Here is an 83,840-nt window from a genome sequence, read left to right on the forward strand (position 1 = left end):
AATCGAAAAACAAAAAAAAGGACATCGACATTGTAGTTTGTCGACGTCCTGAGAATTACTAATTAGTAATTCTATCTTTTATTTCTATTTTTTTATATTCAGTTAAAGTAACCATCTCTCTCGCATTTGCGATTGTGCTTTCAGTTAATTTAACTCCACCTAACATTTTTGCTATTTCTATTATTTTTTTCTCTGTATCAACCTTAGTCACTCTAGAGAATGTCTTATCATCTTTTATATCTTTAGATACAAAATAGTGATTATCTGACATACTCGCAATTTGTGGTAAATGACTTATACAAAAAACTTGATGTTTTAATGATATCTCATACATTTTTTCTGCAACACTTTGTGCAATTTGACCACTAATCCCTGTATCAATTTCATCAAAAACAACCGTAGGTATATTATCTTTATCGATAAATACAGTCTTCATAGCTAACATTATTCTTGATAGCTCTCCACCAGAAACTATTTTTTCCATAGGTTTTATTGGTTGACCTGGGTTAGTTGATATCAAGAACTGTACCTTATCTTTCCCAAGTTCATTAAATTCAGAAGTTAATGTTACACTAACCTCAAATATACATTTTCCAAGACCTATATATGCAAACTCTGCTTTAACACTATCTCTTAATAATATTGCTGCCTGACTTCGTATCTTATGAACTTCCATAGCTACTTTATCTAATTTAATAATTTGAAGTTTTCTTTTTTCTTTTAGTTCTTCAATTATTTTTTCACAATCAAGCATTTCTGATAATTGAACTTCTAACTCTCTTGCATAGTTTAAAACAGCTTCCTCCGATTCACCATATTTTCTTTCAATAGCTGCAATCTGATATAATCTACTATTAATTTCATCAAGTTCTGCATCATTGTAATTAATATTTGAATTTTCATCTGATATTTCTCTAGCAAGCTCCTCAAGTTCATAGTAAAGACTATTTATTCTTGAGTTTATCTCTTCAATTTTTTTTGAATGAATTTCTACACTTGCAAGTTCTTTATTTATATCAGACATACACTCTATTATAGATTGTCCATTTAAAGCATCACCATCTAATTTTCCATATGAACTTGAAAGTACTCTTCCTATCTTTTCCGAGTTTGATAAAATATTAAATCTTTCTCTTAACTCTTCTTCTTCTCCAACCTTTAGCTCTGCACTTTTAATCTCTTTAAGTTGAAACTCTAGATAATCTATAAGTTTTTCATTCTTACCTTCTTTACTTAACTCAGAAATTTTTTTATTAATAGCTTTAAGATTTTCATATTCTAGTTGATATTTCTTTAGTTTTTTATTAAAGCTTTCATCACAAAATGAATCTAAGTAATATATATGCATTTCTTTATTAAGTAAGTTTTGATTATTATGTTGACCATGTATATCTACAAGTCTACTAGTTACTCTTCTAATATCGCTTAATATTAAAGATTTACCATTTACCTTACTTATATTTTTCCCATTGTTAGAACTTTCCCTAGATATAATTAGAACATCATCAAATTTTATTTCTAATTGCTCTAGTACCTCTTTTAGCTTTAAGTTATTATCTATCGAAAAAACACCTTCAACAAATGTTTTATCTGCTCCTATTCTTATAAGGTCCTTATTGAATTTACTTCCTAGGACATAATTTATAGAATCTATTAATATAGACTTTCCTGCTCCTGTTTCACCTGATAATATATTAAATCCTTCTTTAAAATCTAGGCTAATTTTCTCTATAAGAGCAAAATTCTCTATTGATATTTGCAGAAGCATGTTACACCCCCAAAATATTTTAATCTATCATTTTTTTTATATTTTTAACAAGTTCTTCTGACTTATCATTATCTCTTAATAAGATAAATATTGTATTATCCCCTGCTATTGTACCTGCAACTTCTCCTAGTGATAAACTATCAATAGCTTCAGCTGCAGCGCTAGCAGACCCTGCTAATGTTTTAACTACAACTATATTATTTATAGACTCTACACTATCAACGGTATTCTTTAAAATATTTGTAAGTTTATCTACAATATCATTAGTTTCATTCTTTATTATAGAATATTTATATTTCCCCCTTGAATCTTGGGTTTTTATAAGTTTCAATGACTTTATATCTCTTGATACCGTTGCTTGTGTAACATCAAATCCTGAATCTTTCAGTTCATCTGCAAGGTCTTCTTGAGTTTCTATTACTTTTTGATTTATTATTTCAATTATTTTAGAATGCCTTTTTGATTTCATACTATAACCCCTTTACTTTTTGTTCTCTACAAAATATTTTTTTTCTTAAAATTTCAAAATATTTTTTTTCTTTAAAAGATATAACTTTAAACGTAGTATGGGCTTTTTGAATCTTTATTTCATCATTACTTTTAAGTTTTATAGACTTTTGTCCATCAATTGTCAAATATATTTCCTCTTCAATTGCTGGTAGTATAATTATTTCACTATTTCCACTTACAATAAGAGGTCTTGTATTAAGATTATGTGAGCATATAGGCACTATTGATATCAAATCTAAATCTGGACTTATCAGTGGTCCTCCAGCTGATAATGAATACGCTGTAGATCCAACTGGTGTTGAAACTATTATTCCATCTCCATTAAATGAGGTATACCTCTCTTTATTAACAAACACATCATATTCTGTCATTCTTGAAAGAGTTCCTCTTGCAATCACAACATCATTTAAAGCTCTATTAGCGTCAAACTCTTTTCCATTTATTAATGTTTTTATCATAATTCTTTCTTCTATACTATAATTATAATCACTTATATTTTGCAAAGCTATATCTATTTCTGCAAGTTCAATACTTGATATAAAACCAAGCGTCCCTATATTTATTCCTAAAATAGGACATTTTATAATGTGAGCATAATTTCTAGCCGTACCAAGTAATGTACCATCGCCACCTAAAACCATCAATATATCCATATCTCTCAATGAATCTTCTTCTACACCTTCAAGATGTCCCATAACAATAATCTCATTTGGTTTCAAGTATTTGTTGGTTTTTTCAATAATTAATTTTTCAATTTCACCTGTTTGGTCTTTTGTTTTATTGATTAAAATTCCAACTTTTTTCATAATACTCTCTCCCTTTACTTATAAATCTATATGTGATGCATTTACAATGTTATCAATTATAGTAAAATCAAAATCTTCTTGTTTTTCATTTACTTTTTTAAGATAAATAAGATATTCTCTATTTCCCTCTGGTCCTTTAATAGGAGAAAAATCTATATTTAATATTTTTAAATTATGGTCAAGTGCATAATTTACTATCTTCTCTATAACTTCTTTATGAGTTGCAGGGTCTCTTACAACACCCTTTTTACCAACTTTCTCTCTACCTGCTTCAAATTGTGGCTTAATAAGTGCCATAATTTCTCCATCTTCTTTTAAAAGACTTACAACAGCTGGCATTATTGTTTTAAGTGATATAAATGATACATCTATTGATGCAAAATCACAAGCATCTGGAACTTGTTCTTTAGTTGCATATCTTACATTTGTTCTCTCTAAACAAACAACTCTCTCATCAACTCTAAGCTTCCATGCAAACTGTCCATATCCAACATCTATAGCATAAACTCTTTGTGCTCCATTTTGCAGCATACAATCTGTAAAACCACCTGTTGACGCTCCTATATCCATACACATTGTATCTTTAAGGTTTATTCCAAATTCTTTTATTGCTTTTTCTAGTTTATATCCACCTCTACTTACATAAGGCATCTTTGACCCCTTATATACTATATTAGCTTCTATATCTACTTTATCTCCTGCTTTATCAAATCTTCTATCATCAATAAAGATTTCTCCTGCCATTATGCTTCTTTTTGCCTGCTCTCTTGATTCAAATAATCCCTTTTCTACTAAAAGAACATCTAATCTTTCTTTTTTCTTCGCCATATCATTTTCTCCTTTAACTTTTGATTAAAAGATCTGTTAAAATATCTATAATTAATCCATTCCCTTTTATTAATATCTATTTTAGTAGTTCTAAAATTTTATCTTTTATACTAGCTGGGTCTAAATTATTTTCTTTATATAACATATCTACTTTTCCATGTACTATAAATTTATCATCATAGCCTATGCATTCAATTCTTCTTGTGTAATTTTTATTATTAAGATAAGATATTATACCCTCTCCCATTCCACCTCTTAATACACCATCTTCAATTACTAAGATGTCCATTCCTCTTTCATTTAAAGAATCTATTAGTTTTGTATCTATAGGTTTAATGAATGTAGAATTTATAATTTCTATACTTTCATTATTGTCAATATGGTTCACAGCTATACTAGCATGTTGCAACATTTTCCCACTAGCTATTATTGCAAGTTTTTCACCTTCTTTTATTGTTTCCCATTTTCCTAAATTAATTTCACTTAAAGGCTTAAAATCTAAATCTTCATAATCGGTCCCTCTAGGGTATCTTATAGCAACAGGTTTATTAAAATCAACTGCCCATTTTAAAATACCTTCGACTTCTTCAATCATTTTTGGTGCAAGTATAGTCATATTAGGAATAATTCCTAAAAATGATACATCAAACATCCCTTGATGAGTTTCTCCATCTTCTCCAACTATCCCTGCTCTATCAATAGCAAAAACTACTGGCAGTTTCTGAATACATACATCATGTATAACTTGATCATATGCTCTTTGAAGAAATGTTGAGTATACTGCAAAGACAGGTTTTAATCCTGAAAGTGCCATCCCTGCTGCCATTGTTGTTGCATGCTGTTCTGCAATTCCAACATCAAAGAATCTATCTTTGTACTCTTTAGAAAAGCTTTTAAGCCCGGTTCCATCTGGCATAGCTGCTGTTATAGCCACTACATCTTTATCTTCTTTTGCAATCTTAATCATTGCATCTCCAAATGCATTTGAATAATTTTGCTTAGTCTTTGATACTTTTAGCATTTCTCCACTTGAATAATCAAAAGGACCTACTCCATGAAACTTATTCGGATTTTCTTCTGCAAAATTATATCCTTTTCCTTTTTGTGTTATTGCATGAATAACTACTGGTCCATCTATCTCTTTTGCAGTTTCTATTACCTCATTTAATTCTTTTAAGTCATGTCCATCTATTGGTCCAAAATATTTAAGTCCCATATCTTCAAATATCATACTAGGAATAACTAATTGTTTTATACTCCCCTTAATTTTCCCAAGTGAGTGTGCAATATTTTTTCCTACATGACTAGAACTTAATGTAGCATTAATTTCTGCCTTTAATTTATTATAACCTCTATCTGCTCTAATTTTATTAAGATGGGCAGATAGGCCACCAACATTCTGCGAAATAGACATTTGGTTATCATTTAAAATAACAATCATCTTTGTTTTATTATACCCTATATCATTTAATGCTTCTAAAGCCATTCCCCCTGTTAAAGCTCCATCACCAATTACTGCTATTACATTAGAATCTTCTTTTCTAATATCTCTTGCTCTTGCCATCCCAATAGCTGCTGATATAGATGTACTGCTATGACCTGTATCAAAAAAATCATATTTGCTCTCTATTCTTTTTGGAAATCCACTTAGCCCATTATATTGTCTTAGTGTAGAAAAATCATCTTTTCTATCTGTTATTAGCTTATGAACATAACTTTGATGTCCCACATCCCATATAACTTTATCATTATCAAAATTAAAGTTTTTGAAAAGTGCTAATGTTACTTCTACAACACCTAAATTTGAAGCTAAATGTCCTCCTGTCTTTGATATATTATTAATTAAAAATTCTCTTATTTCTTGTGCTAGAATTTCTAATTCTTTTTCCTTTAAATCTTTTATTTTGTATTTCCCCTTAGAATTGTTTAATATCTCTATCATTTAAATATCAAATCCTTTTCAACTAATTTTTTCTCTTAAGTAATATCAAAGTTAATTCCTTTAGCATTTCAATATTTCCCTCTATACTGTTTAACAATTCTATACATTCATTCGTTAACTGCTCACATAACATTTGACATTTCTCTAATCCATATAAAGATATATAATTAGTTTTTTCATTTTCAATATCACTGTTTGCTGTTTTACCTAAAATTTCTGTCGTTTGTGTAACATCTAAAATATCATCTTTTATTTGAAAAGCAAGCCCTAGTTTTTCTCCAAATAAAGATAATTTTTTTATATCGCTATCATTAGTTCCAGCCATTATAGCACCAGCTAAAATGGAAGCCTTTATTAGTGCCCCAGTTTTATTTTTATGCATATAATTTAGTTCTTCTAAAGTTAATTTACTACCTTTGCCCTCAGACTGTATATCTACAACCTGACCACCTATCATACCATCTGCACCAGCTGCATTTGATATAACCTTTGAAGCTCTTATAGCATTTTTTCCATACTCTAATGAGTAATCAAAAAGTATATTCATAGCTTCGTTTAAAAGAGCATCTCCTGCAAGTATTGCAAGAGCTTCTCCAAAAACAACATGACTCGTTGGTTTTCCTCTTCTTAATACATCATCATCCATTGCAGGAAGATCATCATGTATTAAAGAATATGTATGGATCATCTCCATAGCTATAGCAAGAGGCATTACATCCTCGATACTATCTTTGTATATTCCATAAGTAAGCACTGTTAAAATTGGTCTTACTCTTTTCCCACCAATTTCAACACTATATGCCATAGCTTTATATACATCCTTGTTATAGCTACCTTTATCCTCAAAGTACTTTTTTAGACTCAAATCAATTTTATCTTTAAGGTTTATTAAACTCATTACTCTTCTCCTCCAAAATTTTGTTCTGCTCCATTATTTACTATTTTAATTTTTCCTTCGACAGAATTCAACTTCTTGTAGAGTTTATTTAAAAGTTTTACGCCTTCTTCATAATTTTTGATTGATTCATCAAGAGAAAGTTCCCCTCTCTCCATACCATTTATAATTTCTTCTAACTTTTCATAAGTTTCTTCATAACTATCTGCTTTTCTCGCCATAGAATTCACCTCTATTTTAAAATTTCAAATAATCCCCTTGCTTCGCCATCAGTCATTTTTATATTAATCTTCTCGGTATCAGTAAGTTCTTTTATAGTATTTAATACTTTTCCATCCTCATTGCTTATAATAGAAAACCCTCTATCTAAAACATTAAGCGGATTCATACTAGTTAATACCTTATTGCATGTAATTATTTTATTTTTTTCTACATCTATTTTAGATGTGATTAGTCTATTTAAATCCTTGCTAAAGTTATTTAACTTTTCTGATTCTCGCTCAAGAACCTTACTTGGGTGATTATTTTCTAATATTTTTCCTATATGTGCAAGATTTATATTTTCTCTCTCTATGATTCTTACCAAATCTCTATTTAAAATACTCTCTAAACTTTTAATCTTTCTTTTTTCATCGTCTATAATAGGCACACTTATTTCTGCTGCTGCAGATGGTGTTGCCGCTCTTAGATCACTTGCAAAATCACAAATTGTAAAATCTGTTTCATGACCAACTGCTGATATTACAGGAATCTTACTATTAAATATTTCATAAGCAAGTTCTTTATCATTAAAAGCCCAAAGTTCTTCAATAGACCCACCACCTCGACCTATTATTATCGTATCAATATTACTTTTTCGATTAAAATATTGAATACCATCAATAAGCGTATCAGCTGCTCCTATCCCCTGAACCTTTGCTGGATATATAATAACATCTACATTGGGATTTCTCCTCTTTATAACCTGTATTATGTCTCTCACAGCTGCTCCTGTTGGTGATGTTATGACACCTATCCTCTTTGGAAATTTTGAAATAGCTCTTTTATACGCACTCTCAAAAATCCCTTCTCTTTCTAGTTCCTTTTTCATTTTCTCAAACTTTTCAAAAAGTTCACCAATTCCAAGACTAGAGATTTCTCTACAATAAAGCTGGTAACTTCCTTCTTTTATGTATACTGAAAGTCTTGCCTTAGCACTTACTTCCATACCATTTTCCAGCAAAAAATTTAAATTAACCGCGTCACTTTTGAACATAACGCAGTTAATTTTACTTTCTCCATCTTTTAATGAAAAATATATATGTCCACTTGAATGAAACTTTAAGTTTGATACTTCACCTTTTACAGAAAGATTATTCATAATAAAATCATTGTCAATTATTCTTTTCAAATAATTACTTGCTTCTGTAACTGTTAAAGTCTTTAATTTCATTTACTTCATTCCCTCACAAAGATTTTTAAATAATAACGTTGTAGTTAGAGCTCCCACTCCACCTGGAACAGGTGTTATTAAACTTGCCTTATCCTTTACCTCATCAAAGTTAACATCTCCAGTTATTTTACCTTCAAATTTAGTTGTTCCAACATCTATTACAATTGCATTTTCACTAATAAATGAACTATCCACAAAATTAGGTTTTCCAATAGCTGCTATAACTATATCAGCACCTTTTGTAACAGTTTTTAAATTTTTAGTTCTTGAATGACATATTGTAACTGTCGCATTTTCATTTAAAAACATTTGAACAAGAGGTTTACCAACTATATTACTTCTTCCTATTATTGCTACATTCGCACCTTCTAAATCAATATTATAACTTTTAAGTAATGTTATAACACTATAAGGAGTGCAAGGTTTATAACTTTTTTCACCCTTATAAAATCTACCTACTGTTCTTTCTGATAAACAGTCTATATCTTTACTCGGATTTATTAAATTTGTTATTTCAGATTCATTGATATGTTTAGGAAGAGGTAAAAGCAATATTATTCCATTTACCTCTTCATTAACATTTAACTCTTCTATTAAAATTTTTAGTTCTCTCTTATCTATATCATTAGAAAGTCTTATTTTTTCAAACTTAACTCCTAAATCATTAGCCATCTTTTCTTGGAAGTTCTGATAATAAATAGAACCTCCATCTTCTCCTACTAATATAGATGCTATTTTAGGAAGAGATTTTTTTTCTTCTTTTAACCCATTTATAAATACCCTTATATCTGATTTTATGTCTTCAGATATTTTCTTACCATTGATTATTGCCCCCATAAACTCAAACCCTACCTTTAAAATTAATTCATTGATTTTTTATAAATCTTGTCTAATAATCCATTTATAAATGCAACAGATTTTTCATCTGAGAATTGTTTGCAAATTTCTATTGCTTCATTAATAGCAACTTTTGCTGGAATATCATCCTCTTTGTAAAATAACATTTCATATACTGCTATTCTAGCGATTGAAAGATTTACTTTAGAAAGTCTTCCAATTCTCCATTCTACTAAGTTTTCTGATATTTTTTCATCTATTGTCTCTTGCTCTCTCATTATTCCTATTAAACATGATTTTATGTATGTTAAATCTATTCCTTTTTTGTCTATTTCTTCATTTTCCATAAATGAGTCAAATGTTTCACCAGCACTTTCCTTAGTGATTGCCATTTGATAAACTAATTGCATTAAATACTCTCTTGATTTTTTTCTATTCATAATTCTCCTCCTAGGTTTTCAGTTACTTTTAAACTACATCTTAGTTAGTTATATATTATCTTGCCCTATTTTGTCAACAAGCAAACACCCTCTGTAATCAGAGGGTGTCTTTTATTTCTCTTTAATTTCTTTCGGTTCTTCATTCTTAGAAATAACTATATTCTGAACTACTACGTTAACTAGCTTAACACTAAGACCTGTTATTGCTTCAACAGTTCTTTTGATATTTTCTTGAACTTCACTAATTACGCCCGGAATATTTATTCCATATTTTACCGCAACAGCTATTTCAATTACAGCAGCATCTGTATCCATGTTAACCTTAACAGCTTTTCCAAGATGCTTTTTGCTTTTTATCTTATGTGCTAGTCCTTTTGTATCTACTTCAACTATACCATCTATTTCAGAAGCAGCAATAGCTGATATAACGCCTATTACCTCGTCAGAAATCTTAACTATTCCTAGGTTAGTATTCTCTTTATTCATTTGATCCATAAAAGTGAACCCTCCTACTTTAGTTTTAACCACTAAAACTTGTTAATTATAGCTACATTATATCAAATATGCTATTACAATACAATTAATTATTTAGCTTCAATCTGTACATCATATACCTTTGAAACATTTTTAACTATATCTTGAATCTCTATAACTTGTTCTTCTGTAAGTGCTTGTGCTTGTGAAACCACAACTCTAGCTTTTTCTGCGTCAAGGAAACAGATTGCATCCTTATATCCTTTACTTTTTATATTAAGTTCTATTCTGCTCTCTAAATCTCTATTTGTTGTTTTAGCTGATAACTTTTCTGTTGCTGAATCTTTTTGTTCTTTTGAAGTATTTTCATCTGCTATGATTGTTTTTAATGTTTGGATAGCTCTTTCATCTTCTTGCTCTCTTACACTTCTTGTCTCATAGAAATAATCTGCATTTGTTGTTTCTACTCCTTTATCAGCACCCTCTGTTTGCTCTTTCATTGTAAGTGCTAAATCGCCATCTGAAAGTCTATTGTTTACATTAGTAGCTAATGCCCCAACACCTAATATTAATACCATTAATGTTACTATTATCATTGCCTGTTTACTGTTTATACCTTTATTATTCATCTCAATACCCCCGTAAATTATGTTTTATTTATTTTCTTCTTCCATTGAAAAAATGCTTACATCTTCCAAACTTATGTCATACAAACTAGAAATTGCTTTACCTATTTCATATTTTATTTTGCTATTCCCTGCACCTTCTGCAACTACCATAACACCTATAACTTCTGGCTTTTTAGTTTCTAAAATATATGGAGCATTTCCTCCATCATCATTTTTCATAACTACTTTATCACCGTCTGTAGCCTCATTGTTTACCCTTTGCCCTCCTTCACTATCAACTTCTTCTGTTTTGCTTTGCTGACTATTACTATCAGTAGCTGGAACTTTTATCTCACTGCCACCAAATCTAAGCTTTACTTCAACTGTACCTACCCCTTCAATTTTTGAAAGTATCTCTTGAAGTTCTTTTGTTTCAACTTGCTCATATTCATGATCTATAACTGGTGCTTGTGTAAAGTCAACTTCTGCATTACCATTTAAATTATTCTTCTCACTGTTAGATATATTATTTACATCTTTCAAATATGACAAAGAAAAACATACTAAAATTAATATCAAAACTAGTATCACTAATGGTGCTATTTTTTTATTTTTACTTATCTTCTCTAAAAAAGAATTAAACTTATCCTTGTCCATCTTATTCCTCCACCACACTTATTATTTTTTCATCTATTTTAAGTTCATCTGCCATATATTTTTTTATTTCTTTAGAAACTTCACTTTCTACTTTCTCTTCACCAATACTAATTTCTTCAACTTTTTCTACATTCCCATTTTCTTTTTCTTTAACTTTTACTATTACTTCATTAAATGACATTTGAAAATCATCTAAATCAACTTTCCCATCAATTACAACTGTAAATTTATAACCATCAAACTTTTCTTCTAAAACTATTTTGCAGTTATCCTCAAGTCTTGAAACTATAAATGAACTACTTGTTTCTCCCTCATAAAAACTTTCTTCTCCATTAACTTTAAATTCCTTATCTATCGCTGCCTGAATTTCTCTTGACAGGTCTTTATCTGAATTAAAAATTTTAATGATAGGTGTAAGCATAACTGCAAGCATTATTAGTGATAATATAAAATTTTGATATTTTTTAAGGCTATTATCTGGAAGTATAAGTTCTACTGCAACAATAAATATACTTACTGTTGTAAGTGTTATAACAAACTCTTTTAAATAATCCATATTCTATCCTCCTACAACAAACCGTCCAGCTGAGGACATAATTGCTATTATTATAAAGAACATTACACTAATGCTTACAACACACGATAAAACCATAGTCATAGCATCTCCTACTGAATCAATTGCTGAAACCATTCTACTATCTGCTACTGGCTGTATAACTGCTGAAGTTACTCTGTATGCAAATATCATCATTATCATTTTTATAATTGGATATAATATTATTCCTATAACTACAATAAGCCCAACTGAACTCACCGCACTTTTTAGGACAAGTGAATATCCTGCAACAGTCGTTATTGCATCTGAAAATGATTTTCCTACTATTGGCACAAAATTATCTACCGCAAATTTGGCTGTTTTAAGTGTCACTGCATCTATAGTATTTGCACTAATTCCTCTAATTGCAATAATTCCAACAAATACTGTTAAAACTATTCCTTGTGACCACATTGCTATTTGTTTTACAAGTTTACATACATTGCTAATCTTATGTTCATTAGTAAGATTATTTACAAACTGAAGAACAAAATACATAAGTATCATAGGAAATATAAAATCTATATAAATTTTAGGTGTCAATGAAACAAGTAAAACCACTACTGGGTCTATAGTCACCGCTGAAGTTATGCCTCCTGCTGTTGATAGCAAAAATACTAATACAGGCATTAAAACAACCATAAAATCTATAAGCATTTGTATCACATTCTTTGCTATGTTAAGTCCTAATATAAAACTTGATGTTAAAAGCATTATTGTTAATGCATAACATGCAAAAAATGCTATATTAGAAATCCCTCCACTACTAAATGCTGATTGTAGATTTTTAAGTAGCGCACTAAGCAGTGTGATTACTAAGACTGACATTAAGAGCTTAAATACTAGCCCTACTTCCTTAAACATATAGTCTACTATCCCTTTTAAAATAGCACTTATCTCGACTGGTGATTCTCCTGTATCTAGGAATTTATCAACATACTCGCTAACTCTCATTCCCTCTATAAGTTCTCCCTCTAGATTAAGTTCATTAACATAATCATAAAATCTTTCTATACTTTTATCTGACTCAAGTTCTTTTTTTGTATCTTCAAAATTTGACTTAACATCTGTACCTTCTGCAAAGGCCATTGATGAAATACCTCCAAATACAAATAAAAAGCTCAAGACAAATCTCATAAATCTTTTATTCATAAAACACCTACATTATCTTTAGAATAGAATTTAAAACGGCTGCAAGTATTGGTATTGCAAGAACTAATATTAATATTTTTGCTGCAAATTCTACTTTTGATGCTAAAATACCAGAACCTGAATCCTTGCATAATTCAATACAAAATGAAGCTATATAGGATATTCCTATTATTTTCATAATAATTTCTATATAGACAATATCTACTCCAGCCTTTGTTGCCATATCTCTAACAAATATAATAATCTCTTGAAGCTGTGGCACCATAAATATAAACACAGCAATTCCTGCTGCAAGAACAAGACCAAATGCAACTGCACTTTTACTTTCTTTAAGAATGATATAAAAGAAAAGTGCTACAAATACAAAGCTAACTACTTTAATTATTTCCATAGTCACCACCTACATAAAAAACATTGTTTTTACTGAGTTAAATAAATTGCTTATAAGTCCAATTACCATTGTTAATATTATTATTATCCCTGTTAAATTTATTAAAGTTGCTATCTCACCCTTTCCACTTGAAGATAATACCTTATCTAAAATTACAAGCATTATGCCAACTCCACCAAGTTTAAAAATTAAATCTAAATCCAAAATTATTTCCCCCTATCCTAAGTAATATTTAAATTAAAAAAATAGCTATCATTACTCCAATACCGATACCTAGAGTTTTATACATTTTGCAATTTGTTCTATAATCTTTTTCTGCTGAATCTATAACTCTATCTAACTTGTCCTTAGCTAATAAAAATATTTGCCCTTGTCCTGTTATATCTGTATCTCCTAACGATTTTGACAAATCAAGAATTATAGTGAAATCTTCCTTTGTCATAGCCATTTCATTTTTTTGATTATTTAGCGAATATCTAAATGCAGAATTTACATTGTCTATATCACCTCGTATAAGAAGTTCTGACACTTCTGCGAATAAATTACTTACTACACCATTTGATTTATTAGAAATCCCTGCTAGAACGTCTGGAAGCGGTCTATAACTATAAAGTATTTCATTTTCCATATCTATAAGACTTCTCATAAGCTCTGATAATTCTAAATATCTTTTTTTAAACTCTTCTCCATATAAATATCCAATGAAGCTACATAATATTACTATCAAAACTAGTACAATTATTTTAAACATTTTTTCCTCCTAGCTAGACATCATAAACTTCCTCTATATGTCCTGCACCATCTCTAGCACTAAGCAAGATTACTTTTTCTATAAGTTTCTGGTTTAGAATATCTCTAAAAATATCCCTTTTATATAAATCTTCTATGTTATTTCCATGAAGAGTACATATAACATTAACTCCTGAGTTGTAGGCCATAATTATACCTTCAATGTCTTTGCTGCTTCCTATTTCATCACAAATAATTACATCTGGAGACATTGTTCTTATTGCCATCATAAGACCTTCTCCTTTTAAACAGTTATCATATATATCTGTTCTTTCACCAACATCCATCTGTGCTACACCTCTATAACATGATGCAATCTCACTTCGTTCATCAATAATCACAACTCGCTTCCCATTTAAAGCAAGTGGTTTGTATCCATTGGATATATTTCTACTTATATCTCTTAAAAGAGTTGTTTTCCCACATCTTGGTGGAGATATTATAAGTGTATTTTTAATATTTTTTCCTGAAATTATATATTTCATTATTTTATCTGAACATCCTATTATCTCTCTTGCTACTCTTATGTTAAGTGAACTTATATGTTTTATTGTCTTTATTGTATTATTTTGTATTATACATTGTCCTGCAAGCCCTACTCTATGCCCCCCTTCTATTGTTATGTATCCTTGTCTTATCTCTTCTTCAACCGCATATAATGAATAATTACTTATCTTTTGAATTATTATTTTAATATCTTCATTTGTTACAACATAAGGTTTTACAACTTCTTGCCCTTTAACTATTATCCTAAGTTTTTTTCCTATACTAAGTCTTATTTCTTCTATACTAGCTTTTTCTTTTAGCTCCATAACGCTATTTGATATCCCTTTTGGTAAAAGTCTTAGAATTTTATCCATTTCCTCCCTCCTTTCACCTCTTTAAATTAATACTACTTTACATAAAAAAATATTCCTTTAAATAAAAAAAACTCTACAAAAAATTATGTAGAGTTTAAAAATAAAAAAAGGACATCGATTTCGATATCCTTTTTTTCTAATTTATTTGATTTGTACAATATGGACATGAAATTTTTTCTTTGTTTTTAAGAACTGAATTTTCAACATATATTGGCTTCTCACAACTTTGACATTTAACCTCTACATAATCGTCATCCTCTTCTTCTAAATCTTCTAAAGTTACTTCTTCAAAAAGTTCCTCTTGAACATCTGATAGGTCATCATTTATTAATGATACATCCTCTGTAACACTTTCTAAATTAACTGCCATTCCTTCTATAGTATCAAATAATCCATCTACAAGATCCAAAAGTTTACGATTAAACTCATTATTCAAATCTTTATTATCATCTAATATAAGCTTTAAATTAGTTAAGTCTTCACGAATATTTTCCATTTTATACACTTCCTTATATTAAATATGCTAAGTTCAAAAGAACTTAGCATTATCTTTTTGTTATTTTATTCTTTCCATGTATTCACCAGTTCTAGTATCAACTCTAATAACATCACCTTGTTCGATGAACATTGGTACCATTGAAGTTGCTCCTGTCTCAAGAATAGCTGGTCTTAAAGCATTATTTGCTGAATTACCTTTTACTGCTGGATCACATTGTGTAATTTCTAACTCAACAAAGTTTGGTGCTTCAACTGAGAACGCATCACCTTTGTAGAATTTAATTATTGCTGACATGTTTTCTTTTAAGTATTTGATTGCTGTTTCAACTTTTTCATAGTTAAGTGGGATTTGCTCATAAGTCTCATTGTCCATGAAGTAGTATAGCTCTCCATCTGAATAAAGATATTGCATTTCCTTTCTTTCTATTACAGCTTCTTGTAACTTATCTGTTGGGTTGAAAGTTCTATCAACTGCCCCACCTGCGATAACGTTTCTCATTTTAGTTCTTACGAATGCTGCACCTTTACCTGGTTTAACATGTAAAAACTCTATTACTGTAAATACTTGTCCCTCAATCTCAAAAGTTGTTCCTTTTCTTATATCACCTGCTGATATCATATTGAATATCCCTCCAAAATCTATAAATTCATTTATAGTATAACCTTTATATTATGATTAATACAAAAACTTATATGTAGTAATAAATTATACTATAAATAACTTTGATAATAATTCCTGCCTTATGCAAAGCAACAATCTTAATTCTATCAAATAGTAATTCTAAATGCAATTATTTTAAGAAATATTATATTATCTTTCTATATAATCACATTATTGTATTTATTAAGCACATAAGTTAAATTAAACCTTATAAAATTTTACTATCTTTATTATATCATTATCTGAACATAATTCTACCTCATAATCATAATATTCTATGCACATATTTCCATAACTTTTATTTTTTTTTGCTATAAACAATTTTTCTTCTAAATCATAGTAAATTTTAATATCAAACTCATTATATGGAAACTCTGAATATTGCTTTAAAAGTTCAGTTTCTGTTAAATTACTCAGCTCAATCTTTTCTTTAAATTTTGTTGTAGCCTTTCCGATATTTAGTTCATCATTTTTTTCATCAACATCTTTATTGCTACTAACATCTATAAATTTTTTCTTATCTACCTGTATCTCAAAAATCATAAGCCCTATAAATGCTAATAGTCCTAAAAATATGCTCAGTTGCAATACAACAAATCCTTTTTTATCTTTCATAAACACCTATATCCTTATATCCATTATCAAATATATATTCAATATAAAATATATTTTCATTCTGACTTATTTTTATATCCTCAATATTATGGTCTATCGTAATACTCTTATTCCAATGACCATTTTTATCAAACAACTTTACTATAAGTCCAGTTTCTAGTGCCTCAAGGCTATAAACTTCCTTACTTGTTTTACTCTTTCTTACCGAAATTCCCTCATCAGTTTTTATTCCTGTTGTTCCATCTGCCTCTATATATTTTTTTACGCTATCATTGATTTGTATAAAGGCTATTTTATTTTTTAGTGCTAATTTTTCTTCATTATAATTTTTAAAAAGAAATAATCCTATATTCATTATTGGTATCATTAAAATACCCACTAAACTTATATAAATTACAACTTCTAAAATAAGATGACCTTTCTTCTTTACTCTAACTCTATACATTTAAATTTATTTACCTCTATCTCATAATTTTCTTTATATATCCTTATATTGATATACCCATCTAGCTCATTGAACTCTGAAAAATCTATATAAAACCCATTTAATTCTCCAAGTTTTTCCTCTATAAAATCAATGTTTATATAATTTTTTATCTCATTAGAAGTTAAACCAAGTCCACGAATTTCCTTTAAATTATAAATTTCATCAAATGATACATTTCTATCTAATTCTTTTTCAATTGCATATAAAATACTATATGTCTTCTTTTTCTCCATAGATTTTTTATTTACATTCATTGCTGTGTTAAAACTGCTCCAAACACAAATAAGCATTATGCTTGCAACTGCAAATCCAATAATTAATTCTAAAAGTAAGTATCCTTTTTTCTTTTTATATATGCATTTTCTTGCAGGTTGTACAACTTTCAATAATATATACCTCTTCCTCTCTTCCTTTTAACTTTAATTTAAAACTTTTAGTAATCTCACCATTATTTATCATAAACTGTTTATCTATCAGCTCATCTAGAGCAATTTCAAGACTACTAACTTTTACTCTCTCACCACTTGATTTATTATAAAGTTGATTTTTTGTAATACCTATTTGCTTAACTAAATTTTTATTACTTGAATCTATACATTCAAGTATTATAAATTGTTTAACACTCTCAATTTCTCTCTCATAGGCAATTTCTCTTTGTTTTTGTTTATAATATGATATACTTCCCATAAATATTAAAGAAACTACTGATAAAAGTGCTAGATACACAACAGTTTCTATAAGTGTGACTCCCTTTTTAGACATAGTGCATGTACTCATACATTGGAACAAAAATTGCGAGCATTAAAAGTAAAACCATAAACCCTAAAAAACATATACTTATAGGCTCTATCTTTGAAACATAAGCTTTTAACTTCTTTGAAAAATTACTCTCTAAAATATTTAATAGTTTCGTTATCGTAGAATCTAGCTTTCCACTATTCTCCCCACTTAATATAAAACTTTTACTAACTTCTGAAATAACATCTATCTCCTCAATTGCATAATAAATATCCTTTCCATTTCTAAGTGATATTAAAATTGAATTTATATATTCTCTAGTATAATTTTCTGTTATAGAATGCGATAATTTATCTAATGCATAAACTATTGGTATTCCACTCTCTAAAACCAGTTTTAATATTCCTATAAGATTAATTTCTTTATATCTTTTTCTAATAGTAAACCTTGAAAAAACATCTCTTCCATTTAACTTTTTCTTTATTAATAATCCTATTAAAAATATTATCAATAAGAATATTGCTGTAACTATATAAATATTGTTTTCCATAAAAAATCCATTAACAGAAATCAAAAAACTTGTTATACCCGACATCTTTACATCTAGACTTTCATACATAGAAACTATATTTGGTAGAACTATATCTAAAAATAAAATAAAAACTATAAACATTGCAATAAATATAAATTGTGGATACATAAGTGCTTGTCTTACTTCATTTCTAAGTTTTAATTTCTTTTCAAAATGCAAAGTCATGTTATAAAGAACTTTTTCTATCCGCCCACTTTGCTCTGCTACAAAAAGCATATCTGCAAAAACAGAAGTATATAAGTCTTCCTCTTCTAGAAAAGCACTAGCAATGCTTTCCCCCTCATTTATTCTTTTAGCTACTCTTTGTATAGATAATTTATAATCATTTTTTGTAAGCCCAGTATTTATAAGCTCTAATGCTCTAACAAAATTTATCCCAGCAGATATATAAGTCTCCAAACTTGATGATATATACACTATACTCTCATAATCTAGCCTTGGTTTTCTTTTATACTTAATCACTTAAATCCTCACTTTCTTTAAATAAAATATAATCTTCAAAAGTTATTTTTCCATCTAACAAAAGTCTTCTAAGTGACTTTATAATTTGCTTTCCCCAAGGAACCTCACCTTTTTTATATTTAGTTAAATCAATCACCTCCGCAACAACAGTTCTCCTTGAATATCCTGTCCCATTACACATAGGGCAACCTATATTTCTATACAAAATGCGCTGCTTTCCATCAATCTCATACCTATGTTCTTCCTTACATTCATCACACAAAACTTTTATAAGTCTTTGTGTAATAATCCCTACAAGTGCCTCATCTAAAAGATACTTATCAACCCCCATATTTAAAAGTCTATAATACACTTCATTTCCAGTTGATGTATGAATAGTCGATAAAACTTTATGCCCTGTTATAGCTGACCTTGTTGCCATTTTTGCAGTCTGCTCATCCCTTATTTCACCAACTAATATAACATCAGGGTCTTGTCTTAAAATATATTTAAGTGCCTTATGAAAATTAAAACCTACTCGCTCATTTACATTGCTTTGAGTTATATTTTCAAGGTCAAATTCAACAGGATCTTCGACTGTACAAATATTAAGCTTATTTTTATCAAGTTTATTCAAACAAGCATATAAAGTTGTAGACTTTCCAGAGCCTGTTGGTCCATTTACTATAATCATCCCTTTTTTAAGTTGTAATAATCTATTAACTGTTTCTAACTGCTCGTCATCAAAGTTAAGCTTCTCTATTCTATTTAAACTTTCATCTTTATAAAGAATTCTTAAAACTATTTTTTCTCCATTTGTTGTAGGAATGCTTGATACCCTCACATCATAAACCTCTGATACTAATTTTACAGACATTTTCCCATCCTGTGGTTCAAGTCTATTTGCTATATCCATAGAAGCTAGTACCTTTATTCTATTTATAATTGAGTGATACTCCTCTTTAGATAATCTATTTATAAATACAAGATCCCCATTCACTCTATATCTAATATTCGCATAATATTTCTCTGGCTCTATATGTATATCACTACTTCCCTTATCTATTGCACTCTCAATTAATTTATCTAGTTCTTTTTCCACATAATTATCATTCATAAGAAATTTATCTCTATCGTCATTATATTCCTTTAACATTGTTGCTATTTTTCTTTTATCAATTTCCTTAAAAGCAACTTCTCTTGAAAAGACTAAATTTAAATATAATTTTTTATCTACTGTAACCTTATCTGTAAAAGCTATTAAGGTATCACTCTCATCTCTACCTATAACTAAATTAAGTTTATTTGCCATTGTTTTTGGAATTCTTCTCATTGACTTAGAATCTACTATTTCTCTTGTAATACTCATCTTATCCACTCCCCTTTAATAAGAGTATTGACAAGCTATTTTATTTTAAACAAAAAAGTGGATAAATAAGTAAAAAACTTATTTATCCACTATCATATACATTCCATCTTGATTTTTTATTAAATTAGTCGTATCTTCCTTAATATCATAATAATACACTTTACCATTTATATCTGAAAAGTAAACTCGACCATTCTCAGCGAGAAGTCTACTCTCTCTACCTAAACTTTTAGGAAAATCAAAAGTTAATCTTTTTAGCTTCGTACTCTCTAAATCAATTGAATATAAATTTAAATCCCCATTTTCCAAAGCATTTATATAAACTTTATCTTCATATAAAATAGCATCTTCTACATAAGAAAATTCACTACTTATAAGCTGCATATCCTTAGTTAATATATCTAATATATATACCTGTGAACTACTTTCACTTACCTCTATCATAAAGACTTTACTCTCAGATATAGCTTCTATAGAACTCATATACATCCCTACCATTTCTTTGACTAAAGTATACTTTCCACTTTTAATATCATACGTAAATACTCCATACTTATTATTATTTATATCAACACCATATAAAATAATTGTATCATTACCAATAAACTTTATAAGTTCCCCTGACACTAAAATATCCTCTGGTAAAACAACTGTTTTCTTAGTTTTATTATCTACAAGATTTAATTTAATAATATTATTTCTATCAGAAGTTTTATATAAAGTATATTCTCCATTTTCACTTATATATACAAAATCTAAATTTCCATCAATTTTAATATTCATGCTATCATCTGCAAATATTATGTTAAGGTAATTCTCCTCTTCTTTCTGTTCTAAAAAAGCCATAATATCCAGCTTGTCATTATAAGCCCTTAAATTCCCCTTAGCACTTATATCAGTTTTTTCAAACCTTCCATCATTTAAATATCCATATATTTCACTGCCATCTTTAATATCTATAACTAAATTATCTAAAATATCTATTTTATTTATTGTTTTTTTCTCTTCAACTTCTTTCTTTGAACATCCATACAAACTAATAGCCCCCAAAGAAATAAGTATCCCCATTATCTTATAACTTCTTTTCAATTTCATCCCTCTCTACAAACAAATATTTTCTCTTATACTTTTAATATTTTTATTATATCATTTTCCTATAAAATTTCGTTAAACAAATAAATAACTTAATATATTTTTCAGAATTCAGTTAAATATTTTGCTTATTTCCATTAATCGCTATTTTAATTCCATTATATTTGCTTAAATGTTATACTTATTTAAAGCTAATAAAGCTAATAAACCCAAGAAAGGACTGATTTTATGGCTTTAGATGGTATATTTATGTATAATCTAACAAATGAACTAAAAGAGAGCTTAATAGGAGCTAAAATAGATAAAATAAATCAACCTGAAAAGGATGAAATTATACTAACTATTAGAGGTAAAGAAAATAGAAAACTTCTTATCTCATCAAGTGCAACTTATCCTAGGCTTCACTTTACTAAAATAGCAAAACCAAACCCTTTAAAGGCAGCTACTTTCTGTATGCTTATGAGAAAGTACCTTTGTGGTGGTAGAATACTTGAAATTAATCAACTTGATTTAGATAGAGTCGTTACATTTAAAGTAGAAACTAACGATGAACTTGGCTATGAGAGTGTATATAATCTTATAATAGAAATAATGGGAAGACATAGTAATATATCTCTTGTAAGAGAGAGAGATGGTAAGGTTATGGAATCTATAAAACACCTTAACGCAAGTCAAAATAGTTATAGAGTTTTATATCCTGGTGTCGATTATATCTACCCACCTGCTTCAACTAAATTAAATATATTCGATTTTACTTTTGAGCAGCTTATAAACTTCTTTAAAGAGAATCCTCTTGATTTTAATGATAGATTCTTCTCAGGACTATTAACTGGATTTGGACGTGGTTATTCAAAAGAACTTTATGAAAGATATTTAAGAACTGTTGATAGTGAACTTGTTTTAAACCTTTTATTTGATTTCCTTAATAAAGAAAAAGAATATCTACTAAAGGATAATAAATATATAATTTTTTCAAAAGATGGCATTATCAAAGATTTTTATTGTAAAGACCTTGAAACATATTCTGACCATGAAAAAGAAGAAGTTAATTCATTAAGTGAACTTTTAGAAGATTTCTATTCTAAAAAAGATAAACAAGATAGACTTATATCTAAGAGCGTTAATATCCAAAGACTAGTTCATACAAATGTAGAACGTTGTCTTAAAAAAATCAGAATTCTGGAAAATACATTAAAGGATTGTGATAAAAAAGATGAACTTAAAATTAAAGGAGAACTTTTAACTTCTTATATTTATAGTTTCAAAAAAGGTGATAAAGATGTAACTGTATTAAATTATTACAATGCAGATGAAGAGGAATACATGACTATCCCTCTTGATATAAACAAAACACCTTCTGATAATGTTCAAAAGTTATTTAAAAGATATTCTAAATTAAAAACTGCTGAAATAGAAGCTCTTCGTCAATTAGAACTTGCACAAAATGAGCTTAATTATCTATACTCTGTATCAACAAACTTATCAAATGTTGATAACTACTCTGAAATAGATGAAATTAAAAATGAACTTATTCATTCAGGATATATAAGATTTAGAAGTAATCCTAAAGGAAAGAAGAAAAAAGAAAAGACTTCTAAGCCTATACACTTTAAATCATCAACAGGACTTGATATATATGTTGGTAAAAATAATATACAAAATGATTTATTGACATTAAAAAGTTCAGACAAACGATACACTTGGCTTCATACAAAAGAAATTCCAGGTTCTCATGTAGTTATTGCTTCATTTGAAGTTGATGATGAAACTCTTTTAGAAGCTGCAACACTTGCTGCTTTTTACAGCAAAGGTAGTGGTGGTACAAAAGTACCAGTTGATTATACATTAATCAAAAATATCAAAAAACCATCAGGAGCAAAACCTGGTATGGTTATATATTCAACAAATAAAACTATATATATTGACCCACCAAAAGTTATAGAAACAGAAAGAGTAAGCGATTAAGCTTACTCTTTTCTTATATATATTATTTTTGTTGATCAAAATACTGATAGTAGTAACAAAGAAGTCTACCATTGTAAAGTTTTCTATTTTTATCAGCTTTTAAATCAATAAGTTTTTCAAATCCTTGGTATGCTGTGATAACATTTATATCCCAACCTCTAAGTTGATTTATTATTTTACCAAGATTATTATTGATTACCTCAACCTCTTCATGCTCTCCTAAACGTTCTCCATAAGGTGGGTTACTTATTATAACTCCATGTTTTTGAGATACTGAAAATTCTGCTATATCTCTTCTTTGAAGTTCTATACACTCATCTACCCCAGCTTTAATCATATTACGTCTAGCTGTTTTTAGAACTCTACCATCTATATCGTATCCTATAATTTTCATTGGATTTTTCTTTATAGATTTTCTAGCTCCATCTCTAACTTGATCCCATATATCTTTATCTATAATAGGCCATGTTTCACTTACAAACTTTCTTTGAAGTCCTGGTGCAATATTATTAGCTATCATAGCAGCTTCTATAAGTATTGTTCCTGAACCACATGTTGGGTCTATAAGTATTTTTTCTGAATCCCACTTTGATAATAAAACAAGTGATGCTGCAAGAGTTTCTTTAAGTGGAGCTCCACCTGAATTCTCTCTATATCCTCTTTTATGAAGTCCTTCACCTGAAGTATCTATTGTCAGAGTAACAACATCCTTTAATATTCCAACTTCAATTTTATAAACTGGGCCATCCTCATCAAACCATTCTTTATCATGGTGCTTTTGCATACTTTTAACAACAGCTTTTTTAACTATTGATTGACAGTCTGGAACACTATAAAGTTTTGATTTAATTGACTTTCCTGTGATATGCATTTTACCATTTACAGGTACATACTGTGACCAGTCTATTTCCACAGTTCTATTAAATAACTCTTCAAAACTTTCTGCTTTAAACTCAGCTGCATTAATTAAAACTCTATCTGCTGTTCTAAGCCACATATTTGCGATAGCAATATCCATTTCATCTCCCTCGAAGTGAACTCTACCATTCTCTATTCTTAAATCTTCGTATCCTAAAGCTTTTAATTCTTTAGCTGCTATTGCCTCTATACCAAATGTTGTCGTTGCTATTAAATTATAATCCATGTTTCCATCTCCTCTTAATGTTCATATATCTTAACAGAGTCATCTCCATCAATTTCTTCTATCTCAACCTTAACTATTTCTTCTCTTGCTGTTGGAATATTCTTCCCAACAAAATCAGCTCTTATAGGTAACTCTTTATGACCTCTATCTACAAGTACTGCAAGTTCTATAACCTCTGGTCTTCCATTATCTATTAAAGCATCAATTGCAGCTCTAACAGTTCTACATGTATATAATACATCATCTACTAAAATTACTTTTTTACCTTCAATTTGTATATTCAAATCTGAATCTTTAACTTCTGGTGTGTCATTTGCATTTGTAAGATCATCTCTATATAAAGTTATGTCTAAACTAGCTACTGGTATTTTTACATTCTCAATACTCTCAATAATCTCGCTAAGTCTTTCTGCTAAAGGATAACCTCTTCTTTTTATACCTACAAGTATAATATTTTCAGTTCCTTTATTTTTCTCAATTATTTCATGAGAAATTCTAACAAGAGTTCTTCTTATAGCACTCTTATCTAAAAGCATTGCCTTAATCTTCATAACTTCCTCCAAACTTTCTTATTAACTCCTTAAAGTATACAGGTAATTTTGAGTCAAATTCAACATATTTTTTTGTTCTTGGGTGAATAAACCCTAAACTCTTAGCATGTAGTGCTTGCCCTGTCTTAACTAATTTCTGTCTTTTAAGACCATAAACCGTATCACCTAAAAGTGGATGGCTTATAAATGCCATATGAACTCTTATTTGATGTGTTCTTCCTGTTTCAAGATTACACTTTACAAGTGAACACGAATTATAAACTTCAATTGTTTTATAATGTGTTACAGCTCTTTTTCCACCTTCAACTACAGCATATTTTAATCTCTCTTTTGAATGTCTAGCAAGAGGTGCATCAACTGTACCTTCTTCTTTTCCCATTCTACCCTCTAATATAGCAAAATATTCTCTTTTTATGCTATGTTCTTTGAATTGTCTAGCAAGATCATTATGGGCATTATCATTTTTAGCAACAACAATTACCCCTGATGTATCTTTATCAATTCTATGTACAATACCTGGTCTAGCTACTCCATTTATACCTGATAAGTCTTTGCAATGATGTAGTAATGCATTAACTAGAGTTCCTGTATAGTTACCTACTGCAGGGTGGACAACCATTCCTTTAGCCTTATTAACTACAATTAAATCTTCATCTTCATAAATTATTTCTAAAGGTATATCTTCTGCTTCTACTTTTAATTCTTCTACTTCTGGAATAGAAATTAAAACTTTTTCTCCACTTACTAACTTTTGTTTAGCCTTAGCTACTTTATCATTAATAAGTACGTTTCCCTTATCAAATAGTCCTTTAATGAAATTTCTTGAAATGTCAGTTAAAACCTCTGATAAATACTTATCAGCTCTTACACCATTTCCTGATTCATCTACTATGATTTCTTTTGCTTCCATATTCATTTTCTCCTATGCTTTTTTATTATAAATAAAAATCTCACCTCTATGACAACAAGAAGTGAGATTTTATTAAATTAGTTCTCTGCAAAATAACTTTTAATTTCCTTCATATCATCATCCATCATAATATCATCATTGACATCATTAATTTCTTTAATCTCAACAGTTTCAGGCATATAATTACTTACTTCTATCCCTTTTTCTTCTACTATTTCAACTTCTGGTTTAGTAACATTAAAGTTTTTTACAAAATCCTTTTCCAAATCTCCAAATGTTTCCATTTGGAAATTCATGAAGTTTCTAAACTTAGCTCTAAACTTAATAAACTCTTGCTTAATTACATCATAATCTTCATTTATTTGTAAAACATCATTATGTGCTTTATCTAATATTTTTTGAGCTGTATCATTAGCTTTTCTAATAATTCTATCAGCTTCTTCTTGTGATGTTTTTCTTGATTGTTCTGCTGTTTCTTGTGCAAGAATTAAAGTATTCTGAATAGTATTTTCGATCTGTGTATGATGTTCTATCTTCTCATTTGCAGTATCTAGTTTCTCTTTAAGCTTTGTATTTTCTTTATATAAAGCCTCATACTCTTCTACGATCCTGTCTAAGAACTCATCTACTTCTTCTTGTGCATAACCTCTTATTGCTTTTTTAAATTCTTTATTATTTATTTCCATCGGTGTTAATTTCATATTCTACAAATCCCCCCTAAGCATACTTTAAAACTGTAATTTTTAATCTACCACTTTTAGTAGTACCAAGAGTTTCCTTTACTTTAAATTTTCCTATTTTTCTAATTGTTATTCTAACGTCATCTTCTACCTCATAACTTTTATCAGTTACCTGTGCATAATCTACTAATACTAGACCTTTAGAAATTAAGTCACATGCTTTACTTCTAGATATATTAGCAAGTTCTGATACAATAGAATCTAATCTTTTAGAAGCTACATTAATAACTTCTTCTTTATACTCTACCTTTGGAATCTCACTAAAATCATCTACAACTTTACAATCACAACTTAACTTTTTTATCTTATGTAAATTAGCGATTATAAAAATTGCAATTTTTTCATCAGTTGCTAAATAACAAACATCATCACCTTTTAAAATGACATCTCCTATTTTCTCTCTTTTTATCCCAAGAGCCATAATAGACCCTAAATAATCCTTATGCTCAAGTTTTGAAAACTTAGTATTACACTTTATCTCCAAAAGTTTAATAGGATAATCAGACCAGTCTGACTTATTAAAAGCTATGATTCTTCTATCACAGTCCTCAAATATACCATCTGACTCCACAGTTAGATTTTTACCTGTTAATTTCTCTAATGGTTTCCAGATAGCAGGTGGATAAAAATCTTCAGTAAACAAAGATATTCCTCTACTGTTTGCTCTTTCATATATGTTATATAGTTTTAATATATCAAAATCTGTTTTATTATTAAAAATATTGAAAAACTGTTCTTTATTCAACGCTACTTCCAGTTAAACATGCCTTTTGAACTAAGCTCTGTTTTAAGCTCATTTGTAACTTGAACATTTGATGGTGATACAACATATACTCTTGTTTCTATATCATCAAGATTACCATCAAGAGCATAAGCTGCTCCACTTACGAAATCTAATAATCTTCTCGCTACTTTTGTTTCAAGTGCACTTGTATTAATTATAACTATATTTCTATTTCTAAGAGCTGTACATATATCTACTGAATCATCATATTTTGTAGGTCTTGTTATAACTACCTTAGCATCAGATGCTGCATGTATGCTAACAAGTTTACTATTATTACTATTTGGTGTACTCGTTTGTACTGGTTGTTGTGTTGTTCTTGTTACTGGCTCATAATTATGTTCTTCTTCTTCAACAAAATCATCTTCTTCAAAATCTTCTTCTGGATCAAAACCTAAAAAACCTTTAACTTTTTCAAAAACTGCCATAAATAAATCCTCCTAAATATCACTTAAATTTTACTATAATCCCTCGCACCAAAAATACCTTCTCCAACTCTAACCATGTTGCTGCCTTCCTCTATTGCTACTTCATAATCATGTGTCATCCCCATAGATAGAACTTCCATACAAGTATTTTTATATTTTTTTTGTTTAATTTCATCAAATATTTCTTTTGTTTTTCTAAAATATTTTCTGTTCTCATCATCATTTCCTTTTGGAAGTATGACCATTATTCCTTTAATATTTATATTATTACAATTTTCTATAATTTCAATTATATCATAAATATCCTCTTCTAAAACACCATATTTTTGTGTTTCTCTACCTATGTTAAGTTGAATTAATCCATTTGCAACAATATTTTCTTTTTTATATCTTTTTTCAATTTCCTTAATTAAAGAAATGCTATCTATCGAATGAATTAGATGTACCTTTCCTACAATATACTTGACCTTGTTTTTCTGTAAGTTTCCAATAAGATGCCATCTAACATCCTTATGAAAGTTTTCGTACTTTACAGATATTTCTTGAACTTTATTTTCCCCAAAATCTCTTATTCCACAATTATATGCAACTTCAAGATCTTCAAGTGGCTTAGTTTTAGAAACTGCTATAAGTTTCACATCTTCTGGTACCTTACTCTGAACCTCGTCTATATTACTTTTAATGTCCATGTCTAATTCACTCCTCTCTATACTATTTTATACTATTATTCAAATTTTTCAAAGTTTATTTACATTATTAATTTATATTGTTAAATTAATTTTTTGAATAATTAAGTTTTCCTATATAAGGAGGCATTTCAATTTTATCTAAAACTGTTATTTCAGCTTGTATTCCTCTATTCATAAGTCTTTTAAGAGTTCCTTCTTCTGATAGTAAACTTGCATTTAACATGTCCTTATCTCCAATTATTTTTACATAAAAAGGTGCAGGCACTCGTACATAATTCACCTTTAAAAATTGACCACCACAAACAACTGAAGTATTATTAATAATTCTTTTACCATTAATAGCTATAGCCTCTGCCCCTGCTATCTTAATATCATTTAAAAGTTCACTCATATCATTATCATGTATTGTTCTTTGTTGAACAAGAAAACTATCTTGTTCATCTACTTTTGTCCCTACACCATCCTCTAACTTTAAAATAACCCCCTCACCCTCTATCTTTGTAACGCCTAATAAATTCTCATTATTTAATAGTTCTTCTTCTAACATATCTATCTCACTAGTTTCTGTGTCAAAATTATTATATTCTTTAAATTTCTTAGATAATTCATCTGACTCTTTTTTCAATCTATTGATATCAGATAATAAACTCGTTCTCTTTTCATAAGCATCTTGATATTCCTGAATACTTATTTGTTTTTCTCTTTCTCCAGATATACCTAAATTTATAGAAAATAATATTCCTAAAATAATTGCTGCAATAAATAAAAAAAAATTTATCTCTCTATTATTCATTTATTCCCTCTTCCTTGCTTTATCTAGCAGAACTCTTCTTATAATCGCAAAGTTTTCAAATATTCTTCTTCCAAAAACTATTACTGCCGCAAAATGAAGTGGTATACCAAGTTTTTCTCCAATATATACAAGTATAGCTGCAAGCACCGCATTTCCAAGAAATCCACTTATAAATATATCTGTCTTGAAGTTTTTTGAAAACATAGCCCTAACTGCTCCAAATACCGAATCAAGTGCTGCAAGTATAGCTATAGAAACATATGGTGAGAATTTATCTGGTATATGCCCTGGTGAAATCATTCCTAAAATTATTCCTATTAATAATCCTGTAAAAACTACCATAGCTCCCCCTTACTCTTTTTCATCAGACTTTTTTAAATAATCTGATGAAAGTGCTACATTACTTTTTTCTATTTTCAAATTTTTAAGTTCCTCAATTTTCACATCATAATTTATTAAATCACCAAACTCTAGTTGTCTTGGAAATATTATTCCTTGCTTTAAGCTATTTATATTTCCAATAGCTTTTACCTCAATTGGTTTTAGAGCAGAAATTCTTCCCTCATCTCCAATCCAAATAAAATTACTAGCATCTTTTATACCTGTTTGTTGAGTTATTCTATACCCATTTATAGAAATTGCCTGTGCACCTGAAAAATTTATAAGATTTACTAAATGTGTAAGTTCATGTTCTTTTATCAAATTAGGATTTTGTCCTATCACAAGAGGTGACTTTAATGTTAATGTTACTGTAATCCCTTCACCTTGAACATCTTCTTGTCCTAAAATCATTCTTGTTTTATCTAAACTTTCCTTTATTGATTTATCAACATCTCCCTCTACAACAGCTTTTTTTTCTATTTCATCAAGCTTATCTGATAAAACCTTATTCTTTGTAGCTAATTCTTCTTTTTCACTATTCAAATTATCAATTTCTAATAATATTTCTTCTTTATCACTGCTATTTAAACCACTTGAATTTTTGTTATCTATACTTTTCAATTGATAAACTATCATAAACCCAAGTGCTGCACAAACTATTCCAATAGATATTTCTGAAGATATTTTTTTCATAATTCCCCCTCTTGCCAAAACTCTCTTTACTAACTTTTATTCCCCTTGTAACTCGACATTTGACCTATTTTCAACTTCTGTTGTTTCTAGCACTTCTAATCCCTCTCCCTCTATCTGTGTTGGCATTTCCTCTACTTCTGTAACTTGTCCATTATCTAAAGTTGGCGCATCTTCTTTTTTGTCTTTAGCATTATTTTTTATAACTGGTTGACTAGGCACGCTTATATCTATATACCCATCAACTAAATTAACTTTATTTGAATTTAATATTTCCATAGCAATCTTATATTTTTCATCAAGTTCGCTAATCTCACCTAAAATAATTTCAACATCATTTTTATATATACTAACATCATTTTTATCAGATAAATCTATCTTACTAAATATGCTATCCTTATTTTTATCTATTAAATTCTGTGCAAGTTCATATGCCACTCTTGAAATCTCATCACTTAAAGTAATTCTTTCTCCAATTGTTATTGAATCAATCTTAATACCTTTAACTTCAACTAAAGATAAATTTTCATCACTATCTACAATATCCATAATATAAAGTTCATTATTTAGTATATAAACTTTTTCATCTAACTTCATTTTATAGAACATCTTTCTCTCAGTTACTTTTACATCTATCCCATTTGGAATTGTTCGTTTAACATCTGCTGTTTGTATGTACGGATTTTCTAAAATTTTTCTTTTAACTTCATTTGTGTCCAATAAAAATATATTTTTTCCAAGAACAAATTTATTATTTAATACTCCCTCTTTTTTAATCATTTTATTGCCGCTTATTTTTACTAATTTCACCTCAAACATAGGTGCTTTAAAAATAGTAATCACTCCACTAACTAAAAATAATAATGTTATAAATGCTATTTTTTTTCTTTTTCTAGCTCTATCTTGTTTTTTAAAATAAGCATTAACTTTACCACTTACTTTTCTATTCTTCATTTTCTTCATGCTTTTCCCCTTAACATAATAAGTATAAGTAAATAATATCATTTTAAATTGCACTTTTCATTACTTTTTTGTGAAATTTTGTTATATTTAATAATCTTAACGTATATTTTTCATTCATTTTTTAAAAATTATTCTACATTAACTATAATTTAATAAAAAAAATAAAAACCACACGCAATAAACTTTACATTTATTAAGTGTGGTTTTTAAATTTATGCTCTTTTTTCACATTGACGAGATATATTAAGTAAAATCCCCATTGCAAATAAATTAATTACAAGTGCTGTTCCTCCATAACTTATAAATGGAAGTGGTACCCCCGTAACTGGCATTGAACCAGTTACAACAGCTATATTTATTATAGCTTGTATAGCAATTATAGATGTTATTCCAAGTGCTAAAAGCGTTCCATAAACATCCTTTGCTGTAACAGAGATTATTATCCCTCTATAGATAAATATAAGAAATAGTACTATAACAAAAACACATCCTATAAGCCCAAGTTCTTCTCCTATTATAGAGAATATAAAATCATTATGTGGTTCTGGCATATACATAGTTTTCTGTCTTGACTCCCCAAGACCAAGCCCAACTACTCCTCCCGAGCCTAATGCATAAAATGATTGAATAACTTGATATCCTTTTCCTGCTGCATCTTTCCATGGATCTACAAAGTTAAATACTCTTGCTATTCTAAATGGCTCAAGGGCAATAGCCCCTATTAATACAGGTATTGCTGATGAGAATATCAAAAGCATATGTTTAATTTTTGCACCAGCTGCAAAAATTAATATAATACCTGATACTCCTGTTACAATTGCAATACTAAGACTTTTTTGAGCAACTATCATACCTGCAAAGAATACTATTCCTAATAAAACAGGAAGTACTCCTTTTCTAAAACTTTTAATTTTTATTCCCATTCTTGAAAGTTCAACTGCTGCAAATAAAACTACTGCATATTTAACAAACTCTGATGGCTGAACTGTAATTGGTCCAAACTTTAACCATCTTGTAGCACCATATGCTGAATGTGTAATTCCAGGAATCTTTAATATTGTTATACCTATTGCAATAAAAGATACTATCAAACCAAGTCTTGCAAATTTTCTATATTTTTTATAGTCTATACGTGAAATTAATACCATTCCACAAAACCCTATAAATCCAAAGCCAGCTTGCCTAATAAAGAAATACATACTATTATCTTCGCTTATTATCGCCTTATAAAAACTTGCACTATATACCATTATTATCCCAAAGGATAATAAAACTATTATTGTTGCAAATAAGATAAAATCGAAATTATCGTATTTATCTTTTTTGAATAACCCCTTAAAAACCTTCATCAATTCTCCTCCCTAAATATACCCTTTTCACCCTTTAAGTTATATTGATAAGAACCCTATAAAGCAAAGAATTACTGTTATGATAGAGAATACTGAAACTATTTTTGTTTCACTCCAACCATTATGTTCAAAATGGTGGTGTATTGGCGCCATCTTAAATATTCTTTTCTTTCTAAGTTTGTATGAACCTACTTGTAAAATAACTGATACTGTTTCAAGCACATATATTCCACCTATTATAGCAAGTAAAATAGGCATTTTTAATAACAATGCTACTGTTGCAACTGCTCCTCCAAGTGCTAAAGACCCTGTATCCCCCATGAATACTCTAGCTGGGAAAGCGTTGAATTTAAGGAACCCAAGAAGTGCCCCTGCAAGTGCAACGCAGAATATTGCAAGACTCATATGTCCTGTATTATAACTTACTATAGCAAGGAATGTCCCTACTAAAACTGTTATTGAAGTTGCAAGACCATCTAAGCCATCTGTAAGGTTAACTGCATTACTTGCCCCTAAGAAGTAAACTATAACGAATGGTATATAAACCCATCCAAGATTTAAATCAAAACTTGTAAATGGAATATCTATAGTTGTTCCTACAGTTTTGCTTGCATAATAAGCTAATGCACCTGAGACAATTAATAAAAGAATCATTTTTTGCCAAGCTCTAAGCCCTAAATTATTTCTGTGTATTATCTTAAGCATATCATCTAAGAATCCAACTATACCAAATCCTATAAATGCTGCTACAACTGCAAATATTTCTGTCATATTTTTACTATCAGTAGCTAATCCAACTCCTATAGTTACTATGCTTGTTGCAATTATAAAGATTATTCCACCCATTGTTGGTGTCCCTGCTTTTTTTAAGTGACTTTGTGGTCCATCTTCTCTGATATTCTGTCCAAATTTAAATTTGTGTAAAGTTGGAATAAATATTGGTCCTATTATAACCGAAATTATAAATCCTAATATTAATGCCGTAAGTATTTTTCCATCTATTAAATTACTAATCATTCCCATGCTTTTACTGCTACCTAAGCGTATTAGGTAACGTCACCTCCTAATATGTTCTTTAAATTAATGCTTTTGTTATCTCTTCAAACTTTAACCCTCTTGAAGCCTTAATTAATACTATATCATCTTTTTGGATATAATTCTTTAATTCTTCTATTAAAATTTGTTTATCTTCATATAAATTACAACCTTCTTCAAAACCTTCTTTTATAAACTGTGCAAATTCACCAAAAACAAATATTTTCTCAAGTCCTTTTTCTTTTGCATAAGCTCCTATTTCTCTATGAGCACGTTCTGACTCAGTTCCAAGTTCTCTCATGGTCCCAAGTGCTGCAATTTTTTTTGCTCCATTTAATGAAACTAAAAGATCTATTGCTGATTTAACTGAATCAGGGCTTGAATTATAACAATCATCTAAAACTTTAAATCCATCTGCATCTTTTAAATCAAGTCGCATTGATGTTACTTCTATATTTTCTATTCCATCTTGCATTTCCTCAATAGATACAAAAAGTTCCCTTGCAACACAGTAAGCAAGCATAAAGTTTCCTACATTGTGCTTTCCTGGCATAGATAGATTAAAACTTTTTCTTAACTTCCCGTCTACTATATCAAATGTTGAACTTAATTTGTTTAATTCAATATTTTCAGCCTTTGGATCTAGCTCTTTATTAAGTCCAGTTCTTATTAATTTATACTCATTTTTTTCAACTGTTTTTAACATATCATCATCAGCATTAATTATAAGAGTATTTTCTTTTATAAAGAAATCAACTATCTCCATCTTTGCTTTTAATATATTATCTCTTGTTTTTAAATTTTCTATATGCGATAACCCAACATTTGTGATAACCGCAATCTCTGGTTTAGCAATTTGTGCAAGGAAGCTTATTTCCTTTAAATCACTCATACCCATTTCAAGTATTGCTATATCATATGTGCTATCAAGTTCTAAAATCATTAATGGAAGTCCAATATGATTATTAAAGTTCCCTTTTGTTTTAAATACTTTATATTTAGTACTTAACACAGATGACATTATATCCTTTGTTGATGTCTTACCAGTTGACCCAGTAACTCCTACTACCTTTATTCCAAGCTTGTTTCTATAAAAACTAGCAAGATGTGCAAGTGCTTTTTCTCCATTTTCAACTTTAATTACACCTACATTTCCATCTATACTATCTATATCAAAAAGAACACTTTCAACTATTACTAGTGATGCACCTTTATCAATAGCAGCTTTAGCATAGTTATTAGCATCAAAATTCTCACCTTTTAATGCAACAAATATACTACCCTCTTCTATCTTTCTAGTATCTGTTGATACCATTTTTCCAAGATAAGCTTTTGGTTTTTTTATTTCTTCTCCATTAACAGCTTTTAAAATCTCTTCAAAGTTTAACTCTAACATATAGAACTCTCCTTTATTTATCTAATATTTCGTAAACTACTTTTCTTTCATCAAAATCGATTGTTTTATCTTTTAAAATTTGGTATGTTTCATGTCCCTTACCAGCAATTAAAATTACATCACCTTTTCTAGCTATAGTCATAGCTCTCTTTATAGCATCATATCTACTTTCTATAACTTCAAAATTTGTATTAATAAGTGGTTTAATTATATCTTCTATAATACTCATAGGTTCTTCTGATCTTGGATTATCTGATGTAATAACTGCAATATCTGATAAATCGCAAGCTATTTTCCCCATTTGAGGTCTTTTAACTTTATCTCTATCTCCACCACACCCTACAACAGTAATTATTTTCGCCTTAGCAAAACCTTGTATTGTTGAAAGTATATTTTCAAGGCCATCTGGTGTATGTGCATAATCTATTATTATGTTGTAATCAAGATTTCTTTCTTTTGCTACCATTTCACATCTACCCGGAATTATGATATTACTAATTCCTTCTTTTATAGACTTTACATCTATCTCTAATGCAAATGCCATAAGAATAGTTCCTATTGCATTGTGTATATTATACTCACCTGGAATATTGATACTAAATTCTTCAACAATGTTATTAAGTCTTAATTTAAATTCTGACCCATTTTCACTCATTTTAATCTCAAAAGCTTTGAATTCTGAATCTTTATTTATTGAGAATGTCATTTTTTTTGTATTAGTTTTATCTGCATCACTTGAAACTTGCATACCATACTCATCATCTAAATTGATAACTGATACTTTTGATCTTTCAAACATTTTAAATTTTGCATTATAATAATTTTCAAATGTTTTATGGAAATCTAAATGATCTCTTGTAAGATTTGTAAATATCCCAACTTCATATTCAACTCCATAAACTCTATCAAGGTCTAATGAGTGAGATGAAACTTCCATTATACAGTATTGTACTCCTTCATTTACCATTTGATTAAATAATTCTTGAAGCTCAAATGATTCTGGAGTTGTTCTCTGTGTTTCTATCTTTTTATCGCCAATATAATTTGCAATCGTTCCTATAAGTCCTACTTTATATCCTGCTTTTTCTAAAATTGCTTTCATTATAAATGCTGAAGTTGTCTTTCCATTTGTCCCTGTAACTCCAAGTACTTTTAACTTATCTGTTGGATTTCCAAAGAAATTAGAGGCTACTACTGCTAATGCTTTTCTTGTATCTTCGACTTTAATAACTGTAATTCCATCTATCTCAACATCATCTGAAACAATTATAGCACTTGCACCTTTTGCCTTAGCATCTTTCACAAAACTATGTCCATCAACCTTAAAACCTTTTATGCAAACAAATAAATCTCCATCACTAACTTTTCTATTATCATAGCGTACACTATCTATGATTATGTTATCATCACCTTGTATTACTTTATAATCTAAATTTTTTAATAATTCTTTTAAAAGCATGTCTTCACTCCTTAATTATTATGCTTGTGTTTTTAATTTAATTCATAAAAATTAGCATGTGTATTCCACATGCTAATTGAATAATCAAACTAATCTGCGGTTAGTGTAAATGTGATAGTTTCACCTTTTCTAACTACGTCACCTTCTTTGTGACTTTGGTCCGTTACAATTCCCTTACCTTCAAATTTAGCATTAAGCCCTATTTTTCCCACTAAACTTACTACCATCTCTTTTGAGTAGCCCATAAAACTAGGAATTATCACATCTTTATTATAATTAGAACTACCACCTGTGTAAAGTTTTATCTCAGTACCATCTGCAACCATATAGCCTGCCTTTGGTAACATATCACTTATATATTCATCATTGCCTTCCACTTTATATTTCAACCCAGCTTCTTGCAATATTTTTTTAGCCTCAATTACCTTTAGGCCTCTAACCTCAGGAATCATTATATCACATTCATCCTCTTTAGACGCATCAAAATATGAAGGTTTCAAATAATTAAAGATATCTTCATAAACCATTTTAGCTACTGGCGTTGCTATAACCCCACCATAATATGCTCCATCTTTAGGGTTGTCAATAGAAACAAAAAGAGAGATTTTAGCATCACTTGTTGGAACCATTGATATAAATGAAGATACATAGCCTCCACCATAACCTCCACCTTCTTTAACTTTTTGTGCCGTTCCCGTCTTTCCACCTATTTGATAGCCTTCAATGCGAGAATTTTTAGCACCACCTTCAACTACTACACTTTCTAATATATCTCTAAATTCCTTAGATGTTTCTTCACTTATAATATCTTGTGTTATTTTAGGTTCAAATTCTTTATCAAGGATTTTCTTCCCACTAGTATCTACATGAGAAACTTCCTTCATAACATGAGGTTGTATTAAATCTCCACCATTTGCAATTGCATTAAATGCTGCCATAAACTGAACCATATTAACTGTATTAGTCTGACCAAATGAAATTGTTGCAAGGTCTGTATCAGTAATCTTTTCAGCTTTTTTAATTATCCCTGGTGCTTCACCTGGTAAATCTATTCCCGATTTACTTCCAAATCCAAATTTCTTTATATACTCTGTTAATTTCCCAGCCCCAAGTCTTTGTCCTAATGTCATAAATCCTGGGTTGCAAGAATTTTGTACTATGCCCTCAAAAGTTAACTCACCATGTCCTGTTCTTTTCCAACATCTAATATTTCTATCAGCTACTTTTAAACTTCCTGTACAATTAAACAGCTCTCCATCTTCTATAAGTCCTTCTTCCATAGCCGCTGTAGCAGTTACTACCTTAAATATAGAACCTGGTTCAAATGTATCTGATACTGCTCTATTTCTCCACATTTTTTGTATTTTATCGCCATCTGTTTCACCTTTAAAATCCTCATATCCTTCATATGGATCATTCAAATCATATCCTGGTGCATTAACCATACCTAATATTTCACCATTTCTTGGATCCATAGCTATGATACTTACTGCATCTGCATTAGTTTTTTCTTTTGTAATATTTGCTGCTTTCTCTACAAATTCTTGAATTTGCATATCAATAGTTAATATAACATCTTTTCCATCAATAGGTGGTTTGAACCTTGAAATTGTATCTGTAATATCATATCCATCCTTTGCAATTTCTGTAATTCTAACCCCTGGAGTTCCTGCAAGGACACTATCATACATAAGTTCAACCCCTGTAAGACCTTTCCCATCAGAATTAGTCGTTCCTATTACATGTGATAATAATTCGTCATTTGGATAATATCTTACAGTATCTGCCGATACCATAATTCCTTTAATATCTAACTCTTTTACTTTATCTGCTTTTTCTTTATCAACCCTTCTTGCTAAAATAGAACTTTGTGCTGGTGCACCTGATGGAAGTTTATAATTAAGTTGTTTTAAAACTTTTGCCTCCTCTAGCTCTAAAGCTTTTGATAGCCCTTTTGCAAGCTCTTCATTCGTTGTATTATGTTCCTTATTATATTTTGCTACAGTTTTCAAGTCTATGTCTACCCTATACACATTCCCACTTACAGCTATTTCCTTTCCATTTCTGTCAAGAATCTTACCTCTTTTAGCAGATATCTTTACATCACTTGTCCACTGCTCGACTGCCATTTTAGAATATTCTTGATGTTTAAATATCATAATATAACTTGTCCTTATTATAAGCAAAAACAATATTAAACATAAGAATGATGACCCTATAATTATTCTTCTTTTTATAGTTGCATTATCATTGAAACTTCTCTTCATAATTAACCTCCAATATCAAAATAAGGATGTACCTATTAGATACATCCTTAAATAATATGTTAATTAATTGAATTAAATTACTTGTATTTCAATTTTTTTATTCTATCATAAATTTAATAGTTTCACCTTGACTTACAGTTTCTCCCCCCTCTATACTCTGTCTTATTACTTTTCCACTAGTTTTATCAAATTTTGCATCAAGTCCAATCTTCTTAAATATATCTCTAACCATCTGAGTAGTATACCCTAACATATCTGGAACTATAGTTTTATTTTCTTTGCTACTCCCCTTTGTTAATTCAATACTTATTGTTGAATCTTTTTTCACAAGACTTCCTGGAAGAACATCAGTTTCTTTTACATTATCTCCCTCTCCGGTAAATCTTACTTTCAAATCTTCATCTTCTATCATTTTTTGACCTTGTGCTTTATTTATTCCTCTTACCTCTGGCATTATAACTGAAGAACTCATATTTGTTTCAAAATTTAATTCATCTATAGACTTATAACCATTAATGGCTTCTAAAATCTCTTTAATTACCGGTCCTGCCATCATCCCTCCAGATGCTGATGCACTTTTAGGATTTTCTATTGTTACAAGAATACTTACCTTTGGATTATTAGCTGGTGCCATAGCTATAAATGATGCTATTCTACCCTGTCCATATCCACCTGTGCTTGCAACCATTTCTGCTGTACCAGTTTTTCCACCAATTCTAAAGCCCTCTATATAAGCACTACGTCCGGTTCCATTTTCAACAACACTTTCTAATATAGTTTTTAATGTATCTGATGTTTCCTTACTAATAACAGGTTTTTTTTCAATCTTATAACTATCATTTATGACTACAGCCCCATCTTTTGTAGTACTTGCAATATCTTTCATTAAATGTGGAGTCATTAAATATCCCCCATTAATAGTAGCATTAAACCCTGTTAAAAGTTGAACCATACTGACTGCATTAGTTTGTCCAAAAGAAATCGTTGCAAGGTCTGAATCACTCATAGTTTCTGGTGTTTTAATGATACCAACACTTTCTCCTGTTATATCAATTCCTGTCTCACTTCCAAATCCAAAAGCTTTAATATATTCATAAAGCTTTTCTTTTCCAAGTTTTTTACCAAGGTCCATAAGACCTACATTACATGAATTTTCTATTATTTGTATAAATGTCTGCGGTCCATGGCCTGTTCTATTCCAACAATGAATTCTTCGTCCATCAATTAGATAATATCCATTGCAATAATAAGTTTCACCTTTATTTGCAAGTCCTTCTTCAATAGCTGCTGCTGCTGTTATTATTTTAAAAGTTGAACCTGGTTCATATAAATCTGAAACCACTTTATTTCTCCACATTTTTTGTACTTGTTCAGATTCATTTTTCCCTGCAAATTTTTCAAATCCTTCATGTGGTTTATTAGGATTATAATCAGGATTTGTAGCAAGTGCTAAAATCTCATTATTATTAGGGTCCATAACTAATACACTTACAGACTCTGCTTTATTATCAATTAAAGCTTTCTCCGCCGCTTTCTCAGCTATATACTGAACTTTTTCATCAATAGTTAAAACTATGTCTTTTCCATTGATAGGCGGTGTAAATGTTGCTGTTTCAAGTGGCAACTCACTTTTATCATACCCATCAAGTTCTGCAATTCTAACTCCTGGAATTCCTGATAAAATAGTATCATAATATAATTCTATTCCATTAAGACCTTGTCCATCTTGATTTACATTTCCTAAAATATAAGAAGAAAATTCATCATTTGGATAATATCTTTTTGTATCTGAACTTATTAAAAATCCAAAATACTTTAAATTTTTTATAGCATCTGCTTGTTCTTTTGTAATTCTTCTTGCAAAAATAGCACTACTTGCTAATTTTCCTGAATCAAGCTTTAAATTAATTTTATCCCGTATACTTTTTTCATTAGCTTTCAAAATCGCACTTAGTTCTTTTGCTAAAATACCCTCTTGAACTTTTATATCCACATCATTTTTTTCAGCTTTGCTTTCAATAGTTTGTCTAAGACTTATAAGATCTGCATCAAGTCTATAAACATCACCACTAACAGCTAATTGCTTTCCATTTCTATCTAAAAGACGCCCTCTTTTAGCATCAATTTGTATTTCATTTACTATCTGTTCATCAGCAAGCTTTTTATACTCCGCTCCCTTAAATACTACTCTGTAAACTAAAAAAATTGTAACGTATAAAAAACCAAGTCCAAGTATAATAAGCATTACCATTGTTCTCTCTTTCATACTAATTCTTAATTCTTTAGTCATTTTAGGTTTCTGTCTCTTCTTCAACACTAATTACCCCCATAAAAATCTACTTTTATAAACTTTAAGGATGTACTTATATAAAAAGTACATCCTTATAAACTTACTATTATGTTAAGGAACTATATTTACTACGTCTTCTTTCTTTGGATAAATCATATTTAATTCATCAGCTGCTATCTTTTCTATTTTCTCTAAAGATAACCCTTCTGATATTTTTATATTTAAATCCTCATTACCTTCTGATAAAACTTTTATTTGACCATTAACATCTTTAATATCAGACTGTAATCCAAATATCATATTATATCTTAAAAGAACTATAACTCCTAGTAATAATACCCCTACTGTACAAGAAGTTATTCTTTTAACCATTTGATAATTTGCTCTTTTTTCTCTTTCATTTTGACGCCTAAAATATCTTTCCTCTGATTTTCTTCTTTCGTGTTGTGATTGTTTTTTCTTTGGTTCAAGTGTTTTTCTTTGTATATCATTTCGTAAATTCTCTATACCCATTCACTTAACCACCTTATTTTTGTAACGTATTCTATTATATTATAATTTTTCTAAAACTCTTAACTTAGCACTTCTGCTTCTTGGATTATATTCAAGTTCTTCTTCTGATGCATCTATTGGCTTCTTTGTTAATATCTTAACTTCTGGATCACTATTACATACACATATTGGGAAGCCACTTGGACAACTACATGGATTTGTTAAATCTATATATGTCTTTTTAACTATTCTATCTTCTAATGAGTGGAATGTTATTATTGCCATTCTTCCACCTTTATTAAGTTTGCTTACTCCATCTCTGATTGTATTTGCTATTATAGCAAGCTCTCTGTTTACTTCTATTCTTATTGCTTGGAATGTTCTTTTTGCTGGGTGTGGTCCCTCTCTTCTAGCTTTTGCTGGTATAGCTGATTTTATAATTTCAACAAGTTCAAATGTTGTTTCTATAGACTTCTCTTCTCTTGCACTAACTATAAACTGTGCTATTCTCTTTGCAAATTTTTCTTCCCCATACTCTCTTATAATTCTATATAATTGGTCTGTTGTATATCCATTTATAATTTCATGTGCACTAAATGCTTCTTCTCTGTTCATTCTCATGTCTAAAGGTGCATCTTTCATGTAACTAAATCCTCTATCAGCTGTATCAAGTTGATATGATGATACTCCAAGGTCTATTAATATTCCATCAACACCCTCTATATCAAGCTCATCTAATACTGATTTTATACTTTCAAAGTTACTATGTACTAAAGTTGCATTATTAAAATCTTTTAATTTTTCTCCTGCTGCCTTTAGTGCATCCTTATCTTGGTCTATTCCAATAAGTCTACCTTCACTACCTAAATGCTCTAAAATAACTGATGAATGACCTGCACCACCTAGAGTACAGTCAACATAAATTCCATCTTTTTTTATATTTAATCCTTCTATACACTCGTTTAAAAGAACTGATATATGCTTAAATTCCATTTTGTTCTCCTTATATTCCAAATCCATTATTTTTCTATATTTGTTAGAAAACCAATGTTTTTATCATTATATTCTTCCTGTTTGTTTAAATGATATATGTTAAGGTATCTATCAAATTTTACATTACTTAAAACTCATTTCCTGAGAGTTTTTTAAACTTAAATAGGTATAATTAAAATTATTATTATACTCACCTAAAAACATATTCTTTATCTTTATCTCATATACTAATAACTTATACAAATATAAATTATCCTTATATATATAATTTACACTATATACCTACAAGATTGCAACAACTTTTCACCACTTTTTATTAGATTTCATTTAATAAATATTAATTCTATTATATAAATAGTTAATCAATTCACCTTTTTTTATACAATATCATATAATATACTACAACATTTAATTATTTTTTGACATTCTCCATCAATTATTATAGAATAAAGTAGATATATGGGAGTAGATAGGGGCTGGTGTCTCTACGGGTCTTCAAAACCTAGTTGTGGTACTAATACTATCATTGGTGAGTTCGATTCTCACATATTCCCGCCAATAAAAAAGGTATTGATTTAAGTTTTTCTTAAAACAATACCTTTTTTTCTACAAATTTTAATATTTCCTCTCGTAATACCTAGATGACAAACTCATAAAAATTCCATTCAATAAAATAATTGTCGTAATTAAATTTCCTACTCGATAAAATCCCTTTAAATACAACAATATAGCTATTCCTATTTGAATAAAAATTATTATATTGTTAGTTGCCATATGAGTCTTGCTTCTTATCATTGTGTTTCTCTCATCATTTATTTCTAAACGCTCTTCTTCACTTGTATTATTCATAAAAACTAATCCAATAATAAATGCTATCATAGTACACCCTAATGTTAAAACTTTATTTTCTGTCATAAAATATAATAAAATTCCTAATCCCTGCATTATAGCTACTACTATTAATAAAATTACTTTTTTGACCATACTTTCACCCATTTGATTACTCCCCCTCATAAATAAATATTTCTTCAATTTTTAAATTAAAATATTTTGCTATTTTAAAAGCTAAAATTATTGAAGGATTATACCTTCCATTTTCTAAAGAGCTTATTGTTTGTCTTGAAACTTTCAGCTCTTTTGCTAAACTCTCCTGATTTATTCCTCTTTCTATCCTTATACTTTCTAAATTATTTTTCATATTTTCTTCCTTTCCATATGTAAAGTTAGCTTTACACCTAAATTATACTATTATATTCATCGGTATAGCAAGTTAACTTTATAAGTAATAAAAAAATAGAACCTATGGAAATTCCATAAGCTCTATCTTTTATATTATACGTTAAATCTGAATTGAACAACGTCTCCATCTTTCATAACGTACTCTTTACCTTCTAATCTATAAAGACCTTTATCTTTAGCTGCTGGCTCTGAACCACATTCAACTAAATCATTGTACCCTACTACTTCAGCTCTAATAAATCCTCTTTCAATATCTGAGTGGATTTTACTAGCTGCTGCTGGTGCTTTTGTTCCTTCTTTAATTGTCCAAGCTCTAACTTCTTGAACTCCTGCTGTAAGGTAACTGATTAATCCAAGAAGTCTATAACTTTCTTGTATTAACTTATCAAGCCCTGATTCATTCAAGCCATACTCTTCTAGCATTTCAGCTTTTTCTTCATCATCAAGTCCTGATAATTCTTCTTCAAGTTTAGCTGATACAACTGTTGTACCTGCTGCTTCATTTGTTGCAAACTCTTTAACTTTAAGAACCATATCATTTTCAAGGTTCCCTTCCATCATATCTTCTTCTGATATATTACAAGCATAAAGAACTGGCTTTGATGTTATAAGGAATAGACCTTTCATAAGCATTTCTTCTTCTTCATCCATATCTAAAGTTCTTGCTGGTTTATTAAGTTCAAGATGATCTTTAACTCTTTGCATTAATGCTTGCTCTGCTTTAGCATTCTTATCTCCAGATCTTACTGCTTTAGTACCTTTTTCAAGTCTTTTTTCAATAACATCAAGGTCCGCAAATATAAGCTCTAAACTTATTGTTTCAATATCTCTTATAGGGTCAACTGAACCTTCTACGTGTATAACATTTTCATCTTCAAAACATCTAACAACGTGAACTATTGATTCAACTTCTCTTATATGTGATAAGAATTTGTTTCCAAGTCCTTCACCTTTACTAGCCCCTTTAACAAGACCTGCAATATCATAAAATTCTATTGCTGTATAAATTTTTCTTTTTGTTCCATACATTTTCTCTAAAACATCTAATCTTTTATCTGGGACACTAACAACTCCAATATTTGGTTCGATAGTACAGAATGGATAATTTGCTGATTCTGCTCCAGCCTTTGTTATAGCATTAAATAATGTACTTTTTCCTACATTTGGTAGGCCAACTATTCCTAATCTCATCTATGTACATTCCTTTCATTTTTAACTTATTAATTTACCTATAAATTATACTCTAGCTTTTATTATATTTCAAGCTATGGATAATAATGTATTTATAGGCATTTACTTATATATATATAGTTAAGCATATATAGACATACTATATGTAACGAGGTGATATTTATGTTTAATTTTTTGATGATGTTTTTTAGTATTATATTTTTAGCATCTCCCTTAAATATTTTTGCTAGTCCGACAACTGTAAATAATACTGAACTTAACTGGTATTATTCTTTTGATAAAAACTTAAATACTTTAACTTCCCCAAAAGAAGCACCATTTCTTAATGATAATTTAGCACTTTTCAAAGGAAATGAAAATGAAAAAGTTTTATATCTTACTTTTGATGAAGGATACGAACAGGGATATACTAATAAAATAATAGATATTCTAAATGATAATAAAGTTCCTGCTGCTTTTTTTGTTACAAAATATTATATGAGTAAAGAACCTGATATAGTAAAAAAAATGCACTCAACCGGTCATTTAGTATGTAATCATTCTAATAAACACAAATCTATGCCAACCCTTATTGGAAGTCCTGCATTTGAAAGTGAATTTAAAGATACAGAAAAAACTTTCAAAGAAATAACCGGTGAAAATATGCCAATATATTTTAGACCTCCAATGGGTAAATATAGTCATAAGTCTTTAGTTGAAACAAATAAACTTGGCTATATTTCAGTTTTTTGGACTTTTGCTTATAAAGACTGGCTTGTTGATAATCAACCTACACCTGATGTTGCCTTTAAAAAGATAACTTCAAATATCCATAACGGGCAAATTCTTCTTTTACATGCTTGTTCTAAAACAAATACTGATATTTTAGATAGACTCTTAAAGCATTTAAAAGCAGAAGGTTACAGATTTGAATCCTTAGATTATTTATCTAAATCAACTAAAAGTAATACATAAAAAATTAGAGCCAACTTTTGATAGTGGCTCTAATTTTTTTAAAGGTATTTATTTATAACATTCATAGATTCCATTTTCATTATGTTGTTATTTTCTTCTATAATTCTAAGTTTATTACCTACACTCTTTTGAATATCTGCATCTTTTATAAAGTTTAAATTCACTTTAACATTTATGATTGATGATTCAATAGCTGCATGTAGCATAATTGCTGCTATAGCTGCATCTGATACTAAATTTTTATTTCCTTTTTCAGCTGCAAACATTATATTTTTATAAAAACTAAGACTTTCTTCAGCAAGACTTAAAGGTACTATCATACACTCTAAAGTCTTTTTTTCAATCTCATGTGTTCTTCTTTTTTTCTCTTCATCTGTTTCTTTTGGAAGTTTATATGTTCCCATTAATGCATTAAATGCATTTCCATCTTTTTTTGCGAACTTTAATGCTTCCATGTAAAAGCCTTTTGCCTCTTCTACATTTTCATTTAATAAAATCTTATCATCTTCTGATAATTCCTCATAAACTTTTTTCCCTACTGTAAGACTGTAAACCATAGAACTTAATGCCCCTGCAAGCGAAGCAACTATTGCTGCCACTGCACCGCCTCCTGGCGCTGGTTTCTCTGATGCTAAATCAAGTATAAATTCCTCAATTTTTTGATTATTCATTTTGCATCCTCCTTCTTAGAGGTCTTTAAAGTATTTTTTAATTTCCTTTACAACCTCATCATCTTTATTAATTGCTTCCGCAAGTTTTAAATGCTTTTTAGCATTCTCTATATCATCATTATGAACATAGCACATTATAAGATTAGTGCACACCTCTACATCCTTTGTACCTTCAAATGCTTTTCTAAAACAATTTATAGCATTATCATAATCAGCAAGTGATGCATAGTTTATTCCAAGTTCATTTACTACCTCTACTATATTAGTATCAAGTGCCTGACTCTCATTAAGATAGTATATTGCTTTTTCAAAATTCCCAAGTCTTCTGTAACATGAACCTATGTAAAATCTAAGGATTGCATCCTCTTCAAACTTATCTGCTAAAGGTAAGAATTTTGTAAGTGCTGTTGTAGGGTCTTCTATTAATGCTTTTTTTCCCTCTTCATATGCACTAGCGTCTTCTACTTCTTCACATAAGGCTTCTATCTCTGAAGTTTTTTCTCCACCCTTATTGATATATTCATTTATATCAACTAAAGCGTTACTAAGTTTTTCTTTATCCTTATTTGCAAGTGCTGCATAAAGATATGGGAAAGCTTCTTTATCAAATAATTCTTTAGCTTTATCTGATATATCAAGTTGAGTATCATTATATGCACTATTAGCCTCTCTTAAAGCTTCACATACAAGTAAAGTCTTTTCATAAGTTTCTTTGCTTGCTTCAAACTCACATAATCCTAAAAGAAGCATTAAAGCATCCTCAAGTTCATTTTCTTTAGTTTTATCTGCAATAAGACTTCTTATTAATTTTTCTGAATCCTTAACTAATGGGATTATCTTTTTATAATCACTATTAAATTTTAATTTTTTATCTCCACCCATAGCGAAAAACATACCTTCTACAAAATAATTTATAGGAAGTTTATCAAGTTTTAAACCACTTTTCACATCTTGATTTAAGTGTACTGGGTCTATTGGTATGTATAGATCTTTTATTTTATAATCCTTATTATCTGCTCCTAATGCTTGTAAAAATCCATCTGCATTAATCTCCATAAATAGTAATCTTGCTAATTTATCTTTTGAATATTCATTAAAATCCAATATTAATTACAACTCCTCTTTCTAAAAACATAGGTTGCCCTTTTGAGGCAACCTACTATTTATTAATTTAATTTCTCATTTATTATAGACATAACATCTTTCTCAAACTGAGCACTCTTAGCCTCTGCATCCTCAAGACTTGAACCTTTAACTGATAAGTAAACTTTCATTTTTGGTTCTGTCCCTGATGGTCTTACAACAAACCATGAATCATCCTCTAAAACATATTTTAACACATTTGATTTTGGAAGGTCTATATTTTTTTGCTCTGCTGTTAAGTTATTAAGCTCTTTACTTAATTTATAATCAAATGCAGTAACAATTTTAACTCCTGCAACTTCTGAAATTGTTGTATTTCTTAAAGCTTCTATGCAAGCTCCTATTTTTTCTTGTCCTTCTTTGCCCTCAAGTGTTACTGACACTAAAGTTTCTTTAAAGTATCCATACTTATCATATAAATCTACTAAAGCCTCATATAATGTCTTTCCTTGCTTCTTATAGTATAGTGTCATCTCAGCAATCATTTGGGCAGCAACTACTGCATCCTTATCTCTTGCTTGTGTTCCTATAAGGTAACCATAACTCTCTTCAAATCCTAATAAATACTCATACTCATTAGTTTTTTCAAACTCAGTCATCATTTCCCCAATATATTTAAATCCTGTAAGAAGGTCAAATAACTTAACTCCATACTCATCTGTAATTTTTCTTACAGCTTCTGTTGTAACTATAGTTTTTGTTACCGCCCCATTCTTTGGAAGTCTATTCATTTCTTTTAATGATGAAATTACATAGTGAGTTAAAAGTATTCCTGTTTGATTACCTGATAATACTTTATACTCTCCACTATTATCTTTTACAACAACCCCAATTCTATCACAGTCTGGATCTGTTCCAAATATAACATCAGCTCCAACTTCTTCTGAAAGTTTTAAAGCAAGTTCAAATACTTTTGGATCTTCTGGATTTGGATATGGTGCTGTTGGGAATTCTCCATCTGGAAGTTCTTGTTCTTTAACAACATTAACATTCTCATATCCAAGTTCTGATAAAATCCTTCTTACAGGCACGTTTCCTGAACCATGAATAGGTGTATAAACTATATTTAAATCTTTAGCATATTCTTTTACTAATTCTTCTCTTATAGTAACTTTTTTAAGTTCAGTCATAAATGCTGCATCTACTTCTTCACCAATATAAACAAGAAGTCCTGCTTCTATCGCAGCCTCTTCACTCATTGTTTTTATGTCATTATAATCTTCTATGTTATTTACATATGTTATAACTTTTCCAGCTGGCTCATCAGTAAGTTGGCATCCATTCTCATCATAAGCCTTGTACCCATTATAAATCTTAGGATTATGTGAAGCTGTAAGAACTATTCCACCATTACACTTTAAATATCTTACTGCAAATGATAATAAAGGTGTAGGTCTTAAACTTTCAAATAAGTATACCTTTATCCCATTAGCTGCTAAATTAAGTGCTGCTGCTTTTGAAAATACATCTGATTTATTTCTTGAATCATATGCTATTGCAACTGATATATTTTCTTTATATTCATTATTTAAAAAGTTAGCAAAACCTTGAGTAGCTTTTCCAACTGTTGTTACATTAAGTCTGTTAGTACCTGCACCTATTATTCCTCTAAGTCCGCCTGTACCAAAATCTAATTCTTTATAAAATCTATCTTCAATTTCCTTTTTATCACCATTAATTGCTCTAAGCTCTTCCTTTAAATCCTCTGAAATTGTATCAGATGATAACCATTTTTCATACTTTTCTCTATACATAAATTCATCCTCCTAATTATTAACTATAAATAATTATATTATATAAAGTACTATTATAATACTATAATTTAAAACATGAGTATAATTTTAACATATTTCTCGAATATGACTATAGTTTTCATGGAAAATTAAAGAAAAAGGGCATCTTATGTCAAGATGCCCACTTAAATTTACTTTTCTTCTACTGCTTCTTCTACAGTTTCCACAACTTCTTGTCTTTTTTGTTCATAACTTATTGTTGCAATAACACTTTCTAAACTATCTAAGATAGATATTTCACTTGCAAATTCCACATCTGCTATTTTAAAGTTATCGCCAATGTTTGCTTTTGTAACATCTATATTTATACTCTTAGGTATACTATCTGCATCACACTTAACTTTTATATTATCTTTTTGCTTTTGCAAAACTGCACCACTCTTAATAAGTTGCTCTTCACCTGAAAATGTAATTGGTACATTTGCTGTAACCTTTTCATGTGCATTAACTTGTGCTAAATCAACATGAATTATCTTTCTTGTTATTGCATCTCTTTGCACTTCCTTTATAAGGGCTTTATGGTTAGCTCCATCTAAATTCACACCTACAACACTATTTACTCCCTCTTGAAGTATATATTGATTAAGCTCTAGAGCTCCTATTTCAATAAGAGTATTCTGACTAGCCTTTCCATATAAAATCCCTGGAACTTTCCCTTCTTTTCTTGTTTTTCTAGCCCCATGATGTGTTTCCTTAACTCTTTGATTAATATTTAAATTTTCCATAAACTAATCCCTCCTGTAAAGTATCCTGTCAATTATTCTTAGCAGAAGAGATTATAATTATTCAGGATTTTTTGCAAAAAGAAAAACTTTTTAAATTTAAATTTTATACACAAAATAAAATAAGGTATAAACAAATAAATTTTTGTTTATACCTTACCTATATATTTTATTAAATTATCTCAACTGAATCTAAATTAATCTTATACGTAACATCTTTTCTTTCAACAATTACCTTAATTTTTTCACGCATTTCTTTATGTTCTTTAACTTTTCCTATAAGTTCTCTAGTTGGGTTTATAGCATAAGGATTTCCTACATTTTCAAACATTGTAAAGTCCCCTGATGTATCTCCATAAGCAAAACTCTTAGATAAATCTATATCATATTTTTCTGTCAATTCTTTTATAGCATTTTGCTTACTAACAGCATCCCACATAGGTGTTATATCCCCTGTGTACTTCTCTTCATCATCAATATTATATATTGTCCCTCTAAAATCATCCATATTATGCTTTCCTGCCATCTCTTTTACAAGCTCTATTGGTGAACCTGATATAGCTATAACAACATGACCTTGTTCTTTATGCCATTTAATTCTCTCTCTTGTAAAAGTATAAACTCTATCACCTTTTTGCTCTATAACATTCTTTGCAATATGGTCTATATGATATTTTTTAAGTCCCTTTATAGCATCTATGTATATATCAACCATTTTTAATAAGTACTCGTCATAGTCGCCTTGTCGCTTGTCCCACTTCACAAAAGCAGGTTTAACTTCATTATCCCACTTTTCTTCTTTTATAAGTTCATACTTTACTATTTTCTTAAATACCTCTGTTATTAATCCTTCTCTATAAATCGTTCCATCTATATCAAAGAAAGCTGCTATTCTTTTTTCCATAGTAAATTCCTCCTTTGTTTAAAGTATCTCAAAATTTGTTAATTATATTATATCATTTTTCAACATAATTTTACAATAGTATCTACAGTAGGTTTTATACATCATCTTCTGTTAAAACTTTTATATTATTATCAATAAATAATTGGGCTGTTACACCATTACCCTTAATTTTTATATTTGAGAATGTTCCATCATAAACCATTCCCTTTCCACAAGAAGGACTTTTTGCTTTCAAAATTGCAAGTTCCACTTTATTTTCCTTAGCAATTTTCAAACTCTCCACAGCTCCCCTTAAAAATTCTAAAGTAACATCTTTATCATCATTAGTTATTATCTTATCTTTATTATCTAATACCCCCTTAGCACTACCTATTATCTCTGCTGGATTTCTTGGCGTTGAAAGCCCACCTAGTTCTTCTGGGCATATACAAACAACCTCTTTATCCTTAATAAAATCTAAAACTTTTTTATTTTTATTATTTCCACCACTATACTTACAATTCTCACCACATAAACAAGCACTCACTAAAATCATACCCTACACCTCTACAAATTATTTTTTCTTTTAAATCTTATAAACATTATACCACCAATTATACACATTAAAATCTCGGTAACTGCCATTGACCATATAACTCCATGAAGTCCAAAGAAATAGTGTAAAACTATTATAACAACTATATAAGAAACACCTTGTAATATAGACATTATCATTGTTTCAAAACCTTGACCTGTTGCTTGGAATACTCCTATAATCAATCCTGTAAACCCATTGAATATAGCCGCTAAAAGCATTACTGATAATATGTAAACTCCAATAGTTATAACTTCTTGATTATTTGAAAATCCTCTTATAATTTGATTTCTAAGTATAAAAACTATACTACAAAAAACAAGTAATATTACCGCAATATATGTAAAAGCATATTTTAAAGCCTCTTTCATCCTTTTAGTGTTTTTAGCAGCAAAATTATATGCAAAAAGAGGAATTAACCCTAAAAATACTCCCATAGCTAAGAACTCTGGAATCTGAGTTATTCTAAGTGCAATCCCAAAAGAAGTTACAACTCCATCACCATACTCAATTGCAAAATTATTAATAAGAAGTGTTACAATAATTATAAATATTGCTTGAAAAAGCTCTCCAAGTCCTACTTTATAAATTTCCTGTCTATCACTTAAAGAAATTTTATAATGACTTAAAAATCCTTTTAAATATAAACTTTTTTTCTCTAAAAAATATATGTAATATGCAACTGCACCAAGATTAGCTAAAATAGTAGCAACTGCTGCTCCTATAACATTAAAATTAAAATATAAAATAAATATAGGGTCTAATACTAAGCTACATATAGAACTTATAACAACTCCATACATTGACTCTTTTGATGCCCCTTCTGCTCTTACAAGCTGTTCTAAGGCAAAATTTAATACTATAGAAAATCCCCCTATAAATAAAACTACTATGTACTCTCTTGTATAAGCAAAAGTTTGAGCATTCGCTCCAAGAATTTTTGTTATAAATGATGAAAATATAACTGCAATTATTGCAACTATAATTCCACCTATAATACTAGAGTAAAAAGTATACCCAGCTATTTTTTTGCATTTTTCTGTATTTCCCTCACCTGCAAGTCTAGAAATAAAAGTTCCACCACCAGCTCCAAAAACATTTCCAATTGCCATTAATACAACAAATACAGGTAATCCAAATGTAATTGCAGAAAACATAGCAGTATTATGTAAAAGCCCTATAAAATAAGCATTTATAACACTATAAATAGTTGCAACTGACATACCAATCATCATTGGCACTGCAAGTTTTCTTACTGATTTTCTAATTGGTGCTTCCTTTAAATAATATTCATTTTCCATAAAATACTCCTTATCTTTTGTTCAAATTTCAAATTATAAATTTTTATTTACCTTATCTAATAAATCTTTTAAAGTTTTACTCTCATCCTCTGTTAATGTGCTATACATTTGAATTTCAATATTATCAAATACATTTTTAAACTCTGCAACAAGTGCAATACCTTTATCTAAAACATAAATTTTCTTTTGTCTTTCATTTTCCTCATTAATCACTCTTTTTATATATCCTTTTCTCTCAAGTCCTTGAAGCATACTAGTTATACTAGCCTTAGTTTTATTAAACTTTTTAGCTAAATCATTTTGAATAACTCCCTCTTCTTGATGTTTATAAATATAGCCTATCATTTTAGCCTGCTTTGAATTTAATCCTGTTCCTAAAAGATTAGAATCAGCATTATTTTTTGTCTTTATCCCAATTTCTCTAATTAACCCTGAAATCTCTAAATTTATTTTTTTCATCCAAAATCCCTCCATATCAATTTAGTTTGAATTCTAACTAAATTATAATAGTTAGAATTCAAACTGTCAAATTTATAACTATTATAAAATAAAAAAAGTTAGTTTAAAGTTTTATCAACTTCAAACTAACCTTTAAATTATTTAAGTTCTACAATAGTAACTCCATTTCCACCTTCACCATAAACTCCAAGTCTATGATTTTTAACATGTGGATGTCTTTTAAGCATTTTTCCTATTTCATCTCTTAAAACTCCTGTACCCTTACCATGAACTACTGTAACTTCTCTAAGTCCTCCAATAGCTGCATCATCAAGATATTTATCAGTAGTCATAATAGCATCAATAGAATCAAGTCCTCTTAAATCAACAGATGTAGGTACTACTCTTAAATTAAGCTTTGATTCTCTTTTTTGTATCTTCTTCTCTTGCTTAGAAACTTTAGCTTTTCTAAGTTCCTTAAGTTTAACATTTATCTTCATTATTCCAGCTTCAACTAGAACCTCACCTTTTCTATCAGGCATACTAAGAATTATAACTTTTTGATTTATTCTAGGTAACATTGCTTCCATACCTTCATAAACCTCAGTAAGTTCCTCACCCTTTTCATCCTCAACCTTTTTGTGAAGTGCCATTTGAGCGTCACTTATCTTATCACGAAGCTTTCCTCTTTGTTTTTCAAGTTCTCTTCTAGCTTCACTTGTTATACCAAGCTTTTCAAGTTCTCTCATATTTTTAAGGATAGCATCTGCCTCATCCTTAGCTGTATCAAGAATTGACTTTGATTCTCTTCTAGCCTCAGCATAAGCATTTTCTCTTACTTCATCAATTCTTGCAAGTTTAACATCTAATTTTTCTTTAGCCATCCTTGCCTGAATTTTATATTTTTCAGTATCTCTTGCATACTTCTCTGCTGCAATATTTTTATCTTGAAGACTTTGAATTAAATCTTCAAACTGAAGTGAATCACTATTTATAAGTTCCTTAGCCTCCTTTATAAGATTTTCTGATAATCCAAGTCTTTTTGAAATCTCAAAAGCATTTGACTTACCAGGTATTCCTATTAATAATCTATAAGTTGGGCTAAGTGTCTCTATATCAAATTCAACTGAAGCATTCTCTACTCCAATAGTTCTTAAAGCATAACCTTTAAGTTCACTATAGTGAGTTGTTGATAATAATCTACAACCTCTTTTTCTAAGTGTTTCAAGAATTGCAATAGCAAGTGCAGACCCCTCTGTTGGGTCTGTTCCTGAACCAAGCTCATCAAATAATATAAAACTATTTTCAGTTGCATGTTCCATTATATAAACTATATTAGTCATATGAGCTGAGAAAGTAGATAAACTTTGCTCTATACTTTGTTCTTTTCCAATATCAGCATAAATCTCATCAAAATGTGCAATAGTTGAATTTTCCTCTGCAGGTATTAAAAGACCTGAAAGACCCATAAGTTCTAAAAGTCCAGCTGTCTTTAAAGTTATAGTTTTACCGCCAGTATTCGGACCTGTAACAACAAGGCTAGTAAAATCTCCACCAAGATAAATACTTGCTGCAACTACATCTTCTCTTGCAATAAGTGGATGCCTTGCTTCGATAAGGTCAATCCTTCCTTCTTTGCTTATATTTGGTATAGTACCATCTATAAGACTTGCGTATTTAGCTTTTGCAAATATAAAATCAAATTCAACAATTATATTAAAGTTGTTTTGAATATTTTTTATAACACTTTCAACCATGCCTGAAAGTTCTTCTAAAATTCTTTGAATTTCTTTTCTTTCCTCAAGCATAATTTCTTTAATCTCATTATTTAAATTAACAAGACCAATAGGTTCTATAAATACAGTTGAACCACTAGAACTTTGATCGTGTATAAGTCCTGGTACAGAACCTTTAAAACTTGCTTTTACAGGAATAACATATCTATCTCCTCTTACTGTAACAAGAGAATCTTGAAGATATTCTGCATTATCCTTAACAAGTACATTAACCTTATCTCTAACAGATGCATTTTTTTCTCTTAAAGTTCTTCTTAAATTATATAATTTTGAACTTGCCTTATCAGAAATTTCTTCCTCTCCAACAATAGCATTAAAGATAGCATCCTCTATATTTTTGTAAGGAACAACTCCAAATACTATATCTTCTAATATTCTAAAACTTTCTTCCTCTTCTTTTCTTTGTAAAAACTCAGAAAATCTTCTAGCACAACTAAGCATATTAGCTATTTTAAGAAGGGAGAAAGGTCCAAGACTACCACCTTTTCCTGCTCTTATAAGATCTTCTTTAACATCATAAAGTCCCTCAAATGGAGGTGTGCCTTTTTTAACTAAAACATCTAGTGCTTCTTTTGTTTCAGCAAGATGCTCAATAATATCATTATATGCCCCATATGGCGCAAGCTGATTTATCATTTCCTTTGCTGATGATGTAATTGCATACTTTTCTACTAATTTTTTTACCTTATCAAATTCTAAAGTTTTAATAACCTTATTATTCATCCTTTACTCTCCTATTCTACTCCCTTTCTGTAATGCCCTTTGATAAACTTACCAAGTTTAACAGGCTCTCCTTTAATGATAGCTGAAAGAACTGCTTTAGTTTCATCATAAGTTTCATCTATAAAATCTGCTCTAAATGTATGAACGCCTATGCTCTTTATATCTTTCATCTCTGAAGTTATATTTACAGGAAGTGTATTATATATATGTGCTCTACAGAATAAATCTGTCATAACAACTAAATCTTCACTCATTCTATCTCTTAATCTAAATGTACTATCGACACATGCATCATTACATTCTCTTTTTGTATTTTTCCCACCAAAAGTACTTCCAATAGGGCAATATTCACTTATCATAACCTCAGGTTTTCCATAAACGAAGAAAATTGCTCCCTCTTTTTCTTTTTCAACTATTGATTTAATCTCTTTTCTGTTTATTTCTAAACTAAGAGGTGTTGCCTCAAGATACTGATTATAGAACTTTAATGATTCTGCATTAAATACATTAAGTTTGTATCCACCAATCATTTTATATTTATCTTTATATCTTCTAATTATACCATCATTACCAGTCACAAGCCCTTCTATCTTATCTCCAACTGAATCAATAATTCTACAAACAACATCAAATTCTTCCTTGATTATATTTGGCACTTCAAGATAAACAGCAGTATTTCCAAAATCTACTTCATTAAATATTCCTCTTTTTAAAGTATCTTTATTCTTACCAAATATATCTATAACTACAGTATCAAGACCTAAATCAAGCCCTGCTTGTAATTGATGTTTATAAGTAAATTTTGCTATAACAGGACCATATTTTTTCTTACCAAGTTCTGTTTTAACCTCTTCTACTCTTTCTTTTCTTACATCTTTTTTATGCTTACCTATTTCATATGCAATAATCTCATCTAAAAGTTCTCTTCTAAGATTATTTATACTAGCCATTGGCATAAATCCATCATCAAAAGCATCAAATATAACTGTTTCTATTTTAAATGGTATTTCACCTGATTTTTTAATATTTTTTTCAACTCTAATCATATCTAAAGGACTATTCATAGCCACTTCAACATTTTCACCAAGTTTTTTATAAGTTTTACCATTATACTCTAAACTCATTTCAAATGGCATTCCAATTCTAAATTTAACATGTGCTGTAAGTGCTATCTTTCTTTGATACATTTTTTCATAAGACTTCTTAAGTTCATTCATAAGAATAATATCAGTCATCTTATAACACTCATCACCCTGCTTATACTTTCTTGGATAAAGAACAACTTTATCACCTTTTTTAGCAGAAGTAACTTCATTTCCATCTTTTATAATCTTACTAAGAACAAATCCACCCTCGCCGATTCTCAGCCCATCCTTTAGCGTTACATCTTGTTCTAGTATAATTTCAGAATTCTTACCTATTCTACCAACTATTGTCCCTGTATTTCTTGGAGTATTATAAGCCATCATATCTTTACCAGTATTCTTATAAAGATATGCATTAGAAAATCCTTCTCTATTAAATAGTTTTAAAAGGTCTCCCTCTCTATTTCTACTTCTTTTACCTGACTCTTCAATCTCATCAATAGCCTCTCTATATGCTTCTATAACACCAGCTACATACTCAGGCTTTTTCTTTCTACCCTCAACTTTTAAAGAACTTGTTCCTGTCTTTAATAAGTCATCTATATTATCGATATTACACATATCTTTAGGACTTAAAAGGTGCCCACTTTTTTTTGAACCATCAGTATCCCTTATAAGATCATACTCTGTTCTACAAGCCTGTGCGCATTTACCTCTATTTCCACTTCTCTCACCTATCATACTACTTAAAAGACATTGTCCTGAATAAGAAACACAAAGCGCTCCATGAACAAATATTTCTGTTTCTATTCCTAAATCTTTAGAAATATACTCTATTTCTTTTAATGAAAGTTCTCTTGATAAAACTATTCTTTGGAATCCATTCTCTGTAAAGAACTGTGCTCCTTCTGCATTATGTACACTCATTTGAGTTGATGCATGTATTTCAAGACCTGGGTAAACTTCTCTTACCCTATTTAAAATACCTGTATCTTGTATTATTATTGCATCTACACCTGTTCTATATAAGAACCCTATATAATCTATAGCTTCATTAAACTCACTTTGTTTAATTAAAGTGTTTATAGTTACATATACAGGAAGACCATAACTATGTGCGTAGTCAACTGCCTTCTCCATCATTGGTTTATCAAAATTTGTTGCATAAGCTCTTGCAGAGAACTTATCTCCACCTAAATATATTGCATCAGCACCCTTATTAATCGCTGCTATCATACTTTCCATTGACCCAGCTGGGGCTAATAATTCTACTTTATTCATAAATACACTACTCCTACTCTCTTTGCTTTTGTAAAAAACAAATAAATTAATAAATTTAACAAATTAATTCAATACCTAATTATACACAAACATTCACTATATCTCAAAGATTGCAGAAAAAAAATTGAATACTACAAAAAAGAAACTGTTTCCATATTAAAAGAAACAGTTTCTTTTTATTTTAATTTTTTTAAAAGCATAGGATTATTTTTAACCTTTTCAGCAACTACAGCTAATTGACTCTCTAAAAACTTATTTTCAAGATCAATTATTCTGTACTTTGATGACTGTAAACCAAACTTAATTTCTCTACGCGATTTTTTTAATAAGTGATTTGCTTTTTCTAACTTTTCATTTTTAGTTTCCACTAAACTTAGTTGCTTTCTTAATTCTTCAACTTCAACCTCTAAAGTTCCTGATGAATTATTTTGCATTTCACTATTAAGTTCATCTTGCAGTTCTAACTTATCTTCCTCTAATCTTTGTTTTTCAAGGATTAACATCATATTAGTTTCTTCTACATCAGTTTTTTCTATCTTAATAGCTTCTTTTGCTTTTATAGCATCTTGAGTTTCATCTTTTAACCTAACTATTTCATTTTTAAAATCTTCAGTTTTCTTTTGAAATTCAGTTTTCAAAGTCTCATTCACATTTGAATATTCACTTTTCAACTTTTCATTCTCTTTTAAATATCCATTTTTTAATATTTCATTTTCTTTTGAATATCTATTTTTCAAACTTATAGTTTCTTTTGAATGTTCATTTTTCAAACTAGTTATTTCTTTTTTGAAATTTTCAGTTATATTTAAATGTTTACTTTCCTCAGCCCTTATAGCAATTGCATACTTTTCTTTAATTCCATCAAGTTCATTCTTTATCACCTTATTATCTTTTTTCATCACATCATGATTTCCTAAAAGCACATTCAATTCTTTTTTAGCTTTAAAAGATTCATCTGCTAAGTTTATGGCTGTCAAAATTGAGGCTGCTGAAACACTTAATTTAGTATTTTTTTGAAGAATCTCTTGCAGCTTGTCCTCGACATGACTCGCAAGATGATGTAAATACTCTTCATCTTCTTTTCCTTTTAAGTTATACTCCATGCCATTAATTCTTACAGTGACTGTTGCCATACTACACCTCTTTAAAATAAAATTCATAAGCTCTTATTTTTTGCATAATAAATTGCTATGTATATTTTAACATATACATAGCAATTTTAATATATATATTATCTAAATTCCGCTCCTAGCTTATGCTCTAGCGCTCTTAGAATTTTATCATGTACTTTACCTACTGATTTCTCATCAAGAGTCTTTTTAGGATCTCTATAAACAATAGCATAAGCTACACTTTTCTTACCTTCTGGAATTTGCTCACCTTTGTATACATCAAATAATTTGATTGATTCAACAAGTGGTTGACCTGCTCTTTTTATTGCATCTTCTATATCTGCAACTAAAACTTCATCATCAACTAATATTGCTATATCTCTTGTAACTGCTGGGAATTTAGCTATTACTGAGTATGATTTTTCTGTATTTGCTGCTGCATATAATTTATCTAAATCAAGCTCTGCTGTATAAGCTAAAGTATTTACTCCATAGTTTTCTGTAACATCAGGATGAACTTCTCCAAGAACTCCAACTTCAATATTTTTACCCACTGAAATCATAGCAGTTTTTCCTGGGTGGTAACTTGGGTTTTCTGATTCTCTTTTGAATGAGAATTTAGTAATTCCAAGTGCTTCAATTAAGTTTTCTACTACACCTTTTAAATCAAAGTAATCTACATCTCCATACATTCCTATTGTAAGAATATTTCTTTCTGTAGGAAGTTCATTTTCATCTTCATTTGGAATATAAACTTTACCAATTTCAAATAATCTTGCATATTCGTTATTTCTAGCATAGTTTCTTCCAAGTGATTCCATTATTGAAGGAAGTATAGATGTTCTCATAACACTAAAATCTTCTCCTAATGGATTTTTGATTCTAACTACATTTCTAAGCTCTGAATCAGCTGGTATATTAATCATATCAAATACTTTCATACTACCAAATGAATAACTTATTGATTGGTTGATTCCTGAAGAAATCATAGTATTAACTACTAAATCATCAAGTTTTTGCTTAGCATTTTTTGCTTCTTTATTAGTATTAGTTGTAATTATTGTTGTTGGAACATTGTTATATCCATATATTCTTGCAACTTCTTCTGCAATATCCTCTTTAATAGCAATATCTATTCTAAATGTAGGAACTGTTATTTCTAAACTATCCCCATTTATAACTGTCATTAAATCAAGACTATCTAAACATTCTTTCATTATTTCACTTGAAATATCAGTTCCAAGGAATCCATTTATCCATGAAGCACTTACAGACATTTTTCCTTCTGGCTTAACAGAATTATATATATCTATTGTTCCTTCCATGATTTCTCCACAACCAAGTTCTACTATTAAAGCACAAGCTCTATCCATAGCAAGAGTTGCAAGGTTTGGATCTATATCTTTATCAAATCTTGATGAACTCTCTGTTCTAAGTCCAAGTTTTTTTGAATTAACTCTAATATTTGTTCCCTCAAAGTTTGCTGACTCAAATATAACTTCTGTTGTATCATCATTAATTCCTGAGTGTAATCCACCCATGATTCCTGCAATAGCAACTACTTCACTACCATCTTTGATAGTTAATACTGAGTTATCTAAAATTCTTTCTTCTTCATCTAAAGTTACAAACTTTTCTCCATCATTTGCTTTTTCAACAATAATGTTTCCTGTTTTAACTTCTCTTTTATCAAATGCATGCATTGGTTGCCCAAGTTCTAACATAACGTAGTTTGTAATATCTACTATATTATTTATAGGTCTAACATCTGCATCCATAAGCTTTTCTTGCATCCATGCAGGAGATGGAGAAACTTTTACATTTTTAACTCCTCTTGACATGTATCTTCTACAAAGCTCATCCTTAACATCAACTTTTATAATGTCATTTATATTTTCTTTTGAAGCTACTTCAAATTTTATATTTGGCATTTTATAAGTTGTTTTAAGTGTTGCAGCAGTTTCTCTAGCCATACCAACTATACTTAAACAGTCTGGTCTATTTGATGTTATCTCTAAATCAATTATAGCTTTATTAAGACCTAATGCTTCTTTGATACACATTCCAGGTTTTGAATCTTGTGGTAATATCATAAGTCCGTGAACTTCAACGTTATCAGCTATACCTAGTTCTTCCTCAGAACAGAACATACCATTTGATACAATCCCTCTAAGTTTTCCTTTTTTGATTTTTGTTCCATCAGCAAGTACTGAACCATGAAGTGCTACTGGTACAAAATCATTTTCTTTCATATTATCTGCTGCTGTAACTATTTGAAGAAGTTCTTCTTCCCCTATGTTAACTTGACATATTTTTAATTTTTCAGCATCTGGATGCTGTTCTATTTTTTCTAATTTACATACTACAACTTTCTGTATAGTATCTCCTGCAATTTCAACACCTTCAACCTTTGAACCTGATAGAGTTAATAAATCTCCAAGTTCAACTGCTGGCATATCTACATTTACGTAATCTTTTAGCCAATTAAATGGTACTTTCATCTTTGCTTCCTCCTTAGAATTGATTTAAGAATCTCATATCACTTTCATATAATAGTCTGATATCATCTATGCCATATTTAAGCATAACCATTCTATCAACACCAAATCCAAAAGCAAATCCACTATAAACTTCTGGGTCTATTCCACAGTTTCTTAAAACATCTGGGTGAACCATTCCACAACCAAGAAGTTCTATCCAACCTTCACCCTTACACACTTTGCAGCCTGCTCCATCACATACGAAACATGTTGCATCCATTTCTGCTGATGGTTCTGTGAATGGGAAGTGATGTGGTCTAAACTTAGTCTTCATTGAATCTCCAAACATTTTATGTGCAAATAATTGAAGAGTTCCTTTTAAGTCTGCAAATGTTATATTTTTATCTATAACAAGACCTTCCATTTGATAAAATATTGGAGAGTGAGTTGCATCAACCGCATCTGATCTAAAAACTTTACCAGGTGAAATCATTTTTATTGGTAACTCTTGGTTCTCCATAACTCTAATTTGAACTGGTGAAGTTTGAGTTCTAAGAACCATATTATCATTTATGTAGAAAGTGTCTTGCTCACTTCTAGCTGGATGATCTTTTGGTATATTTAAAGCCTCAAAGTTATAATAATCTTTTTCTACCTCTGGACCTTCTTCTACTGAGAATCCCATTGATATAAATATTTCTTTCATATGATCAAGAGTTAACTCAAGTGGGTGTTTCTTCCCTATTAAGTTTTTCTTACCAGGCATTGATATATCAATAACCTCACTGCTTAATCTAGCATTTTTTTCTTTGTTTTTAATTTCTGTAGCAATTTGCTCAATTTGCGCCTCAATAGTTTCTCTAACCTCATTGGCTACTTTACCCACTACTGGTCTTTCTTCCTGACTTAAATCTTTCATACCTCTTAAGATAGCTGTAAGCTCACCTTTTTTTCCAAGGTATTTTACTCTTATAGCTTCGATAGCTGTACTATCTACTACTACTTTTAATTCTTCTAATGCACTATTTTGAATTTCTTGTAATTTTTCTTGCATCTTTAAATTCTCCTTTCAGATTATTTGCTAAAAAGTGGTAAAAAGCATAAAAAAACCCCGTCCCAACAAAGGGACGGGGTATATATATATCCGCGGTACCACCCTAATTAACATACTAAATGTTCACTTAAGAAAAAATAACGGCTTTTAACCGCTAACTGCTACTAACTTTCACAATTAGAACTCCAGAGTGAATTTCCATACCCATTCTTTAGAAAAACTTTCAGTCGCGATTTTTCATCCCTAAAAAGAACTTACAATATGTACTTATCTCTATCATAGTTTATTTAAATTATTGTATTTACACCTAATTATACATATAAGATATAAATTATACAATACTATTTATTAATATTTTGTCTTATTTTTTCATAAAGCATTACTGATGTGGCAACTGCAACATTTAATGATTCTGCATTCCCTGGCATAGGTATTTTTACCTTTATATCAGAAATTCCATATACTTCCTCAGATACACCATTTCCTTCATTACCAACTGCAATTATTGTATTACCACTAAGGTCTTCATTAAAGAAATCATTTTTCCCTTGTAGAGAACTTACTACAAGCTTAAATCCCTTTTCTTTTAATTCATTTATTTTTTCTAAATTATTATCCTCAATTACAGGAAGGTAAAAAATTGAACCCATAGTTGAACGTAATGTTTTATCATTATAAATATCTACAGTCCCTTTAGTAGTTATAATTCCAGCAGCTCCTACTGCATGAGCTGTTCTAATAATAGTCCCCATATTCCCTGGGTCCTGAACTTTATCAACAAGCACCACTATATCTCCATCTTTTAAGTCTTTATTCTCCATCTCAACTACAGCCATAACCCCTTGAGGTGTTCCTGTAAATGAAAGTTCTTTAAGAAGTGATGGTGTTAAAATTATTTGATTTTCAATATCTTTACCCTCTAAAAAATCTAAATGTTTTTCCTTAAACTCTTCTGTAAATAATAGAGTTTCTATTTTAACTCCACTTTTAAAGGCTTCATCAACAAATCTTAAACCTTCAATTAAATATGTAGAACTCTGAGTTCTATATTTCTTTTCTTTCAACTTTTTTATATTCTTAAATAAAGAGTTGTTTTTACTTTCTATAACTAACAAAATAAAAATTCACCTCGCAAAAAATTATTTTTATAACAATAATGGCTATATACCCCACTCTTATAAAACAGAGAGATAAATAGCCATTCTTTTTCTAAACAATATTAACTTAATATTTAAATAGTGTCAAATCCCCTTAGATTATCTCTATTTTTATCTTGCTATTTTGCTTTCTAGTTTACTTAAATCTCCAGCTGAACCAATTGCTACAACTACATCTCCAGGTTCAATGATATCATCTGCATATGGTGATACATTAACATCTTTTCCTCTTTTGATTGCAACAACGTTTATTCCATACTCTGATCTAAGACTAAGTTCATTAATAGTTTTTCCATGCCAGTCATCTGGGCTGTTAATTTCTATTATGCTATAATCTGATGATAATTCAATATAATCTAAAATATTAGTAGACACAAGATTATGTGCAACTCTTATTCCCATATCTTTTTCTGGTAAAATAACTCTATCTGCTCCAATTTTATATAAAACTTTTGCATGCAAGTCACTATGACCTTTTGCTATTATGTGCTTTACTCCATTTTCTTTTAAAAGAAGTGTAGCCATCACACTTGATTGTATGCTTGCACCGATAGTTACAACGGCAACATCAAAATTTCTAATTCCTAAAGTTTTAAGTGCAGCCTCATCTGTTGCATCCATTTGAATTGCATGAGTTACATCATCAGAAATTTCTTGAACTAAATCCTCATTTGTATCTATTGCTAATACATCATGCCCTAAAGCATAAAGTGTCTTTGCAACTGATGCCCCAAATCTTCCAAGTCCTACGACTACAAATTGCTTATTTGACATTTTAATTCACTCCTAACCAATTAATATCTTATCTTCTGGATATTTTATAGCTATTTTTTTAGTTTTATGCATTCTACTTGTTAACGCAAGTAGCACAGTCATTGGACCAACTCTTCCAATATACATAGTAACTGCTATTATAAGCTTACCAGCTGTATTTAAATGTGGTGATAATCCTAAATCTAGACCTACCGTAGCATAGGCAGAAACTGATTCATAAACTATATACATAAATGACGTACCTTCTGGTTGCGTTGCTGCAAGAAGCAGGATAACGGTTATTACTAAGGTCAATGATAAGAAGAAAATTGCAAAAGCTTTATAAACAGTTTCTTTTGATATTCTCTTTTTAAATATTTCAACATCATCTCTGCCTCTTATAATTGATACTAATGTAACTACAAGAATACCAAGCGTTGCCGTTTTAAGGCCTCCAGCTGTTGACCCTGGCGATCCTCCAATAAACATAAGAAGTATTGTAAGAAACTTTCCAGCCATAGTCATATCAGTTGTTGAAATTGTATTAAAACCTGCTGTTCTTGTTGTAACAGATGCAAAAAATGCATTATTAATTTTCTCACCAATAGACATTGATCCAAGTGTCCGTGGGTTACTAAATTCAAATATAAACATTAAAATAGCTCCACCAAATAACAGAATAGCTGTTATTATTAATACAACTTTTGCATGAAGAGATAATTTTTTACGCTCTTTATAATTATAAAATTCACTCCAGATAACAAATCCAAGTCCTCCAATTATAATAAGTGCAGAAATTGTATATATTATAACAGGGTTATTAGCATATGATGTTAAACTTGAGTATTTCCCCGAAACAGTTCCCATTAAATCAAATCCTGCATTACAAAATGCTGAAATTGCTGTCCACACACTATAATACAGACCCTTTCCAAAACCAAACTGCGGAATAAATTGTGTTGATAATAGTAATGCTCCAAGTCCTTCTACAGCAAAAGTAAAACCAAAGATATACTTCATTAGCTTAACCATCCCCTGTATTCCAAACGTATTTAAAGCTTCTTGTAAAAGAAGTCTTTCTTTTAATGTTATTCTTTTACCAACCATCATTGCAAATAAAGTGGTAAATGACATAAATCCAAGTCCACCAATTTGTATTAGAACAATAAGAACTGTTCTACCAAAATAATTCCAATGTGTTGCAGTATCAAGCGTTACAAGCCCTGTAACACAAACTGCTGAAGTTGATGTGAATAGTGAATCTATGAAGTCTGTACTTTGACCACTATTAGACGATATAGGTAAACTTAGTAAAATTGCACCTATTAAAATAACAACTGCAAATCCAAGCGCAAGAACTTGAACCGGACTAAGCTTATACTTACCCGCTATTTTGATATGCATAGCTACACCTCCAAAATCATAAATATTCACTTTTAAGTTTATGTAATTAAGCTCTTTTCTAACAATAAACCCCTATAGTAAATATTGACATATTTATTTTACATAAAAAAAATGCGACTATATAGTCGCATTTTAAATATTAAGCTAAGTGCTTTTTAGCTACTTCAACTAAATCAGCGAATGCTTTTGCATCATTTATAGCGATTTCTGAAAGCATTTTTCTGTTTATGTCAATTCCAGCTAATTTCATTCCGTTCATGAATTTTGAATATGAAAGACCACTTAATCTAGCAGCCGCATTTATTCTTACGATCCATAATCTTCTGTAATCTCTTTTCTTTAATCTTCTTCCAACGTAAGCATTTCTAAGTGCTCTGATAACTGACTCGTTAGCAGTTTTGAATAACTTACTTTTTCCACCGTAGTAACCTTTTGCAAGTTTTAAAACTTTTCTATGGTTCTTACGAGCGTTTATTGATCTTTTAACTCTTGCCATTTCGCAAACCTCCTATGTTTCTTCTTATAAATAAGGTAATAATTTTTTGATGTTTTTCTCTTGAGTTACTGAAACATATCCAGTTTTTCTAAGATTTCTTTTTCTTTTTGAACTTTTCTTAGTAAGGATGTGGCTTTTGTAAGCTTTTCCTCTTTTAAGTCTACCAGTTCCTGTAAGTTTAAATCTTTTTGCAGCACCTCTATGAGTTTTCATTTTTGGCATAGTATAATCCTCCTCTCAAGTTAAGCTTTTTTTGGAGCTAATATTAAAATCATGTTTCTACCTTCTAATCTAGCTGGTTTTTCAATAACTGAATACTCTTCTAATATAGTTATGAATTTTTCTAAAATTCTTCTTCCTATAAATGAGTGTTCTGCTTCTCTTCCTCTAAATCTAACAGTAATTTTAACTTTATCTCCTGCTGTTAAGAACTTCTTAGCATTTTTAGCTTTTATGCTAATGTCATTCTCTTCAATAGTTGGGCTAACTCTTATCTCTTTTAGAGTAACAATTTTTTGATTTTTTCTTGCTTCTTTTTCTTTTTTTGCCTGTTCATATATTTGTTTACCGTAGTCCATTATCTTACAAACTGGTGGCTGTGCATTTGGTGATATCATTACTAAATCTAAGTCTAGCTCTTCAGCCATTCTTTTAATATCTCTAGTATCCATTATCCCAAGTTGGTCACCATTCACTGCGATAGCTCTTACTTCTTTAACTCTTATATCATCATTCATTAAAAATTTTTTACTAATAGTTTTCACCTCCGACAGATTTTAGCCAACATAAATATATAATAATAAAAAAAGGACGGCTAATTAGCCGTCCAATTATTATCTCAATCAATTATTGATGTAATAATCATATTAAACCTAGCTAGCAATGCTGCAAGGTGAGAAACGGCGTTTCTTCTTAACAAAAATTATTCTATCATTATAATATATTATTGTCAACATTATTTTATAAAATATTTTTATTTTCCACAAAATCTACTCTTTCTCTAAAAACACTAGTTATAGTTTTTAGAAATTCTTCATGTATACAAAATTCTCTACCGTATATATGTATACACTTTGGAGCATTTGTTATAAGTCCACTTATTATAACATCCTCCGAATTTATATTAGTAGCATCTTTACTCTCTACTAATTCATTCACAAAAATTTTAAATAAATCTTTTCCTTCTATATCCTTTATACTATAGTGACCATCTTCTTTTATATATATATTCACTACATCAAGTTTACTATCTTGTATATCTACAAAATACTTTAAAAGATTTATAAATTCATTATACTCCTTTTCAACCATATAATCTTCAACAACTTTATCAATTATATCTTCTATTATAGGTCTTATAGGTTTTAATCTAAATCTTATAAATCCTTCTATATTTATAAAACTATCTTCCCTTATAAACTCGTTAATTATATTTTCTATTTTTGTTATATTATTTATACATTGAAGATGTCTCTCACTTGTTATTGACACTTCTTCCTTTAATACTGCTTTTATTTTTTTATCTACTTCCATTATTTCTTCATGTTTTAAAAAGAAATAATTTTCTGTTAAATACTCTAAAAGTTCTTTGTTTCTATACTTATCTATTATAGCTCTATAAATTGCATTAGCTATATAAAGTAATACTTTTGATCTAACTTCTTCTATATTTTGTGACTCATCATCGCAAAATATTTTAATGAAGTGAGTTTCATTTTCCATAAATTCAGATACGCCTATTTTTATATCTTTCTTTTTTAAAATCTCTTTAATCCCATGTATATCTTCTATGAAATTTTGTTCCTCATTACAAGCTATTTTTACTAAAAGCAAAAGTCTCACTCCTTCCTTCATTCTTAGTATGCTTTAATTCTGCTACTCTATACTTAATTTGTATAGCTAATAATCGACAAAGAACTCATTTTTTAGTAATATATTTCTATTACTATAATTGGAGGATATTCTATGAATACTTGTTTTGTCGATTACCGAATTAGCGACCTTGAATTAAGCAACCTTTATAAAGAAAATTTAAATATTATACAAATCCCAAAATCTCCTCACCTATATGATTCCATTAATGGACACCCTGATATACAAGTAAATATTACTTCAAATTCAAGTATTATCCTTGCTAGTAATTCTAATCTTGAAATATCAAATATTGCATTGAAAAATATTTCTATAACTTACTCTAAAAATAAGCTTGTAGAAAAATATCCAAATAATATTTTTTTAAATGCAGTAAACCTTGAAAACTATTTTATCCATAATTTAAAATATACAGATGAAATTCTCCTCTCTAAAGTTCAAGAAAAAGAGTTAATAAATATAAAACAAGGTTATAGCAAATGTTCTTGTTGCATTGTCAGTGATAATGCTCTTATAACTTCAGATGCTGGTATTTATAATTCATTAAAGCCCTATAATATTGATGTATTATTTATCCCTGCTGGTGATATATCATTACCAGGACTTTCATACGGTTTTATAGGTGGAAGCTGTGGACTTATCTCTAAAGATAAACTTGCTTTCTTTGGAAACTTAAAAAACCATAGTTATGAAAAAGAAGTCAAAGAGTTTTTATTCAAACATAGTGTTAAGCCTATTTATCTTTGTGATACACCACTTATAGATAGGGGTAGTATTCTAACACTAATTTAATATTCTTTATATTTTACGTTTTTGCTACTATATTTGTTAATAAAAAAGAGTATAACAACAAAATTGTTATACTCAAGCTTTTTATACACTTAATATCATAAGAGCTGTTTTTATCGACATGTTATGCTTACTTATAAACTCTTTAGCTTCACTTCTTTTAACTTTTAAAACTTCAATTTCTTCATCCTCTTCAGCATGTTCTGTTGTTATCTCACCCTCAACTATAGCCTTTACAACGGCTACTGATTCATCACTCATACCAACTGATGTATAACTAGGTTTTAATATTAACTCTGCTGATATAGCTTTTAATCCAGTTTCCTCAAATAATTCTCTTTTAGCTGACTCTTCTATATCCTCACCGGCATCTACAAGCCCTGCTGGAAATTCATAAATATAATCATTTATAGCTGGTCTAAACTGCTTTAAAATTATAAATTGGTCATCCTTAGTTATCGGTACTATCATAACAGCATCTGCCTTATCATGATTCATAACCTTACAAGCAAGTTCACTTTCTTTTCTTCTACTTGCAACAAAATATTTTTTAGGCTTATTATTATTATTTAAAAGGTCTAACTCATACATGCTTAAAAACTTACAATCTACTAATTTATTAACTGATAATAACTTCATAAAAACACTCCTCTCTTACTTTTAATATATGCTTATTATAACAGTTATTTATAGTTCCTAAAACAAAACCCTAGAAAATCTACGTCCTCTAGGGTTTATCTTAATTATTGAGTTTTAAATACAAATGAACAGAATTCTAATAAATCTCTAAATTCAATTCTCTCTACCTCTGGAATAGATGCAATAGTTGTTTGTTTATCATTAAATATAATAGTTTCTTGCTCTAGTTTTATAAACTTCATATCCTTATGACTAACTTTCCAAGGCGTACCAAATTTATTCTTACAATAAATTGCTTTTGTTGTAAGAAGGAATCCTTCCTTCCCTGATTTAAACAATGTACTATCAAATGCCGCTAATGGCACTTCATTTTGTTCTATTGGTGCATATGCTGCAATTGCATTCTTTATCTTACTATCAAGTCTTATATTCATATCTTGTAACTTTATCATCTTTCTAAGTTCTGGGCTTAAAGTTTTCTTTACAAAATCATAAACTGTTTTGATGTCTTCAAAATCGTCATCTTCTCCATTAAACTTCTCCATATACTCATTACCTTCTAGCATATCATGTACTGAAAGTGATGAATCCGCTATACTTACTTTTTGATATCCACAAATTTCTTCCCCTCTTAAACTCTTATAGACATTCACAAAATCCATAAGGAATTTAATAAAGACATCAATCTGTCTAAAACCAACAAAATCAAATCTAAAAACTTCATTTTCTGTTGCTATATGAATATATGGTCTAAAGTATCTTTGTCCACCTTTAAGGAGACTTTTCTCTTTCCACATAATCCTTTTAATATCTTTTAATAAAATAGGTACATCCCATGAGGAATGATAAATTGCCTTTGATGTTATAAGGAAACCATCTCTATTATTAGATTTTCTAAGAATAAATAATGATTCATCTCTTAACTCTTCTCTAACATCTATGAATGATTTTATAAATACTCCACAATGAAAATCTGGTTCTTTAGATGTAAGTATTTTTTCTTCTAACACTATTTTCGGGAATTTTTTATAAAGTTCATGCGCTTTTTCTATAAATTCAATATCAATTGTATCTTCATTATTTAAAGCAAGTCCTGTATTACCAATTTTATTTTGAATTTCATAGAAATATTTTGTGCTATATCCACTTTCTTCTTTCAACTGATTAAGAAGTATACTCTTCTTCTCATTTGTAAGATTAAGTAGCATTATTGTTTTAGATAATTTCTTTACAAAATTCTCTAACTCCTCATCATCTTTACCTGTTAAATCTAATTCTCCAAACCATCTACCAAACTTTGATATTTCAAGGTCCATAGCAAACTTAGTATCTATTCTATAATTACCTTTATATTCTATAATTTTCTCTTCTAATAAATCTTGATCTCTCTCATACTCAAGTTTTTCAATTCTAGACTTAAACATTGATTTTCTTATTTCATAATCAACTTTTAGGAAATCAACATCTGAGAAAATCATCCCAAAGTTATTAACCTCAACTTCAATTACAACCTCATCATCAGAAATTTTATACAAATCTCTAAGTCCCTTAGCTGCTTGTGCTTTTTCCTCTAACTCAATATCTCTATTTTTAAGAGATATTATATCATTTTTATATAGCTCTAATCTTAAACTTTCTTCAACTTCTGAATAATTCACTGTACTAACAACATGTCCAAATGTTTGAAGTTCACATTTAACTATTGTATTAATATCAGTAATTTTAAATCTTTTTTTAAGGCTCTCACATAAATTCCTACGCTCTATAAAATCAGCATCTGTATTTGTTAAACTTTCTAATGATGAATTATATAACTTAGAATTAAGTTCTATAAGCATCTGGTTTACTTTTGTACAGCTCTCACCAGCAATCATTACAACCCCATAAGCTATATCTAAAAGTATTTTTTCATCCTCACCAGTTGGCTCAATAATATTTATAATTTCTAAATGAGCTTCCTCATAATGTGGATAAGCTACAAGTGCATCTAAAACAAGGCCTACATATCTCTCAAAGTCAGTATTTTTGTTTACAGACTTTGCTGAAGATATATAACTTATAGCATCTTCCTTACCCTTAATTAAAGCTGAAAGTTCGGCTGCCCTACCATCTATTTTTGAATCTATAAGATTTTTTATAGTACACATAGCATAACTTGTACTATTAGCAATCATTTGAATTATTAACAATTCAATAGCCTTAAATGCTTTATTTGCTATATTTCCCTCATAAACTCTTTTAATTTTACATTCCTGTAAAACTCTAAAGATATAATCACTTGTCTTTCTGCCTATTATAGTATTAACTTTAGCTGATTCAAATTGAATTGCAACTTTTGGCATCCAAGCAAATTCTTCATTTTTACCTTCATTTAATTCTTCATTAATTTCATCTAGGAAATTTGTATACTTCTTAATATTAGAAACTTCAAACATCTCACCTAAAGTAAAATTAGGAATTTCACTTATAGGTATAAATCCATTTTCTTTTATACAAAGCATAAACTCTTCTATAAAATCTTCATAACAAGAATAAAAAATATTAGTTAAATTATTTTCATTTAATTCTTTTCTATCATCTAAACTAAAGACTTCATGTTCAAATGAAATAGCATATGATATTGCAAGATTCAAAAATCTTACTTGCATACTATCAATCCTACTATCTTTAGTTCTAGAAATTATATTTTTATATCTACCAAGTATATTATCTCTATTAAACTCAGTTGATGTTACTCCTTTGTTAAATGAATTTACAAGTCCCTTACTACTTATATTAAATTTATTACTGATATCATCTATTATGTTAATCTCTTTTGGCTTTTCTTCTGTAATAATAACATTTCCTTGGACACTATTAGCATTTTTATTTGCTGCTTCAAATGTTTTTGTTGCTATCATCTCTTCTTGACTACCATTCGAACTTTCCTCTTTATAATTATTTATGGCAAATTCTAAACAACGTTCACCTTCTTCATCAGGTACATCCATATCACGCCAGAACTCTTCAATTTCTTCTCTATCAAAATCATCTAAAATAAAATCTGAATCTATGTTTCCATAGTTTACATCTACTATATCAGCTGTATACTCAACAACAAGATTATATTTTTTTAATAATTCTTCTGTTACTGTTTTAACCTCTTCCTCTGATAAATCTAAACTTATTCTTTTTTTATTTAAAAGACTTTGTGTTCTAGCATTTTGAATCTCACCCTTAAAGTAAAAACGCTTATAACTATCTAAGTATTTTTGCAATTTTGTATTCATATAAACCCCTCACCCTTTTCACCGTAAATGTATTCAAACATAATTCTACCATATTTTTGCATTATTGCATATTATTTTCTTTTACTCTTTTTTAAGATATTTTAACTTAAAATTTTTTTATTTATTTTTTAAAACCCTTTAAAATCCTAACTCAATTATAAAGAAAAAAGCGCAATAAATTAGTTTTATTGTGCTTTAAAATTACTTCTTTTATTATATTTTACTCAAATCAAAATTTTTAAAATTTCTTTATTGCTTCCTCTAAATTTTCAACAATAAATCGCGGCTTAAAATCTAGTTCTTCAACCTCTTTATTAAACCTATTAACCCATATAGTATTAAATCCATAACTTGTAGCACCTGCTATATCCCATCCATTTGATGAGAAAAATACTATTTTCTTATTATCTTTTATGCCAAATTTATTATTGACCATTTCATAAACTTCTTTACTTGGTTTAAATCTTTCTATTTCTTCAACTGATATTACTTCATCTAAATATTTTTTTATACCAGACGTCTGAGTTGCATCATTTAACATATCATATGAACCATTTGAAAGTATCGCTGTTTTTATCCCTCTTTCTTGTAATTTCTTTAGAACATTTTCAACCTCTTTATATGCATCTAATTTTTTATATAAGTCCATTAAATTTTCTTTTAATTCTACCTTTATATTATATGTTTTCATAGCATATACTAATGCATCTTCTGTTACACTAAAAAAACTTTTATATTCATTCATTATTTCTCTTAAAAAACTATATTCAAGTTGCTTTGCTCTCCAAAGATTAGAAAATTCTTCATAATTCTCACCTATATCCATCTTCATTTTTCTACTAGCAGAGTGTACATCAAATAAAGTTCCATACGCATCAAATACACATACTTTTATATCTTTCATTAAAATCATCCTTCTTTCTTTTTTATAAAAATTTAACTAGATTTCTTTTTCTATTTTAACTATACAACTAAATATTGAAGAACGTCTTAATTTAAATAAAAAAAATACACTTCTTAGTGAAGTGTATTTTTTATTGGAGGCGCCACCCGGATTTGAACCGGGGGTGAAGGTTTTGCAGACCTCTGCCTTACCACTTGGCTATAGCGCCCTATAATATAGTATATGTTGTAAAAGATTTTTTATACTCTTTACTCTATATACTATACTATAACTACTAATGTGTTACAGTAATTTTAATTTTTTTAATTACTTTGTACTATTTAATATTCCACCAATTTGATCATGTGTAAATACATATCCTGTATTACAGAAATGACATCTTAATTCTTCTGATTTTTCTTCTTCGTATATTTCTTCTAAATCTCTTCTTCCAATTGCAATTAAAGCTTTTTCAACTTTTTCTCTTGAACAATCGCATGAGAATTTAGGAACTACACCTTCATCATATATTACAAGGTCCATACCTTCAAATATCATCTCTAAAACTTCTTTAATTCCTTTTCCCTCAGACATAAGAGTTGTCACTGATGGTACTTCTTCTAATCTATAAGTTAATAAATCACCTAAAAGTTCATCTGCACCAGGTAATAATTGAATTATATATCCACCTGCAGCTTTTATGCTATGATCTTTATCTACTAAAACTCCAAGGGCAACTGCTGATGGCACTTGCTCTGATACTGTATAGTAATAAGCTATATCTTCTGCTATTTCTCCACTATATATTGGAACTTGACCAACATATGGCTCTTTAAGTCCTTGATCTTTTATTACTGACAGAATTCCTTCTTTACCAATAGCTGCTCCAATATTTAATTTTCCATTAGCTGCATTTAAAGGTAAATTAACATTCGGATTTCCTATAAATCCTTTTACTCTTGAATCTGGATAAGCAGTTACTGTAACACCATTAGCATCACCACCACCCTTTATTTGAATAGTTAAAACTGCCTTATCTGATTTCAGTTCTGAACCCATTAAAGCTCCCGCTGTAAGCATTCTTCCAAGTGCTGCTGCTGCTGTTGGTGTACAACTATGTGCTTTAGATGCTTCATTAACTAAAGTTGTTGTTTGAGCACCTATTATTCTTATCATTCCATTACTTGCTGTTGCTTTTATTAATTTATCCATAATAATCTATGCCTCCATTTATCTTTTAAGAATATATAATATTCTCTCACTGTTTTCTTTTACTTCATTTGAACTATACCCTTCATGTTTTGAAATCATTTTAAAGCCTACACTTTTAAAAATGTCCTCTATCTCATCTTCATGATATGCTCTTTCTTCATGTATTTCGTCAAATCTTTCATACAGATATGCATCTCTTATAAAGAATGTAAGACTCATTTCTACTATATCATCTTCAAAGATATTCTCCCAAGTATAAAAAATTTCTTCATTATCATAACTATATATGTTATTTCCTAATACTTCTGAAAGCTTATAATAAGAATTTATATCAAAAACAAAGACTCCATCATCTTCTAAATGATCATAAACCCCTTTAAAATAATCTTTTAAATCTTCTTCATCTAATATGTAGTTAGTAGAATCAAGAACACAACTTATAAGGTTAAACTTTTTACCAAGTTCAAGCTCGCACATATTTTGGCATATTATATTAGCCTTCAATTTATTATCTCTAAGCTTTTGTTCTACTTCTGTAAGCATATCTGGTGAAAGATCTACAAAGTAATTTTCTTTGAATTCTTTTCCAACATGTATCCCGACATTTCCTGTCCCACATGCTAAGTCAAGATAGTTATCAAATTTTACATTTTCTTTTTTTGCAACTGTTAACAAATATTCAGCTATTTCCTTATAATTAATATCTTCATTTATAAGCTGATCATAAACCTTTGCCATTTTATTATAACTACTCATTGCAGATTCTCCTTCTTCACTTAAATACTAACTATCATATTATATTTTCTATTTTTCGTCAATAAATTTCTTCCTTCCAAGAATCTCATCATTACTTGGTATTCGTCTCTCTTTCTTTCTTTTTGTCATTACACCACCTATTCGTCCTGTTTCCTCTGCAGTAAGACCTCCCCATCCTAATTCATACACTTTTTCTGTAAGTCCAAGTTCTTCTGCAATTTCATACTTCATTTTTTCTCTAAGTTTTTCAGCTTCTGTTAATACTTTATGACATTTTATCTTTTCTTTTATTATTTTTTTTAAAGGTGTTTTACTCATTAATAAATCAATCCCCTTTAATTTCTTCTATTATATTTATGTATTTTTTCCATTAGTGAACTCTATTATTCAAAAAGTTTGTACTTATTTCAAACTTTTTCCCAATAAAACTTGATAATTACAGTAGTTTTGAACTATATTTAATATATATATAAATTAAGGAGGGGTTATTTTGTATAATATTGCAGTTGTTGGATCTACTGGTAATGTAGGCAGAAAGTTTTTAGAAATACTTGCACAAAGGGACTTCCCAATAAAAGAACTTTACCTATATGCATCAGCAAGATCTGCTGGAAAGATTATGAAATTCAAAGAAAATGATTATATTGTAGAGGAACTTTGTGAGGATAATATTAAAGATAAGAAAATAGATTTTGCTCTATTCTCTGCTGGTGGTGACACTAGCCTTGACTTTTCACCTATCTTTGTTAACTATGGGGCCGTAGTTATTGATAATAGTAGTGCTTGGAGAATGGATCCAAATGTTCCTTTAGTAGTACCAGAGGTAAATCCTGAAGATATTAAATTGCACTCAGGAATTATTGCTAATCCAAACTGTTCGACTATACAAGCAATGGTTGCTTTAAAGCCATTACAAAAAAAATATGGACTTAAAAGAGTTGTTTATTCAACATATCAAGCAGTTTCAGGCGCTGGTGTACAAGGTATAAAAGATCTTGTAGATGGAGTTAAAGGTGAAGCACCTAAAAAATTCCCCCAACCTATAGCTGGAAATGTACTTCCTCATATAGATGTATTCTTAGAAAACGGATATACTAAGGAAGAAATAAAAATGGTTGAAGAATCAAGAAAAATATTACATGATGATTCTTTAAAAATAACAGCTACAGCTGTTAGAGTTCCTGTTATAAACTCACACAGTGAGAGTATTAATATAGAATTCGAAAAAGAATTTGATTTAGATGAAGTTAAAGAACTTCTTTCAAATTCTAAAGGAATAACAATAATGGATGACCCTGATAATCTTATTTACCCAACCGCTCTATTCTGTGATGGAAAAGATGATGTTTATGTTGGAAGAATAAGAAGAGATTTTAGCCTTGATAATGGTTTGAATCTTTGGGTTGTTGCTGATAATATAAGAAAAGGAGCAGCTCTTAATACGATTCAAATAGCTGAACTTCTAATAAAATAATAATTTCGGAGGTATTTTTATGTCAATTTTTAGAGGATCCTGTGTTGCATTAGTTACACCTTTTACAAAAACAGGAGTTGACTTTGATAAATTAAAAGATTTAATAGAGTGGCACATAGAAAATGGAACAGATTCTATATTAGTATGCGGAACTACTGGCGAAGCTACTACAATGAGTCTTGAAGAGAAAAAGGAAGTTATAAAATTAACAGTTAAATCTGTTAATGGTAGAGTTCCCGTAATTGCTGGTACTGGTACAAATGATACTAAAGCATCTATTGATATGAGCATTTTTGCTGAAAATGCTGGTGTAGATGGTTTACTTGTTATTACACCATACTACAATAAAACATCTCAAAAAGGACTTGTTGCACATTTTAAAGCAATAAATGATGCTGTTAAAACACCTATTATTCTTTATAATGTTCCATCAAGAACAAATATGAATATAAGCCCTGATATGCTTAAAAAGCTTTCAGTCTTAAATAATGTAGTTGCTATAAAAGAAGCTAGTGGAGATTTTTCTCAAATAGTAAAAATGAGAGCTCTTTGTCCTGATATAGATATTTATTCAGGAAATGATGATCAAATTGTTCCTTTATTAGCACTTGGTGGTATAGGAGTTATTTCTGTACTTGCTAATATTCTTCCAAAAGAAACTCACGATATGTGTCAGTTTTATTTAGATGGAAAGGTTAATGAGTCAAGAGACTTACAACTTCAATATTTAGATGTTATAGAAAATTTATTTATAGAAACAAATCCTATCCCAGTTAAAACTGCTATGAAGTTAATTAGCAAAGACTGTGGTGACCTAAGATTACCTCTTTGTGATATGGAAGATTCTAACTTTGATAAATTAAAAGACGCTTTAAATAAACAAAACTTATTAAAATAAAATAAGATCGGAGAAAATCATTTATGGTTAAAGTATTACTAAGTGGTTGCCTTGGAAAAATGGGAACTACTATAATAAACTCAGCAAAAACAAAATTTGAAAATGTTGAAATTGTAGCTGGTTTTGATAGACTTGATAGCACTGATGGGGACTTTCCTATATTTAGTGATTTAGCAAAGTGCGATGTGGATTTTGATGTAATTATTGATTTTTCAAGAGCAGATGCACTTAAGAAATTATTAGCTTTTGCTAAAGAAACAAAAAAACCACTAATAATTTGTTCAACAGGATATACACCAGATGACTTAGCACTTATAGAGGAATCTTCAAAAGAAATCCCTTTATTTAGATCAGCTAACATGAGTATTGGTGTAAATGTTGTTAATAACATTCTTAAAAAAGTTTCATCAATGCTTTATGAGAACTTTGATATAGAAATCATAGAAAAGCATCACAACCAAAAAGTTGATGCACCATCAGGTACAGCTCTTTTACTTGCTCATACAATTCAAGGGGCAATAGAAGAAAAAACTGACCTTATCTATGGTAGAGAAGGAACTCATAAAAGAGAAAAAGAGGAAATCTGTGTCCACACTGTAAGAGGTGGTGGAATTATAGGTGACCATGATGTTATATTTGCTGGAGATGGTGAAGTTATAGAAATTAATCACAAAGCTATCTCAAGAGATGTATTTGCAGTAGGTGCTTTAAAAGCAGCACAGTACATGGCAAACATAAGTGAAGCTGGAAAATACGACATGGATAATGTCTTAAACTTAGAATTCTAGTAAAAAGAGTCTTATAAAAGTTAAATTTAACTTTTATAAGACTCTTCTTTTTATTTTAAAATTCAATTCCAAGTCTTGCGTTAACACCTTTATCCATGTAATGTTTTATAGGCTTCATTTCTGTTATCAAATCTGCCTTTTCTGCTACCTTATCTGGTACATTTCTTCCTGTTAAAACAAGTTCCATATTATTAGGCTTTAAATTAATTAATTCAACAACTTCATCTTCAGTTATAAATTCTCCATGAATTGCCCCCATAACTTCATCTAAAATTAAAATATCACACTTTCTCTCTTTTAAACATTCTATAGCAAAAAAATATGCTTCTCTTGTCTCTATTTTATACTTAACCATTTCTTCCTCATTTAAATCCCAAGTAAATTTCTTTGTAGTTTGAAATCTAAATAAATCAATATTATCTATTTTGTCTATAGAAGCCAGTTCCCCTGTCTTCCATGCTTTTAAAAACTGTATTATAATAACTTTCATATCATCACCAGCGGCTCTAAATGCAAGCCCCATTGCTGCTGTTGTCTTTCCTTTTCCATCTCCTGTGTAAACCTGAGTATATCCTTCTTTAAGCATGTTTTTCTCCTTTAAGTTTCATTTTTCTACTTAATATAATAACATATCTATAACTCACTAACCACTTAATAAGTCTCACATAAACTTCATAATATTTAAGTAAAAAAATAAGACCGCCTTTACAGACAGTCTTTATATAAATATTACATTATTTCTGCTTCTTGATTTTCTATAACCTCTATAACTTCTTCAACGCCTTCTTCTGACACTGCTACTTTTTCCATTTTTGATATAGATACTTCATAAGCCATCTTCTTAATTACTTCTGTCTCAGAAATTCTTTTTTGATATTCTCTGCTTTGAAGTCTTCCCCAAACCTTAATGTTATCTCCAACTTCTAAACTTTTACAGAATCTTGAATTTCTTCCCCAAGCAATTGTTGGTATATAATCTGATTTATTATAGCTTCTATTTACAGCTAATAATACATCAGCAATTTCTCTACCAAAAGGTGTTGTTCTATAAACTGGCTCTTTACATATAAATCCATCTAAATAAATTTCATTTGGATTTTTACTTCTTTCTATACATTCTTCTATATTTCTAGCAAATACTGTTAATATCAGTTTATTGCTTCCACCAACAAATTTATTGTAACTTCTAAGTTGCCCCTCAACAACTACAAGTCTGCCAATCTCTAAGTCAAATTCTGCTATTAATCTCTCCGAAATTGTTATATTTAACTTATCCTTTGAATCACTTAATCTCATTACCTCTAAATCAAAAGTATAGAATTTTTCTCCATACATTTCATGACTATACTCCATCTCTGAAAGTATTATCCCCTCTAAATAAATCTTGTTGTTTAACATTAAATCATCCATGTTAATCTTAACCCCTCTCCCCATTTGTGTTTAATATTTTGTAATCGGTTATTTTTTTGATGTGTTTATTTAATTCATTTGTATTAAATTGTAAATTTCTTTACTTTTCCATTATAAACAAATAAAGGTATTTATTCAACTTTTTATTGTTAATTTATTTTGAATTGTTTACCGTTTTCATCAACAAAAAATTCCTTTTTATGTAACATTTCATCTATAGTTACTAGCTTATAACCTTTACTTTGTAATAATGGTATAATTTTATCCAAATTCGTAGCTGTGAATTTCCCATTATTATGGAAAAGAACAATATCACCAGATTTTATATCTCTCATAACATTATTATGTTCGAACTCTAAACCTTTATTTTTCCAATCAAGGCTATCTTTACTCCACTGCACAGATGTAAGCCCCATTGAATTTATAAGCTCTACACCCTCGCTTGTATAAGCCCCTGACGGGAATCTAAAGTATTTACTGTTCTTTCCAGTTACATCATATATTATTTTTTCTGCCATTACAATTTCTTTTGCAATTTGTTTTCTGTTTATTTGCAAAAAGTTCGGATGTTCATAACTATGATTAGCAATTTCATGTCCCCTTCTATCTACTTCCCTTAATTTAACATCATTACCATCTGGGTATTCTACCCATTTCCCTATAACGAAGAATGTACTTTTTACATTATATTTGTCTAAAACATTTAAAATATCATAAACTCCTTCTGGGTCTGCCCAGTTCAAATCAAAAGTTAACGCAATCTTTTTCTCTTCAGTTACCACTGAAAAAATAGGAATCTTATTTTTACAATTCTTTCCTTGTGCAAATACAGGTACACCTTGTATTAGGATAAATAAAAATATCATTCCTAATATTAATAGTTTTTTTCTTTTCTTTATCATTTATTAACACCTTCCTTTTCTACTCTTATTTTGACTTTTAAATATTCTTCTTATACTATTAATTATGTGATATAATAATTTTAAGTATTGTATCAAAATTATGGAGGAAAAAAAGATGTATGATAACACTGTAGAACTTGCAGAAAATAAGCTTTTGCTTTTATATATAATAAAATCTATAAAGTATACTATATCTAATGCACAGCTTACGGATATAGTTCTAGAACATAGTTTTATTAACTATTTTACACTTCAACAATATATAGCAGAGCTTGAAAAATCTAATTTTATTAAATTAGAAGAAAAAAATAATAAGGAGTTTGTTCTTCTTACAAGAAAAGGCGACTCTGTCTTATCATTATTCAAAGATAGATTATCTCAAGGGAAAATGAAATCTATTGATGAATATCTTTATGAGCAAATAGACTCTATAAAAAGAGAGCTTAATATCTTTGCTGATTATACTCCTGATAATAATGATTCGTTTTCAGTTAATTTAAAGGCTATAGAAGGAAATGATGTTCTTCTTGACCTAAATGTTAGTGTTCCCACAAAGAACCAAGCAAAAGAATTATGCTCTAAATGGAAAAATAATTCTTCAGAAATTTACAATAAAATAATGGAAGCTTTAATAGAGTAATTTTTTTACAACAAGGGGGAAAAATTTTTGTTAAAAAAATTTAAGTTACACTTCAATTGGATACCTATAATAATTATAGCTGCGTTAATACTTAAAGCCGTTTTTAGTATAGAACTTATTTTCAGCGGATTCTTTTCTGATATTATTTCAATATTAATGCCTTTCTTTTGGGCTTTTGGAATAGCATATTTACTAAATCCACTTATGCTACTTTTTGAAAGAAAATTGAAACTGAAAAGATCACTTAGTATCCTACTTACTTACATTGTGACAATATTAGTGTTTGTATTCTTAATACTTGTTATAGTTCCAACTATATTTAATAGTTTATCTGATCTTACAGATAACATAACATCGTATATGCATACAGCAGAAAGTTTTATTAATGAATTCTTTAGCGAGTTCCATAAAAGTTCTCCTGAAATTTCACAAAAACTTGAAGCATCAGTTGTAGATACTATAAAAGCTCTTAGTTCTGCATTTGCATCACTTGCTGGAAGTTTTGTTGGGCAAACTATTGCATTTACATCATCATTTATTAAATTTATATTTGGGTTCATTATTTCAATATATATGTTATCTCAAAAAGATATTTTAATAGGTTTTGTTAAAAAAATGATAAATGCTATGTTACCAACAAATAAATCTAATTTTACATTAGAATTTTTAAGTGAATCTAATTATTTATTTTCTAGATTTATTGTTGGTAAAACAATAGATTCAACTATTATTGGAATTATGTGCTACGTTGGGCTTTTATTAATGCAGGCACCATTTGCAGCACTTATCGCACTTATAGTGGGTATTACTAATATGATACCTTACTTTGGGCCTTTCATTGGAATGGTTCCTGCATTCGTATTAACTCTATTTGTAAGTCCTACAATGGCTATTTGGGTGTTAATATTTATCTTCTTACTTCAACAATTTGATGGGTGGTATCTTGGACCTAAAATTCTTGGAGATAAGGTTGGAGTTTCTCCTCTACTTATAATCTTCGCTGTTACAGTCGGAGGTGGAGTTGGTGGACTTCTTGGAATGTTTATAAGTGTACCGATAGCTGCTTTAATAAGAAATTACCTAGATAGGTACTTTGATTATAAATTAAAACAAAAAGAAAAAGCAGAAATAGATGAACTAGAGAAAACTTTATAATAATAAAAAGACAGACTCAATAATGAGTCTGTCTCAGGACGTCGACAAACTACAATGTCGATGTCCTTTTTTTTGTTTTTCGATTA

Annotated in this window: 87 protein-coding genes, 2 tRNA genes and 2 other annotated features; of the genes, 9 read left to right on the forward strand and 80 right to left on the reverse strand. The window is 29.3% G+C overall.

Annotation, left to right across the window (positions count from 1 at the left end; genetic code table 11):
• Positions 1-58: 58 nt before the first annotated feature.
• The 28 genes from recN to Q0V24_RS04835 form a co-directional block, all read right to left on the reverse strand.
• Entirely contained in the window at positions 59-1,768 is a 1,710-nt protein-coding gene (gene recN / locus Q0V24_RS04700) for a DNA repair protein RecN (RefSeq protein WP_297519069.1), read from the reverse strand.
• Between the two features lie 19 nt (positions 1,769-1,787).
• Positions 1,788-2,237: an arginine repressor gene (locus tag Q0V24_RS04705; RefSeq protein ID WP_297519071.1), complete on the reverse strand. Its 450-nt coding sequence runs from the start codon at positions 2,235-2,237 to the stop codon at positions 1,788-1,790.
• A 1-nt stretch (position 2,238) separates the two neighbouring features.
• On the reverse strand, positions 2,239-3,084 hold the full coding sequence (locus Q0V24_RS04710) for an NAD(+)/NADH kinase (protein ID WP_297519073.1): 846 nt from the start codon (positions 3,082-3,084) through the stop codon (positions 2,239-2,241).
• Positions 3,085-3,102: 18 nt separating this feature from the next.
• Positions 3,103-3,912: a TlyA family RNA methyltransferase gene (locus Q0V24_RS04715; RefSeq protein ID WP_297519075.1), complete on the reverse strand. Its 810-nt coding sequence runs from the start codon at positions 3,910-3,912 to the stop codon at positions 3,103-3,105.
• 76 nt (positions 3,913-3,988) lie between these two features.
• A complete protein-coding gene (dxs, locus tag Q0V24_RS04720; protein WP_297519077.1) occupies positions 3,989-5,854 on the reverse strand; it encodes a 1-deoxy-D-xylulose-5-phosphate synthase in 1,866 nt (621 codons plus the stop codon).
• A 22-nt stretch (positions 5,855-5,876) separates the two neighbouring features.
• Positions 5,877-6,752 (reverse strand): polyprenyl synthetase family protein, encoded by an 876-nt coding sequence (locus Q0V24_RS04725; RefSeq protein WP_297519079.1) that lies wholly within the window; start codon positions 6,750-6,752, stop codon positions 5,877-5,879.
• The gene (locus tag Q0V24_RS04730) at positions 6,752-6,970 is read right to left on the reverse strand and encodes an exodeoxyribonuclease VII small subunit (protein ID WP_297519081.1); all 219 of its coding nucleotides are present in this window, start codon (positions 6,968-6,970) and stop codon (positions 6,752-6,754) included. The genes Q0V24_RS04725 and Q0V24_RS04730 overlap by 1 nt, the downstream gene beginning before the upstream one ends.
• A gap of 11 nt (positions 6,971-6,981) precedes the next feature.
• On the reverse strand, positions 6,982-8,181 hold the full coding sequence (gene xseA / locus Q0V24_RS04735; RefSeq protein ID WP_297519083.1) for an exodeoxyribonuclease VII large subunit: 1,200 nt from the start codon (positions 8,179-8,181) through the stop codon (positions 6,982-6,984).
• Positions 8,182-9,018 carry a tetrahydrofolate dehydrogenase/cyclohydrolase catalytic domain-containing protein gene (locus tag Q0V24_RS04740; protein ID WP_297519085.1) on the reverse strand — a complete coding sequence of 279 codons (837 nt, stop codon included), beginning with the start codon at positions 9,016-9,018 and terminating at the stop codon, positions 8,182-8,184.
• Positions 9,019-9,041: 23 nt separating this feature from the next.
• Positions 9,042-9,458, reverse strand: coding sequence for a transcription antitermination factor NusB (nusB, locus tag Q0V24_RS04745; protein WP_297519087.1), 417 nt, complete (start codon positions 9,456-9,458; stop codon positions 9,042-9,044).
• A 111-nt stretch (positions 9,459-9,569) separates the two neighbouring features.
• Entirely contained in the window at positions 9,570-9,953 is a 384-nt protein-coding gene (locus tag Q0V24_RS04750; protein ID WP_297519089.1) for an Asp23/Gls24 family envelope stress response protein, read from the reverse strand.
• An 89-nt stretch (positions 9,954-10,042) separates the two neighbouring features.
• Positions 10,043-10,561, reverse strand: coding sequence for a SpoIIIAH-like family protein (locus Q0V24_RS04755; protein WP_297519091.1), 519 nt, complete (start codon positions 10,559-10,561; stop codon positions 10,043-10,045).
• A gap of 24 nt (positions 10,562-10,585) precedes the next feature.
• A complete protein-coding gene (spoIIIAG, locus tag Q0V24_RS04760) occupies positions 10,586-11,197 on the reverse strand; it encodes a stage III sporulation protein AG (protein ID WP_297519093.1) in 612 nt (203 codons plus the stop codon).
• A gap of 1 nt (position 11,198) precedes the next feature.
• The gene (spoIIIAF, locus tag Q0V24_RS04765; protein ID WP_297519095.1) at positions 11,199-11,753 is read right to left on the reverse strand and encodes a stage III sporulation protein AF; all 555 of its coding nucleotides are present in this window, start codon (positions 11,751-11,753) and stop codon (positions 11,199-11,201) included.
• A gap of 3 nt (positions 11,754-11,756) precedes the next feature.
• Positions 11,757-12,944: a stage III sporulation protein AE gene (gene spoIIIAE / locus Q0V24_RS04770; RefSeq protein ID WP_366938274.1), complete on the reverse strand. Its 1,188-nt coding sequence runs from the start codon at positions 12,942-12,944 to the stop codon at positions 11,757-11,759.
• 7 nt (positions 12,945-12,951) lie between these two features.
• On the reverse strand, positions 12,952-13,335 hold the full coding sequence (spoIIIAD, locus tag Q0V24_RS04775; RefSeq protein WP_297519097.1) for a stage III sporulation protein AD: 384 nt from the start codon (positions 13,333-13,335) through the stop codon (positions 12,952-12,954).
• Between the two features lie 9 nt (positions 13,336-13,344).
• On the reverse strand, positions 13,345-13,542 hold the full coding sequence (gene spoIIIAC / locus Q0V24_RS04780) for a stage III sporulation protein AC (RefSeq protein WP_297519242.1): 198 nt from the start codon (positions 13,540-13,542) through the stop codon (positions 13,345-13,347).
• Between the two features lie 25 nt (positions 13,543-13,567).
• A complete protein-coding gene (gene spoIIIAB / locus Q0V24_RS04785; protein WP_297519099.1) occupies positions 13,568-14,086 on the reverse strand; it encodes a stage III sporulation protein SpoIIIAB in 519 nt (172 codons plus the stop codon).
• Positions 14,087-14,099: 13 nt separating this feature from the next.
• Positions 14,100-14,984, reverse strand: coding sequence for a stage III sporulation protein AA (gene spoIIIAA / locus Q0V24_RS04790; protein ID WP_297519101.1), 885 nt, complete (start codon positions 14,982-14,984; stop codon positions 14,100-14,102).
• Between the two features lie 136 nt (positions 14,985-15,120).
• Positions 15,121-15,480 (reverse strand): hypothetical protein, encoded by a 360-nt coding sequence (locus tag Q0V24_RS04795; protein ID WP_297519103.1) that lies wholly within the window; start codon positions 15,478-15,480, stop codon positions 15,121-15,123.
• A 60-nt stretch (positions 15,481-15,540) separates the two neighbouring features.
• A complete protein-coding gene (gene efp, locus Q0V24_RS04800; RefSeq protein WP_297519105.1) occupies positions 15,541-16,101 on the reverse strand; it encodes an elongation factor P in 561 nt (186 codons plus the stop codon).
• 243 nt (positions 16,102-16,344) lie between these two features.
• Positions 16,345-16,758 (reverse strand): hypothetical protein, encoded by a 414-nt coding sequence (locus tag Q0V24_RS04805; protein WP_297519107.1) that lies wholly within the window; start codon positions 16,756-16,758, stop codon positions 16,345-16,347.
• Positions 16,748-17,203 (reverse strand): hypothetical protein, encoded by a 456-nt coding sequence (locus Q0V24_RS04810; protein ID WP_297519109.1) that lies wholly within the window; start codon positions 17,201-17,203, stop codon positions 16,748-16,750. Before Q0V24_RS04810 ends, Q0V24_RS04805 begins: the two co-directional genes overlap by 11 nt.
• Positions 17,185-17,631 carry a hypothetical protein gene (locus Q0V24_RS04815; protein WP_297519111.1) on the reverse strand — a complete coding sequence of 149 codons (447 nt, stop codon included), beginning with the start codon at positions 17,629-17,631 and terminating at the stop codon, positions 17,185-17,187. Before Q0V24_RS04815 ends, Q0V24_RS04810 begins: the two co-directional genes overlap by 19 nt.
• Positions 17,594-18,007 carry a Tfp pilus assembly protein FimT/FimU gene (locus Q0V24_RS04820; protein WP_297519113.1) on the reverse strand — a complete coding sequence of 138 codons (414 nt, stop codon included), beginning with the start codon at positions 18,005-18,007 and terminating at the stop codon, positions 17,594-17,596. Before Q0V24_RS04820 ends, Q0V24_RS04815 begins: the two co-directional genes overlap by 38 nt.
• Positions 18,000-19,037, reverse strand: a complete 1,038-nt coding sequence (locus Q0V24_RS04825; RefSeq protein WP_297519115.1) for a type II secretion system F family protein — start codon at positions 19,035-19,037, stop codon at positions 18,000-18,002. The genes Q0V24_RS04820 and Q0V24_RS04825 overlap by 8 nt, the downstream gene beginning before the upstream one ends.
• On the reverse strand, positions 19,030-20,385 hold the full coding sequence (locus tag Q0V24_RS04830; RefSeq protein ID WP_297519116.1) for a GspE/PulE family protein: 1,356 nt from the start codon (positions 20,383-20,385) through the stop codon (positions 19,030-19,032). The genes Q0V24_RS04825 and Q0V24_RS04830 overlap by 8 nt, the downstream gene beginning before the upstream one ends.
• A gap of 78 nt (positions 20,386-20,463) precedes the next feature.
• Positions 20,464-21,474 carry a hypothetical protein gene (locus Q0V24_RS04835; protein WP_297519119.1) on the reverse strand — a complete coding sequence of 337 codons (1,011 nt, stop codon included), beginning with the start codon at positions 21,472-21,474 and terminating at the stop codon, positions 20,464-20,466.
• A 231-nt stretch (positions 21,475-21,705) separates the two neighbouring features.
• On the opposite strand from Q0V24_RS04835, the gene Q0V24_RS04840 reads away from it, so the two are divergent.
• Positions 21,706-23,442 carry an NFACT RNA binding domain-containing protein gene (locus Q0V24_RS04840; protein WP_297519121.1) on the forward strand — a complete coding sequence of 579 codons (1,737 nt, stop codon included), beginning with the start codon at positions 21,706-21,708 and terminating at the stop codon, positions 23,440-23,442.
• 22 nt (positions 23,443-23,464) lie between these two features.
• Here the strand turns inward: Q0V24_RS04840 and Q0V24_RS04845 are convergent, their stop codons facing one another.
• From Q0V24_RS04845 to rsmH, 19 genes are all read right to left on the reverse strand, one after another.
• The gene (locus Q0V24_RS04845) at positions 23,465-24,586 is read right to left on the reverse strand and encodes a class I SAM-dependent RNA methyltransferase (RefSeq protein ID WP_297519123.1); all 1,122 of its coding nucleotides are present in this window, start codon (positions 24,584-24,586) and stop codon (positions 23,465-23,467) included.
• A gap of 14 nt (positions 24,587-24,600) precedes the next feature.
• On the reverse strand, positions 24,601-25,137 hold the full coding sequence (gene pyrR / locus Q0V24_RS04850; protein ID WP_297519125.1) for a bifunctional pyr operon transcriptional regulator/uracil phosphoribosyltransferase PyrR: 537 nt from the start codon (positions 25,135-25,137) through the stop codon (positions 24,601-24,603).
• The gene (locus Q0V24_RS04855; RefSeq protein WP_297519127.1) at positions 25,127-26,053 is read right to left on the reverse strand and encodes an RluA family pseudouridine synthase; all 927 of its coding nucleotides are present in this window, start codon (positions 26,051-26,053) and stop codon (positions 25,127-25,129) included. The genes pyrR and Q0V24_RS04855 overlap by 11 nt, the downstream gene beginning before the upstream one ends.
• A 71-nt stretch (positions 26,054-26,124) precedes the next feature.
• Positions 26,125-26,748 (reverse strand): DivIVA domain-containing protein, encoded by a 624-nt coding sequence (locus Q0V24_RS04860; protein ID WP_297519129.1) that lies wholly within the window; start codon positions 26,746-26,748, stop codon positions 26,125-26,127.
• A 16-nt stretch (positions 26,749-26,764) separates the two neighbouring features.
• Entirely contained in the window at positions 26,765-27,532 is a 768-nt protein-coding gene (locus Q0V24_RS04865; protein WP_297519131.1) for a YlmH/Sll1252 family protein, read from the reverse strand.
• A gap of 2 nt (positions 27,533-27,534) precedes the next feature.
• Complete coding sequence (gene sepF, locus Q0V24_RS04870) at positions 27,535-27,999, reverse strand: cell division protein SepF (protein ID WP_297519134.1); 465 nt, start codon at positions 27,997-27,999, stop codon at positions 27,535-27,537.
• A 23-nt stretch (positions 28,000-28,022) separates the two neighbouring features.
• Entirely contained in the window at positions 28,023-28,688 is a 666-nt protein-coding gene (locus Q0V24_RS04875) for a YggS family pyridoxal phosphate-dependent enzyme (protein WP_297519136.1), read from the reverse strand.
• An 85-nt stretch (positions 28,689-28,773) separates the two neighbouring features.
• Complete coding sequence (locus Q0V24_RS04880) at positions 28,774-29,481, reverse strand: DUF881 domain-containing protein (RefSeq protein ID WP_297519138.1); 708 nt, start codon at positions 29,479-29,481, stop codon at positions 28,774-28,776.
• Positions 29,482-29,823, reverse strand: a complete 342-nt coding sequence (locus Q0V24_RS04885; protein WP_297519140.1) for a small basic family protein — start codon at positions 29,821-29,823, stop codon at positions 29,482-29,484. It lies immediately after the preceding gene.
• Positions 29,824-29,832: 9 nt separating this feature from the next.
• The gene (locus tag Q0V24_RS04890) at positions 29,833-30,555 is read right to left on the reverse strand and encodes a DUF881 domain-containing protein (RefSeq protein WP_297519142.1); all 723 of its coding nucleotides are present in this window, start codon (positions 30,553-30,555) and stop codon (positions 29,833-29,835) included.
• 36 nt (positions 30,556-30,591) lie between these two features.
• On the reverse strand, positions 30,592-31,515 hold the full coding sequence (locus tag Q0V24_RS04895) for an FtsQ-type POTRA domain-containing protein (protein ID WP_297519144.1): 924 nt from the start codon (positions 31,513-31,515) through the stop codon (positions 30,592-30,594).
• A 212-nt stretch (positions 31,516-31,727) separates the two neighbouring features.
• Positions 31,728-32,864 (reverse strand): putative lipid II flippase FtsW, encoded by a 1,137-nt coding sequence (gene ftsW, locus Q0V24_RS04900; RefSeq protein WP_297519147.1) that lies wholly within the window; start codon positions 32,862-32,864, stop codon positions 31,728-31,730.
• Between the two features lie 39 nt (positions 32,865-32,903).
• Positions 32,904-33,887, reverse strand: coding sequence for a phospho-N-acetylmuramoyl-pentapeptide-transferase (gene mraY / locus Q0V24_RS04905; protein ID WP_297519149.1), 984 nt, complete (start codon positions 33,885-33,887; stop codon positions 32,904-32,906).
• Positions 33,888-33,939: 52 nt separating this feature from the next.
• Positions 33,940-35,295, reverse strand: coding sequence for a UDP-N-acetylmuramoyl-tripeptide--D-alanyl-D-alanine ligase (gene murF, locus Q0V24_RS04910; protein ID WP_297519151.1), 1,356 nt, complete (start codon positions 35,293-35,295; stop codon positions 33,940-33,942).
• 13 nt (positions 35,296-35,308) lie between these two features.
• Positions 35,309-36,754, reverse strand: a complete 1,446-nt coding sequence (locus Q0V24_RS04915; RefSeq protein WP_297519153.1) for a UDP-N-acetylmuramoyl-L-alanyl-D-glutamate--2,6-diaminopimelate ligase — start codon at positions 36,752-36,754, stop codon at positions 35,309-35,311.
• 89 nt (positions 36,755-36,843) lie between these two features.
• Positions 36,844-39,021 carry a stage V sporulation protein D gene (locus Q0V24_RS04920; protein WP_297519155.1) on the reverse strand — a complete coding sequence of 726 codons (2,178 nt, stop codon included), beginning with the start codon at positions 39,019-39,021 and terminating at the stop codon, positions 36,844-36,846.
• A gap of 97 nt (positions 39,022-39,118) precedes the next feature.
• Positions 39,119-41,335 carry a stage V sporulation protein D gene (locus tag Q0V24_RS04925; protein ID WP_297519157.1) on the reverse strand — a complete coding sequence of 739 codons (2,217 nt, stop codon included), beginning with the start codon at positions 41,333-41,335 and terminating at the stop codon, positions 39,119-39,121.
• Positions 41,336-41,422: 87 nt separating this feature from the next.
• Positions 41,423-41,824, reverse strand: a complete 402-nt coding sequence (locus Q0V24_RS04930; RefSeq protein ID WP_297519159.1) for a hypothetical protein — start codon at positions 41,822-41,824, stop codon at positions 41,423-41,425.
• A gap of 39 nt (positions 41,825-41,863) precedes the next feature.
• Complete coding sequence (rsmH, locus tag Q0V24_RS04935; protein WP_297519161.1) at positions 41,864-42,796, reverse strand: 16S rRNA (cytosine(1402)-N(4))-methyltransferase RsmH; 933 nt, start codon at positions 42,794-42,796, stop codon at positions 41,864-41,866.
• Between the two features lie 461 nt (positions 42,797-43,257).
• Here rsmH and Q0V24_RS04940 point away from each other — a divergent pair.
• Positions 43,258-43,354, forward strand: a tRNA-Sec gene (locus Q0V24_RS04940).
• Between the two features lie 57 nt (positions 43,355-43,411).
• Here the strand turns inward: Q0V24_RS04940 and Q0V24_RS04945 are convergent.
• The 3 genes from Q0V24_RS04945 to ychF all read right to left on the reverse strand — a co-directional run bounded on the left by Q0V24_RS04945 (position 43,412) and on the right by ychF (position 45,226).
• Entirely contained in the window at positions 43,412-43,792 is a 381-nt protein-coding gene (locus Q0V24_RS04945) for a hypothetical protein (protein ID WP_297519163.1), read from the reverse strand.
• 4 nt (positions 43,793-43,796) lie between these two features.
• Positions 43,797-43,994, reverse strand: coding sequence for a helix-turn-helix transcriptional regulator (locus Q0V24_RS04950; RefSeq protein ID WP_297519166.1), 198 nt, complete (start codon positions 43,992-43,994; stop codon positions 43,797-43,799).
• 134 nt (positions 43,995-44,128) lie between these two features.
• On the reverse strand, positions 44,129-45,226 hold the full coding sequence (ychF, locus tag Q0V24_RS04955) for a redox-regulated ATPase YchF (RefSeq protein WP_297519168.1): 1,098 nt from the start codon (positions 45,224-45,226) through the stop codon (positions 44,129-44,131).
• Between the two features lie 162 nt (positions 45,227-45,388).
• Between ychF and Q0V24_RS04960 the strand changes: the two genes are divergently transcribed.
• The gene (locus Q0V24_RS04960) at positions 45,389-46,180 is read left to right on the forward strand and encodes a polysaccharide deacetylase family protein (RefSeq protein ID WP_297519170.1); all 792 of its coding nucleotides are present in this window, start codon (positions 45,389-45,391) and stop codon (positions 46,178-46,180) included.
• Positions 46,181-46,218: 38 nt separating this feature from the next.
• Here the strand turns inward: Q0V24_RS04960 and Q0V24_RS04965 are convergent, their stop codons facing one another.
• From Q0V24_RS04965 to ytxC, 20 genes are all read right to left on the reverse strand, one after another.
• Positions 46,219-46,851, reverse strand: a complete 633-nt coding sequence (locus Q0V24_RS04965) for a cyclodeaminase/cyclohydrolase family protein (RefSeq protein WP_297519172.1) — start codon at positions 46,849-46,851, stop codon at positions 46,219-46,221.
• Positions 46,852-46,866: 15 nt separating this feature from the next.
• Entirely contained in the window at positions 46,867-47,955 is a 1,089-nt protein-coding gene (locus Q0V24_RS04970) for a hypothetical protein (RefSeq protein ID WP_297519174.1), read from the reverse strand.
• Between the two features lie 62 nt (positions 47,956-48,017).
• Complete coding sequence (locus tag Q0V24_RS04975) at positions 48,018-49,748, reverse strand: phospho-sugar mutase (RefSeq protein WP_297519176.1); 1,731 nt, start codon at positions 49,746-49,748, stop codon at positions 48,018-48,020.
• Positions 49,749-49,918: 170 nt separating this feature from the next.
• A complete protein-coding gene (locus Q0V24_RS04980) occupies positions 49,919-50,512 on the reverse strand; it encodes a 50S ribosomal protein L25 (protein WP_297519178.1) in 594 nt (197 codons plus the stop codon).
• A gap of 169 nt (positions 50,513-50,681) precedes the next feature.
• A complete protein-coding gene (locus Q0V24_RS04985) occupies positions 50,682-51,413 on the reverse strand; it encodes an HAD-IB family hydrolase (protein ID WP_297519180.1) in 732 nt (243 codons plus the stop codon).
• Positions 51,414-51,507: 94 nt separating this feature from the next.
• Positions 51,508-51,948, reverse strand: a complete 441-nt coding sequence (locus Q0V24_RS04990) for a DUF523 domain-containing protein (protein ID WP_297519182.1) — start codon at positions 51,946-51,948, stop codon at positions 51,508-51,510.
• An 11-nt stretch (positions 51,949-51,959) separates the two neighbouring features.
• Positions 51,960-53,288, reverse strand: a complete 1,329-nt coding sequence (locus Q0V24_RS04995) for an MATE family efflux transporter (protein ID WP_297519184.1) — start codon at positions 53,286-53,288, stop codon at positions 51,960-51,962.
• A 33-nt stretch (positions 53,289-53,321) separates the two neighbouring features.
• Positions 53,322-53,747, reverse strand: coding sequence for a MarR family transcriptional regulator (locus Q0V24_RS05000; protein WP_297519186.1), 426 nt, complete (start codon positions 53,745-53,747; stop codon positions 53,322-53,324).
• A 137-nt stretch (positions 53,748-53,884) separates the two neighbouring features.
• On the reverse strand, positions 53,885-56,245 hold the full coding sequence (locus Q0V24_RS05005) for an endonuclease MutS2 (RefSeq protein ID WP_297519188.1): 2,361 nt from the start codon (positions 56,243-56,245) through the stop codon (positions 53,885-53,887).
• Positions 56,246-56,256: 11 nt separating this feature from the next.
• Positions 56,257-58,611, reverse strand: coding sequence for a U32 family peptidase (locus Q0V24_RS05010; protein WP_297519190.1), 2,355 nt, complete (start codon positions 58,609-58,611; stop codon positions 56,257-56,259).
• Between the two features lie 176 nt (positions 58,612-58,787).
• Entirely contained in the window at positions 58,788-59,744 is a 957-nt protein-coding gene (gene zapA, locus Q0V24_RS05015) for a cell division protein ZapA (RefSeq protein ID WP_297519192.1), read from the reverse strand.
• Positions 59,745-59,842: 98 nt separating this feature from the next.
• Positions 59,843-62,224 carry a phenylalanine--tRNA ligase subunit beta gene (gene pheT / locus Q0V24_RS05020; protein WP_297519194.1) on the reverse strand — a complete coding sequence of 794 codons (2,382 nt, stop codon included), beginning with the start codon at positions 62,222-62,224 and terminating at the stop codon, positions 59,843-59,845.
• A gap of 13 nt (positions 62,225-62,237) precedes the next feature.
• Positions 62,238-63,257, reverse strand: coding sequence for a phenylalanine--tRNA ligase subunit alpha (pheS, locus tag Q0V24_RS05025; protein ID WP_297519197.1), 1,020 nt, complete (start codon positions 63,255-63,257; stop codon positions 62,238-62,240).
• Positions 63,258-63,323: 66 nt separating this feature from the next.
• Positions 63,324-63,546: a binding site (T-box leader), on the reverse strand.
• A 52-nt stretch (positions 63,547-63,598) separates the two neighbouring features.
• A complete protein-coding gene (locus Q0V24_RS05030) occupies positions 63,599-64,372 on the reverse strand; it encodes an RNA methyltransferase (RefSeq protein WP_297519199.1) in 774 nt (257 codons plus the stop codon).
• A 153-nt stretch (positions 64,373-64,525) separates the two neighbouring features.
• The gene (locus tag Q0V24_RS05035; RefSeq protein ID WP_297519201.1) at positions 64,526-65,188 is read right to left on the reverse strand and encodes a TrkA family potassium uptake protein; all 663 of its coding nucleotides are present in this window, start codon (positions 65,186-65,188) and stop codon (positions 64,526-64,528) included.
• A 12-nt stretch (positions 65,189-65,200) separates the two neighbouring features.
• Complete coding sequence (locus tag Q0V24_RS05040) at positions 65,201-66,571, reverse strand: TrkH family potassium uptake protein (RefSeq protein ID WP_297519203.1); 1,371 nt, start codon at positions 66,569-66,571, stop codon at positions 65,201-65,203.
• Positions 66,572-66,710: 139 nt separating this feature from the next.
• Entirely contained in the window at positions 66,711-67,067 is a 357-nt protein-coding gene (gene rplT / locus Q0V24_RS05045; protein WP_297519205.1) for a 50S ribosomal protein L20, read from the reverse strand.
• Between the two features lie 24 nt (positions 67,068-67,091).
• Entirely contained in the window at positions 67,092-67,289 is a 198-nt protein-coding gene (gene rpmI / locus Q0V24_RS05050; RefSeq protein WP_297519207.1) for a 50S ribosomal protein L35, read from the reverse strand.
• 20 nt (positions 67,290-67,309) lie between these two features.
• Positions 67,310-67,804 carry a translation initiation factor IF-3 gene (gene infC / locus Q0V24_RS05055; RefSeq protein WP_297519209.1) on the reverse strand — a complete coding sequence of 165 codons (495 nt, stop codon included), beginning with the start codon at positions 67,802-67,804 and terminating at the stop codon, positions 67,310-67,312.
• 59 nt (positions 67,805-67,863) lie between these two features.
• Positions 67,864-67,987: a sequence feature (ribosomal protein L20 leader region), on the reverse strand.
• A 40-nt stretch (positions 67,988-68,027) separates the two neighbouring features.
• Positions 68,028-68,900 carry a putative sporulation protein YtxC gene (gene ytxC / locus Q0V24_RS05060; RefSeq protein WP_297519211.1) on the reverse strand — a complete coding sequence of 291 codons (873 nt, stop codon included), beginning with the start codon at positions 68,898-68,900 and terminating at the stop codon, positions 68,028-68,030.
• A 132-nt stretch (positions 68,901-69,032) separates the two neighbouring features.
• Here ytxC and Q0V24_RS05065 point away from each other — a divergent pair, with 132 nt between their 5' ends.
• The gene (locus tag Q0V24_RS05065; RefSeq protein ID WP_297519213.1) at positions 69,033-69,731 is read left to right on the forward strand and encodes a DUF6873 family GME fold protein; all 699 of its coding nucleotides are present in this window, start codon (positions 69,033-69,035) and stop codon (positions 69,729-69,731) included.
• 81 nt (positions 69,732-69,812) lie between these two features.
• Here Q0V24_RS05065 and Q0V24_RS05070 read toward each other — a convergent pair whose 3' ends face one another.
• The 7 genes from Q0V24_RS05070 to Q0V24_RS05100 all read right to left on the reverse strand — a co-directional run bounded on the left by Q0V24_RS05070 (position 69,813) and on the right by Q0V24_RS05100 (position 76,805).
• Positions 69,813-70,367 (reverse strand): NUDIX hydrolase, encoded by a 555-nt coding sequence (locus tag Q0V24_RS05070; RefSeq protein WP_297519215.1) that lies wholly within the window; start codon positions 70,365-70,367, stop codon positions 69,813-69,815.
• Between the two features lie 104 nt (positions 70,368-70,471).
• Complete coding sequence (locus Q0V24_RS05075) at positions 70,472-73,636, reverse strand: hypothetical protein (RefSeq protein WP_297519217.1); 3,165 nt, start codon at positions 73,634-73,636, stop codon at positions 70,472-70,474.
• Between the two features lie 238 nt (positions 73,637-73,874).
• A complete protein-coding gene (locus Q0V24_RS05080) occupies positions 73,875-74,540 on the reverse strand; it encodes a haloacid dehalogenase type II (protein ID WP_297519219.1) in 666 nt (221 codons plus the stop codon).
• Positions 74,541-74,674: 134 nt separating this feature from the next.
• Positions 74,675-74,748, reverse strand: a tRNA-Cys gene (locus Q0V24_RS05085).
• 98 nt (positions 74,749-74,846) lie between these two features.
• Positions 74,847-75,734, reverse strand: a complete 888-nt coding sequence (hslO, locus tag Q0V24_RS05090; RefSeq protein WP_297519244.1) for an Hsp33 family molecular chaperone HslO — start codon at positions 75,732-75,734, stop codon at positions 74,847-74,849.
• Between the two features lie 15 nt (positions 75,735-75,749).
• Positions 75,750-76,487, reverse strand: coding sequence for a class I SAM-dependent methyltransferase (locus tag Q0V24_RS05095; protein ID WP_297519221.1), 738 nt, complete (start codon positions 76,485-76,487; stop codon positions 75,750-75,752).
• A 48-nt stretch (positions 76,488-76,535) separates the two neighbouring features.
• The gene (locus Q0V24_RS05100; RefSeq protein WP_297519222.1) at positions 76,536-76,805 is read right to left on the reverse strand and encodes a small, acid-soluble spore protein, alpha/beta type; all 270 of its coding nucleotides are present in this window, start codon (positions 76,803-76,805) and stop codon (positions 76,536-76,538) included.
• A gap of 172 nt (positions 76,806-76,977) precedes the next feature.
• Here Q0V24_RS05100 and Q0V24_RS05105 point away from each other — a divergent pair, with 172 nt between their 5' ends.
• Genes Q0V24_RS05105 through dapB form a run of 3 tightly spaced genes read left to right on the forward strand, consistent with a single transcriptional unit; the run spans position 76,978 to position 79,647 of the window.
• On the forward strand, positions 76,978-77,961 hold the full coding sequence (locus Q0V24_RS05105; protein ID WP_297519224.1) for an aspartate-semialdehyde dehydrogenase: 984 nt from the start codon (positions 76,978-76,980) through the stop codon (positions 77,959-77,961).
• Positions 77,962-77,986: 25 nt separating this feature from the next.
• Positions 77,987-78,859 (forward strand): 4-hydroxy-tetrahydrodipicolinate synthase, encoded by an 873-nt coding sequence (dapA, locus tag Q0V24_RS05110; RefSeq protein WP_297519246.1) that lies wholly within the window; start codon positions 77,987-77,989, stop codon positions 78,857-78,859.
• A 23-nt stretch (positions 78,860-78,882) separates the two neighbouring features.
• Positions 78,883-79,647 carry a 4-hydroxy-tetrahydrodipicolinate reductase gene (dapB, locus tag Q0V24_RS05115; RefSeq protein WP_297519226.1) on the forward strand — a complete coding sequence of 255 codons (765 nt, stop codon included), beginning with the start codon at positions 78,883-78,885 and terminating at the stop codon, positions 79,645-79,647.
• Between the two features lie 55 nt (positions 79,648-79,702).
• On the opposite strand, the gene Q0V24_RS05120 is transcribed toward dapB, so the two are convergent.
• The 3 genes from Q0V24_RS05120 to Q0V24_RS05130 form a co-directional block, all read right to left on the reverse strand.
• On the reverse strand, positions 79,703-80,233 hold the full coding sequence (locus tag Q0V24_RS05120; RefSeq protein ID WP_297519229.1) for a cob(I)yrinic acid a,c-diamide adenosyltransferase: 531 nt from the start codon (positions 80,231-80,233) through the stop codon (positions 79,703-79,705).
• A gap of 143 nt (positions 80,234-80,376) precedes the next feature.
• A complete protein-coding gene (locus Q0V24_RS05125; RefSeq protein ID WP_297519232.1) occupies positions 80,377-81,057 on the reverse strand; it encodes a single-stranded DNA-binding protein in 681 nt (226 codons plus the stop codon).
• A 149-nt stretch (positions 81,058-81,206) separates the two neighbouring features.
• Positions 81,207-81,959, reverse strand: coding sequence for a polysaccharide deacetylase family protein (locus Q0V24_RS05130; RefSeq protein ID WP_297519234.1), 753 nt, complete (start codon positions 81,957-81,959; stop codon positions 81,207-81,209).
• Between the two features lie 115 nt (positions 81,960-82,074).
• Here Q0V24_RS05130 and Q0V24_RS05135 point away from each other — a divergent pair, with 115 nt between their 5' ends.
• Positions 82,075-82,599: a DUF4364 family protein gene (locus tag Q0V24_RS05135; RefSeq protein WP_297519236.1), complete on the forward strand. Its 525-nt coding sequence runs from the start codon at positions 82,075-82,077 to the stop codon at positions 82,597-82,599.
• A gap of 27 nt (positions 82,600-82,626) precedes the next feature.
• Complete coding sequence (locus Q0V24_RS05140) at positions 82,627-83,754, forward strand: AI-2E family transporter (RefSeq protein WP_297519238.1); 1,128 nt, start codon at positions 82,627-82,629, stop codon at positions 83,752-83,754.
• Positions 83,755-83,840 lie beyond the last annotated feature (86 nt).

The organism is uncultured Clostridium sp., from assembly GCF_947039605.1.
Classification (GTDB): Bacteria; Bacillota; Clostridia; order Clostridiales; family Clostridiaceae; genus Sarcina.

What these genes read in the sequence shown, in the direction of transcription:
- recN (WP_297519069.1), bottom strand. Translation starts at nt 1,768, where the DNA reads ATGCTTCTGCAAATATCAATAGAGAATTTTGCTCTTATAGAGAAAATT.
- Q0V24_RS04705 (WP_297519071.1), bottom strand. Translation starts at nt 2,237, where the DNA reads ATGAAATCAAAAAGGCATTCTAAAATAATTGAAATAATAAATCAAAAA.
- Q0V24_RS04710 (WP_297519073.1), bottom strand. Translation starts at nt 3,084, where the DNA reads ATGAAAAAAGTTGGAATTTTAATCAATAAAACAAAAGACCAAACAGGT.
- Q0V24_RS04715 (WP_297519075.1), bottom strand. Translation starts at nt 3,912, where the DNA reads ATGGCGAAGAAAAAAGAAAGATTAGATGTTCTTTTAGTAGAAAAGGGA.
- dxs (WP_297519077.1), bottom strand. Translation starts at nt 5,854, where the DNA reads ATGATAGAGATATTAAACAATTCTAAGGGGAAATACAAAATAAAAGAT.
- Q0V24_RS04725 (WP_297519079.1), bottom strand. Translation starts at nt 6,752, where the DNA reads ATGAGTTTAATAAACCTTAAAGATAAAATTGATTTGAGTCTAAAAAAG.
- Q0V24_RS04730 (WP_297519081.1), bottom strand. Translation starts at nt 6,970, where the DNA reads ATGGCGAGAAAAGCAGATAGTTATGAAGAAACTTATGAAAAGTTAGAA.
- xseA (WP_297519083.1), bottom strand. Translation starts at nt 8,181, where the DNA reads ATGAAATTAAAGACTTTAACAGTTACAGAAGCAAGTAATTATTTGAAA.
- Q0V24_RS04740 (WP_297519085.1), bottom strand. Translation starts at nt 9,018, where the DNA reads ATGGGGGCAATAATCAATGGTAAGAAAATATCTGAAGACATAAAATCA.
- nusB (WP_297519087.1), bottom strand. Translation starts at nt 9,458, where the DNA reads ATGAATAGAAAAAAATCAAGAGAGTATTTAATGCAATTAGTTTATCAA.
- Q0V24_RS04750 (WP_297519089.1), bottom strand. Translation starts at nt 9,953, where the DNA reads ATGGATCAAATGAATAAAGAGAATACTAACCTAGGAATAGTTAAGATT.
- Q0V24_RS04755 (WP_297519091.1), bottom strand. Translation starts at nt 10,561, where the DNA reads ATGAATAATAAAGGTATAAACAGTAAACAGGCAATGATAATAGTAACA.
- spoIIIAG (WP_297519093.1), bottom strand. Translation starts at nt 11,197, where the DNA reads ATGGACAAGGATAAGTTTAATTCTTTTTTAGAGAAGATAAGTAAAAAT.
- spoIIIAF (WP_297519095.1), bottom strand. Translation starts at nt 11,753, where the DNA reads ATGGATTATTTAAAAGAGTTTGTTATAACACTTACAACAGTAAGTATA.
- spoIIIAE (WP_366938274.1), bottom strand. Translation starts at nt 12,944, where the DNA reads ATGAATAAAAGATTTATGAGATTTGTCTTGAGCTTTTTATTTGTATTT.
- spoIIIAD (WP_297519097.1), bottom strand. Translation starts at nt 13,335, where the DNA reads ATGGAAATAATTAAAGTAGTTAGCTTTGTATTTGTAGCACTTTTCTTT.
- spoIIIAB (WP_297519099.1), bottom strand. Translation starts at nt 14,086, where the DNA reads ATGTTTAAAATAATTGTACTAGTTTTGATAGTAATATTATGTAGCTTC.
- spoIIIAA (WP_297519101.1), bottom strand. Translation starts at nt 14,984, where the DNA reads ATGGATAAAATTCTAAGACTTTTACCAAAAGGGATATCAAATAGCGTT.
- Q0V24_RS04795 (WP_297519103.1), bottom strand. Translation starts at nt 15,480, where the DNA reads ATGGAAAATATTCGTGAAGACTTAACTAATTTAAAGCTTATATTAGAT.
- efp (WP_297519105.1), bottom strand. Translation starts at nt 16,101, where the DNA reads ATGATATCAGCAGGTGATATAAGAAAAGGAACAACTTTTGAGATTGAG.
- Q0V24_RS04805 (WP_297519107.1), bottom strand. Translation starts at nt 16,758, where the DNA reads ATGAAAGATAAAAAAGGATTTGTTGTATTGCAACTGAGCATATTTTTA.
- Q0V24_RS04810 (WP_297519109.1), bottom strand. Translation starts at nt 17,203, where the DNA reads ATGTATAGAGTTAGAGTAAAGAAGAAAGGTCATCTTATTTTAGAAGTT.
- Q0V24_RS04820 (WP_297519113.1), bottom strand. Translation starts at nt 18,007, where the DNA reads ATGTCTAAAAAGGGAGTCACACTTATAGAAACTGTTGTGTATCTAGCA.
- Q0V24_RS04830 (WP_297519116.1), bottom strand. Translation starts at nt 20,385, where the DNA reads ATGAGTATTACAAGAGAAATAGTAGATTCTAAGTCAATGAGAAGAATT.
- Q0V24_RS04840 (WP_297519121.1), top strand. Translation starts at nt 21,706, where the DNA reads ATGGCTTTAGATGGTATATTTATGTATAATCTAACAAATGAACTAAAA.
- Q0V24_RS04845 (WP_297519123.1), bottom strand. Translation starts at nt 24,586, where the DNA reads ATGGATTATAATTTAATAGCAACGACAACATTTGGTATAGAGGCAATA.
- pyrR (WP_297519125.1), bottom strand. Translation starts at nt 25,137, where the DNA reads ATGAAGATTAAGGCAATGCTTTTAGATAAGAGTGCTATAAGAAGAACT.
- Q0V24_RS04855 (WP_297519127.1), bottom strand. Translation starts at nt 26,053, where the DNA reads ATGAATATGGAAGCAAAAGAAATCATAGTAGATGAATCAGGAAATGGT.
- Q0V24_RS04860 (WP_297519129.1), bottom strand. Translation starts at nt 26,748, where the DNA reads ATGAAATTAACACCGATGGAAATAAATAATAAAGAATTTAAAAAAGCA.
- sepF (WP_297519134.1), bottom strand. Translation starts at nt 27,999, where the DNA reads ATGGCAGTTTTTGAAAAAGTTAAAGGTTTTTTAGGTTTTGATCCAGAA.
- Q0V24_RS04875 (WP_297519136.1), bottom strand. Translation starts at nt 28,688, where the DNA reads ATGGACATTAAAAGTAATATAGACGAGGTTCAGAGTAAGGTACCAGAA.
- Q0V24_RS04880 (WP_297519138.1), bottom strand. Translation starts at nt 29,481, where the DNA reads ATGAATAATAGAGAGATAAATTTTTTTTTATTTATTGCAGCAATTATT.
- Q0V24_RS04885 (WP_297519140.1), bottom strand. Translation starts at nt 29,823, where the DNA reads ATGGTAGTTTTTACAGGATTATTAATAGGAATAATTTTAGGAATGATT.
- Q0V24_RS04890 (WP_297519142.1), bottom strand. Translation starts at nt 30,555, where the DNA reads ATGAAAAAAATATCTTCAGAAATATCTATTGGAATAGTTTGTGCAGCA.
- Q0V24_RS04895 (WP_297519144.1), bottom strand. Translation starts at nt 31,515, where the DNA reads ATGAAGAAAATGAAGAATAGAAAAGTAAGTGGTAAAGTTAATGCTTAT.
- ftsW (WP_297519147.1), bottom strand. Translation starts at nt 32,864, where the DNA reads ATGAAGGTTTTTAAGGGGTTATTCAAAAAAGATAAATACGATAATTTC.
- mraY (WP_297519149.1), bottom strand. Translation starts at nt 33,887, where the DNA reads ATGGGAATGATTAGTAATTTAATAGATGGAAAAATACTTACGGCATTA.
- murF (WP_297519151.1), bottom strand. Translation starts at nt 35,295, where the DNA reads ATGTTAGAGTTAAACTTTGAAGAGATTTTAAAAGCTGTTAATGGAGAA.
- Q0V24_RS04915 (WP_297519153.1), bottom strand. Translation starts at nt 36,754, where the DNA reads ATGCTTTTAAAAGAATTATTAAAAAATTTAGATTATAAAGTAATACAA.
- Q0V24_RS04920 (WP_297519155.1), bottom strand. Translation starts at nt 39,021, where the DNA reads ATGAAGAGAAGTTTCAATGATAATGCAACTATAAAAAGAAGAATAATT.
- Q0V24_RS04930 (WP_297519159.1), bottom strand. Translation starts at nt 41,824, where the DNA reads ATGGGTATAGAGAATTTACGAAATGATATACAAAGAAAAACACTTGAA.
- rsmH (WP_297519161.1), bottom strand. Translation starts at nt 42,796, where the DNA reads ATGGAATTTAAGCATATATCAGTTCTTTTAAACGAGTGTATAGAAGGA.
- Q0V24_RS04945 (WP_297519163.1), bottom strand. Translation starts at nt 43,792, where the DNA reads ATGGGTGAAAGTATGGTCAAAAAAGTAATTTTATTAATAGTAGTAGCT.
- Q0V24_RS04950 (WP_297519166.1), bottom strand. Translation starts at nt 43,994, where the DNA reads ATGAAAAATAATTTAGAAAGTATAAGGATAGAAAGAGGAATAAATCAG.
- ychF (WP_297519168.1), bottom strand. Translation starts at nt 45,226, where the DNA reads ATGAGATTAGGAATAGTTGGCCTACCAAATGTAGGAAAAAGTACATTA.
- Q0V24_RS04960 (WP_297519170.1), top strand. Translation starts at nt 45,389, where the DNA reads ATGTTTAATTTTTTGATGATGTTTTTTAGTATTATATTTTTAGCATCT.
- Q0V24_RS04965 (WP_297519172.1), bottom strand. Translation starts at nt 46,851, where the DNA reads ATGAATAATCAAAAAATTGAGGAATTTATACTTGATTTAGCATCAGAG.
- Q0V24_RS04975 (WP_297519176.1), bottom strand. Translation starts at nt 49,748, where the DNA reads ATGTATAGAGAAAAGTATGAAAAATGGTTATCATCTGATACAATTTCA.
- Q0V24_RS04980 (WP_297519178.1), bottom strand. Translation starts at nt 50,512, where the DNA reads ATGGAAAATTTAAATATTAATCAAAGAGTTAAGGAAACACATCATGGG.
- Q0V24_RS04985 (WP_297519180.1), bottom strand. Translation starts at nt 51,413, where the DNA reads ATGGAAAAAAGAATAGCAGCTTTCTTTGATATAGATGGAACGATTTAT.
- Q0V24_RS04990 (WP_297519182.1), bottom strand. Translation starts at nt 51,948, where the DNA reads ATGATTTTAGTGAGTGCTTGTTTATGTGGTGAGAATTGTAAGTATAGT.
- Q0V24_RS04995 (WP_297519184.1), bottom strand. Translation starts at nt 53,288, where the DNA reads ATGGAAAATGAATATTATTTAAAGGAAGCACCAATTAGAAAATCAGTA.
- Q0V24_RS05000 (WP_297519186.1), bottom strand. Translation starts at nt 53,747, where the DNA reads ATGAAAAAAATAAATTTAGAGATTTCAGGGTTAATTAGAGAAATTGGG.
- Q0V24_RS05005 (WP_297519188.1), bottom strand. Translation starts at nt 56,245, where the DNA reads ATGAATAATAAGGTTATTAAAACTTTAGAATTTGATAAGGTAAAAAAA.
- Q0V24_RS05010 (WP_297519190.1), bottom strand. Translation starts at nt 58,611, where the DNA reads ATGAATAAAGTAGAATTATTAGCCCCAGCTGGGTCAATGGAAAGTATG.
- zapA (WP_297519192.1), bottom strand. Translation starts at nt 59,744, where the DNA reads ATGGCAACAGTCACTGTAAGAATTAATGGCATGGAGTATAACTTAAAA.
- pheT (WP_297519194.1), bottom strand. Translation starts at nt 62,224, where the DNA reads ATGAAAGTACCATTTAATTGGCTAAAAGATTACGTAAATGTAGATATG.
- pheS (WP_297519197.1), bottom strand. Translation starts at nt 63,257, where the DNA reads ATGCAAGAAAAATTACAAGAAATTCAAAATAGTGCATTAGAAGAATTA.
- Q0V24_RS05035 (WP_297519201.1), bottom strand. Translation starts at nt 65,188, where the DNA reads ATGTCAAATAAGCAATTTGTAGTCGTAGGACTTGGAAGATTTGGGGCA.
- Q0V24_RS05040 (WP_297519203.1), bottom strand. Translation starts at nt 66,571, where the DNA reads ATGCATATCAAAATAGCGGGTAAGTATAAGCTTAGTCCGGTTCAAGTT.
- rplT (WP_297519205.1), bottom strand. Translation starts at nt 67,067, where the DNA reads ATGGCAAGAGTTAAAAGATCAATAAACGCTCGTAAGAACCATAGAAAA.
- rpmI (WP_297519207.1), bottom strand. Translation starts at nt 67,289, where the DNA reads ATGCCAAAAATGAAAACTCATAGAGGTGCTGCAAAAAGATTTAAACTT.
- infC (WP_297519209.1), bottom strand. Translation starts at nt 67,804, where the DNA reads ATGAATGATGATATAAGAGTTAAAGAAGTAAGAGCTATCGCAGTGAAT.
- Q0V24_RS05065 (WP_297519213.1), top strand. Translation starts at nt 69,033, where the DNA reads ATGAATACTTGTTTTGTCGATTACCGAATTAGCGACCTTGAATTAAGC.
- Q0V24_RS05070 (WP_297519215.1), bottom strand. Translation starts at nt 70,367, where the DNA reads ATGAAGTTATTATCAGTTAATAAATTAGTAGATTGTAAGTTTTTAAGC.
- Q0V24_RS05075 (WP_297519217.1), bottom strand. Translation starts at nt 73,636, where the DNA reads ATGAATACAAAATTGCAAAAATACTTAGATAGTTATAAGCGTTTTTAC.
- Q0V24_RS05080 (WP_297519219.1), bottom strand. Translation starts at nt 74,540, where the DNA reads ATGAAAGATATAAAAGTATGTGTATTTGATGCGTATGGAACTTTATTT.
- Q0V24_RS05095 (WP_297519221.1), bottom strand. Translation starts at nt 76,487, where the DNA reads ATGAGTAGTTATAATAAAATGGCAAAGGTTTATGATCAGCTTATAAAT.
- Q0V24_RS05100 (WP_297519222.1), bottom strand. Translation starts at nt 76,805, where the DNA reads ATGAGTAAAACACCTTTAAAAAAAATAATAAAAGAAAAGATAAAATGT.
- dapB (WP_297519226.1), top strand. Translation starts at nt 78,883, where the DNA reads ATGGTTAAAGTATTACTAAGTGGTTGCCTTGGAAAAATGGGAACTACT.
- Q0V24_RS05120 (WP_297519229.1), bottom strand. Translation starts at nt 80,233, where the DNA reads ATGCTTAAAGAAGGATATACTCAGGTTTACACAGGAGATGGAAAAGGA.
- Q0V24_RS05125 (WP_297519232.1), bottom strand. Translation starts at nt 81,057, where the DNA reads ATGGATGATTTAATGTTAAACAACAAGATTTATTTAGAGGGGATAATA.
- Q0V24_RS05130 (WP_297519234.1), bottom strand. Translation starts at nt 81,959, where the DNA reads ATGATAAAGAAAAGAAAAAAACTATTAATATTAGGAATGATATTTTTA.
- Q0V24_RS05135 (WP_297519236.1), top strand. Translation starts at nt 82,075, where the DNA reads ATGTATGATAACACTGTAGAACTTGCAGAAAATAAGCTTTTGCTTTTA.